Here is a 97077-nt window from a genome sequence, read left to right as displayed (position 1 = left end):
CACGATGTACGATTTATCCTAATCCCACGAGCGGAGTGTTTAATGTGCAGATGAGCCAATTTGAAAATTTGAAAATGAAAGACATTGAAATATATAATATGTACGGAGAAAAAGTGCCTGCTCATTTTCAAATTAACTCATTTTCAAATTCTCAAATTGATTTGTCTTCTCAGCCCGCAGGAATTTATTTCATCGAACTTAAAACCTCAAAAGATAATTATCATGGGAAAGTGGTTAAGGAATAGTGTATGTGCAGCGGTAATCATGCAAAAATAATTTACTTGCTCTTAATCTCAAACTCCGTTCTGCGGTTCAACTGCCTTCCTTCATCCGTATCGTTTGCAGCCATGGGTTTTGTTTCGCCATATCCTTTAGAAGTTAATCTGCCTTTATCAATTCCGTGAGAGGCAAGGTAATCCACCACGGCTTGGGCGCGGCTGGCTGAAAGTTTCATGTTGTAATCGTCAGCGCCTTTGCTGTCGGTATGCCCGCCAATTTCAATTTTCAGTGTGCCCACATCGGTCATGAGTTTTATCAATCGCTCCAGTTCTGCCGTTGATTCAGGGCGCAAGGTTGACTTATCAAAGTCAAAGAAAATATTCCGGAGAACAATTTTTTGCCCCACCGCGATATTGTTCAGCCCGATGTCTTTTACATATTCCTGAGAGCCGGAAGAAGCGGGGATGTCAAAATTTTCAGAGTGAAAGAGGTATCCTTCTTTCTTCACGGCAATGCCGTAATTTTTTCCGGCAGGGAGTGATACGAGAAATTTTCCTGTGGCGCTGTTTGATTTGAACGAAGCTATTACTTGGTTCAGCTGATTATCCACCAGTTCAATGTCTGCTTCAAGCATCTGCTTGGTCACTGCATCAAAAATGGTCCCTTTTAAAATTGAAACCTGTGTAATGGGCACCGCAACTTCTTTCGCGATAACTGTTTCTTTAATGGGCTCTGTTAAACTTGCAAGAAGATTATCTTCCGTATTCAGCACCGGATTTTTTGGCGTGATGAACGTAATCATGTAAATATCTTTATCGCCATACCCATCGGCTTTGTAAGAAGCATAGTAGGCGTGCTTTCCGTTAGCTGACAGAACAAAATCCACATCATCATCAGAAGAATTTATCGGATAGCCCACATTTTCAGTCATTGACCATTTTTTCTTTTTATCATCCCACACGGTTTTGAAAATATCAAACCCGCCCATCGTTTTATGTCCGCAGCTGCTGAAGTAAAGAGTTTTTCCGTCAGGATGAATGAACACGCTGTATTCTTCATAGGGAGTATTGATAATGGGTCCGAGGTTTTCGGCTTCCATCCATTTTTGTTTTTTAGGATCCCAGGCAGATTTATAAATATCATGCCCGCCAAATCCGCCTTCTTTGTTGCTCACAAAGTACAAGGTGTTTCCATCTGCAGTAAGCGAAGCAGATGATTCATGAAATTTTGTGTTGATGTTATCATTTAATTTATCGGGTTTAGACCATGAAGTGCCTTTCAAATCACATTCATAAATATTTCCGCTGCCGCGGGTCATATCATCAAGATAAATAAAAAGTTTTTGACCGTCTGCCGAAAGAGCCACGGTTGCATCGTGCCGGTTTTCTGTATTAACGGGTTTGCCCATGTTGTTCGCCATGCTCCAATTGCCGTTTTCACCGTTTGAGATATAAATATCTTCATAATACATCTGGTCATTTTCATCAATGCCTCCCCCGGAAGTGTTATTTCTCCTTGAGGTAAACATCATCACCGCTTCATCGGCAGAAATTACGGGGGCATAATCAGGATATTGAGAATTTATTTCAGTGCCGGCATTATCAATGAAAACCAGCACCGGGTTTTTTACCAGTTCGATTCCGTTTCTGCATTCAGTTAGTTTTTTCTCAACATCTGTCTTGGATGCTTGGTCTTCCGGCTTAATAGCTGCTTTGTATTCCTGATAACGCTGAATTGCTTTATCCCAATCCATGTTCATCTGATAGGCCTGCCCAAGATAGTAGCGTATGTTTTCTCCTGCAGTGGGATTTAATTTGTATGCTTTTTCTAAAAACGGAAGCGCTTTTTGTTTAAAGGCGGAGTTAAGGTAACAAACTCCGATTTTGTAATTCAGCAAGCCATTATTAGAATTGAAATTATTTGCCTTGACATAAAGAGGCAGGGCTAAATTGTACAGCCGGTATCCTTCTTTCTGGGATTTGTTAAAGTAGGAATCTCCATCATCAATATTTCTTTTTGCATCTTTCAGTCCGCTTTTATCATTGGGGAAATTAGCTTTTTCAAACTCAACATTCTGTGAAAAAAGAGATACACGGAATAGGAACAGAAGCAAGAAAAAAGAAATAGGTTTCATGTATTATTAAGATTAGATATTCGTTTTCATGATAAGCTCATCAAACTATTTACTCAAAATTTCAAACTCTGTTCTTCTGTTTAATTGCCTGCCTTCATCGGTATCATTTGTTGCAATTGGTTTTGTTTCGCCATAGCCCTTTGCAACCAGGCGGTTTTTGACAATGCCTTTTTTCAGAAGATAGTCCACCACTGCCTGTGCGCGCGACTGTGAAAGTTTCAGGTTATAGTCGTCTTCTCCTTTACTGTCGGTATGTCCGGCAATTTCAATTTTCATAGTAGGAATATCGGTGATCAGTTGAGTGAGGCGTTCGAGTTCGGAGGTGGATTCGGGGCGCAGCGTTGCTTTGTCAAAGTCAAAGAAAATATTGTTTAGCACGATCTTGCTTCCAACGGAAAGGCTCTTTAGCTCAATGTCTTTCACCACTTCGTTGTAGGCGGCAGTATCAAGGATGTCAAAATTTTCGGAGTGAAATAGATACCCTTCTTTCTTTACCGCAATGCCATAATTCCCTCCTGAAGGAAGTGTGACAAGGTATTTTCCGGTAGCGCTATTGGATTTAAATGTGGCAATAACCTGATTTGCCCGGTTATCAACAAGTTCAATATCTGCTTCAAGCAGTTCCTTGGTCAAAGCATCAAAGATGGTTCCTTTGAGAATGGTTACTTTGGCAGTGGCTGCTTCTTCTTCTTTTCCAAAAGAAATTTTATAAATATCTTGTTCCCCGTAACCGTCTGCCTTGAAAGAAGAATAATAAGCATGCTTGCCGCTTGCCGACACCACATAGTCAATATCATTATCGGCAGTGTTTATCGGATAACCCATATTTTCCGGCTTTGACCATTTCTTTGTTTTTTTGTTCCAGACTGATTTGAAAATATCAAAGCCCCCCATGGAATTATGTCCCTGACTGCTGAAGTAAAGAGTTTTTCCATCCGGATGAATAAACACACCGCCATATTCTTCATAGGGAGTATTGATTACAGGACCAAGGTTTTCTGCAGGTTTCCATAATTTCTTTTTTTTATCCCATACAGCACGGTAGATGTCGTGCTTGCCCAATCCTCCTTCTTTGTTGCTCACGAAATACAAGGTGTTTCCGTCTGAAGAAAGCGATGCGGAGGATTCGTGATAGGGTGTGTTAATCATGTCGCTCATCTTTTCCGGTTTTTCCCAAAGAGCGCCCTTTTGCTGGCACTCATAAATATTTCCGCTTCCTTGCCTTGTATCATCAAGATAGATAAAAAGTTTTTGCCCGTCTGCTGTTAAGGCAAGCGTTGCGTCATGGCGGTTCTCTGTGTTCACGGGCTTGCCCATGTTTTTTGCAGGAGACCATTTCCCGCTTTCGTTGGTTGAAATATAAATGTCTTCATAATACATCTGGTCGCCCGGCTCAATGCCTCCACCGGTAGTATTATCTCTGCGCGAAGTAAACATCATAACCGATTCGTCTGCAGAGATGACAGGATGATAATCGGGATAGGGCGAATTTATTTCAGTGCCCACATTGCTGATAATTACCTCTACAGGATTTTTTACCAGCTCAATTCCGTTTTTACACTCGGTGATTTTTTTATCCACGTCATCCAGGTCTTCTTTATCTTCCGGCTTCAATACATCTGCTTTGTAAGTTTGATATTCTTTGATGGATTTGTCCCAATCCATATCCAGATGATACGCCCTGCCAAGGTAGTAGTGAATATCCTTAGCAACAGTGGGATTCAGCTGATAAGATGTTTCCAGATGGGATATTGCTTTTTGCTTATAAGGGGAAAAGATGTAGCAAACTCCTATTTTGTAATTGAGCAGGGCATTCTTGGGATTGAAAGTATCTGCCTTCAGATAAAGAGGCAATGCATAATTGTACATCTGGTGCCCCATTTGAAAATAACTGTCTCCTTCTTCAATATTTCGTTTGGCTGCTTTCAATCCGTTCTTGTCATTAGGAAAATTAGCTTTTTCGAATTCTACATTTTGCCCGTTAGCGGAAGGATGAATGGCTGAGAGTAAGAAAATGCTTATTATGCCGATGATGTGCAGGGTTCGTTTTTGTTTCATAATCATTAAACTTTTAATCCGATTATCAAAATGTCATCTGTTTGTTCAGTGGCGCCCCGCCATTCATTGTGTTTTTTATCAAGAGCTTCTTTTTGTTTTTCAGGATCAAGCGCATGAATTTGCTGTAACAGTTCCCTTAGGTGAAACGCCAGGAACTTTTTTCTTTTCTCACCGCCAATCTGGTCCTGGTATCCGTCCGAATAAAGATAAATCATATCACCTTCTTTTGCCTGAACTGTATTGTTGGTGAAGGAACAGCTGGTAGTTGTTCCAATAGAAATTTTATCTGCTTTTACTTCATTCACTTGCCCGTTGTTTATTATTATCAGAGGATTATGCGCACCGGCATAAATAATTTCTTTGCTCAGCTTGTCGTATTTTATCAGCGCAATATCCATTCCGAATTTCCCAGTAGTGTTTTCAATGTTTTGATGAAGCATGTCCATTAACTGCGTGTTTACTTCTTTTAATATTTCAGCAGGAGTAACGTGCACGTTCCTGACAATTTCATCAAGCATGATAAATCCAAGAAGTGACATAAATGCTCCGGGAACTCCGTGACCTGTGCAGTCAGCAGCCGCAATATAAAAATTGTCATTGCTTTTTTCTTCGTACATCCAATAGAAATCACCACTCACTATGTCTTTCGGCTTGTATAAAATAAATGAATGCGGAAAATGTTGTGAAAGCATACCTGCAGGAGGAAGAATGGCATCCTGAATGTTTTTCGCGTAATCAATGCTGTCGGTGATGAGAATATTTTTCTGCTCAATCTGTTCTTTTTGCTTGTAGATGATTTCATTTTTCTGTTTCAATAGTTCGTTTGCTTTCTTTTTATTTCTGTATGCGAGGAATACAAAAAAAGCAAGAATAACTACGAGAATAGAAAACCCCACTGCCCCCCAGATGACTAATTTTTGTGCTTTTAATTCCGATTCCTTTAGTTCCCCTTCTTTTTTTAATAGTTCATTTGCTTTGGTCTGCGATTCTGTTTCCATCTGCTTGCGGATGATTTCTTCCTGCTGAGTTTTAATTTTCAATTCCTTTAGTTGCGCATCGGAACTCAGTTTTTCAATTTCTCCCATGGTTTTAATTTTCTCTGCAGAAAGAGAATTGATTTCCAGTTCTTTTGTTTTTATCTGCTCCTGTGTTAGCTTTTCTTTCTTCTGAACGAAATCCGATTTGTTTTTTTCATACTCGCTTTGATTCTTTTTTGCAATTTCAAGGGCGGGAAGTATTTCGTTAGCAATGGAGTTGAGATTATTTTTCTTGGCGAGTTCATAGCCACGGTTGAGAAAAATAAAACCTTCATCATAGCTGCCCCAGTTATTGCAAGTTACTCCTATTTTATGAAGAATTTTTGCCTGTCCTCTTATGTCTTTTAAACTTTCATATAATTTTAACGCCTGCTGATAATAAGGGAGAGCGTTTTCGTATTTTTTCTGCTTAAAATAAACATCCCCTATTTCTATGTTTATGCTTATCATTCCCTCTTTATCATTTACTTTTTTCAAAAGCTCCAGCGCTTTTGAGTTGGCGTCAATGGCTTCGGAATATTGCTGTGAACCGGAGTAAGCGTCTCCAATCTTATTCCAGATATACGCAGAACTGGCGGGTTGGTTGTTAGCGTCAAAAATTTTAATTGCATCTTTATAATTCTGAACCGCTTTTCCCACATTGTATTGAACGCTATAGGCGTTGCCCAGATGAAGCAGTGCGCCTGCTTTTTCATTTTCATCGCCTGCCTTTTTAGCAGCTTTCATCGCCTGTTCTGCATAGTCAATCGCTTTGTCGGAACTTGTTTTGAGATAGGCTTCCGAAAGCTGGTTGAGAATGCCGGGCTTCTCTTCTGCAGAAGCGGTTTTTAATTTTTCTTCCAGTTCCTGTATGGACTGGGAGAAAACAGAATTAAAAATTAAAAATGAAAAATTAAATATGAAAATGCAAACTAATCTAAAACCTGAACCCTGCAATCTGAAACGATTTTTCATTTCGTATTTTTCGTATGATTTCGTTTTTCGTAGATTTCTATTGTTCAAAGAAGAAATCAATCAGGTGATGAATTTTTTCTGTTGTGTAGTCATTGGCTCCGTCAAAAAATCCGTCAATCACGGCTACAATTTCATCAGCGGTAATTCTTCCGTCATTGTTTTTATCAGCTGACGCAATCTCGGCTGGTAATTTTGCGGCAGTTGTAGTTTCTGTTGTTGTGTTTTGTGTTGATGTATTTTGTGTTTGCGTGGTGGTGGTACTGGTTTCAGTGGAAGAAGAAGTGGCAACTGCATTTTCGTCAATGGCGGTTACTTTGAATTCCGTCCTGCGGTTTTGCTGTCTGCCTTCTTCTGTTTCATTGGATGCAATGGGTTTCAGAAATCCATATCCTTTGAACGACAATCTTGCCTTTTCAATTCCGTTTGCAATAAGATAATCAATAACTGATTTTGCGCGTGACTCGGAAAGTTTCAGGTTGTAAGTGGCAGAACCCTTGTTATCGGTGTGTCCTGAGATTTCAATCTTCATCGAAGGGTTATCGTTCAGAACATTTGCAACGCGCTGCAATTCAGGTTTTGAATCGGGGCGGAGCGATGCTTTGTCAAAATCAAAAAAGATATTATTAAGGACAATATTTGCATTTGCCCGGATTTTTTTCAGGACAATGGGAGGAAGCTTCATTTTGTCTTTGTCAGGAGGAATGTCGAGGTTGATGGATTGGAAAAGGTATCCGTCAGCCGACACCGTCATTCCGTAATTTTTTCCTCCTTTGAGTTTTGATAAATATTTTCCCAACTGGTCGGCAGTGGTGCGTGCAATCACTTCGCCTGTGGCGTTGTTCACAATTTCAATTTTTGCTTTGAGCGCTTTTCCTTTTTCATCCACAATAGTTCCTTCAATATCCACAATCTGTTCTTTGCGCTTGAGCTTGATATTTACATCCAGTTCTTTGAATTTTTCTCCCCGTGGAATATTGAAAACTTCTTCGTGAGGGAAATACCCGTTGGCAGTCACTTTCATTTTGTAATTCTTTCCCGAAGGAAGCGAGACGAGAAATTTTCCGGTCGCGTTGTTTGATTCCTGTGTGGAAACAAGCTTTCCTGTTTTCATGTCAATGATTTCAATTTTAGAGCCGACAGGATTATCGCTTTCATCCGTAACATTTCCTTTCACCAGCGTGAGATAAACAGTGGTGTCGGCAGGCAGCGTGATTCTGTAAATATCTTTTTCTCCAAAACCATCGGGGCGGATGGTTGCATAATATCCGTGTTTGCCGCTGGCAGAAACAACAAAGTCAACGTCATCATCAGGCGAATTAACAGGATAGCCGAGGTTCACGGGTGCAGACCATTTTTTGAGCGAATCGTTATAAACCGATTTGAATAAATCAAATCCTCCCATGCTGTTGTGCCCCTGTGAAGAAAAGTAAAGCGTTTTTCCGTCAGGATGAATGAACACGGTGCGCTCGTCATATTCCGTGTTGATTACATCACCCAGATTTTCCGGTGCGCCCCATTCGCCTTTCTCATCCTTTGCCGATTTGAAAATGTCATGAAGCCCCAGCCCTTTGTTGTCAAGCGGATTCTCGCTGCAGAAATAAAGTGTTTTCCCATCGGGAGATAAACTTGCCGAAGATTCATGGTATCTGGTATTGATGGTGCTCGGAAGTTTTTTGGGTTCTGACCAGTTGTGCCCGTCCAGTTTGCACTCATAAATATTTCCGCTTCCGGTATACGTGTCGTCTAAGTAAATGAAAAGCGTTTGCCCGTCAACTGAAATTCCGCAGGTGGCATCGTGGCGGTTGGAAGTGTTAATGGGGTCGCCAAGATTTTTCGACTCTGTCCAATTCCCTTTTTCATTGTTGGAAATATAAATGTCTTCGTAATATTTCCCATCATAGGGGTCAACTCCTCCCCCGGAAGTGTTATCTCTCCGCGCGGTGAAAATCAAAACCGACTCATCGGCAGAAATCACCGGGCGGTAATCAGGGAACTGAGAATTAACCTCAGCGCCCATATTGACTATGTGATAGCGAAGCGAATCAGGAAGTTTGCGCATGCGCAAAGTGTCTTTCATTAGTTCAATTCCGTTTTTACATTCCTGAATTTTTTTGTCAGCGTCAGAAGTTTTTTCTTCTTCGCTTCCTGCAATCCTCTTTTTGTATTCATCGAAATTAGTGATTGCCTTATCCCACTGCATGGCGAGGTGGTATCCGCGACCTAAATAATAATACAGCTTGTCGTTCACTTCCGAATTCAATTTCCTTGCTTTCTCAAGATGAGGAACAGCTTTTTGCTTGAAAGAAGAGTAGAGGTAGCAAACACCGATTTTGTAATTGAGCTCAGCGTTTTCAGAATTAAAATCATTTGCTTTAAGGTAGAATTCAAGAGCGCGGTTGTATAAATGTACGCCCGCCTTGAAAAGTTCATCGCCTTTTTTGATGGCGCTTTGCGCGTCTTTGAGCCCTTCCTCTTTTCCCGAAAAATTTTCTTTGGTGAAATCCACGTTTTGGGTAAAAGCGATTACACCGATGCAGGAAAAAATGATTACACTGATACCGAAAATTATTTTTTTCATGTTATTGTTTATGCGATGTGATTAAATTTTATTTACAATCCTGCAAATAATTTTTTGCCTGGTCAATTCCCAGGTTTGCAGCCGCTTCCCAATCCTTGCAGGCGCCTTGCTGGTCCCGGATAAGTTCTTTCGCCATTCCCCGGTTCAGATACGCATAGCCGTATTTGCTGTTATAGGAAATCGCTTTGTCATAATCCTCAATGGCGGCTTTGTAATCTTTCAGTTTGAATTTTGCCGCGCCCCGGTTGTTGTAGGCAATGGCATAATCATTTTTCAGCTTGATGGCTTTAGAAAAATCATCTGCAGCTCCGCTGTAATCTTCCGCGTCAAAACGCGCGCTTCCCCTGTTATTGTAGGCAATAAAACTTTCTTTTGTTTTAATGGCGTTGTCATAAGCGGCAATAGCGCCTTTTGAATCTCCCTTCTTTCGCAGCATGCTGCCGAGATTGGAATAAGCAAACGCCATGTCCGGTTTCAACTGGGTTGCTTTTTTATAATCAGATGCTGCGCCCGTATAATCCTCCAGTTCTCGCTTTGAACTGCCGCGGTCGTTGTAAGCGTAGGCATAATCCGGCTTTAGTTTTATTGCATTGTCAAAATCCTCTATGGCGCTTTTGTATTCCTGAATCTCAAACAGAATTCCGCCACGGTAATAATACGCCTGCGCGTTGTTCGGATTAAGCTGAATTGTTTTTCCATAATCTTCCGATGCTCCTGTTTTGCTTCCCATGGCATATTTTGCCTGCGCGCGGCTGAAGTAGCAATCCGAGCAGGAATCATTTATTTTTATCGCATGGTTGTAATCGTCAATCGCTCCGTTTATGTTTTTCATTTCAAACCGAACGATGCCGCGGTTATAGTACGCTTTGTCAAAATTTTCGTTCAGCGTGATCGCCTGGTTGAAATCAGTCATTGCCCCGTTGTAATCCTTTGCCGCAAACTTGATGATGCCGCTGTTATAAAGTTTTTCGGCAGTAAAGTCAAGCCCCGCCAGCGTAGAAACTTTTACCGTGTCCTGCGCTGTCGAACTGATGATTTGAGAAGCAAAAATTGCTGCCGTCACACAGGAGTTTCTTAACATGTTTTTTGGTTTAATGAATACCTGCAAAAGTAGAACATTTTTGAAAAGACATAGTGAGATATTAAGAGGGGTTAAAAAGTGATTTGAACGAATAAAGCATTTTGACACATTCATCGTATTTTCATCCGCGAATATGTTTTTCATATATATTTGCCTCCATTTTAATAATTAAGATGCGCTTCAGAATATTCCCTCCATTGTTTACTGTTTGCTGTTTACTGTTTGCTGTTCACTGCTTCGCCCAGCCCGCCCAAAAGAAACCCAAAGCCACCGGTGATATAAAACTTGCCGAAGAAAATTTTAAGAATGGCAATTTTGAGGGCGCGCTCGATGAATACCTCGTCCTTATAAAAAAAGATGCCGGCAATGAAAAGTACAATTACCGCATTGGCGTTTGCTACCTCAATACAGATATTGATAAAACAAAGGCAATCTCCTACTTCGAAAAAATTCAGAACAGCGCTGTCGAACCTGAAACAAAATATCTTTTAGGCAGAGCGTATCAGTATGCTTATAAATTTGATGACGCAATAAAAATTTTGAACGCCTACAAGAAGGATGGTAAAGGCAGTTCTGAAAACCTCAAGGATGTTGAAATGCAGGTGCAGTATTGCCTCAATTCAAAAGAGCTGATGAAATTTCCGGTGAATGTTTCATTTGAAAACCTTGGCAAGAATATTAACTCTGAGTATCCTGATTATTTCCCGTTTGTTCCTTCTGATGAATCGTTTATCATTTTCAATTCAAAGCGCCCCGAGAGCGGTGCCTGGCAGTATCCTGACGGCTCATGGGGGTCAAATATTTATTTTTCAAAAGTAAAAGATGGTCAATATGCAAAAGCGAAACTGCTCGGCAGGGTGATTAACTCCGTAGAAGGAGAAGAAGAAGCCATCGGGCTTTCCGGCAGCGGTGATTACCTTTTAATCTATCATGACGACTTTCAGGGCTCGGGCGATATTTATATTTCAAAGGCGGATAAAAGCCGGAACTTTAAAGAACCTATTCTGCTTGATGAGCAGATAAATTCTCAGCGCGGGCAGGAAATTGCCGCTTCTATTTCTGCTGACGGCAACGCCATTTTCTTTGCCAGCACGCGTCCGGGCGGCTTTGGCGGTTCAGATATTTATGTTTGCAGAAGATTGCCTACCGGAGGATGGGGTCCTGCGCAAAATTTAGGCGAAGAGATCAACACTCCTTTCAACGAAGACTTTCCAAATATCTCTCCTGACGGAAACATGATTTTCTTTTCCTCCATGGGTCATACCAGCATGGGGGGCTATGATATTTTTGTGGCTAAATGGGATGAAACAAATAAAAAATTCTCAGGAGCAAAAAATATCGGATACCCGATAAATTCCCCTGAAGATGATATGAACTTCCGCATCTCTTCCACCGGAAAATTCGGATACATATCTGCCCGTAAAAAAGATGGCTTTGGCGACATGGATATTTACCGTATAGATTTTTTAGATGTGGATCCTGACTACACGGTTATTACCGGAAAAGTTATGAGTAAAGATGCTTCCAAGCCGGTTGATTCCACGCACGTTTTCATTTCTGTTACTGATTTTTCTACGGGCGATGAGTTTGGAAGCTACATGCCGAATCCCAATTCAGGCAGGTATGTGATCATTCTCCCTCCCGGAAAATTCATCATCAATACTGAGATTCCGGGCTATGACAAGTACAGCGAAACAATTCAGATACTGGATAAGAGTTCATTCAAACCACTTATAGAGAAAAATATTATGCTGATGCCGGAAGGCGGAATTGCTGTCCCTCCAAAGAAAAAATAGAAGGAGTAACTTATGTTACGCAAAATGTTCAATATTCAATGTTCAATTCTCAGTTCTCAATGGTTACTCGCAACAGAATTATCTTTTGAAGTATGGAACAGAAAAAATATGATATAGAAGATCGTTTGGTTAACTATACATGTAGAATGATTGATGTTGTTGAAGCATTACCTCAAACAAGGGCAGGAAACTATATTGCCGGGCAATTAATTAAATCTTGTCATTCTCCAACTTTTAATTATGGAGAGGCTCAAGCAGCTGAATCAAGGGACGATTTTATCCATAAACTGGCTGTCGTTCTTAAAGAATTAAAAGAATGTCGTTCTGCATTAAAAATAATTCGGAAAAAGGAAATGATTAAACCGGCTGTTAAGCTTACTGAAATCTATAAAGAAACTGAAGAATTAATCGCCATAATTGGAAAAAGTATCAAAACTGCTGAAAAGAATAAAGGCACATAAGTGCTAATTGAAATATTGAACATTGAATATTGAATATTGAATATTTTTTAAAAAGGATTTCTGCGTAACATAAAGGAGTAACTTATCTCCGTAATTTTATATCTCATTACCAAACCAATCATCGTGAAAAAAATATTTTCACTCTCTTTGCATCTGTTATTCTTTATTCCGCTTTTATTCTCTCAGTCCAGCGATATGAATATTTCAAACTTTCCTACTTCAGATACCGAACCCTATCTGGCTGTAAATCCCTCCAATGGAAATAATCTTATTGCGGCATGGATGCGCGTAACTTCTTTCACGCAGCTTTCCATCTGCACAAAAGCCTCTTTTGACGGAGGAATCACATGGGGGAATCAAAACATACTGCCTCACATGTCATCTAACTTTACTTCTGCCGATGTTTCCATTACATTTAATAATTCAGGAACTGCTTTTCTTAGTTATGTAGATTACAAACTGGTTCTTGATTCTGGCTTTGTGCGAATAGTGAATTCTGCTAACGGAGGCGTTTCATGGAGCAGTCCTGTAAATGCAGTGAGCGCTGCTGACTCTCCTGATTTACCCGTTGACCGCCCCTGGATTGCTGCCGATTACACGAGCGGAACTTACAGCGGGAGATTGTATCTGGTCAGCAAAAGTTATTTTGCCGCAACTCCTCCTCACAAAATATGGCTCAGCATTTCATCTGACAGCGGTAGCACCTGGACGCCCATCAAACAGCTTGACGACAGCATTCCTGTCGGATTGACAAACATCATGGGAACTCCTGCCGTTGGAGCAGATGGTTCGCTGTATGTTGCCTATCCTTCTTACGTGCCAAGCCTGAGCCCCTTCGCACGAACCATTTGCATTAAATCAACCGATGGGGGAAATTCTTTTATTCCTTATCCCACTCAGAATTATCCTGCTAATGCTGCTATCACAGACACACTCTATCAGGGAAGTTATTCGCTCTCTGCAAATCCGGCTAACGCCAGCAATATTGTTTTGCAATTTACAGACCAGCGCAACGGAGACCCTGATATTGAATCTCAGTTTTCAGTTGATGGAGGAATCACATGGAGCGCAGTGCAGCGCGTGAATGATGATGCCATGGGCAATGGTGTGGGGCAGGATATGTCATGGTCTGCCTTTTCTTCTTCCGGAATTTTTGCCATCGCCTGGCGCGACCGGAGAAATTTTGGAACGAGCTCGCAGGATTCTTTTGAAGTATTCACAGCGGTTTCCACTGATGGAGGAATAAGTTTCTTTCCCAATTACCAATTCAGTTCAGCTCCTTCGCCTTTCATTAACATACAAAGAGGAAATGATTTTATTGGTGTCGGGCTGAATAGCAATACTCTGTTTTCTGATTGGTGCGACAGACGCACTCCCAACAATGAAATATTCTTCAGAGGAGAATCACTTTCTCTAATCGCTTCATCAGAAAATAATTTATCAAGCAGCCATATCTTTGCCCGGGTTTACCCGAACCCCAGTGGCAGCGAAATAGAAATTTATGATTTGAATAACAGAAAGTACGATTTGGCGGTTTTCGATGTATCAGGAAGAAATATATACACTTCTCAAATTGCGCAATGCTCGTCTTATAAAGTGCCGTATAAGTTTTCTTCAGGAAATTATTTCTTCAAACTGAAATTTCTGTCAGAAGAAAAAACAATAAAGGTTGTTGTTAAATAACTTATTTATTTCCGGTAGGCAAACCGTCTTTGTATTCGCCAAGAATAATGACAAGTTTTGTCTTGCGGTATTCCTGCACTGCCGCTATCATTTCCTCTTTAGTTTCTTTTCTGAGCTTTATTCCTGAGCCGGGATCAGTTCCGCGGTTGCGCACTTCAATATAAAATCCATCTCTGAATACGATGGGTTTGCTGGGCGGTCTTCCTCCTCCTTTCTTTCCTTTCATTCCCATAGATAAATTTTTTAATCGGGTTTACCCCGTTGGATTAATTTCATATCCTACGGGGTTTACCCTCGTGGATTTTTTTTATCCAACGGGGCCGAAGATAGTTAAATATCAATGCGCGTAAATAATTTTTAGGCTGGGGTTTTCTTCGTCTTCTCAACAGCTTTTGCCCGGAATCCTACAACTTACTTTGCAAACGGCTCCATCCGCCACCGTTGTAAACATGTTGGTAGCCCATTGATTTAAGAATCCCTTTTGCCGAAGCGCTTCTCATGCCTGAAGCGCAACAGGTGATAATGGTTCTGTTCTTGTCTTTTAATTTATCCAGATGGTTGCTGAGCTGATCCACGGAAATATTTATTGAACCTTTAATATGACCACCGGAAAATTCTCCTTTGCTCCTAACATCTAAAATAATGGCTCCGTCTTTTACTAATTGAGCATAATCGACCTTTGGTCCAAATCCGAAGATGTTTTTAAGTGTGTTGAGCATATTAATTCACAAAAACTTTCTTCAGTGGCAGCGCAATATTCAGCACATCCATCATATTGCTTACATAATGAAAGGTGAGTCCTTTGAGAAATTCTTTATTGATTTCCTCCACATCTTTGCGGTTTTCTTCCGGAAGAATTATCTCTTTAATGTCAGCACGCTTGGCGGCAAGAATTTTTTCTTTCACCCCACCGATGGCAAGCACTCTTCCGCGCAAGGTAATTTCTCCCGTCATGGCCAAAAACTTTTTTACCTTCTTTCCGGTGAATGCCGATGTAAGAGCGGTGAGCATGGCAATGCCCGCTGAAGGTCCGTCTTTGGGTGTTGCGCCTTCGGGTACGTGTATGTGAATGTTTTTAGTAGTGAATAGTTCGGGTGAAATTCCTAATAAGTCGCTGTGCCCTTTTAAATATTCCAAAGCAAGGGTGGCAGATTCTTTCATTACATCCCCCAGATTTCCGGTGAGTGTGAGTTTTCCTTTTCCAGCGCTCAAACTTGTTTCAATAAATAAAATATCTCCGCCAACAGGAGTCCATGCAAGTCCGATTACAACACCGGCAGTGCCGGCATCCTGATACCGGTCTTTCGGATGGGCAGGACCCAGCATGGTGGTTAAATCATCTTCGCTGATGGTGGGAGAAATTTTTTTGTTCATCGCAATTTTCTTTGCGGTGTGGCGTGCTGCCTTTGCGATTTTCTTTTCCAGTTCGCGCACGCCTGATTCGCGCGTGTAGTTCTCAATTATTTTTTCCAATACTTTATCCGGAATATTAATTTTCTTTTTGATTCCGTTCTCTTCAAATTGTTTTGGAATGAGGTAGCGTTTTGCGATTTCTATTTTCTCTTCTACGGAATATCCGGTCATCTCAATAACTTCCATTCTGTCTCTTAACGCTGGCTGAATGGTTTGTAGTGTATTTGCTGTAGCGATAAACATCACTTTCGACAAATCATAATCTACTTCAATAAAGTTATCGTGGAAAGCATTATTTTGTTCAGGGTCTAAAACTTCCAGCAGGGCAGAGGAAGGGTCTCCGTGCCAGTCATTGCCCACTTTATCAATCTCATCCAACATGAAAACAGGATTGGAAGATTTTGCTTTCAGGATTCCTTTGATGATTCTTCCAGGCATGGCGCCAATATAAGTTCTTCTGTGACCGCGAACTTCGGCTTCGTCTTTTAATCCTCCAAGAGAAACGCGCATGTATTTTCTTCCGAGCGCGGCAGCAATAGATTTTCCGAGAGAAGTTTTTCCAACACCCGGAGGTCCCACCAAACAAAGTATGGGCGACTTCATGGTGTTCTTCAATTTCAAAACGGCAAGATGTTCAAGAATCCTTTCTTTTATTTTTTCCATACCGAAATGGTCATGGTCCAAAATCTTTTGCGCTTTCTTCAAATCATAAACATCTTCAGTGTATTCGTTCCAAGGCAGATCAACGAGCGTTTCCAGATAATTTGTCTGCACTGAATATTCGGCAGCATTCGGATTAATGCGCTCCAGCTTTTTAATTTCCTTGTCAAAAAGTTCCGCGATTTCTTTGCTCCATTTTTTTCCTTCGGCTTTCTTTTTCAATTCTACCACCTGTTGTTCAAATGAATTTCCTCCCAACTCTTCCTGAATAGTTTTTATCTGCTGATGCAGAAAATATTCCCGCTGTTGTTTGTCAAGGTCCACTTTCACTTTGCTTTGAATCTGATTTTTCAGCTCAAGCATTTGTAATTCTTTCGTCAGGTGTGTGAGCAAATGCGTAGCGCGCTCTTTCAGGTTCGGAACTTCCAGGAGTTTTTGTTTTTCCGTAACAGGAATATTCGCGTTGGAAGAAATAAAATTAATAAGGAACGAAGGGCTCTCAATATTCTTCATAGCAAACGATGCTTCTGATGGAATGTGCGGAGAACCTTTTATAATCTGCTGTGCAATATCTTTCAGCGAACCAACCAGCGCGTCAAATTCTTTATCGCCCGTAGCGGGTTTCGCTTCCTTGAACTCACCGATCTTCGCTTTCAGATAAGGTTCGGTCTGCGTAAGTTCTTTGAGTTCGAACCTGCGTTTTCCCTGTATGATAACCGTTGTGTTTCCGTCAGGCATTCGAAACATTTTCAAGATGAAAGCAATCGTTCCGATTTTATTCAGCTCTTCAATCGTTGGGTCTTCGGTCTTGTCGTTCTTCTGCGCCACCACACCAATGGTTTTATCGCCTTTGTAAGCGTCTTTTATGAGGTTGATGGATTTATCGCGCCCAACGGTGATGGGAATCACCACGCCTGGGAACAATACCGTGTTGCGAAGTGGAAGAATGGGCAACGCCTCGGGGAATTTTTCAGAGTTGATCTGCTCCTCATCTTCTGTGCTAAGAAGCGGAATCAGTTCAGCGTCATCTTCAATGATGGGGCTCAGGTTCAGGTTTTCGTTATCGAATATATGTGACATAAATTAAATATCTATTGTTTGGTGGCTGAAAGGCAAGTATGGTGCCATGGAGAATATTACGACATAATGGCGTTTTAATTTGTAAGCAATGGAATAGATGACATGTGTAAGTGGAAATTATTTAAGATCAAGAATTCCAAATGTTTCCGAATGTGGAGTATTAAGATTTATGAATTGAAATTTTGGATTAGTATGCTCTTTAAGAAGTTTATAAATTTTTAAACTTTCCGCATCAGAAGAAAGATAAAATTCAATGGCGAGTTCAATGTCTGCTTGTGCAAAAAGTTTTGTATCATTTGGAATAATATTCCTCTCTCGTAACTTTAATTTAGTTCTATTTGTAAAAAGCGATTTTTGCAAACTCTCCCGTTCGTTTACTATGGTCAAGATTGAAAGGAAGTATTTGAAGATTCTTTAGAGGTAATTCATTGATGTCACCTCCAGCACAATATTCACCAATAGAAATTGTCGAAACCACCATTACAATATCTCCTTGAAGAAAGTAACGAAAATAGCCATCAGCATTTTTGAATAACGGATCTGTGTCATTCAAAAAACGTAGAAAGAAACTCGTATCAAGTAAAACTGCTTTATGCATCATATCCTCCCCTTAAATCTTTTAACCATTTATCTGGATTGATTGTACTCAACCAATTTTTCTTTGCCATATCTCTAAGTTTTTTTAAATACTTTTCATCGTATTTTGTATGATATTCAACCAACTCAATAAATTTCAATGTGCCTGTGTCAATTTCTCCAGTTTCAGAATGTTGTTTGCCTATTGCGCGAATCCCAAAAGTTTTATAGAGAAGATTTTCTTCTTGCTTTTCAAGAAAGGGAATGGGAGTTTCTACTCTTATTGTTCCTAAATCATCTGTAACAATATGGATATTAGCTTTATCTTTTCCACCAGCATTAGTAACTTTACCATAAAAATAAAACTCTGCATCAGCCCAAACTGCTTCGGTTCTATAAAAACTAGTTGTCCTGTCAACTTGCACTTCATTAGAATTTTCAACAGAGGTTCTAATTGAAAAAGAATAATTTTTTTTAGTTGCCGTATCTTGAAATTCTTCGATAGCTCTTGCTGTAGGAGAGTCAAGGAAATCTATATTTTTTGATTTACTTACTTGTCCAAGAATAGCATTAAAGCCAATGATATATTGAATTGATGTTTTGAAAATATGCTTTACTGACCCTTCTTCAATCATATAACTTACAGTTGGTCTGTCTTTTTTTTCGTTAGGGAAAAGAAGATTTTCGGCACTGTCTAAAATTGTCCTGATTTCCCGAATATCATAATTATCAGGAGTTAATTTCAAATTACCTTTAGAACCTGAGATTCGAATTTCTATGTAACCAATTTTATCCATAACTCAAAAATAATAAAAGAATTTGATATTTTACAAAAGTATAAAATCAATCAAATATACTATCTCCTGAATTTATCTGTCATTTCAAACACTTTCGTCAGGATTTCTTTTTCTATATCGTTAAACTTTTTGTTTCTGCGTTCATAAACCCGTTGTGCGGTTGCAATTGCATCGCTTGGTTTGTAGGTGGAAAAGCCGCCTGCGCCTCCCCATGAAAAATCAGGAATGAAGTTGCGCGGAAATCCTGATCCGAAAATATTTGCGCTCACGCCCACCACTGTCCCGGTGTTGAACATGGTATTGATTCCGCATTTGCTGTGGTCGCCCATGATGAGCCCGCAGAAAGTCATGCCTGTGCTTTCAAATTTTTCCTGGGAATAATTCCAGAGTTTCACCGGCATGTAATTATTTTTCAGGTTAGAGTTGTTGCTGTCAGCGCCAATGTTGCACCATTCGCCAATCACAGAGTTACCGAGAAATCCATCGTGCGCTTTGTTGGAGTATCCGAAGATGACTGAATTATTTATTTCGCCTCCTGCTTTTGATGCAGGACCAACTGTGGTGGGACCGTAGATCTTAGCACCCATTTTTAATTGAGAGTTTTCTCCCAAGGAAAACGGTCCGCGCACCATGCATCCTTCCATAATTTCAGCATCTTTCCCTATGTAAATGGGTCCAGCACTGGCATTAAGAATGGAATATTCAACCTTCGCGCCCTTCGCCAGAAAAATATTTTTCGGATTGATTATTGAATTTGTTTTACTGATCTTCTGAGATTTCTTTCCTGAACTGAGCAGGTAAAAATCATCTTCAATCGCTTTGCCATTTTTCTGAAAGATGTCCCACAGATTTTTTATATAAAGAGAAAATGCCTTTGTTTCTTTCCTGTTTTTATAATTTGTTGTATCAGAAGTAGAAGAATTTATGGCAACGAGTGTTTCATCGCTGAATAACGCTTCTCCTGATTTAAGAGCCAGAATGTCCTTTACCAGTTTTTGATTCGGGCAGACGGAGCCGTTGATTAAAATATTTTGCTTTGATTCTTTGAGAGGAAATTTTTTACTGAGATAATCTTCTGTTAACGTAGAAGTTTTTGCTTCCAGGTATTTCTCCCATTTCTCCCGAATTGTAAGAATGCCAATCCGTATTTCACAAACAGGGCGGGTGAGTGTGAGCGGAAAAAGATTTTCCCGCGAGTCGTCAAAAAGAATGTAGTTCATTTTACTTTTCTTTTAAGTGAAACTTTACCAATTCGTCAATCGGATTTGAAATGATTTTATTTATCGTTACTCCTTTTTCTTTTGCAATAGTATGAAGAATGTTTTTGAAGCTGGAAGCAATGGAGCCGACAAATCCAACAGGAACATTCATGTGGTTTTCATATTTACAGATGGTCTTTTCAAAAAACTCAGTAACACATTGCTTCACCAGTTTAGCTATAAACGGGTCTTCAATATGCTCGTGAATGAATTTTGCAAACGAAGCAAGAAAACGATTGGGATATTTCTTTTGATAAACAGCGTCAAAGATTTTGTCTTTGGTTAAACGATACTCTTTCAGGAATGTTTTATGGACTTTCTCAGGCAGTTCGTTATTCAGAAATGCCTTGAGAAATTCCAACCCTATGTGCGCCCCGCTTCCTTCATCGCCCAGGATGTAGGTTAATCCTCCTTTTATATGGGTAATTTTTTTTCCATCGTAATAACAGGAGTTGGAACCGGTTCCAAGAATACAGGCAATCCCTTCCTTATTTCCCAACAGCGCTCGTGCAGAAGCAAGTATGTCGTGATTGATGTCGGCTGTGGATTTTGGAAAAACCTTTTTGAGAGCAATCTGAACGATTCTTATTCGCTCTCTGCTTGAACAACTCGTTCCGTAAAAGCAGATGTGTGACTTCTCGCTTGTGATTTGCGACTTGATCTTCTTTGTGAATTTTCTGCTTATCTCATTCGCCATTTCACTGCTTGTCCAGAAAAGCGGGCTCAATCCGGCACAGGAAAAAGAAAAAATAGTTCCGTCTTTATCTATGAATCTCCAGTCGGCTTTGGTGGCACCGCTGTCAGCTATCAAAATCATTGCGCGAAAGTAAGAAGAATAGGGGAGAGTGTGTTATTTCTTCGTGAAGGAATTTGTTTCTTTTGCTGTGAGAATATATTTTGTTATCAGCATAGTTTGTAAAGAATCCAGTTTTGCTTTTTTCCCCATAATAGGAATCATTTTATGCCACTTTTCTTCTGAGAATTTATTCGGGCGATACAGATAATGACATTTGCTGCATTTGATTTTGAACAGCGTATACCCTTCTTTAAGTTGAGACAGAGACGCATCGCTCCATTTCTGTTTTGCAACAACTACATCCGTTTCAATAGGTGGTATGAGAGCAGGAGTGCAGCAGATAAGGAATAGGGAAATAAGGTATAAGGTATAAGGTACAGCAGAACCACTTATTCCCTTATACCTTATACCCATATACACTTTGCACTTACCGGCTGAACCCGACAAATAATCGTATTTCAATTTTTTAGGGTACATAAATAAAATGAACTGTATTTGATAGAGGTTACAAACCAAATCCCCACAATAATCTTATCTCCAGTTTTTCACGCGCATTTAATACAAGGTTATTCGGTGCGTCATCTGTTTTATAAAGATTTGCCCATTGAGGAAGCACGTTGAGTATAAGGAAATGCTCATCACCGGAATAGAACAATGTGGGTCCGCCAAACATGGCGGAAAAGTTCCATTTCCCGTCTTCAATCTCATTGCTGTTCACCATTTCTAATCCTAAGCCGAAATTTGGTTTAAACATGTGCATATATGCGAGGTCAATCTCCGGCTCATCTTCCCATTCAGTTTTCTTTTTTCCTTTCACTACATTATTTTTTATTTCATATTCATTCACAAGATTAAAAGCAAAAAAATCTTTCTCTGTTCTTTTATCAAAGATGAGTTTATTTTCAATTTCAAATTCATTGGGAGCAATACTGAATTCGGCATAGACGGCAAATCCAATTGGATCAGCAGAAGAATTCATCAGGTTCAGTTTCCATTCGCTGGAAACAGAAAATTCGGATTCGGAAAAGACTCCGCTGATGGAAGTATCTGCGATTCCTCCAAGTGTATCCAGGTTTGCTCCGAATGCTTTGTGAGAAGCGTTGAAATAAAGTGCCGATTGCAGTTTATCACTCATCCCCACTTCAAATTCAAGGCGCGTGTCTAACCGGTTAAAGTAATATTCCCTTCCCGTTCTGAAGGTGCCCTGTGCTTCAATGTCAATACCACCTTTTGGAAGCGTGTTTGATTGATAGGTTCTTGCAAATTGCCTGTCCTGAGCGTTTGCAATGTGAAACAGAGCAATAATTACAGTAATTGTAAAGAAAGTTTTTTTCATAGGGGGTTTTGTTTGTTTTATATGGAAGTTTTATTTTTAATCACAATGTTTTTGTTAAAACATTTTCATCAGCATTATACGCACCAAATCATCACTGGCATCGGTAAGTCCGATTGCAAATGCGGTACTAAGCATAAGACCATTGGGAAGATGTAACATAATGCCTGGCTGAAAATAATGTTCCTGTCGCCAAGGAATTATTCCCATCTGTTGGTCATCCCCTAATCCTCCCAACAATTCAAATGTTAATGTACTGGCAACAACATTTTTTTTACTTCCTTTTCCTGTAAGTTTCATTCCGCATTTGCTGCATTCTCCAGGTTTATCGGATACTTCATCAGAGTGCATCGGACAGGAATAGACACTTACTTCGTGTTCGTAATGAGGGGTGAGTTTATACATTGCTCCTAAAGCATAACCAAAAGGAGTTGCTCCTGTTCGGGTATCAGTTTCATTAAGCCAGTTAAATGCAACGTTCCAGTTTCCGATGTTCTGCGAAAGAATGAGTCGCGATTCAAGAATTTTTTCGCGTTTAGGTTCGCCTTCCGGTTCTTCTTTGTAAGGAGCAATTATCCAACCGCTGGTCTCCATCTTAAAGCGTGTTTCCGCGTCAAGGTCTTCAAATTCAAAATAAATAGTTGGATTAAAGAAAACTTCTTTTTTAAACAAGCGGTATCGTGTTTCAAATCGGAAGCCGGTGAATTTAGCAATTCCAGTTCCAAACTCTTGAAATGATTCCACCATTAATTCGATTGATAGTTGGTCGGTCGGACAATAACCAATTTCGGGCATCTGAGAAAGAAAGTTGTGCTGTCCTTCATCCCGCTTCACTTTTGAAGGCGCTGTGTGATCAATCATAAGCATAAATTCTAATTCGCCTTTTTCAACTTCATGTCCGTAAGTAGTGAAATATCCTTCCTGTGATATACCTGTGGAGCAACATAATGCAAAGACCGCAACTGCAACGGTCGTTTGAGTTACTGATAAAACTTGTTTCATGTAGAGTATATTTTGTTTAGAATGATTTTAAACAAAAGTATCTACACTTTAGATATTGGCAATACCTAATTATGGGTAAATAGAAGAAATACCAAGAAGTAGGTACGAGTTACGATTTACGAAGTACGAGTGATGAAGAAATTAATTTGCGAACAAAAACTTATTTGACTCGATGAGATTCTGGCGGATGGCAAACATCACAAGTCCTGCTGTGTTATTCACACCAAGTTTGCTCATGATGTTTTTGCGGTGAGTAGTAACTGTATGAACAGAAAGAAAAAGTTTATCAGCGATTTGTTTGTTGGTTAATCCATCGGCAACAAGTTGAATGATTTCAATTTCACGGACAGAAGGTTTTATTCCATCGCATGAAACTCTTTCAGCTGTTTTTGTCATACTGGTCTGCCCTGTATTTACCGGAAGAGAAGCCGAAGCATCTTTATCTGTTAGAATTGTATCAATTATTTTTCCGCAGAAGAATTTTTGTCCTTTCGCTGTATTATTAATGGCTTCAATAATTTCATCCTTACCACAATCTTTCAGAAGGTGGCTCACCACTCCGTTTTCAATTGCTTTTGAAATGATTGTTTTACTCTGAGGATTAGTAACAGCAAGAATATTTACTTCGGGGAAGTGCTGATGAATGACAAGGATGTCGTCAATGCAAAAGTAAAGAGACGTGTAATCAATCACTAAAACATGAGGGAGATGGAGGAGAAGTTTCTCAGAAAGGTCTTCAGCTTTTTGGGCTTCACCTACCAGCTTGAAGTTGCTATTCTCATTAATAACGGAGCGAAACCCTTCACGAATCAGGAAACTGTTATCTGCTATGAGAATCTTAATCTTTGCCATCTTGTTTAGAATAATTCTATACAAATATAATAACAATTGATATACCTTGATATTGAATTACTAACACCTCATTTTTGTCATGAAATTCTATACTCCTGAGATGAAAGCCCAGACTTCTGAGATGGAAGTCGTGAGACTTCTAAGCTGAAAGTCCAGACTTCTATTATATAAGTACGAACTTATTGTATGAAAGTTCTGTAATAACGTGAGTTTCGTTTAAGCAGCTACTGTAAATACATTTCGCTCCTACAGAGCGAGAATTTTATGGGGCTTATTATGTCTATTAATATTCAGTCCCTACGAGACTTTGCTCCGTAGTAGCATCATGTTAATAGAAAAATATGAACCCAACCAATATTTGTAGCTCCGTAGGAGCGAAACATCTGATTCCTTAAGCGAAACTCACGTTAATAATAAAGATTAACCAATCCTGAAAGTACTTCCTTCAATCGCAAGTAAAGTATTCGAAAATTTTTCTTTTGCTTCATTTAATAATACATCAAGATCCTTGTATCGTGCAGAATAGTGCCCAATGATTAATTGTTTTGCATTTGCCTTTTGGGCGATAGCTCCAGCCTGCTTTGCCGTGCAATGGTGAGTTTCAATTGCACGTTCAGCCTTATCATCAGCAAAAGTGGCTTCGTGGTAAAGAAGATTTACATTTCTGATTTGTTCAATATACGACTCATTATATAAGGTGTCTGAACAGTATGCGTATGTGCGTGGAGGATGAGGAGGAAGAGTGAGTTCGGAATTCGGAATACGTTTTCCGTCAGGAGAAATAAAATCATTGCCTTTTTTTATTTCAAAAATTTGCCGGACAGGAATATTGTACTCTTCAATTTTTTCTTTGATAATATTTCGCAATGGTTCTTTTTCTCTGAACAAAAACCCGTAGCAGGGAATGCGGTGATTCATGGGAATAGTTTCGACAGTCATTTTATCATCTTCGAAAATCTTTGCAAACGATTTTCCTTCCAGCACATGAAACTCTAAATCATAATTCAAAAAGGTCTTTGAATGATAATGATTTATATCTATGATTTCTTTCAATCCGGCAGGAGAATAAATATGCAATACTTTATCACGCCCAAGAAGGTGCATGGTTCCTAATAATCCAGACAACCCTAAATAATGGTCTCCATGAAGGTGAGAAATGAAAATATGATCAATGCGTTGAATCTTGAATTTGAATCTGCGAAGCTGAATTTGGGTTGCTTCTCCGCAGTCTAATAAAAAAAACCGCTCGTGTACGTTAAGTACCTGAGCGGTTGGATGTCTTGTTGCGGTGGGTGTGGCAGAACTGGATCCGAGAATAGTTAACTCAAACGATTGCATACTAAGATTATTACACAGATGTTAGAAAGATTACACCGATTACTTTGCGTTATTTCATCAGTGTAATCCTTTTTGTCTTTTCTGAAAATCGGTGTAATCCCAATACATTTACTTGTTAACAATCATCTTGCGTGTGAAAGCATTGCTGCCGTGTGATAAAGAATAGAAATAAATTCCTGAATCAAAATCTTTAGAATTAAGTTCTATATTATTTATTCCTTTTTTCACAGCAATATCGTATTGCTGAACAACGGTTCCGATCAGATTGTAAACCTTGAACTTGGCAACTCCGTTATCTTCTGCTGCGAACTGAATTTCAGAAATGCCATCGAATGGATTAGGATTATTTTGCAGAAGTATTTGAATTTTCGGATTTTCATTCACACTTGTGTTTGGGGAAACAATAATCTTGTAACCAAGAACTGTAGCCGGCTGATTACCGGGTCCATTTAACCAGTTATCTATGGAAAACACTAAATTATGTGTTCCAATATCCGCAGTTACAGGTGTGCCTGTAATGATGGCGCATCCTATAGAGTTGCCTTTCCATGAGCAATGAGTGGGGTTGCCAAAACCATTGGCATTCCAGCAGGCATAAGTCAAACTCAAACTTGCCGGAAGCCCAGTAACACCTGTCAGCACAGTAGAATCCCAATTAAAAGGGATATAAAATGGGGGACCGCTGTTAGTGTCTTGCGGAATAACAACAGTAATTGTTTGAGAGTATGGATTGCCCACATAGGCAGGAGCAAAATTGACAATAGTATCCGGATGGATTCCTCTTTGTGTGCTCGTGTTGGTGTATTGACCGTCAGGAGTGCATGCCGCCTGCCCGAATGACGAATAATTAAAGAGGGGAACGAAGAGTGCGAGTAAGAGTATTTTTTTAATCATAACTTTTTGTTTTGTTTTTATTCGTTTAAATATCAATAATTATTCTTCATCACCGCCCACTTTCTCTTTCAGCAGTTCAATGCTGTCTTCAAGATTGTCGGCAATATTTAAAATGGAGTCGAGTTGGGAAATAGAAATAAGATTTTTTACGGGTTCCTGCAAACCTGTTATTACAAGAGAACCGCCAGCATTTTTACATAGACGATTTGCAACAAGAATTGCGCTGAGTCCGGAAGAATCGCAATAACGTGTTGCAGAAAGGTCGATGATGATGTTTTGTACTCCGTCTGAATTTAGAATAACAAGTTCAGATTTTAATGAGGGAGCAACAGTGGTATCCAGTTTTTCAACGCTGGTTTTGACGAGTGTAAACTTGTCTTTCTTTTGAATTTTAAAACTCATGTATAATTAGTTCTTAGAGCAAAGGTATAAAAATAATAATGAAAGATGCAAGACAATGTTATTCTTATTCGACAAGTTCTGGTAAAAATTCGACCAACGTTAGTTTTCTTCGTGCCTGCCAGCGAGAAGATAAAGCACAGCCATGCGGATGGCTACACCATTTTCAACCTGTTCAAGGATGATGGATTGCTTGCTGTCTGCCACATCAGAGGTGATTTCCACTCCACGATTAATAGGACCGGGGTGCATGATGGTAATTTCTTTTTTCAGAGAGTCGAGCAATGCACGGTTCAATCCGAACTGCATAGTGTATTCGCGAAGTGTTGGGAAGTACTTGATGTCTTGCCGCTCTAATTGAATGCGAAGCATGTTCGCCACATCGCACCATTCAAGCGCTTTGCGAAGGTTGTTCTCCACTTTCACTCCCAGTGAATGGATATACTTTGGTACAAGGGTAGTAGGTCCGCAAACCATCACTTCCGCTCCCAGTTTTTTCAGGCAGAAAATATTTGAAAGCGCCACACGCGAATGAAGAATGTCTCCCACAATCACCACTTTCTTTCCTTTTACTTTTCCTAATTTCTGGCGAATAGAGTAGGCGTCAAGCAATGCCTGTGTGGGATGCTCGTGTGTGCCGTCCCCTGCATTCACGATTTTCGCTTTCACGTTTTTTGAAAGAAAGTGAGCAGCTCCCGGTGCAGGATGGCGCATCACCACCATGTCCACTTTCATGGCGAGAATGTTATTCACGGTATCAATCAGTGTTTCACCTTTTTTAACGGAGGAACCGGAAGAAGAAAAATTTATCACATCGGCAGACAATCTTTTTTCCGCCAGTTCAAATGAAACTCTTGTGCGTGTGGAGCTTTCAAAGAAAAGATTGGCAATCGTAATATCGCGGAGCGAAGGAACTTTTTTAATCGGACGGTTGATGACATCTTTAAAGTTGTCGGCAGTTTTAAAAATCAATTCAATGTCTGAAGCGGTGAGGTCTTTTGCTCCGAGCAGATGAGGAGTGGAGAGTTTGCTCATATCATTTTTCTGTTTTGTCTGTCAGAAGTATCACTTCATCTTCTTTGTCTGTGTCTTTCCACTGAACCAATACTTTTTCAGAAGCAATGGAGTCAATCGTTTTGCCTATGTATTTTGCCTGTATCGGCACATTGCGGCTGAGTCTTCTGTCAATCAGCACAACGAGTTCCACATCTCTTGGTCTTCCTAAGGTGAGCATGGCATCCAGCGCGGCACGAATGGTTCTTCCTGTATAAAGCACATCATCAACAAGAATCACATTTTTATTTTCTATGTCGAAATTTACTTCGGTGGAGGAGGGCACAAGTTCTTTCTGGCGGAAGTCATCGCGGTAAAATGTGATGTCAAGAACTCCGTATTTAATATCTTTCTTTTTTAATATGTCTGAAAGCTTTTTGTGAATGCGCTGGGCAAGCTGAACTCCACGCGGCTGAATGCCGAGAATAACCGAATTAGAAAAATCGTTGTGAACTTCTACTAGCTGGAAACAAAGGCGGGTGATGGTGAGGTCTATCTGCTGGGGGTCTAGAATCTGGCGCTGCTTCATTCTAGATGGCAAAGTTATTCTTTTTATCCATTCTCCGATAAAAAATTTGCTTTATCTAACGTGAGTTCTCGAACAAATATAACCATAACATAACATTTCGTCCCTAAGGGACTTTGATTTTCTGGGAGATATGTATTTCTACCGATATGCTGTCCCTAACGGGACTGTTCCGTAGGAACATAATATTGGTAGAAACAGCAACCACAAGAAAATACAGCACCCCGTAGGGGTGCAATATAAATTTGTTCCCGACTCACGTTTTATATAGGACTTACGCAATCTGTCACATCAAGTAGTCCTGCTTTGAGGGCGTGTCGAACTGACAAGACACTAAGTTTGCATAAGTCCTATTATGGAATTTGCTTTTCTTTACATCTGAAATAAAACTCTTCATGCGTCCGTTAAGCACAAAAATTTAAAACACAATCAAATGAAAAACTTTTTTTCTTTTACAGTTTATCTGCTTGCCGCAACTTTCATCATAAGCTGCGCACAGCATTCCATGCAGGACAAAGCTTCCAACAATAAGGAAGGAGGATATTCTTCTTCCGAAATGAAAGCCGAAGCCCCTATGGATGAAGAAACAGAGAAAGCCGACAGTGTTTCAGGCAACGCAAATGAATTTATGTCTTCTTCAGCGGCAAAGGAAACTGACAGCACAAAAAAATTCATCCGAACGGCTGACATGAAGTTTAAAGTAAAAGATGTGCGCAAGGCAAGTTTCGCTATTGAAGACCTTGTGGCAAAATGGGATGGCTTTGTAACCTACACCAACCTCAACAGCACGGTTGATTATAAAACCTACACTCCCGTGAGCGCTGATACAACTCTTGAAACCATTTTTTATACAGTTGCCAACGATGTGGTGGTTCGCATACCCAATACCAATCTTGACACCACGCTGAAAGAAATTGCCCGCCACATTGATTACCTGGATTACCGCGTGATCAAAGCGGAAGATGTTTCGCTTAACATGCTTTCCAACCAATTGGTGCAAAAGCGCCTGCAGGTGCATAACAACCGCTTGATAAATGCCATTGACGAGCAGGGAAAAAAACTTTTGCAAACAACAGGCGCGGAAGAAAATCTGCTGAACAAAACCCTGCGCTCCGATGAAGCAAAACTGGAGAACCTGCGCCTTCAGGAACAAGTATCTTTCAGCACCATCAAATTGAATATTTACCAACGGCAGGCAATAAAAAGAGAACTGGTTGAGAACTATAAAAACATTGATGAATACACGCCTTCGTTCGGGCACCGTGTGAAAGAAGCGGTGAAGAGCGGCTGGCGCGTTTGCGAAAACATTATAGTATTCTTTTTTGAAATATGGTGGCTGCTGCTGCTGTTTGCCGGAATGTGGATGGCATTCAGAAGGTTTGTTTTGAAGAAGAAGTAAGCGGATGTAAACAAAAAACCCTGACGCCTTACGGGTCAGGGTTTCTCTTTGAGAAAGGAGAAAGGTTAATCCTTTCCTTCCATTTCTTTTTTGAGTTTTGCCAGTCCTTCCAAATCACCCATGGTGTTTTTAGAAACGTTGTCCTGAACTTTTTTCACAGCCACCTGCTCCTCTTTTCTTTCAACTTGCTTTTGTTCTTCTTCAATTTGCTGATGGATGTTGGTATGCGAAACAAGAATTTTTCTTGACTCTTTATTGAACTCAAGCACTTTAAAGTCTAATTGTTCATCGGTGAGCGCGTTAGAGCCATCGGCTTTTACAAGATGACGCTTGGGCGCATATCCTTCCAATCCGTAAGGAAGGGCAATCACCGCTCCTTTATCGGTCATAGTGGTGATGGTTCCTTTATGAACTGAACCAATGGTGAATACTGTTTCAAATGCATCCCATGGATTTTCTTCCATCTGCTTAACGCCCAAAGAAATTCTGCGGCTGTCGGCATCCACTTCCATCACCAGGCATTCGATTTTATCTCCGAGTTTTGCAAATTCGGAAGGGTGCTTGAACTTTTTATTCCACGATAGATCTGAAATATGAATCAATCCGTCAATGCCCGGTTCGAGTTCAACAAATATTCCGAAGCCCGTGATGTTTTTAGCAACGGCAGATTGTTTTGTGCCTTTAGGATATTTATCGAGAATAGTGCTCCAGGGGTCGGCAACCATTTGCTTGATGCTGAGAGACATTTTGCGTGTTTCTTTATCCAGCATCACCACCACTGCTTCAATATCTTCGCCTACTTTCAAAAAATCTCCTGCCGAGCGAAGGTGCTGCGACCATGATATTTCTGAAACGTGAATAAGCCCTTCAACGCCCGGCATTACTTCTACAAACGCTCCGTAATCTTCAATGGCGCGAACGCGTCCTTTCACTTTATCTCCAATCTTAAGTTCTGTTTCAAGTTTATCCCACGGATGCGGTTTCAATTGTTTCAAGCCAAGAGAGATTCTGCGCTTCTCGTGATCGAAATCGAGAATAACCACATTGATCTTATCATCGAGCTTCACAATTTCATCCGGATGATTGATTCTTTCCCATGTTAAATCGGTGATGTGAATCAATCCGTCAACACCGCCAAGGTCAATGAACACACCGTAAGAAGTAATGTTCTTAACCGTTCCTTCAAGCACTTGCCCTTTCTCCATTTTAGAGATGATGACTTTCTTCTGCTCTTCAATTTCGGCTTCAATGAGTGCTTTGTGAGATACCACTACGTTGCGGAATTCCTGATTTATCTTCACCACTTTCAGCTCAATGATTTTATTTACGTACTGGTCGTAATCGCGAACGGGTTTCATATCAATCTGCGAACCCGGCAGGAAACATTCTATACCAAACACATCGGCAATAAGTCCGCCTTTGGTTCGGCACTTGATAAATCCCTGAATGATTTCCTGTGAAGCGAGCGCGGCATTCATCCTGTCCCATCCTTTTACTATGCGCGCTTTTTTGTGGGAGAGAAGCAACTGTCCTTCTTTGTCTTCCTGCTTATCAATATACACTTCCACTTTATCGCCTACAGCAAGATTGGGGTTGTAGCGGAATTCATTGAGCGCTATCACGCCATCGGATTTATAGCCGATGCGCACCAGCACTTCTTTGTCTGTTTTAGCTACAATGATTCCCTCAACCACTTCATGCTCTGCAATGTTGTTAATGGTGGTGGAATAAATTCCTTCGAGGCGTTCTTTTTCGGAAGAGGTGTAAGCGTCTTGCTTTTTTCCGATGGTGGTCCAGTCAACTGCTTCGTACTGGATGTTCGGGTCTACATCTTTGTAGGCGCCCTTTTCTTTTACTTCTGACATTTGGTTTTGCCATTTTTGGTGACGCCTTGGTCACCATCAAGACATTTATCGTCTTTGACAGTTTGGCGAAACTTTGTTCCTTTTCAGGCATCGGGAACTGGTTTGTGTTTCGGTATGCCTGTATACCGTTTTTAATGGGGAGCGAAGATAGGTAAATAAATGAAATGCGGAATAGGTGTTTTCAGCGGTGTCAGTCGGTGACTGATGCCACTTTAAAAACAATTAATCGGCAATTTCAACAATTTCGTTTTCTGCACTGCTTAGTAAGTTCAATGCTTCTTTCAGACGAAAAGATAAAATTTCTTTCATCATTGCATTGGAAGTGTTGCCGCAAGTAAGAAAAATAATTTTGGGAGGTGAACCAAATCGAATTAACAAGTCAACAAAATCAGAATCTTTTGTAATGATAATGATAGAAGAAGAATGTTTCTTTGCTTTATTAAAAATTACTACGTCATCCTCATTAAGTAAACCTAATTCGCGGACTGCGAAGCAGTGATTGCCGGATTGTTTAGAAATGAAAGAGCAAAGTGCAGGAGATAATTGAGCATCCAGCCAAATCTCAGTTTCAGGCGGCATGTAATACAGGATGATTTATTTTTGCAGCAGCATATTTGAGACAGGCAGTAATATCTTCTTTTTCAAGGTCAGGTAATTCAGAAAGAACCTGTTCATATGTCAGTCCGTTTGCAATTAGTTCAAGCACATCCGTAACACGAATTCTCATTCCACGCACACAGGGCTTGCCACCACATTGATTGGAATTTACTGTAATACGGTTCAAGATTGATGTTTTTTCCATAGGACAAATATACAAATTATAACACTAATGCTAACCGATTACCGATAGCTATATCAGTTATCCGTGATTATCAGTTTCTCAGTTGCAATAGTTTTGTTGTCTTGCATGAGCCGAATAAAATACAACCCGCTTGCGAGATTGCCTCGCTCAATGACGAATGGCGAATGGCTAATGACTAATGACTTTACTGCCTGCCCGAAACAATTATAAACTGTGAGGGTTGCGTTTGTTAAATAATTATCTGAGTGTAAAGTTGTGGAGGTGGAAAAGGGGTTGGGAAGAATGGAAATTTTATTTTCTTGTTTGTTTGTCTCGCTGATTCCAACATTAAATGAACAAACAGTATTAGTCGAAGGATACGCTTCAAAACCATTGTGACAGAAGAAATATAATTGCGAACCAGATTCAAATGGAGGAATAATAGGATTATATAAACCGAAAGTACTTCCTACACCTTCAATAATTGCATATGTGCTGTCTTGAGGCGATGGTGGTGAAGTGATAGATTTTAATAAAAATCTTTTATGATAGTTGTTTCCAACCATAGTCGAATCAATTCCGATAACTTCATTCTGGATTCCATTATAGGAGATTGTATCGCCAATATTCATATTAAAATCATAAATAAGATATTCGCTTGGGTTACCGAGAAAAAATACTTGCTTCAGCGTACTGTCTTGTCGAAGTGCACCTTTGTATTGATTGTAGTAATTGTAACCAGGAGGTTGACAAGGAGGCGCACCGATAAAACCTGATGCATAAATTTTTTTGTATGTGTAAGTTCCAACAATTGTGTCTCCATTGAAAAACAAAGTATAGTTGTCGTGAACTACGCAGGGTGGAGTACTCCAAACGATCCACCATGTCTCTTCATTCCAAATTGCATTTGTGTCAGGAATTGGATGATACACATTTGTCTGCGCCTGAGATTGTTTCGCTGCGCTCGCAATGACGAAAAGAAAAAAGATGAGAAAAGGTTTTTTCATTTATCCGTAATTACAAGTTTCTCAGTTGCAATAGTTTTGTTGTCTTGCATGAGCCGAATGAAATACAACCCGCTTGGTAAATTGCCTCGCTCAATGACGAATGGCGAATGGCTAATGACTAATGACTTTACTGCCTGCCCGAAACAATTATAAACTGTGAGGGTTGCGTTGTGTAAAGGATTGCCTGCCCCGTTGGAAAGATTTCCTACGGGGTCAATCTGCAAAGTTGTCTGTGTAGAAAAGGGATTTGGATAAATGTTTATGAAATTGTTTAAATGATTTTGTTCTGAAATTCCTGTACTGTTTGTCTCCCAGTGAATAGCATATAACTTTCCTTGAATGTTGTCATATTCCAAACTATAGAAATTATCGTTAGCATTAAAAGGTGCTATGAGAGCATTGTATATAACATTTCCTGTCGCAATGTCTATTGTCGCAATTTCCCATCCTCCTGCAGACACACTACTATACAGGTAAATATATTGTTGATTGACTTTGTCTATTATAGCACTACCACCTTGCTCCAGAAGTGTAGTTCCCGAGCCAATTTTTGTAACTGTTCCAGTTGATGGGTTAATTGAGACTAAAAAATACTTATTTGTGATATTAGAATCCCATAGTAGTCCATATAATATACCAGTCGAATTGTCATAAGAGAGAGAAGCACCTACTAAAACTTCTCCTGATAATAAACCAAGTGCTGTATTTGAACTTATAATTCCGGTAGTTGCATCAATTGATAAAATATTATTATTCCCTTTTAGTAGATATTTATTATTGATTTCATCAAACGTAGAACAACCCTGGCAAATACCCATATTGGGAATAGGGCTTGTGGATACATTAACATGCACCCCTGTTGTGGGGGTAATAGTTTCTAAGAAGTATTGAGACAGTCCAGTGTCAAAAAATAATCCATATAAAGTTCCTGTTGAATTATCAAATTCGAACTCTTTGCCATCAACAAATGTAAATGGGGGATTAGAAATGACTGAACCATTAGTAACATCGATGGAATATAAATAATCCGGACTTATCATCCCTCCCTGAAAAATGAATGTTCCATTTGTTTCATTATATGCACGTACATTTGCATAAACATACGTAATACCCGGTATAGCAGAAGTAATTTTATTAAAATTTCCATTTGTTCTATTAATCTCAACTATATATTCTCCCTGTGCAAAGGAATCGATGAATAAAAATAATGCGATGAGAGTAAAAACTTTTTTCATTGCCGGATAATTACTCTGCAAACTTACTTATTCTTTTCCACTTCGCAAAATAATTACTTTGTTTTCCCTTTTTTCAGCAGTTCATTTATCTCTTTGAGGTAGGCAATTTCTTTTTTCATGTCTTCGTTCTGTTTCTTAAGCGATTCATTTTCTTCGCGGAGCGTGTTCAGGGTGGTTTGTGTGTTTGCGGCAGATGAGCCCGCTGAAGGCGCATACGCATGCTGATACAGGTCATAGCCGAGCGCTTCTGAGATGATTTCAATCCATTTCGGGTTCAGCAAATCTTTTTTCAGCATCACATAAACAGAATTGGGCGTAACGTCAATTAGTTTTGCAAACTCTCTTACGCTCATTTTCTTTTCGTCCAATAGTTCTTTTATCTTATTTCCTATATGCGTTTTCATTTTTCTTGTTTTTATCTATACAATGCTCAAAATCCCTGCCATGTTTTCTTCTTTTGCGTGAGTGTTTTCTTTATTTGAGTTAATGATTTCAATTAACGCATGTGCGCTTTCTTTATTTGCATTAACGATATCTTTTTTTGCATGAGCGTTTTCTTTATCTGTGTTAACGATTTCTTCTTTTGTATGAGCGTTTTCTTTATTTGTGTTAACGATATATTCTTTTGTATGAACGTTTTCTTTATTTGTGTTAACGATATATTCTTTTGTATGAACGTTTTCTTATGTTAACGGGAGGACTTTCAACTAATGTATAATGTATTTTTCTTTTCCCCTCCTAATGGGAGGGGTTAGGGGTGGGCTTTTTATTTCCTTCTTCCCAACAACAGCATAATAAAATACATCAGCTGCGCGAGCGAAGCCAGTGCGGCAACAAAATAAGTGCGTGCTGCCCAGTTGAGAGCGTCTTCGGCTTTTGCGTGTTCATCGCCACGCGCAATGTTGGCAGAGTTCAGCCACACCAGCGCGCGTTTGCTGGCGTCAAGTTCCACAGGAAGAGTTATCATGGAGAAAACGGTGATCACTCCCTGACAAAGAATAATTGCCAAAAGCATTTGGTTGTACCAATGATACATGAATCCTAAGAAAAATCCGGCAAGAATAATTATATTCATTGCTTTTGAACTGATGTTCACCACCGGAACAATGGCAGAGCGAAGCGTGAGCCATGAATAGGCATGAGCATGCTGAACTGCGTGTCCGCATTCGTGAGAAGCAACTGCGGCAGAAGCAATATTTCTTCCTTCAAAAACTTCGCGGCTGAGGTTCACGGTTTTTGTCAGCGGATTGTAATGGTCGCTAAGTTGTCCGTCCACCGAAATTATTTTTACATCTGTTATTCCGTTATCGCGGAGCATTTTTTCGGCAACCTCTTTTCCGCTCATTCCATTTTGAAGAGGAGTTTTAGAGTATTCAGCAAATTTAGATTTCAAACGCGCGCTCACAAACATTCCAATGCCCATGAACACCAGCGTGATTACCATTAATATCGGGTCGAACATCATCATAGTTAAGTAGGTTTATTGTTTGTAAATGTAGATAACAAAAGTCACTCCTGTTCTTCTTTAACATAATTTAACGGACAGTTTGTACTTATCTCTATAGATATATGACGTATTGTACATTCTTTTATTTTTGAAATATGGAAAAATCTGTCATGTGCTGGAGTGGAGGAAAGGACTCCGCGCTGTGTTTGTATAGAATTCTTCAGGAAAAAGAATATGAAGTGAAATATCTTCTCACAACTGTGAATGAACAGTTCAAAAGGATTTCCATGCACGGAGTGAGAGAAGAATTGCTGGATGAACAAGCAAAACAAATTGGAATTCCTCTTGTAAAAATTTATGTGAGCGAAGGAACGAATTCTGAATACGAAAGAAAGATGGAAGAAACTCTTTTGAAATTCAGGTTGCAAGGAATCAACCATGTCATCTTCGGAGATATTTTTCTTGAAGATTTAAGAAAGTACCGCGAAGATAATCTCGCAAAAGTCAGAATGACAGGCGTTTTTCCTTTATGGAAACAAGATACCCTAAAACTGCTGGAAGAATTTCTTGCGCTCAAATTCAAAACAACTGTCTGCTGCACGAATGATGCATATTTGGGAGAAGAGTGGGCGGGAAGAACCATCGATGAGAAATTTCTTTCCGAACTTCCTTTAAATGTGGATGCCTGCGGAGAGAATGGCGAGTATCACACCTTTTGTTTTGACGGACCAATTTTTAAAAAACCGATTACAATAAAACAGGTGGATAAAATCTACAAGCCATTAGAAATCAAAAGAGACGACCAACACCCTTCTTCAAAAACACAGGGCTTTTGGTACTGCGATTTGTTGAAAAATTCATGAAACATTCTCTATGAAAATCCGTTCTGAATGGCATAGTAATTGGGAATCATTAAAGCAATCAAATTCAATAAAAATAACGACATTTGCAGTTTTACGAATTACGAATGAGACGAATTACGAATAGTTTTTTCTACTTGCTAACTGTTTTTAGCGTGCGTTTGGCATTTCTTTTTTTATTGCCTACTGCCTACTGTTTACTGCCTACGGCTGTTTATTCCCAAACTTGGGTAATGCCTGTTGACGGAAAAGTAATGGTTGGCTCGCAAAGGGCGCTGGGGTCTGTTATCACTCTTTTTAAAAACGGAAAGCAGCAGCAGCAGGTGGTTACCACCTCTAACGGAAAATTCAGTTTTGAACTTGCACCGAATGCTGAATATCTTATTTCAGTTACCAAGCCCGGATACGTTACAAAAAAATTCAAGATAGTCACCGCTAATGTTCCTGCCGACCGCGCTGAAGGTGGCAATTTCAATCCGTTTGAACCCGATGTGACTTTATTTGAAATGCCCACCGCTCCTGAAATTGCCAAAAGAGTGGAAGCGATATTGAGCCAGCCCATTGCCATTTACCAATATATTCCATCTGAGAACAATTTTAATTACGATGAAAAATACACGCAGGCAATTCAGAGCAAACTTTCTGAACTGGCTGATTTGCAAAAGCAGGTAGAAAAAGAAATGGCTGATAAGGCGAAGAATGCCGCTGTGGAAGCGCAGAAACAATTGGAACTTGACAATAAATATAAAGCAGCCATTGCCAAAGCGGACAAAGCTTTCGGAAGCGCAGATTACTCCACCGCAAAAATGGGTTACAACGAAGCGCTTGGAGTCAAACCTGCTGAAGCCTATCCCAAACAGAAACTTGCAGAAATAGATAAGTTGCTTGCCAATGCAAATGCACAGAAAGAAATTGATGCAAAGTATAAAGCAGCCATCACGAAAGGCGATGGAGCATTCACTTCAAAAGATTATGCTTCTGCAAAAACTTCTTATACGGAAGCATCGGGAATAAAACCTTCGGAGCAATATCCTAAAACAAAACTTGCCGAAATAGAGAAACTTCTTGCCGATGCCGACAAGCAGAAAGAAGTTGATGAAAAATATAAAGCCGCCATTGCTAAAGGCGATAATGCCTTCGGAACGAAAGATTATACTACAGCAAAAGCAGGATTCACTGAAGCGTCATACATTAAACCCGCTGAGCAATATCCCAAAACAAAAATTGCAGAGATTGACAAACTTCTTGCCGATGCAAGCAAGCAGAAAGAAATTGATGAAAAGTATAAAGCGGCAATTGCAAAAGGAGACGCTGCCTTCGGAACAAAAGATTATGCTTCTTCAAAAACCGCTTTCACCGAAGCGACCGGAATAAAACCTGCTGAGCAGTATCCGAAAACAAAACTTGCAGAGCTCGATAAATTATTAGGAGACGCAGCCAAACAGAAAGAGATTGACACAAAATATCAGGCAGCCATCACCAAAGGAGATAATGCTTTCAAAGCGAAAGATTATGTTACATCAAAAGCAGGATTTAATGAAGCAATCGGAGTTAAGCCGAATGAACCCTATCCGAAACAAATGCTTGGAGAGATTGATAAACTGCTTGCTGATGCCGCCAATGCCGCGAAACAAATAGAGCTGGATGAGAAATATAAAGCAGCTATAGCAAAAGGCGATGGGGCATTCACTTCAAAAGATTACACCACAGCAAGAGCGGGTTATACCGAAGCGACCGGAATAAAACCTTCGGAACCCTATCCGAAAACAAAACTTGCGGAGATTGATAAATTATTAGGAGATGCAGCAAAGCAGAAGGAAATTGAATCAAAATATCAGGCAGCAATCACAAAAGGCGATAATGCTTTCAACGCAAAAGATTATTCTGCAGCGAAAGCAGGATATACCGAAGCATCGGGAATAAAACCATCTGAGCAATATCCCAAAACAAAACTTGCCGAAATAGAAAAACTTATTGCTGATGCCGCAAGTGCCGCCAAACAAAAAGAGATTGATGATAAATATAAAGCCGCCATTGCGAAGGGAGACGGTGCATTCACTTCAAAAGATTATTCGACTGCAAGAGCGGGATACACAGAGGCAAGCGGAATAAAACCATCTGAACAATACCCGAAAACCAAACTTGCCGAAATAGATAAATTACTTGGAGCGGCAGAAGCAGAAAAACAAAAAGAACAGCAGTACAAAGATGCCATCGCTAAGGCGGATGCTGCTTTCGAAACAAAGAATTATGCTGGCGCAAAAAATTCTTACACGCAGGCGTCAACCATAAAACCTTCTGAACAATATCCAAAAACAAAAATTGCGGAGATAGACAAATTGCTTGCCGACCTTGCCGCGCAGAAATCTGCCGCAGAAAAAGACAAACTGTATAGCGATGCTATCGCAAAGGCAGATAAACTTTTCAATGCGAAGGATTACAGTAATTCTAAATCAGCATACAATGAAGCGCTGGGTGTGAAACCTGCTGAACAATACCCGAAACAAAGAATTGCTGAGATAGATAAAATACTTGCCGACCTTGACGCGCAAAAATCCAATGCGGCAAAGCAAAAAGAAATTGATGATAAATATAAAGCCGCTATTGCTACTGGAGACAACGGATTTAATTCAAAAGACTATACGGCTGCAAAAGCGGGATACACCGAAGCAAGCGGAATCAAGCCTTTGGAACAATACCCTAAAAATAAACTTGCAGAGATTGACAAAATTCTGAAAGACCTTGCATCAAAAAACGCAGCTGACAAAACATTGAATGATAATTATCTGTCTGCTGTCATGCGCGGTGATTTCGCTTTCAAAGAACAGACCTTTGCCAATGCAAAAGCTTCTTACAACGAGGCGCTCACCTATAAACCGGACGAGCAATACCCAAAGGATAAGCTGGCAGAGATTGAAAAAATTGAAAAGGCGAGAGGCGAAGCTCAGGCAAGCAATAATGTGCTGATTAAATACAATCAATGCATTGACAGGGGAGATAAGGCGTTTGGAGTAAAAGATTATTTGCGTGCAAAACCCGCTTACGAAGAGGCGCTCACGTACAAACCCAATGAAAAATATCCGAAGCAGCGCCTCACGCAAATTGAGTCGCTGCTGAAAGCAGCCCTTCTCGCTCAGAATACTAAACCCAAGGATAAAACGCCCGTAATTTCTGAAGAAGAAAAGAAAAAGGTTTATCAATCGGAACTGCGCGCTAAATATCCGAATGGCGTTACAGAAGAAGAATTTTCAGATAACGGAAAAGTAGTCCTTCGCAGAGTGGTTATCAAAGATGATTTTGCCGGAGTGTATACAAAAGTGACACACAACTGGGGAGGAATTTATTGCTTTAAGGACAATACTCCTATCACAGAGATAACCTTTGAAAATGAAACGAAATAAATAGATTTGAGATTTGTGGAATTGGAATTTAACCGCATCTCATAAATAAAATAAATCGCCATGAAAAAAATAATCAGTGTAATCTTTCTCTTGTCAATCTGTGTAATCGGTGTTTCACAAACCAAAGAAACCGAAATCAGGGTGAACCTTCGGGACGGAAGTTCTTTCAGCGGAAAAACCCAGATGGGAAATGTTTCGCTTGTTACGGATTACGGAAAACTTGAAATCCCATTGCAGAATGTTTCCTCGCTTGATTTGGGCATCACGCCCGATAAAGGCAACGAAACAAAAATCATCAATCTCATCAAGCAGATGGGCAACTCGGATGAAGCCATGCGCAAGAGCGCGTATGAAGAACTTACCAAGATGAGTATCGGCTCCATACAAATAATAAGTGATTTTATTTATTCCGAAAAATATGTTCCTGCCGAATACACCGATTATACTCCTGAATCCGCCCTCAATGATTTGAAAGCTTCTTTGAATGTGGATGAAAACATTTCTGACAAGGATGTGATTACGATTGACGGGCAATATACCATGGGCGGCAGATACGATTTCAAAAAGATTGACCTGAAAACAGAATACGGAATGCTTTCTCTTCCGAAAGAAAAAATTCAGCACATTGATGTGCTTTACACACCCACAGGCGATGGCTCTGACCGGAATTTTATTCTTCTTGGTTCAAAACATATCAGTGCCAACAGCGCTGGCGGCTGGCTGAAGACAGGAATCATGATGAAGCAGGGGCAGAAGCTGAACATCTCGGCAACCGGAGAAATTACTTTTGCGAGTTTGTCGAACAACAAATACAAGCCCGATGGTAAAATATCCGGAGCAGCCACCAGTGATGTTGATTATGGCGAAGGAGATTATGGAAGCGGTTCCACCTATCCCACCTACGGAAATGTGGTTTATAAAATTGGCGAGAACGGAACGGTGATGAAAGCAGGAGCCAAGTTCAACGGTTCAGTACAAGGTTCAGGAATGTTGTTCCTTTCTGTTTACGAAACTGTTTATAACGCAAGCAACACAGGCAGCTATTCGGTGAAGGTGAGTGTGAAATAATTAAGCCCGGACAAGTGCCGGAAATTTTGCCTTTGCAAAATAGAGTGAGCCGAACAGAATTCCGCTGAAGAACAAATCACCCATGATGGTATTCAGAAAAAAACTTCCGAAAAGATCATTGCTGTAAAACGGAATGGCAATTAAGTAAGTGCTCAGTAATCCTGCCGCTCCTGATTGCATCGGGGCAGCAACCTGCCACACGCCAAAATTTGTAACAACAAAGAAAAGAACAGAAGAAATGAGCGATGCTAAAATAATAGTGCCTGCTTTAGCGTTGCTGCGGATGTAAATGCCGATAAAGGTGATGAGAACAAAACTTGCGTATACATATATAATGGTATTGTGAAACCCGTATCCGAAAAACAATTCAAGTATGCAGTCGCTGATAAACATGGCAAGAAGAGGTATAATGAAAGCGAGTTTTTTATTGCTGAGACACGCTCCGCCAAACAATGCCATGGCGCCAATGGGAGTGAAATTGAAAGGGTGGGGGAGCACACGGCTGAGCGCTGCAAGAAGTATGGCGATAGTTATGAACAGGAATCTCGGTGTGAATATTTTTGACTTCATATTTTTTTACTTTTGGAATTACAAAAATAATCTTTAATCCTCAATCACGAAATAAAAAAAATAACACCATGATAGCATTAGTAAGAAAAATTTCCGCCATCGCGCTGGTTGCGCTTGTTCTGTTCTTCACCATTGTTTCCATACTTGCCATATGGGACATTATTCAGATTGAACAGATACTTCAGAAATCTCTCAGCACGTTGCTGGTGATTTTTGTTTCATCCGCTATTGCGCTGTTCATCTTCGCTGTGCTGTATAAGGCGGAAGATAAATAGGTTTACGGTTTCCTGTCTGTAGTTTACGGTTGTTGAACTGGAAACAGAAGACCGTAAACTGTAAACTATTGTCGTTTCTTCTCCATCTCCTTCACTTTCTCCAGGTGGTCAATAAAGTCATCGAGTTGGTCCACATCAATGCGCTTTGCCTGGATGCGCTTGTTCTCATCAAGTATATAAATAACAGGAGTGCTGTAAATGTCAAATAATTCACGCAGATAATATTGCTTGTACTTGTCGTGCGTGTTGATCCAGTTCATTTTTTTATCAACAACAAATTTTTTCCATTTGGCTGCATCGTCTTCAATATCCACTGCGAAAACTTCCACGCCTTTTGATTTAAGAGATTTGTCATACACCTCTTTGAGCTTTGGTAAAACTTTCTGGCAGTGGCCGCAATCGGGATCCCAGAAAATAAGCACGGTGTATTTTGCTTTCACTTCATAAAGAGAAATATTTTTATCGGAAGAATCCTGCATGATGATGGGAGGCGATGGTTTGCCGAGCAGAAGCGGCTTAAGTGTCATTCCCCTGTGAACTATTTTCTGTATTTGGATGGAATCCACCCAAAAGGCTTTTTTAGTCACGTAAAATTTTTCCACTTCATGAACAAACACGGCATCCATTCCCATGATGGCAGATGTTTCATAGGTGTAGGTCATATAGTAAACAATGTACTTGAATGTTTCTTTGTTCCCCTTTGTTTTGTCTATGAGAATATCTGATTCCTTAATGATGGAGTCAGGATGCTGAACCACTACTTTATCAAAAAAATATTTCAGCTTGGCGTGAAAAATGGGAGTACGCAGCAGCCGGTCATCCGTGAGAGGAATATTATCCCAGTAATGCTGCTTGTAATAAAAGTAAGGAAAGGTTGAATCTTTTTTTCCGTTGGGAAGCAAGGGAGTTTCCGGTGTGGGCACTTCAGTCTGCGCCTTAAAGATTGCAGTAAGGAAAGATTCAGGATGCATTTTGATAAAATCCTCTTTATATTTTTCTACCTCTCTGTCAATGGCGCTGACTTTATCCTGCAGAATTTTTATAGAATCTTTTTTGGCAGTGGCGGCAGCAAGAGAATCCTCTTTGATTTTGACGATTCTTTTTCTCATCGGCTCAGCTTTGCTTTGCTCGTCAGAAATAAAATGCAGGTATTTGTAGAATGCAATATTGTCCTCCGAACCTTTTATCTTCATGCGTTCAACCATCTTGGATGTGGTGTCGGTTTCTACATAAAAGTTCTGCTCTTTATCAATCAGGATTTCAAAATACTTTTTGCTGGGAAGAACAATGAGATAAATTCCGCCATCCAGTTTTTTATTTCCCTTGAAAACAAAATTGCCGTCCTTGTCAACCCTGGTGGTATCCTTCACATACTGCTTATTGCCGTAATGATTTCCGAAATAACAAACCGTATCGTGCAGCCCTTTGATTTTCCCTTTGATGGTGTAGCTGGCTTGTGAAAAAGAAAATGTGAATGACAAAAAGCTGCAGGCGATATTGAAAAAGGAAATTAGTAATTTAGTTCTCATACGTATTTCGTTAATGGTTTGCAAATTTAATATTTGAATTGTAACAATGGTTTTCCGTACTAATCAAATAGTATAACGTAAGTTGCTAGTTGTTTCAGGGCTAAAGCCCTTTTCTCTCCGTGACTCATTAACCCCATCCTTAAGGATGGGGTTACAGGAATAGCAGGAGATAATGGGCTTTAGCCCCGATATATTTTTCATAGTGCACGAACTAGCAACTTGCGTTAGTATACTAACTTTTTTTATGCAACAGGATGGATTGATTCCTAATTATCAGTCAATAATAGATTTGGCAATATTCATAAGCCTACTTAACCTTGCAATATAGTTGTTTATCTTATTGTTTAAAAAATAACTTTACAACTGCATCATTGAAATATTAATGTATATATTTGTACACCCCGATTAAATTCCTGACGATGAATTTTGTATTTTCCAAATTAACTCATCCCATCTCATGAAACGATTCATACTTTTTCTTTTATTCCTGTTTGCCATTGCCATCAATCCCTCTGTTGCTCAGAAACATTTAAAGACCATGTGTACACCGCCTGTGGTTACCATGTCTGCAAATGTTACTATCTGCGCAGGGCAATCTGCAACTCTTAATGCAACCGGAAGCGGCACCAGCGCTCCCTATACTTACGCATGGACACCTGTTGGAACTTTAAACAATCCCAATCTTTCAAATCCTGTTGCCACTCCTGCCGGAACTCAAACCTATACCTGCCTTGTTACGGATGGCGTTTCTTGTACAGAAACCGGAACGGTTACCGTTACTGTAAACGCGCTCCCCGGTGTTGGCATGACCGGAGCAGGATCAATTTGCATAGGAAACGGTGCAACGCTTAGCGGCACTGGCGGCTCAACCTATTCCTGGAGCACTGGCGCAGTAACCACTTCAATTACGGTATCGCCAACCACCGCTACGAGTTATACGGTTTGGGGAACAAATGCCGCAGGATGTTCCAACACAGCAACCGGAACTGTGAATATAAATTCTCCTCCTAGTATTTCAATAAGCGGAGCGGCATCCTCCATTTGCAACGGCACCAGCGCAACACTTACCGGCACAGGAGGTTCCACCTATTCATGGAGCACAGGCGCGGTAACAAATCCAATTACGGTAAGCCCTCCGTCTTCCACCACTTACACTGTTTGGGGAACCGATGCGGTTGGATGTTCAAACACGGCAACTGCCACTGTAAATGTGAACGCGCTTCCTGCAGTTTCTATCAGCGGAGGAGCTACCTCCATTTGTAATGGAAACAGCGCCACACTTACCGGCTCAGGAGGCACAAGTTATTCCTGGAGCACAGGTGCGGTAACCACTTCAATTACTGTAAGTCCAACTACTTCTACAACCTACACCGTTTGGGGAACGGATGCGAACGGATGTTCTAACACCGCAACTTCAACCGTAGATATATTTTCTGCTGCTGTTGCAGGAATTGGGGGAACCAATCCGATTTGCGTAGGACAAACCACAACGCTCACCGCTTCCGGTGGAACAAGTTTTTCATGGTGGAATAATGGTTCCACTTCGAATCCACTTACTGACAATCCCACATCAACAACAACTTATACGGTAACAGCAACCGATGCAAACGGATGTTCGGATGATGATGTCTTTACGGTTACCGTTAATCCACTTCCAACTGCAAATGCAGGAACGGATGTTTCCATCTGTTCGGGTTTTAATACAACACTCAACGCAACAGGAAACGGAACTTTTCTCTGGTCGCCATCAACAGGGTTAAGCAGCACAACCGATGCAAATCCTACAGCGAACCCCACAGTAACAACTTCTTATACGGTTACAGTAACAAACTCTTGCGGAAGCATAGATGATTCTGTTATGGTGACCATCACCACCACTCCTTCAGTAAATGCTGGAACAGATGCAACAATATGTATGGGCGGAAATACAACACTTATTGCCAGCGGAAGCGGAACTTATGCATGGTCTCCCGGAACAGGATTGAATAATACAAGCATTGCTAATCCAACGGCTAATCCAACGGCTTCAACAAATTATACAGTAACAATTACTACCGGATGCGGAACAGCAGAAGATTCCGTGTGGGTAATTATTGATGCGCCCCTTGCAACGGTGAGCGGAAATTCTCCCGTATGTTCCGGCAGTTCATCCACTCTTTGTGCAACCGGTGGCGGAACGTATGCATGGAGTGCGGGACCCACCACTTCCTGCATCACAGTTTCTCCCACTTCGGCAACCAACTACACCGTTACCATCACCGATTCATTCGGATGCACCGATTCAGATACGCTGACCATAAATGTAAATGCATTGCCCACTGCGGCTATTGCCGGAAACTCAACTATTTGTTTTGGGCTGAATGACACGCTGGTGGCAACCGGTGGAACGGGATATGTATGGAACACAGGCGCGACAACCGATACACTCATTGTGAATCTTACTTCTGCCACAGGTTATACGGTAACTGTTACAGACGGGAACGGATGTTCCGACACCGCTGCTATTTCTGTGACGGTAAATCCCTTGCCTACTGCAAACGCGGGAACGGATGCTACTATCTGCAACGGAAGCAATACAACTCTCACAGGAGCCGGCACCGGAACTTATCTTTGGAATCCGGGCGGACAAATAACTATTTCAATTGTGGTTAATCCAACCACCACCACCACCTATACATTTTCTGTAACAAATTCCTGCGGAACAGCAGAGGATTCTGTTGTGGTAAATGTGAATGCATTGCCCGCTGCTGCTATCAGCGGAAACACCACTATCTGCAACGGAAGCAGCACAACGCTTACCGCATCGGGCGGTGGAACGTATGTTTGGAATCCGACAGCGCAGACCACCACTTCAATTACTGTTTCACCAACAACCAATACCGGATATACTGTTACTGTAACGGGCGCCAACGGCTGCACCGACACAGCGAGCGCTACTGTGAATGTTGGCTCGGTTACCGCTTCTATTACGGGAACAAATTCTACTATCTGTTCAGGGCAACCCACAACGCTTACCGCATCAGGCGGAGGAACGTATGTGTGGAATCCCGGAGGGCAGACATCAACTTCAATATCGGTATTTCCAACAACAAACACTGATTATACAGTTACCGCTACCAATGCGCTGGGCTGTACTGGCACTGCCACATTCTCTGTTACTGTAACTGCTCAGCCCACAGCAAGCATTACGGTAACCGGTTCAACAACGGTTTGCGCAGGAAGTTCTACTACTCTCACCGGCAGCGGTGGAGCTGCTTATTCATGGACACCTGGCGGACAAACAACTCCTGTGATTGTTGTGAATCCTGTTTCTCCCACCACCTATTCAGTAATTGTTTCCAATGGCGGATGTGCCGATACAACCAGCATTTCAATTGGAGTCAATCCTCTTCCCACCGCTTCGGTTACTGCAACTTCCGCCATCATTTGCGTGGGTGGATGCGATTCGCTGTTTGCTTTTGGCGGCAACACGTATGTGTGGTCAAGCGGGCAGTCCACTTCTTCTATTAATGTGTGTCCTACAGCAGACACAACTTATGCTGTAACTGTTACGGATGCGAATGGCTGCACTGCCAGTGCCAGCGCTTTGATAAATGTGATTCCTCCTGTGAATGTTTCTGTGAACGGGATAACAAGCATTTGTGCCGGAGTCTCAATAACTCTTACAGCATCAGGTGGTGGGGCTTATTCATGGTGGAATAATGGTGCAACTTCTGCAACCATTACAGATTCTCCGACTACAAGCACAACTTACACTGTGATTGGATCAAATGCCTGCAGTTCTGATACAGCCACCATCAATGTGAATGTTTCCCCTGTGCCAACTGCTTTGGCAACCGCTAATCCTTACACAATACTCATTGGAGCGCAAACTACACTTACAGGAACTACCAGCACCGGAACCTACAACTGGAACCCTACCACCGGTTTGAACTGCGGAACTTGTCCTAATCCTGTTGCTAATCCAACCGCTACAACTACTTATATTCTCACTACAACTGATGCCAACGGATGTACAGCCACTGACACAGTGATTGTTAATGTGCGGATTGAGTGCGAAGATATTTTCATACCCAGCGCATTTTCTCCGAATGCTGACGGTAAAAATGATTTTGTAACCATCAGAACGCCCTGCATAAAATCGCTTGACTTCACCATTTATAACCGATGGGGGCAGGTGGTGTATCATACCGATGATGTTAGCATCGTTAATAAATCAAATGACGGATGGGATGGCTACTTTAAAGGAAAACTATGCGACCCGGCTGTGTTCTTCTATATCCTGAATGTTAATCTGATTACGGAGGACTTTATTAATAAGAACGGCAACGTTTCGCTGGTCCGTTAAGACTCTCCGAAGGAGTCCTTAGTGACCTTCGGAGTGAGATAAAGTAATAATCTTTTTGCAAAAGAAACCCCCCTGACGATACTGTCAGGTTTTTTTTTTGTTTTCAGTAAATTGATTTGCGCAAGTAAAGTAATTTGCGTTACTTTGTTGTATCCTTTGCTCAACCGCTCTTTTATGAATGAATAACTTTACTAAAATATTTCCTTCCTTCTTTTTGTTTACTGTCTATTGTCTATTGCCTACTTCTTTTTGCTTTTCCCAAAACCCCGACATAAAGCGCACTTACCACTGGTATTTTGGAAATCAAGCAGGATTAGATTTTAGCAGTGGGTCAGCAGTGCCGGACGTAAATGGCGTATATAACAATTTTGAAGGATGTGCTACATTTTCTGATACTGCTGGCAACTTATTGTTTTATACAGATGGAGAAACGGTTTATAATAAGAATCATCAGGCAATGCAAAACGGGACAAACATTGGCGGTTGTTGGAGTGCTACACAAGGTGCATTAATTGCGCCTGAACCTAATAATGATTCCATTTTTTTTGTATTTACTACAGGTTGTGCAACCGCCTTAGCAACGGGCTTACGATACTCTGTTATTAATATGAAGTAAACAGCGGTCTTGGCACAGTGGTGCAAAAAAATATTTTGCTTCACACACCTGTTGCCGAAAAAGTTGCCGGAGTATATCATACTAACGGAAAAGATGTATGGGTAATGACTCATGAATGGAACAGTAATAATTTTTTTGCATATCTCGTTACAAATAGTGGTGTGGATACTGTGCCGATAATTTCAAGTATTGGCTCTGTTCATTCTGGAATTACAAGTGATGGCAATTCAGTGGGGTATCTAAAATTTTCGCCAAATGGTAAAAAAATAGTTTCTCTTCAATCAGAAAGTTCAGTAGTTGAATTATTCGACTTTAATGACTCTACGGGTGTTGTAAGTAATGGAATGACTCTGCCTGTTGCTTACTCATACGCCTATGGCGCTTCCTTCTCTCCGAATAATTCAAGATTATATATTTCATACTTTGGTACTGGTGGCGGAAGCCCTCAGCCGGGTAAATTATTTCAATACGATTTATTAGCAGGTACGCCACAAGACATCATTAATTCGCAAACCTTGATTTACGCTTCCTCTGGATATTGGTATTGTGGATTACAGAATGGAGCAGACAGGAAAATATATTTATCAAGAATTAACCTTACATTTAACGATGGAACTACATTGGGTGCAATAAATTATCCAAACAAGTTGTACGCATCTTGTAGTTTTTTAGAAAACGACTTATATTTATCAGGAAAATATTGCCGTTATGGTCTCCCCAATTTTATAGAAAGTTATTTTAATTGCGATACATGCGCAGTTGAATTGAATGGCATCCAAGAGATTGGAAATTATTCTATAAAAATATTTCCAAACCCTGTTAGTAGTATACTTTATATTCAATCTCCAACTGATTTATTAAAATCAATAGAATTATATAATCTATTTGGAATAAAAATTTATGATAATCTTTATTCTTCAACAAAAAACATCGGAATAGATATAAGCCCATTTACTAAAGGCATTTATTTTATCAAGATAATATCTGTAAGAGAAACACTCATAAAAAAAATAATAGTAACCAATTAATATTCCATTAATATGAAAACTAAATTACACTTCCCCCGTACGCGCTAAGTTGTATTTTGTAGTTGGGTAGGCGCGAAGGTTTTTCCCTTCGTGCCGTAGTAGCTGGTAAGCTCTGCTTACAAACAAAACAAATTAATCCCTTGCACATATCAAAACTTTTACTGTTCTTTACAAAGCAATTGCTCAATCTCTCTTTTATGCATAAATGAAAAAACTCCTTTACATATTCCTTTTCTTTTCTTATTCTTTGTTTGGACAAAACCTTGTGCCTAACCCATCCTTTGAGCAGTTTGATACTTGCCCGAATAATATTGCACAACTTAACCATGCAATTCCATGGTTTAATCCAAGTGATAACCAAAACATAAGCGGAAGTTCTGATTATTTTAATTCTTGCTATAATAATTATCCAAATTTTTATAACGCTGATGTGCCAAGTAATTTTATAGGGAACCAAAATGCAAAAACAGGTGTCGCTTATGCTGGTTTTTATGTTTATGGTTCGTATTTTCCAAATGCAAAAGAATACATAGAAGTAAAACTTAATAATTCTTTGCAAGCAAATAAAAAATATTGTATTGAGTTTTATGTTTCCTTAGCTGACAGTGCAAATTTTGCTACTGATGATGTAGGAGTATATTTTTCAATTGATACTGTAAAACAAGATACAATACCATTTACAGTAATAAATAACATTCCACAAATTGTTAATCCAATAGGTAATTTCTTAAGTGATAAAATAAATTGGACTTTAATTTCTGGAGAATATACTGCTTTAGGGGATGAAAAATTTATTACCATTGGAAGTTTCAAAGACGATTCTCTAGTAAATAGAGTTTTTGTGGGCGGAGGCGACACTTCACTTTATGGTGGTACATATAATTCATCATACTATTATATTGATAATGTATTGATAACGCCATGTGATAGCATCGGTGGTATAAGTGATTTTAAGATAGAGGATAATATAAAAGTTTTCCCTAATCCCACCAGCGGGCTGTTTAATGTGCAGATGAGCGGATTAGAAAGTGTGCAGATGAAAATCTATAATGTGTATGGCGAATGTATTTATCAGCAAATCTGCACATCCGCACATCAGCAAATTGATTTGAGCGAGGCGAACAGCGGAATTTATTTCCTGCAACTCAAAACCGATAACGGCACAGCAGTGAAGAAGATTATTAAGGAGTAAATTCCTTTCACCAAAAGAAAAGGCGTTCCGACCTGTCCCGTATTCATCGGGATAAAACGGAGCGCCTTTGTTATTTTTCCTCTTTCAGGTTAAGGAGCGGGTCAAATTTTATCCATTCTGATTTTACGGCAAGCGAGCAGAGCTGCGCCATATTGTGTGTGCGGGTTTTGTTCATCATGTTTTGGCGGTGTGTGCGAATAGTGGTGTAATCAATAAAAAGCTGGTCGGCAATTTGCTTGCTTTTATACCCATGTGCAATCAGGAAGAGCACTTCCAGTTCGCGTTTCGAGAGCGGACAATCTATTTTTTCTGTCTGTGCCATTTTAAGAAATAAAGAACATTCATGTATACGGAATAATCGTTGTGAGGTTATCCGTATCAGTAAAATACTTCAATTGAAGTATTGCCGCTCTCACCTAAGCAATCTACATTTACATAAGAGATTTTGCACACACTCAAATGAAACGGAACAGGTTGTGTTGATAGAAAAAGGCATGAGCGCCAATAAAAAAGGCACGGGCGCGCGAGAAAAAGGCACGGGCGCGAAGAAAAAAGGCATGAGCGCGAAGAAAAAAGGCATGAGCGCGAAGAAAAAAGGCACGGGCGCGAAGAAAAAAGGCACGGGCGCGCGAGAAAAAGGCATGAGCGCGAAGAAAAAAGGCATGAGCGCGAAAAATAAAAACAGCAGTAAATAATAAATCAACAATAACCAATTAAAAATTAAAAACTATGCCAGGAGGACCCTATCCAACCACCCGCGCCAAGTTCAATGATTACATTCAACTTGTTTGCCCGTATCTGAACGCCAACGCAGCGCGCCTTCAGATTTCAGGCGCCAACTTAACAGCCGTTAATACCCTGAAACCCCTGTGGGATGCGCTATGGGCAAAATACATTGACCCTGACAAAAAAACAAAAACCGTTGTTAAAAATACTGACACGATGATCAAGCAATGGAAAACATTGCTCAGCAGTATCTATAAAGATATTCCGCAAAGTGTGCTCACCGAGCAAGACCGCGTGGTGCTTGGCTTAAAACTGCGCGACCCGCATCCTACGCGTGTGGCAGTTCCCGAAGGCGCGCCAACCATCAGCATTGACAAAATGATGCACCTCAAACACATTCTGAAAATCACCGACCCCGCTAATCCGCACACGCAGGCAAAACCAAAAGGAGTAAGAGAAACTGAAATACAAATAGCTGTAAGCGATGAAGGCGTGCCTAAAACGGTGCCTGTTCCGGTGCCCGTGCCTGCTGAACAAACTCCTGCGCCTGCCCCTTTTCCGCAAGAGAGCGACTGGCACACGCTGGTTCATACCGGAAAATTTTTATACACCGCGCATTTTACCGATGCTCAGTTGAAAGCCACCGCTTATTACCGCGCACGCTACCTGAATACCCGCGGAGAAACAGGCGACTGGGGCAATACGGTTAACGGTGTGGTGAGTTAATAACTGATGTTACGCAAATACATTTTTTCCCGAAGGGATGGAAACCCAACCGCAGAGTTCGCTGAGGTTTTACGCAGAGAACCGCTGAGAATACAAGATTGCATTTTTTCTGCGGCTCTCCGCGTGTTGTTTTCTCTGTGTTCTCTGCGGTTAACCCCGTTGGATATGATTGTTGTAGACCTAAACTTGTAACGAACAGATTATCCTACGGGATTAATTGCTTTTCTGCGTAACTCACGTTAATATTCTGACCTGAGGCATACTTTCGTCAATAAAAAAACCTTTTCCACTGAATGCAGAAGTTCCAAATTCCAAATTCCAAGTCCCAAGAAATACAACATTGGCTGTTCCTTGGAATTTGGTGCTTGGTACTTGGGATTTCTTTTTCCCCCAAGCACTATTATTTTTATTTTCGTAGTTCACACTGAAGCAGTTAACCGTTAATCGTTATTTGTTATTCGTAACAGCCGATTACCGATTACCGATTACCGATTACCGATTACCGATTCATGCATTATTCAGAAGCAGAAAAATTCATTATAGGTAAGTTCCAGAAGGAATTGCCTGCCAACCTGCATTATCATGGTTTGCACCACACCCTTGATGTGCGCGATGCCGTTGAGCGCATAGCAAGAATGGAAAATATGGGCGAAGAGGAGATTGTCATTCTGAAAACAACCGCCATGTATCACGATGCCGGATTCATTTATCAGTATTACGACAATGAACACCTGGGCGTAAAGCTCGCCTGTGACACGCTGACCTCTTTCGGGTATTCGGGTGTGCAGATAACGAATGTATCCAAACTCATTCTTTCCACTTCGCTTCCCTACAATCCGAAAAACCAGCTGGAGAGAATCATTTGCGATGCCGACCTTGATTATCTCGGCAGGGAAGATTTTTACAGCATCTCCTACACGCTTCGCAGGGAATGGGCGGAATACGGCAAAGCCAAAACACTGCTTCAGTGGTACGAAGAGCAACTGGCATTCATGAAAAAGCAGAAGTATTTCACCCGGTCGGCAAACCAACTGCGGGAAGCGAGAAAACAGCAGTACATAGCCGAAATGAAAGAAATGCTCGGCAAGAGGAAACATAAAACAATTATGGAAGAGAGCATGACAGCGCTTCCTGCTGACGAAAAAATCCTCACACTTAAAGCTCTTTCCATTTTCAGCGGCACCTCTGACGAAATTCTTTCCGGCATTGCTTCCATGACAAAAACGCTGGTGGTGAAATCGGGGCAGATCATTATTCAAAAGGGCGACATCGGCAAAAGCATGTACATCATACACAGCGGGCGCGTGAAAGTGCACGATGACATTTACACCATTGCCGAACTGGGCGAAGGCAATTTTTTCGGAGAAGTATCATTGCTCGATACCGAGCCCCGCTCTGCTTCCATCACCGCCATTGCCGACACCACGCTGTTTGTTCTTGAGCAGGAAGATTTTTATAAGATACTTCAGAAGCACAAAGATGTGGCGCAGGGCATTATGAAAATTCTCATAGGAAGATTCAGAAAGCAGAACGCCACCATCTTTAACGATCTGAAGGAAAAAGAAAAAAAACTGCAGGCGCTGGTTGACCAGCGCACGCAGGAATTGCAGAGCGCAAACAAAGAGATTGAAAAAGCGTTTCACCAGATAGAAGAAAAAAATCAGAAGCTGGAAGTGGCTTACAAAGACATACGCGACAGCATCAGCTACGCCAAGCGCATTCAGCAGGCAATCCTGCCCAACATCAGCGATGTGTACAGGGCGCTCACGCAGTCGTTCGTATATTACAAGCCCAAGGATATTGTGAGCGGTGATTTTTATTTCTTCGCTGAAAAAAATAATAAAATAATGCTCGGGGTTGCCGACTGCACCGGTCACGGAGTGCCGGGCGCGTTCATGAGCATGATTGGTCATGACATGCTGAACCAAATCATCATTGAAAAAGGAATCACTTCTCCCTCCGAAGTGCTCAACCATCTTGAAGCGGGAATACGGGGCGCGCTCAAGCAGGATATGGAAAGTTCAGAGAACAAAGACGGCATGGATATCGCCCTCTGTTCGCTCGGTATTCAAAGCGCGGAATGCGAGCTTCAGTTTGCTGGAGCTTTCCGTAATTTATACCTTGTGCGCAAAGGCGCCAGCGAAGTGGAAGAGGTGAGGGCGGATAAAAACTCCATAGGCGGAATGCTGACGGGCGATACAAAAAGATTCAGCAACCACCAGATATTTCTGAACAAAGGCGATGCGTTTTATATTTTCTCTGATGGCTACTGCGACCAGTTTGGCGGACCGGGCGGAAAAAAATTCATGAGCCGGCAGTTTCAGAAACTCTTCCTCAGCATACGCCACCTCTCCATGAAAGAGCAGGAAGAAGTGATTGACAAAACCTTCCGCGACTGGAAAGGCGACCTGGAGCAGATTGATGACGTGCTGGTGATAGGTGTGAGGATATAGCGAAAAAGTAATGTGCCTTTAATATGTTATAAGAAATCCCGCTGCGGCTTCCAGCGGGATTGATGACGTGCTGGTGATAGGTGTGAGGATATAACTAACCCCATGCTTTAGCATGGGGAAATAGCAAGCAATAATTAAAGGGCTTTAGCCCTGAAAAAAGAAAATCAATGTCTTATGGGAACCTCTAAAAACTCATGAACCCCGTAGGATACTTGCCCCGTTGGTTGTCCGACCTACGGGGTGAATCCAACGGGGTGAACAATAGAATAATTGAACATTTGAATTACGAAATCAGAAGTAAACTTCGAATGTTCGCTGTTCAAATGTTCAAATGTTCATCATTCAAAATAGATTTTAGAGATGCCCTTATGTAAGAGTTTGAGTGCATTGCGGCTAAAGCCCTACTTGTTTTGATATGCTGTGCTCCGCACTAAAGTGCGGAGTTAAAAAAGGCAGACCCCAATAAAAAAAAAGAAGAAATAATTTCTACTTCACCGAATACTTCTTGCGGATGAGGGAGTTTATCTCGTAAAAATCTTTTTCAAGAATGAGTTCCTGCAGCATTTTCATTTCATCATTGTTGAGCGAGTCGTCAGCAGGTTTTTTCTTTGGAAGAACAAACGGGCTCAACTCGTAATTGTCGGAAAGGAAAGAGAAGAAAGACATAACTCTGTGTTTTTGTATTGAATCTGATTGCTTTCTATCTGTCATAAAACCAGATTTGGGAGTTAGACGATGGAAAGTTGTTAAAGGTTACAATTTACCCTGCTTTGATATGAACACCCCCTCATTAAAAAATGTTCCTTTACCTATTGACAGAGCAATATATATTATCTACCTTCGTCCTCGCCAAAGGAAAAGGTAAAGGGTATAAGGAAATAGAGGTATAAGGGAAATACCATAAAATGCCTTATACCTTACTTATACCTAAAAAACTTTCCTGATAAAGCAACCTTTTTTGAAAAGTCACGTCTTCTCATATAACATCTGCACCATCACCATGAGTATTCTCCGCTCAAAAATTTATAGTGTATTAATTGTTTTTCTTTCCCTCTGCCCTCTGCCCTCTTACATCTGCCATGCCCAAGTGGTCATCAACGAGTATTCCTGTTCCAATATAAATTCCTTTGCCGATAACTTTGGCGGCTATGAAGATTGGATTGAACTTTACAATACAACCGGCTCGGCTGTTAGTCTCACCGGCTGGCATCTCAGCGATAAGAAAACCAATCCAACTAAATGGACATTCGGAACGGTGAGCATTTCTGCGAACGGATTTGTGAGAGTATGGGCATCGGGAAGAAATTTTAATTCCGGTTTCATGCACACCAATTTCAAACTCACCCAGTGCAAGCCCGAAGCAATTGTGCTGGCAGACGCTGCCGGAACCATCATTGATTCTCTCACGCTGAAACCTGCGCATGCAGGGCATTCAAGAGGAAGAACAACCAATGGAGCAGCCGCATGGAGCGTGTTTCTGACTCCAACTCCGGGCGCATCCAATACAAACCCTTATCAGGAATATGCAACCAGACCAACCATGAGCGTGGCGGCAGGATTTTATGCCGCAACGCAAAATGTTACCATTAGTTCTCCCGACCCGAACATCACTATTCGCTATACGACCAATGGAACAACTCCGATTGCTACATCAACAATTTATTCGTCACCCGTAGCAATTTCTACAACAAAAGTTTTGCGTGCAAAAGCATTTTCTTCAACGGCAACCATTCCCGCGAGCTTTGTAGAAAGCAATACTTACTTTATCAATTCCGCTCATACGATTGAAGTGATTTCAATTTTTGGAGATCAGATTGCTACTTTGCTTGGCGGCAACCAGATTACTCCCACAGTTGGCTTGGAATATTTCGATGCAAGCGGAACTTTCAAAACAGAATCTTTTGGAGAATCCAACAAACACGGAAATGATTCGTGGTCATATCCGCAGAGGGGCATTGATTTTATTTCAAGGGATGAGTATGGTTATAATTATGCGCTTCAGCATCAGATTTTTAATTCAAAACCCCGCACAGAATTTCAGCGTATCATACTCAAGGCATCCGCAGGAGACAATTATCCTTTTGAAACAACCGGCAATCCCTATGCATGGGGACCCGCTTCTCAATTAGGCAGCTGCCACATCCGCGACCAATATGTTCACACGCTTTCTCAAAAAGCAAAACTCCACATGGACGAGCGCACCTGGGCACCCAGCGTTTTGTATGTGAACGGAAACTACTGGGGAGTATATGACACGAGGGAAAAAGTGGACGATGCTGACTTTTTGGATTACTATCACAATTCTGATTCATGGTATTCTACTACTCCTGATCAGGATTCATTGCAGTTTCTGAAAACATGGGGCGGAACCTGGTCTGAATATGGTGGAGCAACTGCACAAAACGAATGGAATGCCCTTGCGAATTTCATCACAACCAACAACATGGCTATTCCGGCAAACTATAATTATGTGGATAGTGTATACAGCGTGAAAAGTTTGTCTGATTATGTTATCCTGAATTCGCTTTGCGTAACATCTGATTGGCTGAACTGGAACACGGAGTGGTGGAGGGGAAAACATGTTAATGCAAGTAAAAAGAAATGGCGCTATGGACTTTGGGATGAAGATGCAACTTTTGATCACTATATTGACTACACAGGTGTTGGAAACACAACCCCAACTGCTGATCCCTGTGCTCCGCAAAATCTTGGAGATCCCGGTGGACAAGGACATGTTCCGATTCTGAACGCGCTTTTGCAAAATCCAACTTTCAAGCAATATTATGTGATGCGGTATTTTGATTTACTGAATACAGGTTTGAGTTGCACACGAATGATTACTATTCTCGACAGCATGGTAAATGTGATTAACCCCGAAATGCCCGCGCAAATAACAAGGTGGAATGGATCAGGCGGAAGTTATTCCCAGTGGCAGCAGAACGTTCAGGACTTACGGAATTTTATTCTCACCCGATGCACTACTGTGGTAAATAATTTTGCTCCTTGCAACGGAACAACAGGACCCTACCCGATAAAACTAAATGTGGTTCCTGCCGGAGCCGGAACGGTTGATGTCAATTCAATCAATGTTTCATCATTCGTTTGGTCAGCAACTTATCCTGGCGGAGTGAATATGAATTTTGTAGCCCGCCCTAATTCTCCTTATTGTTTTGACCATTGGGAATTTCAAAATCATACACCAACGCCAAGCATTAATGATACTGCCGTCAGCGTTAACTTAACAATGACCGACAGCATCATCGCGTATTTCACATCAGGAACTTCTGCTCCCGTTGTTACCGCAACGGATTCTACCATTTGCCCCGGAGATTCAACCGTTCTTTCTGTGAGCAGCGGCACAAGTTTTACATGGAGCCCTGCCACCGGATTAAGCTGCACCACTTGTGCGAACCCTGTAGCAACACCAACCATCGCCACCACGTATACCGTTGTTGTTGCCGGCTCATGCGCTGTTGGAACCTCCAGCATCACTATCAATATGACTACGCCAGGAGCGCCAACGGTGACGGCTTCCGTTCCTACAGTTTGCGTTGGCAGTTCTACCACATTGAATGTAAATGGAGGAACTAATTTTATGTGGAGCCCGCCTGCGGGTTTAAGCTGCACCACCTGCGCAAGTCCTGTTGCCTCCCCAACCGCAACCACCACTTATTCTGTAAATGCATCGGGCGGAAACTGCATCAACGGCACGGGCGCTGTAACGGTTAGCGTAACTCAGCCGCCAACTCCGAGCGTAAGCGCGAATACTACCATTTGTTCAACTGAAACCGCACAGCTTTCGGCATCGGGCGGAACAGGATACACCTGGTCGCCAGCGATAGGACTTAGCTGCGCTACCTGTTCAAATCCCATAGCAACTCCCACGGCAACCACTTCGTATACGCTGGTTGTTTCAAATGCGCCCAACTGTTTTGGTGTTGATTCTGTAACGGTATTTTTGTCGGGCGATTGTCCCGATGTGTATGTGCCTACCGGGTTTTCTCCCAACGGAGATAACAATAACGACATGCTCTTTATTTTCGGAGCCGATGTCAAGGACTTGCATTTTGTGGTGTACAACCGATGGGGGCAAATTGTTTTTGAAACCAAAGACCAAACAATCGGATGGGATGGAACGCAAAACGGAAAACCCGTTCAGTCAGGCGTGTATGCCTATAAGTTTACAGCTTCCGACAGCAAAGGAAAAATTACCAGCAAGTCAGGCAACTTAACTGTTATTAGGTAAAATGGTTGATTGAGTTAATTTGTTAAATAGTTAAATATGGCTGTTACTCAATTAACTTAGTTAACCCAATCAACTTAATTAACTTATTCGACAAGGATAGTGCAAAAACTTTTTTCAATCATATTACTCTTCACCTTCTTCGAAGCAAAAACGCAGGATATTCACTTCGCGCAGCTTTCTGAAACTCCTCTTTTAATTGATCCCGCGCTCACAGGGTTGTACGATGGTTACTACCGCGGAATTATTAATTACCGCAACCAGTGGCCCGCTATGGGAAAACCCTACAGCACTTTCATGGGTTCGTTTGACGCGCCAATAGAGATGAAAAAAAAGAATGGCGGATACATTGGAGCGGGCGCTTATCTGTTTTCTGACAAAGCAGGCGATTCTCAGTTCGGCACCACGCAGGGAAACCTTTCCGTGTCGGCAATTCTGCCAATGAATAAAACAAGCAAGTTCTCTTTAGGAATGCAGTTTGGTTTTGTTCAGCGCAGCTTGAATGTTTCAAGCATTCAATGGCCCAACCAGTATAACGGGCACAATTACGACCCAAGCATGTCCTCCAATGAATTATATAAGCGCAACTTTTCCTATTTCGATATGGGAACAGGCGCTAACTATGAATATTCTAATCAAAACGGAACGCTGGCTGGAAAAGACATTGTGCGGTTTGATCTGGGCGCGGCTTTTTTTCATGCCACCATGCCGCTTCAAAGGTTTCACAGCGGTGATAAAGAAAACCTTTACGGAAAATTAATCGCTCATGCATCTTTCCGCTATGATTTTCCCGGAACCAAAGTGGGCGTTGTTCCTTCCGCCATTTTTATGATGCAGGGTCCCGCTACTGAATTAAACATAGGAACGCTTCTCAGGTATAAAATAAACCAGGGAACAAAAGTAACCGCCTTTTACACCGAATCGGCTTTCTCTGCCGGTGTGTATTACCGCCTGAAAGACGCCATCAGCCCGCAGGTGTATTTTGAATTTTCTGATTACGGCATCGGGCTCTCGTATGACTTTAATGTTTCTTCTTACGGTGAAGTAAAAAAATCTGCAAGCGGCTTGGAAATTTCTATCAAGTACGCCAACATGAAAGGCGCGGTGAGGAAGGGGATGAAGTGATTTTTTCTAGGACTGAAAATCTGATTGCATCAAATAAAATTACTGTTTCAAAACAAAAACCTTTGTAGTGCTTTTTCCTTTTTCAGAAGAAACCTCACAATTGTAAATTCCGTTTGGCGTGAAGCCAATATTTATTGCATTTGCTCCGGTGACTACATCGGCATTCGCAACATTTTTTCCAAGCATGTCATAAAGCATAAAAGAAAACTTGCTGTACATTTCGCTTTCAATGTTTAGCTGAATGGCATTTGAGTAAGAATTATAAGAAGCATTCACCGTAAACCCTTTCTCAGCCGTTGTTTCGTTCACCCCGGCAAGAGATGAAAATTTCCACACGTAATTGGTGTCATTGGCAAAAGAGAAGGGACCTGCATAAAGAGCGTTATTGTAGATTTCAAGAGCGTTCACAGAATTGGTGATGCCGTTTCCGAGGGCAAACCAGGAACTGCCGTTCCATGCCGCAACATTTTTTGCGCTGATGCTTCCGGCAGTTGTAAAGTCACCACCCACATAGAGGTAGTTATTGTACGATATCACAGCGCGTATTCCGTTGAATCCTCCTGAAAGACCACCGCCAACATCTGACCATATGGTGCCGTTCCACTTTGCAATATCTTTTACTGTTGTTGAACCTGCCAGTGTGAATGAGCCAATTACATATAAATCAGTTCCCATGACTGCCATTCCTGAAACTGTTCCGTTAACACCTGTGCCGACTTGCTGCCAGGAAGTTCCGTTCCACTTAGCAATATGATTGACAGCTGTAGTACCTGAATTTGTGAAACCGCCACCTGCATACAGCGCCCCATTATAAACTGCAAGCGCCATTACGGTTGCATCAAACCCGCTGCCAACAGTTGAGTATCCGCTGCCGCTGTTGCTGGCAACATGATTATAATTAACAGAATTATAAGTAGTGAAATAACCGCCCATGTAAAGTTTTCCTCCGAAAGAAGCCATGGCATACACATTTGAATTTAGCTGATAGGCACCCGTTGGATCATCCCATGAAGTTCCATCCCATACAGCAACTTCTTTTGGACCAAAGGAGCCGATGTTAAACGCTCCTCCGACATAAAGTGTGGAATTATGTATCTCAAAGCAATTGAAATCAAGACCGCCAAGATTTGCATCATAATAGGGAGTAAGCGTGCTTCCATCCCATTGTGCGTTAAAGTTGCAGTTCCATGTATTAGTGCCTACTCCTGTGAAATTTCCTCCAACGAAAAGTTTTCCATTGAAGGACTTTAAACATTCGATAGAACTGTTCACCCAGGTTCCTGCCGGTGTCCATGTTTGTGCATTAATGGAAGTGATAGTCAATGCAGAGATGCAAAATGAAAGGAGTAAATTTTTTTTCATTTGATTTTAATTTTATTGATTGAGCGTAAATAGTTGGTAAACCAAACAAAATTACTTTTTATTTTGATTTCAGAAAATGGGTAGTAAAAATAGTGCAATAAAAAAAATTAAAACTTAATCATCACCCGTGCATTCAGCAAACGGTTGGAGAGATAGTTGGGCACCGCGTATTGCCTTCCGCTTACATCGCGCACCCAAAAATAAGAAACAACATTGTTTACGGCAAGCAGGTTGTACACTTCTAACGAAAACCAAACCGAAGCCCACCCCCAACCCCTCCCATGAGGAGGGGCTTCCACACCTTGTTCCTCCCCGATGGGGAGGGAAGGGTGGGGCTTTCTTTTTACTTCATACGAAAACCCAATATCCACTCTGCGGTAAGGCGGCATTCTTAAAACATCTTTGTAGCGTTCAAAGCTTGGAGGACCAAACGGCAATCCGGTTCCGAAGAGAAGATTCATGTGCATTTTGCATCGCGGCAGATTGGGCAGGTAATCCTGAAAGAACAAGCTGAACGTTACGCGCTGATCCATCGGGCGGGGAATGTAGCCCGGCTCAACGCGAATGCTGTCGGAGTGAACAGCATTACTTGAGTAGCCCGGAATAATTGTATCGCCATCGCTGTTGAGGTAGATGTAGTAATAATCGGTCTTGATGTCTTCCATTGTTTTCATCACAGACAAACTTGCCCATGAATCAATTCCTTTCACAAATTCTCCGTTCACTTTAAAATCAACTCCTGTTGCGTAACCCTTCGCGCTGTTTGCGGCATAGTAGCGCAGGCGCACGTTATCCACTTCATACGGAATTAAATTGTCAAACCTTTTGTAATACAGTTCAGAAATAAATTTGAACGGTCGCCCCCACGCCATGTAATTTATATCTGTTCCTAAAACAAAATGAATGGACTGCTGCGCTTTCAGATCGGTGTGAAGGTTTCCCTGAAAGTCGCGTAGTTCCCTGTAGAAAGGCGGCTGGTAATAATATCCGGAAGATGCTTTGAACAATACATCGCGTTTCCATTTCGGCTTGAATGAAAGTGTTGTTCGCGGGCTAAGGAGCAATTGTTTATTCAAGTCCCAGTAATTGGCGCGTACTCCGGCAGTAATGGTAAGTTCGCTTGTGTCTTTTGTTTCCCAACTCCACGCCTGCTGAATGTATCCTGAATAGCGATTGCTTGAAAGATTATTTTTTGATTTGATGACTTCATTCACATCCAGATATTCATAGGGCTGCGCGTTGGGGTTGGTGTATCCGGCAGAATCAGAACCGTTGGGAAGAGAATATCCCGCGGAATCAATCAACGTCCATTCGCTGAGTTTGTCGTTAATGATTTCGTGCTGATACTTTGCCCCCCACCAGAGTTCACGGGAATGGAATGTTGGAATGTTGGAAGGTTGGGTGGATTTCTTTTTTCCATCCTTCCATTCTTCCGCACTTCCATTCTTCCATGTTTTATTTCCCTTGTGCTCGAAATTATAAACCGATGCGTCTAAATAATTCCTCGCGTGATTCAGAAATCCACCTGTGCCGATGTTGAAGGCAGATTGTCCGAAGTTATCTTTTCCGAAATCATTTTCAAGTTCGTTCAATTCATATTGCCCGAGCAGATCAAACGTTTCGCTTTCTTTTGTCTTGAAAGCCGATGTGATGAATTTCAGTGTGAGGTCTTTTCCATACGGACGATAAGCGCTTGTAAATGCACCCATCATAGTTTGATAGTTATCAATCTCCTGACCATCAAAGTAAACGTTAAGCTGAAGCGCTTCATTCACCGTTCCGAAAGATGATTTTCTTGTCTGCGGAATCGTGCGGTATTTATTCCGCGCCACATTGAAAAGAAAACCATGTTCCCATTCGTTGGTGGGATTAAACGTGATGTAAGACTGAACATCGTAGAACAAAGGTTTGTATTCTCCTTTTGTGTCCAGCGATTTCAGCAGATATGAATTTGATTTCTCGCGAACGCCCAGCAGATAGGTGAAGCGTTTGTCTTTAGAAGCGCCTTCCAGATGCATAGAGCCGCCCAGCAAACCGCCTGAAACGCTCCCGGCAAACTCTCTGGGCTTGGTGTAGCGTATGTCAAGCACGGATGACATTTTATCTCCGTAGCGCGCCTCAAATCCGCCCGAAGAAAAATTGATGGACGAAACCATATCTGAATTCACAAAGCTTAATCCTTCCTGCTGTCCGCTATGCGTGAGAAAGGGGCGATACACTTCAATGTCGTTCACATAAACTAAATTCTCGTCAAAGTTTCCTCCGCGAACGGAATACACAGAACTGAGTTCATTGCTCTGCTGAACTCCGAGTTGAGTGAAAATTATTGTATTAAAATCCTGCGAAGCGCCCGTTTGCACATAAATATCTTTGGTCGGAATTATCTGGATGAAATTAGAGCGGTTGATTTTATCTTCCACCACAAAGGTGTCGAGTGTTTTTAAATTGTCAACCGAAACATCTGCTTTTGCTTTTTCTCCTGCAGAAAGTTTGACCGTCTTCAACTTGATTCCGAAACTAACATGAGAAAATTCTATCGTTATGTTTGTGCCGGCAGGCACGCTGAGTTCGTAATCTCCTTTTTCATTTGTTGCTGTAACTATTTTTGTATTTGCTACAGAAACTCTTGCTTCAGAGATCGGATTACCTTCTTTGTCTGTTATTTTTCCGTAGAGAGTGGCAGTGGTGCCCACCCCTTGCCCCTCCCCAATGGATGGGAAAAGTAATAGAAGAAAAAAAATGTATATAAAAAGTCCTTCCCTTGGGGAAGGATTTAGGATGGGCTCCTTACTTTTCTTTATCTTCATTCCCTGGTTTTATTTTCAGTTTTCCTTCCCGCCACATTTTTACAAACTGTGCCCAGGCAAACGGGTTCAGCAGGTTGTTCGGAGGATATTGCCCTGCCCAGTACAAACGGCTTTGATACTGTTGCTGGCTGGCTTTGTAATTCATGCTTCCATCCATTCCCATATTCTCGTATTGCTCTTTCATTTCTTCCCTGTCCAGGTTTTTTTTGGCGCGTGCAAGGTCATCATCAGGAACTTTCATGTTCAGGAAAACTTCTTTAAACTGTTCGCGCGTGGGCCACGGATAAATAATAGTTTCTTTCAGAAGAATCGTATCAAAATGCAAAACCTGTATCAATGAATATTTATTTCCCGATAGCGTGTCGGGAATAATGAACTGAGATTTTTTATAACCGATTCCTGAAAAGATGATGGTATCTTTTTTCTGCGCAACAAATGAAAAATATCCATAGAAGTCGGCAAGAGTGCCTCTGCCGGAGCTTTTGATAATCACCTTAGTGAACGGAACGGGCTTCAGGCTGTCATTTTCTACAATTACTCCTGAAAACTGAATGAGGTCTTTGTCCTGAGAAAAAGCAAATGTGCCGATTAACAGATGTGCGGATATGCTGATGAATGCCAATATAAATACATTCTTCATTTGCACATTTACACATTTACTCATTGTTTTCATGTTTATTTCAAAAATAGGAAAAAAGGGTAAGTGAATAGGTTTGGATTCTTATATTTACACACTCAATCAGTAACTATCATGCAGTTGATTTATTGTACAAAAACAAAACTATCATCCATGAAAAATTTTTTACTTTTTCTCTCCATCTGCCTTTTGCCTTCTGCCATCTTACATGGGCAGATTACCATCACGCAATCAGATATGCCGAGTGTAAACGATACATTGCGTGTAAGCATTACCAATACTATCGGCACAATAGATCCTGATCTTTCGGGAGCAAATTATACATGGGACTTTTCTTCTCTTACTCCTAACAGTCAGGATGTGGAACATTTTATATCGCCTTCATCATCGGGTTATCCGATTTTTCCTTTTATCTCCACCTATGGATATAAGACGAATAAAATTGATACGACCAACCGCGTTGATTTTTTTAAGAACAGTTCTTCATCTTACCGTCAGATGGGATACGGGCAAACAGTGGGTGGGTTTCCGGCACCATTTTTTTACAATCCTCCCGATACCGTTTACCGTTTCCCGATGAACTTTGGAAATATGGATTCATGCACTTCCGGCTATGGATTTCCTATTCCCGGCATCGGCTATTACGGTGAAAAGACAAAAAGAGTGAATGTGGTGGATGGATGGGGAACATTAACCACTCCTTTCGGAACTTTTCAAACGCTGAGAGTGAAATCAGCTCTTCACAAAACAGACACGATTTATATTGACACTCTTCATTTTGGATTTTCTATTCCACTTCCCGTGCAGTATGAATACAAATGGCTGGGGCAGGGCAAAAAAATTCCCCTTCTGTTAATAATCGCGAACGAAGTAGCCGGATTTCCTATTGTAACCAATGTGATGTACCGCGACAGTATGCGGGCAGGAGTTACGCAAATCGGAATACAGGAATTCATAAATTATAATTTACAATTCACAGTATATCCAAATCCCGCGCATGAATTTGTTTTTGTTTCTTATTCGATCGAGAAATCTGAGAATGTGAAAATAGAATTGTTTGATTTAACAGGAAGAAAAGTGTCTGATATTTTGGATAAGAAAGAAAGCGATGGCAATCACCTTGAATTGGTGAACCTTGCAGAAAAGAATTTGCCAGGCGGAATTTATTTTATAAAAATATCTTCAGGCAGCCAAAGTGTAAGTAAGAAACTTATCTTAATGAAGTAATTCCAATCGCATTGCTGATATTGTTTTATTGTTGTATTGTTTTTTTTACAGGTCAGATGTTTTGGCAATAAAACAATATAATCATAGAGCAATTATTTCTTTCCCACCATCCGCTTATCAATCTTATACATCAGGAAGGAGGAACCAATGCCGATGAGCGCACCTACGAGCACATCGCTCGGGTAATGAACTCCAAGTTCCATTCTTGAATAGCCCACCGCGCTTGCCCACAAAAAAGAAGGAGCAATCACATACCATTTAGGATACATCAGCGAAAGAGAAGTGGCTGTGGCGAATGCAGAGGAGGTGTGCCCAGATGGAAACGAAGGACTTCCTGCCTTGCTTTTCTTGGTAATTAAATCAGGATAAGTTACAAACGGGCGTTTGCGGTTGAAAGAATATTTCATTCCGACAGTGATTATTCCCGAAGCAACCAGAGAAGCGCCCATTACATAAGAGTTTCTTTTCGAGATGCTGTCATGATTGAATACGCCAACTAGAAAAAGAGTTGCAGGTGTGACAATGCTCACAGGTGTCATGCTCTGTGAAAAAATCTTATTTGTATTGTCCCAGCAAGCAGTGTTATTTGAATTGATGGAGTGGAGAAGGTTGATGTCAGCGTTTTGTGAAAAGGAAAAAGATGAAATAAAGAGAAAAGATAAAATGAAAATGGAGGTTGTTTTCATTGAAGTTTATACCTCTATCTTATTCTTAAACTTCTTCTCTGCAGATTTTTTCTCAGCCATCATGCTAATAAAATCATCAAACAAATAGCGGGAGTCATGCGGACCTGCAGAAGCTTCGGGGTGGTATTGCACGCAAAACACGGGCTTGTGTTTCATGCGCAGCCCTTCAATGGTGTTATCGTTTAAATTGAAGTGGGTGATTTCAATCTCCTTGTTTTTCTTTGCTTCCTTGTCATCCACTGCAAAACCGTGGTTTTGGGAAGTGATTTCATCTTTGCCTGTGATAAGATTTTTTACCGGATGATTAATTCCCCTGTGTCCGTTAAACATCTTGTAAGTTTTTATTCCGTTTGTCTGTGCGATGATCTGGTGCCCCAAACAAATTCCGAACATAGGGATATTGCTTTCAATTAATTCGCTTACGGTGTCAACCACATTCGGCATGGCGGCAGGATCGCCCGGTCCGTTAGAGATGAACAATCCATCGGGTTTTGATTTTAATATCTCCATTGCTTTTGTTCCCATAGGGAAAACCTGCACATAGCAATCACGTTCGTTCAAGCAACGGAGAATATTTTTCTTCACGCCAAGGTCGAGCGCTGCCACTTTGTATTTGGCGTTTTGATTTCCGATTGCGTATGGCTTCTTGGTAGAAACTTTTGATGAAAGTTCTAATCCTTCCATTGAAGGCACTTTATCCAATATTTTTTTCAGTTCCTTAATGTCGGTTATCTCTGATGATATAACCGCGTTCATCGCTCCCTTGCTTCGTATGTATCTCACAATCGCGCGGGTGTCAACATCCGAAATAGCAACTACATGTTGTTCTTCAAAATAATCCTGTATGGATTCAATGGCGTCTTTGCGCGAATACATTACATTAAAATTTTTACATATGAGTCCGCTGATCTTTACGTTTTCAGATTCCACTTCGCTTGCGCTGATTCCGTAATTACCTATGTGCACATGTGTAGTAACCAATAATTGTCCGAAGTAGGAGGGATCAGTAAAAATTTCCTGATAGCCGGTCATGCCCGTGTTGAAGCAGAGTTCACCGGTAGCAGTTCCGGTCTTCCCTGCAGCATTTCCGTGAAACACTTTTCCGTCTTGAAGCAGAAGAATGGCGGGTTTTTTTGTTTTGTATTTCATATTGTTGTTGGTCTGGATTTTAAATCCAGACGAGCCCATAAAAAAAGGATGAAGCAAATTTACTTCATCCTTATTTATATCAGGAAAGTTTTAATAAAAAATTATTCACTTTTCTGTTCTTCTGTGTTAGTTGTGTCGGTTGATTCTGAAGCAGTGTTCTCTGCCGCAGGCACTTCTTCCTTTTTCTTTCCGGCACGGCTTCTGCGTGTTTTCTTTGCAGGAACTGCTTTTACACTTGCTGCCTTGAGCATGTTTTCGTTAAAGTCAACGAGTTCAATCAGGCACATGCTGGCATTATCTCCTGTACGGAATTCTGTTTTTAGAATGCGTGTGTATCCTCCATGGCGTTCTCCCACCTTTGGAGCGACATCGCGGAAGAGTGCAATCACCGCTTCTTTGTTTTGCAATTTACGAAATACCATTCTGCGTGCATGGGTAGTATCGCTTTTTGCACGCGTGATGATGGGCTCAAAATATTTCTTGAGCGCTTTTGCTTTCGCCAGCGTAGTATTGATGCGCTTGTGCGTAATCAGCGCAGTCGCCATATTCGACAGCAGAGCATGCCTGTGCTGCGATTTTCGCGAAAGGTGATTTATTTTTTTTCCGTGTCTCATTTTCGGTTTACAGTTTACGGTTTTTGGTTTACGGTTTAACAGCCACTAACCATAGACTGTAGACCGTAGACCGGAAACCTGTTATTAGTTTAATGCTCCCCTTTCTTTCATGAATCCGTATTTGGCAACGTCCATTCCGAAGTTAAGTCCTTTGTTAGCTACCAATTCTTCCAGTTCGGCAAGAGATTTTTTTCCGAAGTTGCGAAATTTCAAAAGATCCATTTTGTTATAAGAAACAAGATCAGCAAGCGTTTCAACGTCTGCTGCTTTCAGGCAGTTGAGCGCGCGAACAGACAAATCCATATCAACCAGTTTTGTTTTCAAAAGCTGACGGATGTGAAGTGCGTGTTCGTCAAAGTCCTGCTCTTTGGCTTTATCTTCCGTATCAAGAGTTATTTTCTCATCTGAGAAGAGCATGAAGTGGTGGATTAGAATCTTAGCCGCTTCTTTCAAGGCTTCTTTCGGATGAATGCTTCCATCACTCTTTATATCCAGAATAAGTTTTTCATAATCGGTTTTCTGTTCAACGCGAAAATTCTCAATCGTATATTTTACATGGCGGATAGGAGTGAAGATGGCATCAATCGGAATGTATCCGACAGGTGCGTTCAGCGGCTTGTTTTCTTCTGCAGGAACATATCCGCGCCCTTTGTCAATGGTGATTTCAATTTTCGCTTTCACATTGCTTTCCATCGTGCAGATAACGAGATCTGGATTCAGAACCTGAAAAGCTGAAGTTCCTTTTGCGATATCGCCAGCGGTGAATTCATCTTTTCCATTGAGGGAGATGGTTACTTTTTCTGTGTCAACTCCTTCAATTTGTTTTTTGAAACGAACCTGTTTCAGGTTAAGAACGATTTCAGTTACATCTTCCACAATTCCTTTGATGGTGGAAAATTCGTGATCAACTCCTTCGATGCGGATGCCTGTAATGGCATGTCCTTCCAAAGAAGAGAGAAGAATTCTGCGGAGCGTGTTGCCCACCGTGACTCCGTAGCCCGGCTCAAGCGGACGAAATTCAAACTGACCTTCTGTGTCTGTTGAGTGAATCATGATCACTTTATCGGGTTTCTGAAATGTTAAGATTGCCATAGTTATATAGATTTAGTTTGTTCTTGTTTATGATTACTTGGAATACAATTCCACAATTAATTGTTCTTTGATATTTTCAGGAATCTGCGACCGTTCGGGCAGTGCCATAAATTTCCCCTGCATTGTATTTCGGTCAAATTCCAGCCACTGGAATTTTGTATTTCCACTTGACAAAGAATTTCTTATCGGGTCCATATCTTTAGAGCGCTCGCGCACTCCAATCATATCGCCTGGTTTCACCGTATAGGAAGGAATGTTAACAACATTCCCGTTGACAGTGATATGCTTATGAGAAACAAACTGTCGCCCAGCCCTGCGGGTAGGAGCAATGCCCATTCTGTAAACAATATTGTCGAGCCGGGATTCAAGAAGCTGCAAAAGCACTTCTCCTGTTACACCCTTTGCGCGTGCTGCGCGGATGAATGTGTTTTCAAACTGACGCTCCATCACACCATAGGTGTATTTTGCTTTTTGCTTTTCAGCCAGCTGAACAGAATACTCCGACTTCTTGGTTCTTTTTTTTGTCATGCCGTGCATGCCCGGAGGATACGCTTTTTTCTCAAGTGTTTTTCCATTTCCGCCAAGAATCGGTTCTAAGAATTTTCTGTTGATTCTTTGTTTTGGTCCTGTGTAACGTGCCATCTTTTGAAATTATAAATTATGAATTGTAAATTTTATACTCTGCGTTTTTTAGGAGGACGACAGCCATTGTGTGGAATAGGAGTAATGTCAATGATTTCTGTAACCTCAATTTTATTTGTGTGCAATGCGCGTATAGCGCTTTCTCTTCCACCACCCGGTCCGTTCACATACACTTTTACCTTTCTGAGCCCTGCTTCGTAAGCAACGCGTGCAGCGTCAGAGGATGCTACCTGTCCTGCATACGGAGTATTTTTCTTTGAACCGCGGAATCCCATCTTGCCTGCAGACGACCATGCAACTGTTTGTCCTCTGAGGTTTGTCAGTGTAATAATTATGTTATTGAAAGTTGCATTGATATGCGCTTCACCGATAGCGTCAACTTTTACGGTTCTCTTTTTCGCTTTAACCGGTTTGCCGGTAGCTTCTGCGCTACCTTGTGCTTTGTCCTGTTGTGGTTTTTTTTCTTCAGCCATGTTTTTTTAGTTTGGAGTAGGGGAGTCTGGAGTTCGGAGTGTATTTCTACGAACTCCCTGCTCCTAACTCCTGACTTATTTTTTATCCTTTAGAAGGAGCCATTTTCTTGTTTGCAATTGTTTTACGTCTTCCTTTTCTTGTACGTGCATTGGAACGTGTGCGCTGTCCGCGAACAGGAGCGCCAGAACGGTGGCGCATTCCTCTGTAAGTTCCGATATCAATCAAACGCTTTATGTTTAATTGCGTTTCTGAACGAAGTGAGCCTTCCACTTTGAATTTATCTGTAATGATGCTGCGGATTTTGTTGAGGTCTGAATCGTTCCAGTCCTGAACTTTTTTGTTCTTATCCACGCCAGCTTCTTTCAAAATTCTGTTTGCAGAACTTCTGCCAATACCATAAATATAGGTAAGGCCAATTTCACCGCGTTTGTTTTTTGGAAGGTCAATTCCTGATATACGTGCCATGTGTTTAAATGGTTAATGGTTGATGGTTGATGGTTGATGTATTGCCATTAGACATTAGCCATCTTACATTAACCATTGTTGTTTTATTTATCCTTGTCGTTGTTTGTGTTTCGGATTTTTTTTATTGATGACATACAGTTTGCCTTTTCTGCGGACAATCTTGTCGTCAACGCCTCTTTTTTTGATGGATGTTCTGATTCTCATAGTATTATTTATATCTAAAAGTTATTCTTCCTTTTGTTAAATCATAGGGCGACATTTCCAGTTTTACTTTATCTCCGGGAAGAAGCTTGATGTAGTGCATCCGCATCTTGCCGGAAATATGCGCAGTGATGATGTGTCCGTTTTCCAGTTTAACACGAAACATGGCATTTGAAAGCGCTTCTGTAATGGTTCCATCCTGTTCAATCAACGACTGCTTTGCCATATTTTCTTTATACTGCTTCTGTTTTTAGTTTTACTTCTTGTTTTATATATTCAAAAGTTGTCAATAATTCTGCATTGTTTTTTCTTACTGCAATCGTATGTTCAAAGTGTACGGATGGTTTTCTGTCAATGGTTGATACTGTCCATCCATCCCTCTCAGTTTTCACATCTCGCTTTCCTAAATTTATCATCGGCTCAATTGCTAACACTAATCCTTCTTCCATTTTCACTCCGCTTCCGCGTTTTCCGTAGTTCGGAACTTCTGGCGCTTCATGCAAACTTCTTCCGATTCCGTGCCCTACTAATTCCCGAACAATTCCATATCCATACTTGCTTACGTGTTCTTCCACTGCGCTGCTGATGTCTCCGATTCTTTTTCCTGCCACAGCGTTTTCGATTCCTTTGTACAGAGATTCTTTCGTTACTATCATCAGTTGCTTTGCTTCTTCGCTGATTTCTCCTACATAAAAAGTGTAAGCCGAATCTCCGTAGAATCCATTTTTAAGAACTCCGCAATCTACCGATACTATATCACCATTTTTAAGAACGTAACTGCCCGGCATTCCATGAACCACTTGTTCGTTTACCGAAACGCAAAGCGTATAATCAAAAACCAATCGTTCCTTTCTGTAACCTTTGAACGCTGGCGCTGCGCCATTATCTCTTATGAACGTTTCCGCAATCTTATCTAACTCAATCGTGCTTATTCCTTCTTTTATATTCTTCTCAACTTCTGCAATCGTTCTCGAAACCAACAAACAACTTTCGCGAATCAATTCTATTTCCTCATCAGTCTTTAAATATATCTTTCCCATTACGCAGTCGCCATACTCATTGAAGTTCTTCCTTTTATTCTTCCCGACTTCATCAATCCATCATAGTGGCGCATCAATAAATGACTTTCAATCTGCTGAAGCGTATCCAGCATAACACCCACCATAATCAAAAGCGATGTTCCTCCGAAAAAGCGTGCAAACATATCAGATACGCCAAAAGTTTGTCTTGATACTGCAGGCATAATGGCCACTAAAGCAAGAAAGATAGAGCCGGGCAAAGTGATTTTTGACATTACATCATCAATAAAACTCGCAGTTTGTTTTCCCGGTTTCACTCCGGGAATAAATCCACCGTTGCGTTTCATGTCATCCGCCATTTGAGTTGGATTTACCATGATTGCAGTATAGAAATAAGTAAATACTATTATGAGTAATGCAAAAATTAAATTGTAAGTAAAGCCATTATGATTGGAAAGTGTACCAATCACTCCGCTGAGTTTGTCAGATGCTGCGAATCCTGCAATAGTAATTGGAATGAACATGATTGCCTGTGCAAAGATGATTGGCATAACACCTGCAGCATTTACTTTTAACGGGATATATTGGCGAACTCCGCCATATTGCCGGTTGCCAACAATTTTTTTTGCGAACTGTACCGGAATCTTTCTGGTTCCCTGAACGAGGAGAATACATCCTATAATAATGAAGAGTAAGAATACGATTTCAAGAAGCATCATAATGAGTCCGCCACCTTTTGCTTCCATACGCGAAGCAAATTCAGAAACAAATGCAAAAGGGAGGTCGGCAAGAATTCCAACCATGATAATCAGGGAAATTCCGTTTCCAAGTCCGCGGTCTGTAATTCTTTCTCCGAGCCACATTACGAAAATAGTTCCGGCAATAAGAATGATCACAGAAGTTATCCACCATAATTGATTTGGATTTGCAACTACACCCGCGTAACTTGTTAATTGTGAAGAAAGATATCCCGGTGCCTGAAGTGCAGTAATGATTACTGTGAGGAAGCGGGTATATTGGTTCATTTTTCTTCTTCCGCTTTCACCTTCTTTCTGCATGCGCTGGAAGTACGGAAATGCCATGCCCAATAATTGCACAACGATGGATGCAGAAATATAAGGCATTATACCGAGTGCGAAAACAGAAGCGCGTGCAAAAGCACCGCCCGCAAACATGTTTATTAGTCCAGCCAGCCCTTCTGCGCTGCCTTTTGAATGAAGTGCTGCCGCATTCACGCCAGGAAGCATCACGTAAGAACCCAATCTGTATATCAGAATGAATCCGAGCGTATAGAAGATCCGTGAGCGCAAATCTTCAATTGCGAAAATATTTTTTATGGTCTGTATCAGATTCCTCATAGAAAAAGAGCCCCTCCTACCTGCCCGTCCGGCAGGCGGGAATCCTCCCCGTTAGGGAGAACTTGCTGGACTTTATTTTTTGTTTTCTGTTTCATTTTACTTTTTCCCTCCCTTATGGGGTGGGCAGGGTGGGGCTTTTATGCCTTCACCACTTCTATTTTACCACCTTTTGCTTCTATTGCTGATTTTGCCGCTGCAGAGAAAGCATGCGCTTTCACATCTACTTTTGATTTCAGTTCTCCGGTGCCTAGAATTTTCACGCGCTGGCTTTTTGAAACCAATCCGTTAGTAATATATGTTTGAATGTCGAACGAACTTACTTTCTTTTCATCAACTAAACGCTGAAGTGTATGAAGATTAACTCCGTGAAACTCTCTTCGGAAAAGATTAGTGAAACCAAACTTAGCCAAACGCCTTTGCAAAGGCATCTGCCCTCCTTCGTGACCGCGTCTCATATTGTAGCCGCTATCCGACTGCTGACCTTTATGACCTTTTGTAGAAGTTCCGCCTTTACCTGAACCTTGTCCGCGCCCTTTACGCTTAACATTTGCTTTTACAGAGCCTCTTGCCGGTTTTAAATTATGTAGTTCCATTTTCTTTTTATTTTGGATGCAAACGGATTTTTAACAGCCGATGCATACGGATTTCATCCGTTTGAATTTTGTTTTTTTTTATCCGTTTGAATCTGCATTTTGTTTAGCCTTCAAAAACTTTTTTAAGTGACACACCGCGGTTTTGTGCAACAGTGATAGGGTCTCTCATTTTTAAAAGAGCATCCATAGTTGCTTTCACCACATTGTGAGGATTTGATGAGCCCTGTGATTTTGCAAGCACGTCTGTAATGCCCGCGCTCTCAAGCACAGCGCGCATGGCACCACCTGCAATAACTCCTGTTCCGTGAGAAGCGGGTTTGAGAAATACTCTTGATCCGCCATACTTTCCATATTGAAGATGTGGAACAGTTCCTTTGATGATCGGAACTTTCAATAAATTTTTCTTTGCGTCATCAACCCCTTTTGAAATTGAATCAGTCACCTCGCGGGATTTGCCAAGACCATAACCTACAACACCTTTACCGTTTCCAACAACAACAATTGCTGAGAAAGAAAATGTGCGTCCTCCCTTTGTGGTTTTTACAACGCGGTTGATGGCAACGAGACGATCTTTTAATTCTATCTCGCTTGACTTAACCCGTTTTACGTTTTCTTTTGACATTGTTTTTAGTTTGTCGTTTGTCGTTTGTTATTCAACCACGAACAACAAACAACGAACATTATTTTTAGAATTTCAATCCTGCTTCGCGTGCGCCTTCAGCCACCGCTTTAACTCGTCCATGATAGAGATAGCCGTTTCTGTCAAACACCACTTCCTGAATTCCTTTTCCTACAGCCCATTTTGCAATCGCTGCGCCAACAGATTTTGCTTTATCGGATTTCGAACCTTTCACACGCGCATCATTTTTTCCTATAGAGGAAACAGTAGTGATTGTTTTTCCGGTAGAATCATCCACGAGCTGAGCATATGTTTCGTTGTTGCTGCGGAATACAGTGAGGCGAGGGCGAGAGCTAGTGCCGCTCAGCCTGCTGCGGATTCTTTTTTTGATTTTTGCTCTTCTGATCTCTCTTGATCTCATGATAATTTCAGTTTAACCCGTTGGATATTATCCTACGGGTTTTAATTATTATTTTGCTGCAGTTGCAGCTGTTTTTCCTGCTTTCTTTCTTAATTGCTCACCTGTGAACTTGATACCTTTTCCTTTGTATGGTTCAGGCGCGCGGATAGAACGAATCTTTGCTGCCACCTGCCCGAGCAATTGTTTGTCTGCAGATTGAAGAAAGATAGTAGGGTTGCTTCCTTTTTCAGTTTTTGTTTCCAGTTTTATTTCTTTCGGAAGTTCAAGAACCACATGGTGAGAAAATCCTACCACGAGATCCAGTTGTTGTCCTTTATGAGCAGCTTTGAAACCAACGCCCACTACTTCCTGCTGAAGTTTATATCCTTCACTGGTGCCTTTTATCATGTTCGCAATAAGCGAGCGATACATTCCATGCAGTGCTTTGTGGCGTTTCTGCTCAGTAGGGCGTTCAAGAACAACGAGGTTGTCCTTAATTTTTACAGTGATATCCGGATCCACTGCCTGAGTGAGTTCACCTGTTTTTCCTTTCACCGTAACAGAGCTTTTATTTACTGTTACAGTAACTCCCTGAGGGATGGTGATGGGTTGTTTTCCTATTCGTGACATTTTCTAAAAAATTATTTTATTAATACACGTAACAAATTACTTCTCCTCCAACATTTATTTTCTTTGCTTCTTTATCCGTCATAACACCTTTTGAAGTAGAGATGATGGCGATTCCAAGACCACTCAATACACGGGGCATATCTTCCACAGAAGAATATTTTCTCAAACCGGGTCTGCTTGCACGCTGAATCTTGCGGATGGCAGATTGCTTAGTTGAGGGATGATACTTGAGTGCAATTTTTATTTTATCCTGTACGGGATTTTCTTCGATTTTATAGTCAAGAATGTATCCTTTCTCTTTCAGAATTTTTGTGATTTCCTTCTTCAGTCCAGAAGACGGAACCTCAACAATTCTATGATTCGCTTTGATTGCGTTTCTTACCAGCGTTAGATAATTTCCTATTGTGTCCATCTTTTAATTAATAATTATTATTTTATTTTTTTTACCAACTTGATTTTGTTACACCAGGGATTTTTCCATTGAGAGCCCAGTCTCTGAAAACAAGTCGTGAAACTCCGAATTGACGGGAGTAAGCGCGTGCTCTTCCTGACACCTGGCATCTGTTTCGCAATCTTACTTTTGAAGAGTTCCGGGGAAGTTTGCTAAGTGCAATGTAGTCGCCTGCTTTTTTAAGAGCTGCACGCTTGGCGGCATACTTATCTACCAGCGCTTCGCGTTTTCTTTGTCTTGCTTTAATGCATTCTTTAGCCATGAGGTATGTTATTAAATATCTTTTTTAGTTTCTTTTTTAGGAGCATCTTTCTTAGCCACTGTTCCGAAAATTGTTTCTTTCTTGCTTCCTTTTTTTATCTCATCTTCTTCTTTTTTGAACGGAACTCCAAACTCTCTTAACAAAGACATCGCTTCGGAATTATTTCTTGCTGATGTTACGAAAGTGATATCCATTCCACGAACTTTATTTACTTTATCAATATCGATCTCAGGAAAAATAATTTGCTCTGTGATGCCGAGTGTATAATTTCCTCTTCCGTCAAAACCATTTTTGCTGATGCCTTTAAAATCGCGGATTCGGGGCAGGGCGGTGGAAATGAACCGATCAAGAAATTCATACATATTATTTGAACGCAAAGTAACTTTTACGCCAATAGCAACTCCTTTTCTCACTTTGAAATTTGAAATATCTTTCTTTGAAAGAGTTGCGACTGGTTTTTGTCCAGTGATAGTAGCCATCTCGCTCAATGCGCTATCCATTATTTTTCTGTCAGCAACCGCGTCACCAACTCCCTGGTTGATGGAGATTTTTTTCAGGAGGGGAGCGCGCATCGGGCTCTTGAAATTGAACTCTTTTTGAAGAGCAGGAACAATTTCTTTATTGTATTTTTCTTTCAGGCGAGGAATATAATTTTTCGGAACGGATAGGGGACCAGAAACTTTTTCTGCCTGTTCGCCTTTAACCACCTGTTTTTTCTTTGATTCTTGCTTTGCCATTTTATGAATGCTTACTGTTTAACATTTTTAATTGTTTCGTCAGATTTTTTTGAATAGCGAACCAGTTTGCCTGTTGCTTCATCAATTCTTCTTCCGACTCTTGTAGTGTTTCCTTTGGCATCAACAAGCATCAGGTTTGAAATATGAACGGAAGCTTCCTGATGAATGATACCGCCTTTTGTGTTTTTAGCAGTTGGGCGTGTATGCTTGGTCGCCATATTGATTCCTTCAACCAGCGCACGGAAAGTTTCCCTGTCAACCGATAGAACTCTTCCTTGTTTGCCTTTATCGTCACCAGAAATCACTTTCACAGTGTCGCCTTTTTTTATTTTGAACTTTATCATTGTCTGACTTTTTACTTTATTCTTATTGCTATCTGATTCTTACAATACTTCAGGAGCTAATGAAACTATTTTCATGAACTGTTTGTCGCGAAGTTCTCTGGCAACAGGACCAAAGATGCGTGTACCTTTCAGTTCGTCCACTTCGTTGAGCAGAACGGCTGCATTATCATCAAAGCGGATGTAAGAACCATCAGCTCTGCGGATTTCTTTTTTCGTGCGGACAATCACTGCCTTTGAAATAGAATGTTCTTTCACTCCGCCAGCGGGCAATGCTTTTTTTACAGCCACAACAATTTTATCTCCAACGGATGCACCGCTCTTGCGTGTGCTTCCGAGAACGCGGATACAGAGAACTTCTTTCGCTCCACTGTTGTCTGCACATATTAATCTTGATTCCTGTCGTATCATAACTATTTGTATTAATTTTTTTTATTTCGCTTTTTCAACAATTTCAACCAACCTCCAGCATTTGTTTTTGCTAAGAGGGCGTGTTTCAACAATGCGAACTGAATCACCTATGTTCGCTTCATTTTTTTCATCGTGCGCCATGAACTTGCTTGTGCGCTTGATAAACTTTCCGTATTTAGGATGCTTGATTTGACGTTCAACAGAAACAACAATTGACTTTGCCATTTTGTTGCTCGTTACGAGCCCTACTTTTTCTTTTCTGCGTGTTCTTGTTAATTCCATCTGAATAATTATTTTTTAGTTTCTGCTAATTCTCTTTTGCGAAGTTCAGTCATCATGCGGGCAACAGTTTTTCTTGAATGCGTAATGCGCGCAGGACTTTCTACAGGAGAAATGGTGTGCGTGAACTTCATTTTATCCAATGATGCAACTTCTTCCTTCAGTTTTTCCTCAAGGTCATTGGTTGAGAGTTGTGATAAATCTGCTTTTTTCATTTTTCTACTTATTAATGCTTTCTAAAAAATCATTTCTGACCATAAACTTTGAAATGCATGGAAGTTTGTCTCCAGCTAGCTTCATCGCTTCTTTTGCTGTTTCCAAGCTTGTTCCTTCCGTTTCAAACATTACTCTTCCCGCTTTTACCACCGCCACCCAGTATTCAGGATTTCCTTTTCCTTTTCCCATACGAACCTCTGCAGGTTTTTTGGTGATGGGTTTATCAGGGAAAATTCTGATCCACACTTTTGCTTCTCTTCCAATGTGTCGGGTAAGTGCAACGCGGGCTGCTTCAATCTGGCGGGCAGTTATCCAAGCTGTTTCAACTGACTTAAGTCCGAAAGAACCGAATGCCAGAGTAGTTCCTCTACGTGCGTTTCCGCTCGGAACCATCTTATGCATTTTTCTGAATTTTGTTTTCTTTGGTTGTAGCATATTAATTCAAGTATTATGTATCGAGTATTTAAGTATTAAATATGTTTTTGTTTTCTAATTGTACTTATTACTTAATACTTTGTACTCTGTATTTTTTATCTTCTGTTATCTCTGTGCCCGCCTCTGTCTCCGCGGTCATTTCTGTCTCTGTCTTTGCGTTTTCCTTTTTTCTTGTCGCGGCTGTCAGTGATGTTAGGGGAGAGGTCGCGTTTTCCGAAAACTTCTCCTCTGCATATCCAAACCTTGATTCCGATTCTTCCCATGGAAGTATGCGCTTCAGCAATTGCAAAATCAATATCAGCCCGAAAGGTGTGAAGAGGAGTTCTTCCTTCTTTGAAGGCTTCACTGCGTGCAATTTCCACTCCGCCTAAACGGCCGCCTGCGCGAACTTTAATTCCTTCAGCTCCCATTCTCATGGCAGAAGCAATCGCCATTTTGATGCAGCGCTTGTGAGAAATTCTCGCTTCAATCTGGCGGGCGATTCCATCGGCAACAATGCGTGCGTCTACTTCAGGCCGTTTTACTTCAAAAATATTTATCTGAATATCTTTTCCGGTAATCTTTTTTAATTCTTCTTTCAACTTGTCAACTTCTGAACCGCCTTTTCCAATTATAATTCCAGGACGCGCAGTATGAATAGTCACTGTTACGATTTTCTGCGTGCGCTCAATCACAATGCGTGACATGCTGCTCTTTGGTAAACGAGCTTTCAGATAGTTGCGAATGCGTTCGTCTTCAATAAGTTTTTCGGCATAATGATTTCCGCCAAACCATGCTGAGTCCCATCCGCGGATGATTCCGAGGCGATTACCAATTGGATTTGCTTTTTGTCCCATTCTTTTTTTTGATTACACCGATGTAAAAAAGATTACACCGATTTTCTTTTTTTTTATTCTTGTGTTTCTTTTATTGTATCTAATATTACTGTTACGTGATTGGAACGCTTGCGGATTCTGTATGCGCGACCTTGTGGGGCAGGGCGGAAGCGTTTAAGCATTTGTCCGCTGTCTACTCTAATCTCTTTTACAAAGAGTGTGCTGTCTTCTGCGCGCAAACCTGTTTTTGCTTCGTAGTTTTTTACTGCTGAAACTACTAGCTTTGAAAGCGGAAGTGATGCATGCTGTGTGTGAAAGCGCAATACATTCAGTGCATTTTCAACCGGCTGGTTGCGAATTAAATCAGCAAGAAGGCGCATCTTGCGGGGCGAAGTAGGATAATTATTCAACTTTGCAAAGTAAGTTGTCTTGTTTGCTTCTTTTCTTGCTTCTGCCATTTCTCTTTTACGAACTCCCATGATATTTTTATTTCGATTACACAGATTTTAGAAATAGATTACACCGATGTTTTATCTGTGTAATCTTTGGTTTTTAGAATCGGTGTAATCATTTTTGTTATTTAATTTATTATTTTGCTTCTGGCGCTTGTGTTGCTGCAGGAGCAGGAACATTTGCTTCTGCTTTTACGTGACCGGTATGTCCGCGGTAAGTTCTCGTTGGCGAAAATTCCCCCAGGCGATGCCCCACCATATTTTCTGTTACATAAACAGGAATGAACTTGTTTCCGTTATGAACGGCAAAAGTCAATCCAACAAACTCAGGAGTAATCATTGACCTGCGGGACCATGTTTTGACTATATATTTCTTTTTTCCGCCAATGATTTCCTGAACTCTTTTGTTGAGTTTGAAATCAATGAAGAATCCTTTTTTTAAACTTCGAGCCATCTTTTTTAGATTACACCGATGTATTTTAGATTACACCGATTTTTTTTTTTTGTTTCTATTTTCTTTTTTTGCTTTTTGTATTTTTTGCCTATTGGCTACTGCCTACTGCCAATTTTTATTTCGAGCCATATCCTTTAGTTCTTCTTTCTACTATATATCTGTTAGAGCGTTTTGTTCTCTTTCTTGTTTTTAGTCCTTTAGATAATTGTCCGTTTCGAGAGCGGGGATGCCCGCCTGAAGCTCTTCCTTCGCCACCGCCCATCGGGTGATCAACAGGGTTCATTGCAACAGGTCGGTTGCGTGATCTGCGTCCGAACCAGCGGATGCGCCCGGCTTTTCCGTGTACCTCTTGATTGTGGTCTGCGTTTGAAACTGAACCAACGGTTGCCATGCAAGTTGCAAGTACCATGCGTGTTTCTCCTGATGGCATTTTTAATATTACAAACTTTGCTTCTTTAGCAGTAAGTTGTGCGTAAGTGCCTGCGCTGCGAATAAATTTTCCTCCTTGTCCGGGATTCAATTCTATATTATGTACAATTGTTCCGAGTGGAATGGCTGAAAGAGGCATTGCGTTTCCAAGATTGGGCGCTACATTTTTTCCTGACACAACTGTTTGACCCACTTGTAATCCTTGCGGAGCGAGGATGTATCTTTTTTCTCCGTCATTATATTGAAGAAGTGCGATGCGCCCGGTGCGCATCGGGTCATACTCAATTGATTTTACAACGGCTGGAATATCCTGCTTGTCTCTTTTGAAATCAATCACGCGGAAACGTCTTTTATGTCCGCCTCCGAGATAGCGCATAGTCATTTTACCTGTGTGGTTTCTGCCACCGCTTCTTTTGCTTGAACGAAGCAATGACTTTTCAGGAACATACGAGGTGATGTCGCTGTTATCGTTTGCTACTTTATGTCGTTGACCTGGTGTGATAGGTCTGAATCTTCTTACTCCCATTTTTCTAATTTGATAATTTGAAGATTAGCTAATTTGAAAATTAAAATCCATAGATGTTTGTTTCATTTTCAAATTTTCAAATTGACTCATTTTCAAATTGGTTTATATATTTCCGTAAAAATCTATTGTGTCTCCTTTTTTTAATGTTACAATTGCTTTCTTTGCTTTCTTCACTAAACCATTCATTATTTTTGTTGCTGTGTATCTGGTTTTTATTTTGCCGATGTAATTCATCGTATTCACTTCTTCAACAGTAACTGCGTATGCTTTTTCTATAGCTTTTTTGATTTCTACTTTGTTGGCGGTTTTCTCCACCACAAATGCGTAGCGCCCTTTGCCTCCGTTGTTCTTTCCGGCAGCATCGCCCTTGGCGGCATACTTTTCGGTGATGATTGGTTTTAGGTAGATGCTCATTCTGTATTGATTATTAATGATTGATTGTTCAATATTACTTCTCTTTTGTTGATGATTTCTTCTTTATTGTTTTTGTTTTCTTTACTGTTGATTTTGCCTTCGCTTTCACTTTCGGCTTCGCTTCTGCAGTTTCATCATCAAGCAAGATAGTTTCAATAGTCTTTAGCGAGCCTTCGGATAAGAGAAGGATATTTGCATTAATAATATCATACGTGCTCAGCGAATTTGCTGAAGTAACTTTTGCTGATTGAATGTTTCTTGCAGAAAGATTGATGTTCTTGTCATCATTGCCAACAACCAGCAAGGTTTTTTTTCCGTTCATTTCCAGATTGCTCAAAAGTTCAGCATAATTTTTTGTCTTTGGATTCTCAAAAGAAAAATCTTCAAGCACGGTGATGGAATTATTTTTCGCTTTATGAGAAAGCGCGCTCATGCGGGCAAGTTGCTTTACTTTCTTGTTCAGTTTGAAATGATAATCTCTTGGCTCGGGACCGAAAATACGCCCACCGCCACGGAAGATTGGACTCTTGATATCGCCCTTACGTGAACCACCCGTTCCTTTTTGCTTGTGGAGTTTGCGCGTGCTTCCGTGAATTTCATTTCTCGTTTTTGCTTTGTGAGTTCCCTGTCGCTGGTTAGCGAGGAATTGTTTCACGTCAAGATAAATAGCGTGATCGTTGGGTTCAATTCCGAAAATGGAATCGTGCAAAGAAACCTTGCGCTTTGTTTTATCTCCTTTAATATTTACTACAGTGAGTTCCATTTCTTGTTTCGTATTTTTTGTACTATTTCGTTTTTCGATGATTTATTATTTCTGAATCATTACAAAACTTCCGGCAGCTCCGGGCACTGAGCCTTTCACTATCAGAAGGTTTTTATCCTTTATTAATCTTAATACTTCTAAGTTGCGTGCCTTCACGCGGTCACCTCCCATTCTTCCTGCCATGCGCATTCCTTTTAATACGCGTGATGGGAAAGAGGATGCACCGATAGAACCGGGTGAACGCTGGCGATCATGCTGACCGTGACCATTTCCTGCTCCAACCCCGCTGAAGTGGTGGCGTTTCACAACACCCTGAAATCCTTTTCCTTTGGAAGTTCCTACAACGTCAACGTATTCTCCTTCAGTGAAAATGTCGAGCGTGATGGTATCGCCTGCTTTTTTATCTCCTTCAAAATCATGAAACTCGGCAACTGCTTTCTTTGGAGTAGTTCCTGCTTTTTTGAAATGGCCCATCTGAGGAGAAGTGGTATGTTTTTCTTTTCTCTCCGCGAAACCAAGCTGAAGAGAATCATAGCCGTCCTTCTCTTTTGTTTTTACTTGTGTAACCACACAAGGTCCCGCTTCAATGACAGTACATGCAACGTATCTGCCTGAAACGTCAAACATGTTGGTCATTCCTATTTTTTTCCCGAGTAATCCTGCCATTTTTTTTAATTTGATAATTTGAAAAATATGCTAATTTGAAAATTGCGTGTTTTTGTTTTTTATCATTATCAAATTTTCAAATTGGCTAATCTTCAAATTGATTTAATTACACTTTAATTTCTACTTCCACACCGCTGGGTAATTCTAATTTGCTGAGCGCGTCAACAGTTTTTGCGCTTGTGCTGTAAATATCAATCAGGCGCTTGTATGTGCAAAGTTGAAATTGCTCCCTTGCTTTTTTATTCACGTGCGGGGAACGAAGAACTGTATAAATGCGTTTGTTAGTCGGAAGTGGAATGGGTCCGCTTATAACAGCTCCTGTAGACTTTGCTGTCTTAACAATTTTTTCTGCCGACTTATCAACCAGGTGATGGTCGTAGGATTTTAATTTGATTCTAATTCTCTGCTGTGACATATTTGGTTGATTTAAACTTTTTCTGCTGCTTTTTTACCTTTTGCTTTTGCTACTACTTCTTCAGAAATATTTCTTGGTGTTTCCGCGTAATGTGAAAATTCCATAGTAGAAGTTGCACGCCCTGAAGAAAGTGTGCGCAACTGCGTTACGTATCCGAACATTTCTCCGAGCGGAACTTTTGCTTTAATCACCTGCGCATTTGCTTTGCTGTCCATTCCTTCGATGATTCCTCTGCGTCTGTTCAAGTCACCCACCACATCACCCATATATTGTTCAGGAGTGATGACTTCAATTTTCATTATCGGTTCCATCAGAACGGGTTTTGCTTTCGGCAATGCTTCACGGAAAGCGGTGCGCGCGCAAATCTCAAATGAGAGAGCGTCAGAATCCACATCGTGGTAAGAACCGTCTGATAAAACAATTTTCATTGTTTGCATCTGGAATCCTGCAAGAACGCCATTCACCATTGCGGCACGGAATCCTTTTTCTACAGCAGGAATGAACTCGCGCGGAATATTACCGCCCTTCACTTCATTTTCAAATTGCAATCCGCCATTCTTTTCTGTCACTTCAAAGTCAGCATCCACAGGAGAAACTGTAAATTCCATGTCAGCGAATTTACCGCGACCACCTGTTTGTTTTTTATATACTTCACGATGTTCAATCGTTCCGGTAATTGCTTCCTTATAATTAACCTGAGGAGCGCCCTGATTTATCTCCACTTTAAACTCGCGCTTTAAACGGTCAACAATAATTTCGAGGTGAAGTTCACCCATTCCGCTGATGATTGTTTGGTTTGTATCATCATCGGTTTTAACTCTGAATGTTGGATCTTCTTCAGAAAGTTTTGCAAGGGAAGTTCCGAGCTTGTCAAGGTCTGCCTGAGTTTTTGGCTCGATGGCGATACCGATAACAGGTTCAGGAAAATTCATTGCTTCGAGAACGATAGGATGTTTCTCATCGCAAAGTGTGTCGCCTGTTTTAATGTCTTTGAATCCCACCGCAGCGCCAATATCTCCTGCTTCAATAAAAGGAACCTGGTTTTGTTTGTTGGCGTGCATTTGGAAAATACGGGATATGCGCTCTTTCTGTCCTGAGCGAGTGTTCAATACATAAGAACCGGAATCCAATCTGCCTGAATACGCGCGGAAGAATGCCAAACGTCCTACAAAAGGATCGGTTGCAATTTTGAACGCAAGTGCTGTGAAAGGATCTTTCACATCGGGTTTACGTGTAACTTCCTGTTCTGTATCCGGATTTATACCATGAATATTATCTTTATCAAGGGGCGATGGCATGATTGACATCACCAGATCAAGCATTGTTTGAACACCTTTATTTTTGAATGCCGAACCGCAAACCATTGGAATTATTTTTCCTGCAATAGTTGCTTTGCGAAGCGCAGTGAGAACTTCATCTTCAGTTATTGTTGACTGGTCAGCGAAGAATTTTTCCATAATCTTATCATCAAATTCAGAAACTGATTCAAGAAGTTTTTCTCTCCAGTGATATACTTCATCTTTCATATCAGCAGGAATATCCACAACTTTAAAAGTCATTCCTTTATCTTCTTCATTCCACTCGATAGCTCGGTTGTTAATCAAGTCAATTACTCCACGAAAATTTGCTTCTGCTCCAAGAGGCAATTGAAGGGGAACAGCATTTCCACCAAGCATTTCTTTTACCTGCTTGCAAACATTAAGGAAGTCAGCGCCCGCACGGTCCATTTTATTTACGAAACAGATACGCGTTACATTATAATTATTAGCGAGACGCCAGTTGGTTTCAGATTGTGGTTCAACACCATCCACTGCTGAAAACAAGAAAACCAGTCCATCGAGTACACGAAGCGACCGGTTTACCTCCACCGTGAAATCCACGTGGCCGGGAGTATCAATAATGTTTACCTTATATTTATTACCGCGATAGTTCCAAAAACAAGTAGTAGCGGCAGAAGTGATTGTGATTCCGCGTTCCTGCTCTTGAATCATCCAGTCCATTGTAGCTGCTCCGTCATGCACTTCACCGATCTTGTGGTTAACACCAGTATAATACAGTATGCGCTCAGTGCAAGTTGTTTTACCTGCATCAATGTGCGCTGCAATGCCGATGTTCCTTGTATATCTTAAATCGCTCATTTCTTCTTTTCTTACTTGATCTTAAAATGTGAATATGCTTTGTTTGCTTCTGCCATGCGGTGAACGTCTTCTTTCTTTTTCCATGCGGCACCTTCCTGCTTTGCTGCAGCAATAATTTCAGAAGCAAGTCCATTGCTCATTCTGTGTTCTTTTCTTTCTTTAGCATATTGGATCATCCATTTGATGGCAAGAGCAATTTTTCTTTCCGGAAGAACTTCCTGTGGGATTTGGTAGTTTGCACCGCCAATCCTGCGTGATTTAACTTCTACCTGAGGAGTAACATTGCTCAATGCTTTTTTCCATGTTTGTAAACCATCTTCTTTTGTTTTGTCGGCAACAATGTCAATGGTCTCATAAAAGATTCCGTATGCTTTGTTTTTCTTTCCTGAATACATCAGATTATTTACAAAACGGGTAACAAGCGTATCCTGAAATCTGGGGTCAGGAAGTAGGAGGCGTTTTTTTGCTTTGGATTTTCTCATTCTGGTAAATTATTTTGTGGGTTCTGCTGCTGCTTTTACTTTAGGTGCCGGTGCTGGCGCTCCAGCTTTTGGTCTTTTTGCTCCATATTTTGAACGGGACTGGCGCATATTGTCAACACCCGCTGTATCTAATGTTCCGCGAACGATGTGGTAACGTACGCCTGGAAGGTCTTTCACCCTGCCTCCGCGTACCAGCACGATAGAGTGTTCCTGAAGATTATGTCCTTCACCAGGGATGTATGCAATAATTTCATTCCCGTTTGAGAGACGAACCTTCGCAACTTTTCTCAATGCGGAGTTTGGTTTTTTAGGAGTAGTGGTGTACACTTTAATACACACGCCTCTGCGCTGCGGACTGCGGTTCAGCGCTATGGATTTACTCTTGCGCGTAAATTTTTTGCGTCCGTGTCTAATCAGTTGTTGAATTGTAGGCATTTACTTTTTTATTTAACCCGTTGGATATTTTATCCCGCGGGTTGTATCTTTTTTACTTTTTTTTCACCTTTATTTTCGGGTGTAAACAAAATAATCTCTCCTTCCATGAAGAAGTCTTTTTTATGACTGAACTTCAGAAGGGGCGCAAAGGTAAATAAATTTTAATACGAAGAGTGATTTTTTTAAGGTAGGGTGCAAAACACTTTAATTAAACTACCTGCTGTATTTCTTGTTAGAACTTCCAATAAGTCATTTGTTTTAACCCGAATTCTCTTGAAGGGTAGATTTACTTCACCAACTCTTTGATAATATCTTCGGCAGAAACATTTTCTGCTTCGGCTTTGTAGTTGCGAACAATGCGGTGGCGAAGGATGGCGTTGGCAACAGCGCGCACATCTTCAATATCAGGAGAATATTTTCCGTGAATGACTGAATGAGTTTTTGCGCCAAGTATGAGATATTGAGAAGCGCGCGGTCCTGCTCCCCAAGAGAGGTATTGTTTCACCTTTGAAGGAGAATCAGGATTTTCAGGTCGTGTGCTGGAGGCAAGGCGCACAGCATATTGCAGAACATTATCCGTAACAGGCACTCTGCGTATCAAATCCTGAAAATAAAGAATTTCTTCAGCGCTGAGAATTATTTTCAATTCGGGGTTGTAATCGGATGTGGTATTTTTTACCACCGTTATCTCTTCTTCCATCTTGGGATAGGTGAGCCACACGTTGAACATAAAGCGGTCTAACTGCGCTTCGGGCAACGGGTAGGTTCCTTCCTGCTCTATGGGGTTTTGCGTGGCGAGAACAAAAAACGGATTTCCTAATTCATATCTTTTGCCTGCGGTTGTAACGGCACGTTCCTGCATAGCTTCGAGCAATGCGGACTGTGTTTTAGGAGGAGTGCGGTTTATTTCATCGGCAAGAATGATGTTGGCAAAGAGAGGTCCTTTCACAAAACGGAACTGGCGGCTTTCATCCAGTATTTCTGTTCCTATTATATCTGACGGCATTAAATCAGGCGTGAATTGAATCCGGCTGTACTGCAAGCCGAGAACACGGGAGATGGTATTGACCAAAAGTGTTTTAGCCAGACCCGGAACGCCAACCAGCAAACAATGTCCTCTGCTGAGGATGCAAATCAGCACATCTTCAACTACTTCGTTCTGCCCGATAATTATTTTCCCGATCTCGGCAGTAAGGACTTTATATTTGGCACGCAGGGCGTCAACCGCTTCAACATCGTCTTTAAAATTCATAATAGTTATTCAGTTTATCCACTTATTATCAAACTTACAATTTTTATATTCTTCTGAAACGCGAATATAATTAGAAGTTATCTTTTTCTTTATCCATTTGCTTACTTCCTTATCTTTTTTTGCCGCCAGCGCTTCGTCTTGCATGAGTTGGTAATCTTCTTTGAGATTAGCACGATGCGGTTCTGTCCTGCTTTTCACATAGATGATGTGATACGATTGTTTTCCATCATGCGATTGGGTTAATTCTGTAGCAGACAATTCACCTGTTTTAAGTTTGTCGGTAGTGAAAACAAGGTTAGCGTCAATCTGGCTGAGCTGGCTCATTTCAAATTTAGTGCTGCCGGTGTAAGGGTTGCTGATAAGCCCTCCTGTATGCTTGGTATCTTCATCATCAGAAAAGCGCGAGGCGGCTTCTGTGATAGAGATAGAATCTTTCTTCACTAAATCGGCAATACTGTCAAGAAAAGTTTTTGCTTTCAGCAAATCTTCCGGAGCGGGCTGAGGGACAAGAAGAATATGGCGCACATCAATCTCTTCTCCCCTTCGCGCTTCCACCATCAATATGTGATAGCCAAAATCTGTTTCGAATATTTCTGATACTTCTTTCTCTTTCATTCGAAATGCCATGGCATCAAATTCAGGCACAAACGTTCCGCGCTGAACATGGTCATACAACCCGCCTTTGGAAGCAGAGCCGGGGTCTTCAGAATATAATATTGCCGCTGTTGAAAAATCTTTTTTCCCTGCAATGATTTCCTGACGTATTGTTTCCAGTTTTTCTTTAGCGTATTTTTTCAGTTCAGGATTTATTTTTGGCTTTCTCATAATATGCCCTACTTCTATTTCTGCATTGATAAGCGGAATGCTGTCTTTCGGAATAGCATCAAAAAAATCTTTTACTTCAGATGGAGAGACTGTAATTCCATCGGTAACTTTCGCCTGCATTTTCTGAACCAGAAGGACTTCACGTAATTCCTCCCTGAATTCTTCTTTAAATTTCTCTACATTCTTGCCATAAAAATTTTCGAATGCCAGAACAGAGCCGAATTGCTGAATGTAATAACGCAGCCGCCTTTCCAGCTCTTCCTCTACCTGTTCATCGGTAATTTCAACGCTGTCTTTTATCGCTTGTGCAAGAAGAAGTTTTTGATAAAGTAAATCTTCCAGGGCAGAGCATCGGTCAAACTCAACAGAATCAAGTTTTGCCTGCACACGTTTTGATTCAACCTCGCTCTGAAGGATGGGGCTTGAACCTACTATCGCCACTACGCCATCGAGCACCTTGGGCTGTGCAAATGAAATGTAAGATGTAAGATGGCAGATGGCAGATGTGAAAACACAAATGATTAATGACAAATGACAAATGACTAATCTGTGTAATCTTTCTTTCATCGGTGTAATCATTTAATATATTTCAAATGATTTATTTTTTACTCCTTCGTTATAAATATCCTCCCGCATCTTCTTGATAAGTTCCACTTTGCGTTTATTCAGAATGATGCTCCTGATATTTTCTTTTTCAAATGAAAGCGGTGAGGTGCTGTTCTTGGTCATAAATCCTTTTATGTTCACAAAATAGTAGTGTGCTGAATCCTGCGTTTCTATAGTGCGGTTGTTTTGCAAGAATGCTTCCTTGTCATAAAGTTTCATAGGTATTTCTTTCAGCACATCGTCAAACAATAACCATATATTTTCATCTAAATAAAAATTATCGGCATATTGGTAGCAATAACTTGAAAGGGCATCTCTGTCTTTAGCTTCATTTGACTTGTACCATTCTTTAATCTTTTCAACTTTGGGTGCATTCTTGCGGACTTTAACGTAAATCACTTTGATAATATTGTCCTTCAGTTCAAAATTACTTTTATTTTCTTCATAGTATTTTTCAATTTCGTCATCGCTGACAATCGTGTCAAGCTTTTGTTTTACCAGTTCGCTTTCGTATTCATACGTTATAAGTGATTTGCGGTAGTTCTCCACCATCTTGTCAAATTTCTTCAAATCGTCTGTAAGATTTTTTTCTGCCTGTTGAAGCAAGAGTGTTTCATGAATCCAGTTATTGACATAATTACGAACGATTTCAACACTGTCTTTTTGTTCTGCGCTTTTAGAAATTATTTCTTTAAGCTGAGAGGGAAAAAGATAGGCATCGCCAACTTTTGCCAATGGCTTTTCATCTGAGTTAACAGGCAAATTATTACTGCAGGAAAGAAAAAAGATTGCAAAGAACACACTAAAAACGAAGAAGCAATCCCTGATGAGATTGCTTCCTCTTCCCACTTCGCAAACTCGCGGTCTGAGTCGCAATAGTGATAGAAACATTATTGTATCGTATCAAATACTTTTCTGTCAATAGCAACAGGATATTTTTTCTTCAATGAAGAAATCCATTCTTTCTCCAGCCAGGACTGGTATTCGCTTGTTACAAGACCTCTCGCTTCGGTATACGATTTTGGAGTTGGCTTCACAATTTTTCGGATGTTGGCAAATACAACTTTGTTCTTCTCGGTGTTACTTGCCGTAATGCCGGGTGTCCAGTTTGTTTTATCAAGCATTGCGTTATCTCCTTTGAGAAACAATGTTCTGCCATCTACCATCACATTAAATACGGTGTCCTTATTCAACGCAGAAAGAATATCCTTATCTGATTTATTTCCTTTTATCATCTTCTTTACTTTCTCGGCAGTTTTTTCATCCTTGCAGGTATAGATGGACGCATCAAGCCTGTCTTCCCACAGGAAATGTTCCTTGTTCTTTGCATAATATTCTTTTGCACCGGTAGTGTCTTTTATTGCTTTTGACCAAACCTTTTGGTCGGTGAGGTTGAAGAGGAGGATTCCATCGCTGTATTCATTCATCAGCAATTTGAATTCAGGATATTCCTGTTCCAAACGGTTTTCTCTTGTGTTTGAACAAACTTCATCCACAAAGGGCTTGTACAGCGCATCCACCATCCGCTTGGGAGAAATTTTTCCAACCATGCGGTAATTTTTCTCAATGTATTTTGCAAAATCCTGTTGTGTGTATGTTTTGTCTATGATAGTAAACATTGGCTTTGTCAGCGCTTTTGCTTTTTCAGCTTTCCATTGACCCATTGGCAATGTAGAGTCCACTACAGAATAAAAGTCTGTATAATTTTTCGGCATGACTTCTTTAAAGCCATACTGAGTTTTCACTTTCGCTATCATCATTTCTTTCGCCACACTATTGCGGGCATCTTTCTGAATTTTTCCTTTCAGGTCGATTTTCAATGAATCGAACGGAGGAAGTTCGCGGTTGCCGATTCTTTTGATGATGTGCCAGCCAAAACGTGTTTTCACCGGATCAGAAACCAATCCATTATCTTTTATCGCGAATGCCACTTCTTTGAATTCGGGAGGGAAGTTTGAACCTATTGAAAGCCATCCTATGTCTCCGCCTTTCTTAGCAGTTTCCTTATGGTCAGAAACTTTTTTAGCCAGCTCTTCAAAATTTTCTCCCTTCTTAATCAAACCTGAAATGGAATCAATCTTCATTTTCATTTTTACCGAATCATCGCGCGTCATGTTTTTCTTGAAGAGAAACATGAGGTGTTCAAGATGTAATTCTTTATGAGCGCGCTTGTCTGTAACCAGCACCAGGTGATAACCCATTGGGGTGCGGATGGGACCATACACTTCGCCTTGCTTTGCTTTGTAGGCGGCATTTTCATATTCGTAAGGATATCCTTGCGCCATGGAGGTGAAGTAACCTAAATCTCCGCCATTAACTTTTGAGCCGTGATCAGAAACAACTTTCGCCACAGAAGCAAAGTCATGCGCTTTGAGTTTAGACATGTTTTTAAGCGGGCTCAATTTGTTAAAAGCCATCATGGTATCTTTGGGAGGGGAGGTTTTGGAAATCTTAAGAGATGCTTTCACATTAGTTTCATACTTCTTCATGTTTGCCGCATTCATTTTTCCATTGATAAAATCTCTAATAAGGGAAATTCTTGTATACGCATCCATCGTGTCTTCAGGAGTTGGGTCAGCATCCATCTTGACAAGAATGTGGCTGGTGCGAATGTCCCATTTCATTCTGTCATAGGATTCTTTCACCAGATTATCTACGGCTTCTTTTTCGGTGAGATAGGGCTGGGCAAGGGTTTTGCGGTATCCGGCTAATTCATCTCTGAATGCTTTTGAGGTATCAATTCCCATTTCTTTTGCTTCTTTCACCTTGAGGCGGAAGATGGTGTATAAATCCAAATACTCTTCGATTGATTTTTTATCGAGCGCTGCGCCATCTTTATTATTATTTTTTTTGTAAATACTCAGAAATTCATCTACGGTGACTTTGTCATTGCCGATGGTCATGAGCACTGCATCTTTGTTTTGAGAAAAGGAAATGTAAGAGGTAAGATGGCAGATGGCAGATGTAATACAAACTGTAAAGAAAAAATGCAATTGTTTTTTCATGGGAATTATTTTTTATGGCGTTGTTTTATGAGTGGCAAATTTAATATTCTTTTAATAACTTCATTTGTTAAAAAAACTTAATTGGCAACCCTAACCAATTCAACTTTTCTATATTTGCCACCATGTGTTTTTTAAGAAGAAGATATGTATTGACACAACTCTTGTGCTTGCTGTTTTCTTTTTCTCTTTTCTGCCAGCAAATACAAACATCCCCCTTACCCCCTTTATTAAGGGGGAATAATACAGAAAACAAATTTCTGATTGGAGAAAAGGGATTTTATCCGCTTTATAATTACTCTACAAAAGAATACCGCGCCCTTCCGCAAAACTGGGCAATCATACAGGATAAGCGGGGTGTGATGTATTTTGGAAATAACCAGGGAATATTAGAATACGATGGCGTTTCGTGGAGAATGATAAAAGTAAATAATGAATCAAATATCCGTTCTTACGCAATAGATGATAAAGGAAAAATATTTTTAGGAGCGCTGGGAGAATTCGGGTACATGTCTCCCGACTCATTGGGAAATATGCGGTATGTTTCCCTTCTTCCGCATGTGGATAAAAATGATTTGGATTTTTCTGACATCTGGTGTACGCAGTCTGCCAAAGACGGCATTTACTTTCAATCTGACAATAAAATTTTCAGGTGGGATGGAAAGAACATGAAAGTATGGAATGCGGAGAAATCTTTTCACAGGATCTTTTATGTGAACGGGCATCTGTTTGTAAGAGAGCGGGAGGTTGGGCTTCTTGAAATTGAAGGCGACAATCTCACGCTGCTAAAAGGCGGAGAAACATTTGCAGAAGAAAGCGTTTATGCCATGATTCCTTTTCCGGGAAAGATTGATAACGGCACTTCTTCCAATATTTTGCTCTGCACAAAAAAGAAAGGACTGTATATTCTGAAACCTTCATTAAAAAATACTTATGAAGGAGCTTCATTTGTACTGGAAAGTTTCCCCACTCAAGTTGATCCGTTCCTGCTTGAAAACCTGAGTTATCACCTGTTGAAAACAGAAGTGGGATATTCTGTTGCCACCGTTACAAAGGGAGCCGTAATCATTGATGCGGAGGGGAACCTTGTCAGTTTTCTGAACAAAGACATTGGGCTGCAAGACGAAACAATTTATTCGCAGTATGTGGATGCTTCAGGAAATTTATGGCTTGCCACCAGCAACGGAATTTCAAGAGTTGCCATCAAATCGCCTGTTACACATTTTACAGATAAAAACGGACCGGGCGGAACTGTGCAATCCATCATCCGGCATAATAACACATTGTATGTTACAACTGTTCAGGGAGTTTATTCACTCAATCCCGGAAATGTAATAAACGGCAATGCGCTTTCTCCTGCCTCATTTGAAAAAATTCCTTCCATTAATGAAGAGTGCTGGGATCTGTATTCATTCAAGTCCGGCAATTATTCCACCCTTCTTGCCGCATCCAACGGAAGTATTTATTCCATTGACGCACAAAAAAGAATTTCTCCCTTATTTCCTTACGGACCCTGGGTTCTTCACTGCTCCAACTTTGATTCATCAAGAATTTTTTTAGGTCTCAACAATGGTTTTGCATCCATTTATTGGAATGGAACAAAATGGATTGATGAAGGAAGCATTCTGGAAATAAAAGAAAGCGTTCGCTCCATCAACGAGGACAAGGATGGCAATGTTTGGCTCGGACATGATAACGGCACCATAAAGGTCAGTTTCAAAAATCATCAGCACGCTGCAAGAAAAAATAATGACACGCAATCTTACCGCTATGTTAAATACAGTTCTTCAGCAGGATTACCGGATGGAAGCGTTGAATTAGAAGATGTGAACGGGGAAATTCTTTTTTTTACTGCGAAGGGAATCTACAGTATGAAAGATGAAAAGTTTTCTCCCGACACTGCATTTGGTTCTCAGTTCTCGGATGGCACCCATCAGGTTTACCGAGTGGCAGTGGATAATCAATCCGGGAAAATATGGATGGAGACCTACTACACTGAAAAAAATAAATTTGAATTCGGGTTTCTGAAAAAAAATAAAAATGGCGGCTATGACTGGATTACCAATCCTTTCTTAACCTATTCTGATGAAATCATTCATGTAATATTTCATGACGGAAACGGCATCACCTGGTTTGGAGGCGCTGCCGGACTTTTCAGGTACGATGCGAATGAAGATGTGAATGAAAGCCAGCCCTTCACTTCCATCATCCGGAAAGTAACCATTGGAAAAGATTCAACCATCTTTAACGGAACATCTTTTGATTCATCAAAGATTACTTCGCTCCTTCAAAATCAATTGCTGAAATATGAATTGCCGTTTGCAAATAACTCTATCATTTTTGAATTTTCCGCTCTTGATTTTATTAATGAAGGGGCTGAACAATTTCAATATTTCCTGGAAGGATTTGACAAAGAATGGAGCAACTTTAAGCACGAAACAAAAGCGGTGTATACAAATCTTCCGGAAGGTTCTTATTCCTTCCACGTAAAAGCAAAAAATGTTTTTAATAAAGAAAGCAGTGAAGCTATATACGAATTTGTTATTCTTCCTCCGTGGTACAGAACCTGGTGGGCGTATGTGTTATACGTGCTTTCTTCTATAGGATTTATTTGGGGAGTTGTTACTTATTTCTCACACGGACTGAAAAGAATCATCCGTGAGCGCACTGCCGAAGTGGTGAAGCAAAAAGAAGAAATTGAATATAAGAACCGCAATATCACTGACAGTATTAATTACGCCAAAAGAATTCAGGAAGCAATTCTTCCGCAGTATGAAATAATGCGAAGCAGATTTCCGGAAAGTTTTATATTATACAAGCCAAAAGATATTGTTGCCGGAGATTTTTATTGGTTTGCTGAGAAGGACAGAAAATTTATTATTGCTGCCTGCGACTGCACCGGTCACGGTGTGCCGGGCGCATTCATGTCACTCATCGGCTATTCTCTTTTGAATGAAGTGCTGCTTGAAAAATCATTCTCCGATCCGGCTGCCGCTCTCGATTCAATGAAAAAAGGAATCGTAAAATCATTAGGTCAAACAGGGCAGTCAGGCGAACAGAAAGACGGGATGGATATGTCGCTCGTGAGTTTGGAAGTATCTCTTGTAGGAAAGAAAATAAATCACAAACTTTGCTATGCCGGAGCAAACAACTCGTTATACCTGATAAGAAAAGGAGAACTGATAGAACTTACAGCCGACAAAATGCCTATCGGCATTTATCTTGGTATAGACAAACCATTCACCAATAAAGAAATGCTCCTTGAGCCGGGCGATACCTTCTATTTATTTACCGATGGCTATGCCGATCAGTTTGGAGGAGACAAAGGGAAAAAACTGACCAAGAAACGATTTAAAGAAATTCTGCTTTCGTTGCAAAAAGAAAATCTCGGTGACCAGAAGAATATTCTGGAGAACAGTCTGAATGAATGGGCAGGAACAGAACAGCAAGTGGATGACATACTTGTTATTGGAATCAGAATTTAAGAGCCCATCCCTTCCCTTCCCAAAGGGAAGGGTGAAAAGAAAAATAAAACAACAAATAATCATAGTCTGTCAAAAAAGTCCTTCCCTTCGGGAAGGATTTAGGATGGGCTTCTAAACAAACAATACCATGAAAACAGATGTGTACACAAAAACTGTTCTTACAATTATTGCAGGAGCATTAATCCTTATTGCGTTTCAGAACACGGATTTTTTTCCGAAAGCAAACGCATCAAAATCAACGGCAGCATTCGCAGCCATTCCGTTAAACCCCGATGGCTCCATCAATGTAAAATTCACTGAAACCATGAAAGTGAATGTTGCAGAAGTAGGTGGCAATTACATTTATGGAGCAATGCCTATCAACATTAAGGAACTCAGCGGAAGCTCTATCAATTCAAGTTATGGAATTCCGGTGAACATTGAAGCGGTGGATGGCTCAAGTATTTATGGAGCAGTGCCTACGAAGGAGAAGAACTGACATTTGATATACCAAGATTACACAGATTTTAGAAAGATTACACCGATTACTTGTCCCGAAGGGATGGATTCCCAATTGCCTTTCATCGGTGTAATCTGTATTTGCCTTTTGGCGCCTTGCGCCATGGCGCGTTTCGCGCTCATCGGAAATATGTGTAATCCAAGTATAACAATCCAACCTCCATTTTTAGCGAATAAATGAAGGTTTAGACAAACTTGTTTTTTTCATTTTCTCATATCAGGAAATGACTTTCTCATATCAGGACTTACGCAAAAAATACAAATATGCCACTGATTCACAGATTTTTTCTTTCTTAATCACTGATGTTACGCAAATACATTTTTACCGCAGAGTTCGCTGAGGTTTTACGCAGAGAACCGCTGAGAATACAAGATTGCATTTTCTCTGCGGCTCTCCGCGTGTTGTTTTCTCTGTGTTCTCTGCGGTTAATTGCTTTTCT

At 40.8% G+C, this 97077-nt stretch carries 94 protein-coding genes and 1 pseudogene; 21 read left to right on the top strand and 74 right to left on the bottom strand.

The window, feature by feature from the left end; all coding sequences use genetic code 11:
• On the top strand, positions 1 to 245 hold a 245-nt coding region (locus HY841_02445), incomplete at its 5' end, for a T9SS type A sorting domain-containing protein (protein MBI4929594.1).
• Between the two features lie 32 nt (positions 246 to 277).
• Here HY841_02445 and HY841_02440 read toward each other — a convergent pair.
• Genes HY841_02440 through HY841_02420 form a run of 5 tightly spaced genes read right to left on the bottom strand, consistent with a single transcriptional unit; the run spans position 278 to position 10043 of the window.
• Complete coding sequence (locus HY841_02440; GenBank protein MBI4929593.1) at positions 278 to 2353, bottom strand: PD40 domain-containing protein; 2076 nt, start codon at positions 2351 to 2353, stop codon at positions 278 to 280.
• A gap of 45 nt (positions 2354 to 2398) precedes the next feature.
• Positions 2399 to 4411 (bottom strand): OmpA family protein, encoded by a 2013-nt coding sequence (locus HY841_02435; protein ID MBI4929592.1) that lies wholly within the window; start codon positions 4409 to 4411, stop codon positions 2399 to 2401.
• A gap of 5 nt (positions 4412 to 4416) precedes the next feature.
• Positions 4417 to 6402, bottom strand: coding sequence for a tetratricopeptide repeat protein (locus tag HY841_02430; protein MBI4929591.1), 1986 nt, complete (start codon positions 6400 to 6402; stop codon positions 4417 to 4419).
• A 37-nt stretch (positions 6403 to 6439) separates the two neighbouring features.
• A complete protein-coding gene (locus HY841_02425) occupies positions 6440 to 8980 on the bottom strand; it encodes an OmpA family protein (GenBank protein ID MBI4929590.1) in 2541 nt (846 codons plus the stop codon).
• A 28-nt stretch (positions 8981 to 9008) separates the two neighbouring features.
• A complete protein-coding gene (locus tag HY841_02420) occupies positions 9009 to 10043 on the bottom strand; it encodes a tetratricopeptide repeat protein (protein ID MBI4929589.1) in 1035 nt (344 codons plus the stop codon).
• A 191-nt stretch (positions 10044 to 10234) separates the two neighbouring features.
• Between HY841_02420 and HY841_02415 the strand changes: the two genes are divergently transcribed.
• The 3 genes from HY841_02415 to HY841_02405 all read left to right on the top strand — a co-directional run bounded on the left by HY841_02415 (position 10235) and on the right by HY841_02405 (position 14001).
• Positions 10235 to 11857, top strand: a complete 1623-nt coding sequence (locus tag HY841_02415) for a PD40 domain-containing protein (protein MBI4929588.1) — start codon at positions 10235 to 10237, stop codon at positions 11855 to 11857.
• Positions 11858 to 11949: 92 nt separating this feature from the next.
• Positions 11950 to 12318, top strand: a complete 369-nt coding sequence (locus HY841_02410; GenBank protein MBI4929587.1) for a four helix bundle protein — start codon at positions 11950 to 11952, stop codon at positions 12316 to 12318.
• 123 nt (positions 12319 to 12441) lie between these two features.
• Positions 12442 to 14001 carry a T9SS type A sorting domain-containing protein gene (locus HY841_02405; GenBank protein ID MBI4929586.1) on the top strand — a complete coding sequence of 520 codons (1560 nt, stop codon included), beginning with the start codon at positions 12442 to 12444 and terminating at the stop codon, positions 13999 to 14001.
• 1 nt (position 14002) lies between these two features.
• Here the strand turns inward: HY841_02405 and HY841_02400 are convergent, their stop codons facing one another.
• The 16 genes and pseudogenes from HY841_02400 to pyrR form a co-directional block, all read right to left on the bottom strand.
• Entirely contained in the window at positions 14003 to 14227 is a 225-nt protein-coding gene (locus HY841_02400) for a hypothetical protein (protein ID MBI4929585.1), read from the bottom strand.
• A gap of 178 nt (positions 14228 to 14405) precedes the next feature.
• On the bottom strand, positions 14406 to 14720 hold the full coding sequence (locus tag HY841_02395; protein MBI4929584.1) for a rhodanese-like domain-containing protein: 315 nt from the start codon (positions 14718 to 14720) through the stop codon (positions 14406 to 14408).
• A 1-nt stretch (position 14721) separates the two neighbouring features.
• A complete protein-coding gene (lon, locus tag HY841_02390) occupies positions 14722 to 17154 on the bottom strand; it encodes an endopeptidase La (GenBank protein MBI4929583.1) in 2433 nt (810 codons plus the stop codon).
• A 117-nt stretch (positions 17155 to 17271) separates the two neighbouring features.
• Positions 17272 to 17752: pseudogene (locus HY841_02385) on the bottom strand (hypothetical protein).
• A complete protein-coding gene (locus HY841_02380) occupies positions 17745 to 18527 on the bottom strand; it encodes a hypothetical protein (GenBank protein MBI4929582.1) in 783 nt (260 codons plus the stop codon). Before HY841_02380 ends, HY841_02385 begins: the two are co-directional and overlap by 8 nt.
• Before the next feature lie 59 nt (positions 18528 to 18586).
• Positions 18587 to 19747, bottom strand: a complete 1161-nt coding sequence (locus HY841_02375) for a GlmU family protein (protein ID MBI4929581.1) — start codon at positions 19745 to 19747, stop codon at positions 18587 to 18589.
• 1 nt (position 19748) lies between these two features.
• Positions 19749 to 20603: a hypothetical protein gene (locus tag HY841_02370; GenBank protein MBI4929580.1), complete on the bottom strand. Its 855-nt coding sequence runs from the start codon at positions 20601 to 20603 to the stop codon at positions 19749 to 19751.
• A gap of 33 nt (positions 20604 to 20636) precedes the next feature.
• Positions 20637 to 21059, bottom strand: coding sequence for a hypothetical protein (locus HY841_02365; protein MBI4929579.1), 423 nt, complete (start codon positions 21057 to 21059; stop codon positions 20637 to 20639).
• Positions 21060 to 21087: 28 nt separating this feature from the next.
• On the bottom strand, positions 21088 to 21918 hold the full coding sequence (locus HY841_02360; GenBank protein ID MBI4929578.1) for a hypothetical protein: 831 nt from the start codon (positions 21916 to 21918) through the stop codon (positions 21088 to 21090).
• A 54-nt stretch (positions 21919 to 21972) separates the two neighbouring features.
• Positions 21973 to 22917, bottom strand: coding sequence for a hypothetical protein (locus tag HY841_02355; GenBank protein ID MBI4929577.1), 945 nt, complete (start codon positions 22915 to 22917; stop codon positions 21973 to 21975).
• Between the two features lie 141 nt (positions 22918 to 23058).
• Positions 23059 to 23769: a response regulator transcription factor gene (locus HY841_02350; protein MBI4929576.1), complete on the bottom strand. Its 711-nt coding sequence runs from the start codon at positions 23767 to 23769 to the stop codon at positions 23059 to 23061.
• Positions 23770 to 24189: 420 nt separating this feature from the next.
• On the bottom strand, positions 24190 to 25107 hold the full coding sequence (locus HY841_02345; GenBank protein ID MBI4929575.1) for a ribonuclease Z: 918 nt from the start codon (positions 25105 to 25107) through the stop codon (positions 24190 to 24192).
• A 108-nt stretch (positions 25108 to 25215) separates the two neighbouring features.
• Positions 25216 to 26001 (bottom strand): T9SS type A sorting domain-containing protein, encoded by a 786-nt coding sequence (locus HY841_02340; GenBank protein ID MBI4929574.1) that lies wholly within the window; start codon positions 25999 to 26001, stop codon positions 25216 to 25218.
• A gap of 39 nt (positions 26002 to 26040) precedes the next feature.
• On the bottom strand, positions 26041 to 26403 hold the full coding sequence (locus HY841_02335) for an STAS domain-containing protein (GenBank protein ID MBI4929573.1): 363 nt from the start codon (positions 26401 to 26403) through the stop codon (positions 26041 to 26043).
• A gap of 99 nt (positions 26404 to 26502) precedes the next feature.
• Positions 26503 to 27435 carry an aspartate carbamoyltransferase catalytic subunit gene (locus tag HY841_02330; GenBank protein ID MBI4929572.1) on the bottom strand — a complete coding sequence of 311 codons (933 nt, stop codon included), beginning with the start codon at positions 27433 to 27435 and terminating at the stop codon, positions 26503 to 26505.
• A 1-nt stretch (position 27436) separates the two neighbouring features.
• Complete coding sequence (gene pyrR / locus HY841_02325; GenBank protein ID MBI4929571.1) at positions 27437 to 27982, bottom strand: bifunctional pyr operon transcriptional regulator/uracil phosphoribosyltransferase PyrR; 546 nt, start codon at positions 27980 to 27982, stop codon at positions 27437 to 27439.
• Positions 27983 to 28412: 430 nt separating this feature from the next.
• Here pyrR and HY841_02320 point away from each other — a divergent pair, with 430 nt between their 5' ends.
• A complete protein-coding gene (locus HY841_02320; protein ID MBI4929570.1) occupies positions 28413 to 29378 on the top strand; it encodes a DUF4349 domain-containing protein in 966 nt (321 codons plus the stop codon).
• A gap of 65 nt (positions 29379 to 29443) precedes the next feature.
• Here HY841_02320 and rpsA read toward each other — a convergent pair whose 3' ends face one another.
• The 7 genes from rpsA to HY841_02285 form a co-directional block, all read right to left on the bottom strand.
• Complete coding sequence (gene rpsA, locus HY841_02315; GenBank protein MBI4929569.1) at positions 29444 to 31243, bottom strand: 30S ribosomal protein S1; 1800 nt, start codon at positions 31241 to 31243, stop codon at positions 29444 to 29446.
• 222 nt (positions 31244 to 31465) lie between these two features.
• A complete protein-coding gene (locus HY841_02310; protein ID MBI4929568.1) occupies positions 31466 to 31822 on the bottom strand; it encodes a DUF5615 family PIN-like protein in 357 nt (118 codons plus the stop codon).
• Positions 31812 to 32045 (bottom strand): DUF433 domain-containing protein, encoded by a 234-nt coding sequence (locus HY841_02305; protein MBI4929567.1) that lies wholly within the window; start codon positions 32043 to 32045, stop codon positions 31812 to 31814. Before HY841_02305 ends, HY841_02310 begins: the two co-directional genes overlap by 11 nt.
• A 53-nt stretch (positions 32046 to 32098) precedes the next feature.
• The gene (locus HY841_02300; protein MBI4929566.1) at positions 32099 to 33031 is read right to left on the bottom strand and encodes a T9SS type A sorting domain-containing protein; all 933 of its coding nucleotides are present in this window, start codon (positions 33029 to 33031) and stop codon (positions 32099 to 32101) included.
• The gene (locus HY841_02295) at positions 33028 to 34266 is read right to left on the bottom strand and encodes a T9SS type A sorting domain-containing protein (protein ID MBI4929565.1); all 1239 of its coding nucleotides are present in this window, start codon (positions 34264 to 34266) and stop codon (positions 33028 to 33030) included. The genes HY841_02300 and HY841_02295 overlap by 4 nt, the downstream gene beginning before the upstream one ends.
• A gap of 53 nt (positions 34267 to 34319) precedes the next feature.
• Positions 34320 to 34670 carry a hypothetical protein gene (locus HY841_02290; protein ID MBI4929564.1) on the bottom strand — a complete coding sequence of 117 codons (351 nt, stop codon included), beginning with the start codon at positions 34668 to 34670 and terminating at the stop codon, positions 34320 to 34322.
• 362 nt (positions 34671 to 35032) lie between these two features.
• Positions 35033 to 35728: a zinc metallopeptidase gene (locus HY841_02285; protein ID MBI4929563.1), complete on the bottom strand. Its 696-nt coding sequence runs from the start codon at positions 35726 to 35728 to the stop codon at positions 35033 to 35035.
• Positions 35729 to 35868: 140 nt separating this feature from the next.
• On the opposite strand from HY841_02285, the gene HY841_02280 reads away from it, so the two are divergent.
• The 3 genes from HY841_02280 to HY841_02270 all read left to right on the top strand — a co-directional run bounded on the left by HY841_02280 (position 35869) and on the right by HY841_02270 (position 41042).
• A complete protein-coding gene (locus tag HY841_02280; protein MBI4929562.1) occupies positions 35869 to 36576 on the top strand; it encodes a diphthine--ammonia ligase in 708 nt (235 codons plus the stop codon).
• A gap of 104 nt (positions 36577 to 36680) precedes the next feature.
• Positions 36681 to 39974: a hypothetical protein gene (locus HY841_02275; GenBank protein ID MBI4929561.1), complete on the top strand. Its 3294-nt coding sequence runs from the start codon at positions 36681 to 36683 to the stop codon at positions 39972 to 39974.
• 60 nt (positions 39975 to 40034) lie between these two features.
• Entirely contained in the window at positions 40035 to 41042 is a 1008-nt protein-coding gene (locus tag HY841_02270; protein MBI4929560.1) for a hypothetical protein, read from the top strand.
• On the opposite strand, the gene HY841_02265 is transcribed toward HY841_02270, so the two are convergent.
• Positions 41043 to 41612, bottom strand: a complete 570-nt coding sequence (locus HY841_02265; protein ID MBI4929559.1) for a hypothetical protein — start codon at positions 41610 to 41612, stop codon at positions 41043 to 41045.
• A 68-nt stretch (positions 41613 to 41680) separates the two neighbouring features.
• On the opposite strand from HY841_02265, the gene HY841_02260 reads away from it, so the two are divergent.
• On the top strand, positions 41681 to 41887 hold the full coding sequence (locus HY841_02260) for a hypothetical protein (GenBank protein ID MBI4929558.1): 207 nt from the start codon (positions 41681 to 41683) through the stop codon (positions 41885 to 41887).
• 65 nt (positions 41888 to 41952) lie between these two features.
• On the opposite strand, the gene HY841_02255 is transcribed toward HY841_02260, so the two are convergent.
• Positions 41953 to 43416, bottom strand: a complete 1464-nt coding sequence (locus HY841_02255; GenBank protein MBI4929557.1) for a DUF5106 domain-containing protein — start codon at positions 43414 to 43416, stop codon at positions 41953 to 41955.
• 457 nt (positions 43417 to 43873) lie between these two features.
• On the opposite strand from HY841_02255, the gene HY841_02250 reads away from it, so the two are divergent.
• The 4 genes from HY841_02250 to HY841_02235 all read left to right on the top strand — a co-directional run bounded on the left by HY841_02250 (position 43874) and on the right by HY841_02235 (position 50600).
• Positions 43874 to 47764 (top strand): gliding motility-associated C-terminal domain-containing protein, encoded by a 3891-nt coding sequence (locus tag HY841_02250; protein MBI4929556.1) that lies wholly within the window; start codon positions 43874 to 43876, stop codon positions 47762 to 47764.
• 178 nt (positions 47765 to 47942) lie between these two features.
• On the top strand, positions 47943 to 48380 hold the full coding sequence (locus HY841_02245; protein MBI4929555.1) for a hypothetical protein: 438 nt from the start codon (positions 47943 to 47945) through the stop codon (positions 48378 to 48380).
• A 17-nt stretch (positions 48381 to 48397) separates the two neighbouring features.
• Positions 48398 to 49408, top strand: coding sequence for a T9SS type A sorting domain-containing protein (locus HY841_02240; protein ID MBI4929554.1), 1011 nt, complete (start codon positions 48398 to 48400; stop codon positions 49406 to 49408).
• A gap of 205 nt (positions 49409 to 49613) precedes the next feature.
• Positions 49614 to 50600 carry a T9SS type A sorting domain-containing protein gene (locus HY841_02235; protein ID MBI4929553.1) on the top strand — a complete coding sequence of 329 codons (987 nt, stop codon included), beginning with the start codon at positions 49614 to 49616 and terminating at the stop codon, positions 50598 to 50600.
• Positions 50601 to 50670: 70 nt separating this feature from the next.
• Here HY841_02235 and HY841_02230 read toward each other — a convergent pair whose 3' ends face one another.
• Positions 50671 to 50922 carry a helix-turn-helix transcriptional regulator gene (locus HY841_02230; protein MBI4929552.1) on the bottom strand — a complete coding sequence of 84 codons (252 nt, stop codon included), beginning with the start codon at positions 50920 to 50922 and terminating at the stop codon, positions 50671 to 50673.
• 172 nt (positions 50923 to 51094) lie between these two features.
• On the opposite strand from HY841_02230, the gene HY841_02225 reads away from it, so the two are divergent.
• Both HY841_02225 and HY841_02220 read left to right on the top strand, forming a co-directional pair.
• A complete protein-coding gene (locus HY841_02225) occupies positions 51095 to 51295 on the top strand; it encodes a hypothetical protein (protein MBI4929551.1) in 201 nt (66 codons plus the stop codon).
• A 34-nt stretch (positions 51296 to 51329) separates the two neighbouring features.
• Positions 51330 to 52052, top strand: a complete 723-nt coding sequence (locus tag HY841_02220) for a hypothetical protein (GenBank protein MBI4929550.1) — start codon at positions 51330 to 51332, stop codon at positions 52050 to 52052.
• 234 nt (positions 52053 to 52286) lie between these two features.
• On the opposite strand, the gene HY841_02215 is transcribed toward HY841_02220, so the two are convergent.
• A complete protein-coding gene (locus HY841_02215; protein ID MBI4929549.1) occupies positions 52287 to 52475 on the bottom strand; it encodes a hypothetical protein in 189 nt (62 codons plus the stop codon).
• Positions 52476 to 52561: 86 nt separating this feature from the next.
• Here HY841_02215 and HY841_02210 point away from each other — a divergent pair, with 86 nt between their 5' ends.
• On the top strand, positions 52562 to 54505 hold the full coding sequence (locus HY841_02210; GenBank protein MBI4929548.1) for a cyclic nucleotide-binding domain-containing protein: 1944 nt from the start codon (positions 52562 to 52564) through the stop codon (positions 54503 to 54505).
• Between the two features lie 486 nt (positions 54506 to 54991).
• On the opposite strand, the gene HY841_02205 is transcribed toward HY841_02210, so the two are convergent.
• On the bottom strand, positions 54992 to 55171 hold the full coding sequence (locus HY841_02205; protein MBI4929547.1) for a hypothetical protein: 180 nt from the start codon (positions 55169 to 55171) through the stop codon (positions 54992 to 54994).
• 292 nt (positions 55172 to 55463) lie between these two features.
• On the opposite strand from HY841_02205, the gene HY841_02200 reads away from it, so the two are divergent.
• Together HY841_02200 and HY841_02195 are read left to right on the top strand one after the other, a co-directional pair.
• Entirely contained in the window at positions 55464 to 58751 is a 3288-nt protein-coding gene (locus HY841_02200; GenBank protein MBI4929546.1) for a CotH kinase family protein, read from the top strand.
• A 99-nt stretch (positions 58752 to 58850) separates the two neighbouring features.
• Complete coding sequence (locus tag HY841_02195; GenBank protein MBI4929545.1) at positions 58851 to 59873, top strand: PorP/SprF family type IX secretion system membrane protein; 1023 nt, start codon at positions 58851 to 58853, stop codon at positions 59871 to 59873.
• 39 nt (positions 59874 to 59912) lie between these two features.
• Here HY841_02195 and HY841_02190 read toward each other — a convergent pair whose 3' ends face one another.
• The 3 genes from HY841_02190 to HY841_02180 form a co-directional block, all read right to left on the bottom strand.
• A complete protein-coding gene (locus tag HY841_02190; protein ID MBI4929544.1) occupies positions 59913 to 61235 on the bottom strand; it encodes a T9SS type A sorting domain-containing protein in 1323 nt (440 codons plus the stop codon).
• A 107-nt stretch (positions 61236 to 61342) separates the two neighbouring features.
• Complete coding sequence (locus HY841_02185; GenBank protein ID MBI4929543.1) at positions 61343 to 64042, bottom strand: carboxypeptidase-like regulatory domain-containing protein; 2700 nt, start codon at positions 64040 to 64042, stop codon at positions 61343 to 61345.
• Positions 64023 to 64682 (bottom strand): carboxypeptidase-like regulatory domain-containing protein, encoded by a 660-nt coding sequence (locus HY841_02180; protein MBI4929542.1) that lies wholly within the window; start codon positions 64680 to 64682, stop codon positions 64023 to 64025. The genes HY841_02185 and HY841_02180 overlap by 20 nt, the downstream gene beginning before the upstream one ends.
• Positions 64683 to 64832: 150 nt before the next feature.
• On the opposite strand from HY841_02180, the gene HY841_02175 reads away from it, so the two are divergent.
• A complete protein-coding gene (locus HY841_02175) occupies positions 64833 to 65906 on the top strand; it encodes a T9SS type A sorting domain-containing protein (GenBank protein MBI4929541.1) in 1074 nt (357 codons plus the stop codon).
• Positions 65907 to 65998: 92 nt separating this feature from the next.
• On the opposite strand, the gene HY841_02170 is transcribed toward HY841_02175, so the two are convergent.
• From HY841_02170 to HY841_01985, 38 genes are all read right to left on the bottom strand, one after another.
• Complete coding sequence (locus HY841_02170; protein MBI4929540.1) at positions 65999 to 66592, bottom strand: phosphatase PAP2 family protein; 594 nt, start codon at positions 66590 to 66592, stop codon at positions 65999 to 66001.
• Positions 66593 to 66598: 6 nt separating this feature from the next.
• Positions 66599 to 67741 carry a glutamine-hydrolyzing carbamoyl-phosphate synthase small subunit gene (carA, locus tag HY841_02165; protein ID MBI4929539.1) on the bottom strand — a complete coding sequence of 381 codons (1143 nt, stop codon included), beginning with the start codon at positions 67739 to 67741 and terminating at the stop codon, positions 66599 to 66601.
• Positions 67742 to 67842: 101 nt separating this feature from the next.
• Complete coding sequence (gene rplQ / locus HY841_02160) at positions 67843 to 68355, bottom strand: 50S ribosomal protein L17 (GenBank protein ID MBI4929538.1); 513 nt, start codon at positions 68353 to 68355, stop codon at positions 67843 to 67845.
• A gap of 84 nt (positions 68356 to 68439) precedes the next feature.
• On the bottom strand, positions 68440 to 69447 hold the full coding sequence (locus HY841_02155; GenBank protein ID MBI4929537.1) for a DNA-directed RNA polymerase subunit alpha: 1008 nt from the start codon (positions 69445 to 69447) through the stop codon (positions 68440 to 68442).
• A 33-nt stretch (positions 69448 to 69480) separates the two neighbouring features.
• On the bottom strand, positions 69481 to 70089 hold the full coding sequence (rpsD, locus tag HY841_02150) for a 30S ribosomal protein S4 (GenBank protein MBI4929536.1): 609 nt from the start codon (positions 70087 to 70089) through the stop codon (positions 69481 to 69483).
• Between the two features lie 32 nt (positions 70090 to 70121).
• Positions 70122 to 70562: a 30S ribosomal protein S11 gene (rpsK, locus tag HY841_02145; GenBank protein MBI4929535.1), complete on the bottom strand. Its 441-nt coding sequence runs from the start codon at positions 70560 to 70562 to the stop codon at positions 70122 to 70124.
• A gap of 82 nt (positions 70563 to 70644) precedes the next feature.
• Positions 70645 to 71028: a 30S ribosomal protein S13 gene (gene rpsM, locus HY841_02140; protein ID MBI4929534.1), complete on the bottom strand. Its 384-nt coding sequence runs from the start codon at positions 71026 to 71028 to the stop codon at positions 70645 to 70647.
• Positions 71029 to 71115: 87 nt separating this feature from the next.
• Positions 71116 to 71232 carry a 50S ribosomal protein L36 gene (gene rpmJ, locus HY841_02135; GenBank protein ID MBI4929533.1) on the bottom strand — a complete coding sequence of 39 codons (117 nt, stop codon included), beginning with the start codon at positions 71230 to 71232 and terminating at the stop codon, positions 71116 to 71118.
• A gap of 4 nt (positions 71233 to 71236) precedes the next feature.
• Positions 71237 to 71455, bottom strand: a complete 219-nt coding sequence (gene infA, locus HY841_02130; GenBank protein ID MBI4929532.1) for a translation initiation factor IF-1 — start codon at positions 71453 to 71455, stop codon at positions 71237 to 71239.
• A 7-nt stretch (positions 71456 to 71462) separates the two neighbouring features.
• On the bottom strand, positions 71463 to 72269 hold the full coding sequence (gene map / locus HY841_02125) for a type I methionyl aminopeptidase (GenBank protein MBI4929531.1): 807 nt from the start codon (positions 72267 to 72269) through the stop codon (positions 71463 to 71465).
• Positions 72269 to 73606, bottom strand: coding sequence for a preprotein translocase subunit SecY (gene secY / locus HY841_02120; GenBank protein MBI4929530.1), 1338 nt, complete (start codon positions 73604 to 73606; stop codon positions 72269 to 72271). The genes map and secY overlap by 1 nt, the downstream gene beginning before the upstream one ends.
• 137 nt (positions 73607 to 73743) lie before the next feature.
• Complete coding sequence (rplO, locus tag HY841_02115; GenBank protein MBI4929529.1) at positions 73744 to 74199, bottom strand: 50S ribosomal protein L15; 456 nt, start codon at positions 74197 to 74199, stop codon at positions 73744 to 73746.
• 103 nt (positions 74200 to 74302) lie between these two features.
• Positions 74303 to 74821: a 30S ribosomal protein S5 gene (rpsE, locus tag HY841_02110; GenBank protein ID MBI4929528.1), complete on the bottom strand. Its 519-nt coding sequence runs from the start codon at positions 74819 to 74821 to the stop codon at positions 74303 to 74305.
• Positions 74822 to 74885: 64 nt separating this feature from the next.
• Complete coding sequence (locus HY841_02105) at positions 74886 to 75239, bottom strand: 50S ribosomal protein L18 (protein ID MBI4929527.1); 354 nt, start codon at positions 75237 to 75239, stop codon at positions 74886 to 74888.
• A 48-nt stretch (positions 75240 to 75287) separates the two neighbouring features.
• Positions 75288 to 75848: a 50S ribosomal protein L6 gene (gene rplF / locus HY841_02100; protein ID MBI4929526.1), complete on the bottom strand. Its 561-nt coding sequence runs from the start codon at positions 75846 to 75848 to the stop codon at positions 75288 to 75290.
• Between the two features lie 19 nt (positions 75849 to 75867).
• Positions 75868 to 76260 carry a 30S ribosomal protein S8 gene (gene rpsH / locus HY841_02095; GenBank protein ID MBI4929525.1) on the bottom strand — a complete coding sequence of 131 codons (393 nt, stop codon included), beginning with the start codon at positions 76258 to 76260 and terminating at the stop codon, positions 75868 to 75870.
• A 31-nt stretch (positions 76261 to 76291) separates the two neighbouring features.
• Complete coding sequence (gene rpsN / locus HY841_02090) at positions 76292 to 76561, bottom strand: 30S ribosomal protein S14 (GenBank protein MBI4929524.1); 270 nt, start codon at positions 76559 to 76561, stop codon at positions 76292 to 76294.
• Between the two features lie 11 nt (positions 76562 to 76572).
• Entirely contained in the window at positions 76573 to 77208 is a 636-nt protein-coding gene (gene rplE / locus HY841_02085; GenBank protein MBI4929523.1) for a 50S ribosomal protein L5, read from the bottom strand.
• 101 nt (positions 77209 to 77309) lie between these two features.
• Complete coding sequence (rplX, locus tag HY841_02080; GenBank protein MBI4929522.1) at positions 77310 to 77642, bottom strand: 50S ribosomal protein L24; 333 nt, start codon at positions 77640 to 77642, stop codon at positions 77310 to 77312.
• Between the two features lie 39 nt (positions 77643 to 77681).
• Positions 77682 to 78050 (bottom strand): 50S ribosomal protein L14, encoded by a 369-nt coding sequence (rplN, locus tag HY841_02075; GenBank protein ID MBI4929521.1) that lies wholly within the window; start codon positions 78048 to 78050, stop codon positions 77682 to 77684.
• Positions 78051 to 78071: 21 nt separating this feature from the next.
• Positions 78072 to 78332, bottom strand: a complete 261-nt coding sequence (gene rpsQ, locus HY841_02070) for a 30S ribosomal protein S17 (protein ID MBI4929520.1) — start codon at positions 78330 to 78332, stop codon at positions 78072 to 78074.
• An 8-nt stretch (positions 78333 to 78340) separates the two neighbouring features.
• Positions 78341 to 78544 (bottom strand): 50S ribosomal protein L29, encoded by a 204-nt coding sequence (gene rpmC / locus HY841_02065; protein ID MBI4929519.1) that lies wholly within the window; start codon positions 78542 to 78544, stop codon positions 78341 to 78343.
• 4 nt (positions 78545 to 78548) lie between these two features.
• The gene (gene rplP / locus HY841_02060) at positions 78549 to 78980 is read right to left on the bottom strand and encodes a 50S ribosomal protein L16 (protein ID MBI4929518.1); all 432 of its coding nucleotides are present in this window, start codon (positions 78978 to 78980) and stop codon (positions 78549 to 78551) included.
• Between the two features lie 95 nt (positions 78981 to 79075).
• Complete coding sequence (gene rpsC / locus HY841_02055; protein MBI4929517.1) at positions 79076 to 79816, bottom strand: 30S ribosomal protein S3; 741 nt, start codon at positions 79814 to 79816, stop codon at positions 79076 to 79078.
• A 53-nt stretch (positions 79817 to 79869) separates the two neighbouring features.
• Positions 79870 to 80274 carry a 50S ribosomal protein L22 gene (gene rplV, locus HY841_02050; protein ID MBI4929516.1) on the bottom strand — a complete coding sequence of 135 codons (405 nt, stop codon included), beginning with the start codon at positions 80272 to 80274 and terminating at the stop codon, positions 79870 to 79872.
• Positions 80275 to 80383: 109 nt separating this feature from the next.
• Entirely contained in the window at positions 80384 to 80701 is a 318-nt protein-coding gene (gene rpsS, locus HY841_02045; GenBank protein MBI4929515.1) for a 30S ribosomal protein S19, read from the bottom strand.
• 115 nt (positions 80702 to 80816) lie between these two features.
• Positions 80817 to 81656 carry a 50S ribosomal protein L2 gene (gene rplB / locus HY841_02040; GenBank protein MBI4929514.1) on the bottom strand — a complete coding sequence of 280 codons (840 nt, stop codon included), beginning with the start codon at positions 81654 to 81656 and terminating at the stop codon, positions 80817 to 80819.
• 102 nt (positions 81657 to 81758) lie between these two features.
• A complete protein-coding gene (gene rplW, locus HY841_02035) occupies positions 81759 to 82070 on the bottom strand; it encodes a 50S ribosomal protein L23 (protein MBI4929513.1) in 312 nt (103 codons plus the stop codon).
• Between the two features lie 34 nt (positions 82071 to 82104).
• Entirely contained in the window at positions 82105 to 82833 is a 729-nt protein-coding gene (gene rplD, locus HY841_02030) for a 50S ribosomal protein L4 (protein ID MBI4929512.1), read from the bottom strand.
• A gap of 45 nt (positions 82834 to 82878) precedes the next feature.
• Positions 82879 to 83499: a 50S ribosomal protein L3 gene (rplC, locus tag HY841_02025; GenBank protein ID MBI4929511.1), complete on the bottom strand. Its 621-nt coding sequence runs from the start codon at positions 83497 to 83499 to the stop codon at positions 82879 to 82881.
• A gap of 106 nt (positions 83500 to 83605) precedes the next feature.
• Complete coding sequence (gene rpsJ / locus HY841_02020; protein MBI4929510.1) at positions 83606 to 83914, bottom strand: 30S ribosomal protein S10; 309 nt, start codon at positions 83912 to 83914, stop codon at positions 83606 to 83608.
• 11 nt (positions 83915 to 83925) lie between these two features.
• On the bottom strand, positions 83926 to 86052 hold the full coding sequence (gene fusA, locus HY841_02015) for an elongation factor G (protein ID MBI4929509.1): 2127 nt from the start codon (positions 86050 to 86052) through the stop codon (positions 83926 to 83928).
• Between the two features lie 11 nt (positions 86053 to 86063).
• Complete coding sequence (rpsG, locus tag HY841_02010) at positions 86064 to 86534, bottom strand: 30S ribosomal protein S7 (protein ID MBI4929508.1); 471 nt, start codon at positions 86532 to 86534, stop codon at positions 86064 to 86066.
• Positions 86535 to 86543: 9 nt separating this feature from the next.
• Entirely contained in the window at positions 86544 to 86969 is a 426-nt protein-coding gene (locus HY841_02005; protein ID MBI4929507.1) for a 30S ribosomal protein S12, read from the bottom strand.
• 286 nt (positions 86970 to 87255) lie between these two features.
• A complete protein-coding gene (locus HY841_02000) occupies positions 87256 to 88221 on the bottom strand; it encodes an AAA family ATPase (protein MBI4929506.1) in 966 nt (321 codons plus the stop codon).
• 9 nt (positions 88222 to 88230) lie between these two features.
• Positions 88231 to 89613, bottom strand: a complete 1383-nt coding sequence (locus HY841_01995) for a peptidylprolyl isomerase (protein MBI4929505.1) — start codon at positions 89611 to 89613, stop codon at positions 88231 to 88233.
• A gap of 12 nt (positions 89614 to 89625) precedes the next feature.
• Positions 89626 to 90543 (bottom strand): peptidyl-prolyl cis-trans isomerase, encoded by a 918-nt coding sequence (locus HY841_01990; protein MBI4929504.1) that lies wholly within the window; start codon positions 90541 to 90543, stop codon positions 89626 to 89628.
• A complete protein-coding gene (locus HY841_01985; GenBank protein MBI4929503.1) occupies positions 90543 to 92657 on the bottom strand; it encodes a peptidylprolyl isomerase in 2115 nt (704 codons plus the stop codon). Before HY841_01985 ends, HY841_01990 begins: the two co-directional genes overlap by 1 nt.
• A 149-nt stretch (positions 92658 to 92806) precedes the next feature.
• On the opposite strand from HY841_01985, the gene HY841_01980 reads away from it, so the two are divergent.
• Entirely contained in the window at positions 92807 to 96139 is a 3333-nt protein-coding gene (locus tag HY841_01980) for a SpoIIE family protein phosphatase (GenBank protein ID MBI4929502.1), read from the top strand.
• 127 nt (positions 96140 to 96266) lie between these two features.
• Entirely contained in the window at positions 96267 to 96617 is a 351-nt protein-coding gene (locus HY841_01975) for a hypothetical protein (protein MBI4929501.1), read from the top strand.
• The last annotated feature ends 460 nt before the right edge of the window (positions 96618 to 97077 follow it).

This window comes from Bacteroidota bacterium, assembly GCA_016213405.1.
In the GTDB taxonomy this organism is placed as follows: Bacteria; Bacteroidota; Bacteroidia; order Palsa-948; family Palsa-948; genus Palsa-948.
The sequence above is the reverse complement of the archived record's forward strand: the minus strand, read 5'-3'. Positions and strand labels throughout refer to the sequence as shown.

Coding starts and splice junctions, on each gene's coding strand:
- HY841_02155 (MBI4929537.1), bottom strand. CDS start 69,447: ATGGCAATCTTAACATTTCAGAAACCCGATAAAGTGATCATGATTCAC.
- HY841_02440 (MBI4929593.1), bottom strand. CDS start 2,353: ATGAAACCTATTTCTTTTTTCTTGCTTCTGTTCCTATTCCGTGTATCT.
- HY841_02320 (MBI4929570.1), top strand. CDS start 28,413: ATGAAAAACTTTTTTTCTTTTACAGTTTATCTGCTTGCCGCAACTTTC.
- HY841_02345 (MBI4929575.1), bottom strand. CDS start 25,107: ATGCAATCGTTTGAGTTAACTATTCTCGGATCCAGTTCTGCCACACCC.
- rpsM (MBI4929534.1), bottom strand. CDS start 71,028: ATGGCACGTATATCAGGAATTGACCTTCCAAAAAACAAACGCGGTGAA.
- rpsH (MBI4929525.1), bottom strand. CDS start 76,260: ATGGACACAATAGGAAATTATCTAACGCTGGTAAGAAACGCAATCAAA.
- HY841_02260 (MBI4929558.1), top strand. CDS start 41,681: ATGATAGCATTAGTAAGAAAAATTTCCGCCATCGCGCTGGTTGCGCTT.
- HY841_02380 (MBI4929582.1), bottom strand. CDS start 18,527: ATGGATAAAATTGGTTACATAGAAATTCGAATCTCAGGTTCTAAAGGT.
- HY841_01995 (MBI4929505.1), bottom strand. CDS start 89,613: ATGAAAGAAAGATTACACAGATTAGTCATTTGTCATTTGTCATTAATC.
- HY841_02365 (MBI4929579.1), bottom strand. CDS start 21,059: ATGTACCCTAAAAAATTGAAATACGATTATTTGTCGGGTTCAGCCGGT.
- rpmJ (MBI4929533.1), bottom strand. CDS start 71,232: ATGAGAATCAGAACATCCATCAAAAAAAGAGGCGTTGACGACAAGATT.
- HY841_02370 (MBI4929580.1), bottom strand. CDS start 20,603: ATGATTTTGATAGCTGACAGCGGTGCCACCAAAGCCGACTGGAGATTC.
- secY (MBI4929530.1), bottom strand. CDS start 73,606: ATGAGGAATCTGATACAGACCATAAAAAATATTTTCGCAATTGAAGAT.
- HY841_02285 (MBI4929563.1), bottom strand. CDS start 35,728: ATGTTCGACCCGATATTAATGGTAATCACGCTGGTGTTCATGGGCATT.
- rplV (MBI4929516.1), bottom strand. CDS start 80,274: ATGGGAGTTCGTAAAAGAGAAATGGCAGAAGCAAGAAAAGAAGCAAAC.
- HY841_02330 (MBI4929572.1), bottom strand. CDS start 27,435: ATGAGCAAACTCTCCACTCCTCATCTGCTCGGAGCAAAAGACCTCACC.
- HY841_02305 (MBI4929567.1), bottom strand. CDS start 32,045: ATGGAAAAAACATCAATCTTGAACCGTATTACAGTAAATTCCAATCAA.
- HY841_02185 (MBI4929543.1), bottom strand. CDS start 64,042: ATGAAGATAAAGAAAAGTAAGGAGCCCATCCTAAATCCTTCCCCAAGG.
- rpsA (MBI4929569.1), bottom strand. CDS start 31,243: ATGTCAGAAGTAAAAGAAAAGGGCGCCTACAAAGATGTAGACCCGAAC.
- rplO (MBI4929529.1), bottom strand. CDS start 74,199: ATGGAACTACATAATTTAAAACCGGCAAGAGGCTCTGTAAAAGCAAAT.
- HY841_02360 (MBI4929578.1), bottom strand. CDS start 21,918: ATGAAAAAAACTTTCTTTACAATTACTGTAATTATTGCTCTGTTTCAC.
- HY841_02340 (MBI4929574.1), bottom strand. CDS start 26,001: ATGATTAAAAAAATACTCTTACTCGCACTCTTCGTTCCCCTCTTTAAT.
- HY841_02105 (MBI4929527.1), bottom strand. CDS start 75,239: ATGAGATCAAGAGAGATCAGAAGAGCAAAAATCAAAAAAAGAATCCGC.
- rpsN (MBI4929524.1), bottom strand. CDS start 76,561: ATGGCTAAAGAATGCATTAAAGCAAGACAAAGAAAACGCGAAGCGCTG.
- HY841_02180 (MBI4929542.1), bottom strand. CDS start 64,682: ATGAAGAATGTATTTATATTGGCATTCATCAGCATATCCGCACATCTG.
- rpsC (MBI4929517.1), bottom strand. CDS start 79,816: ATGGGACAAAAAGCAAATCCAATTGGTAATCGCCTCGGAATCATCCGC.
- HY841_02205 (MBI4929547.1), bottom strand. CDS start 55,171: ATGTCTTTCTTCTCTTTCCTTTCCGACAATTACGAGTTGAGCCCGTTT.
- HY841_02235 (MBI4929553.1), top strand. CDS start 49,614: ATGAAAAAACTCCTTTACATATTCCTTTTCTTTTCTTATTCTTTGTTT.
- HY841_02280 (MBI4929562.1), top strand. CDS start 35,869: ATGGAAAAATCTGTCATGTGCTGGAGTGGAGGAAAGGACTCCGCGCTG.
- HY841_02400 (MBI4929585.1), bottom strand. CDS start 14,227: ATGAAAGGAAAGAAAGGAGGAGGAAGACCGCCCAGCAAACCCATCGTA.
- HY841_02210 (MBI4929548.1), top strand. CDS start 52,562: ATGCATTATTCAGAAGCAGAAAAATTCATTATAGGTAAGTTCCAGAAG.
- rpsJ (MBI4929510.1), bottom strand. CDS start 83,914: ATGTCACAGCAGAGAATTAGAATCAAATTAAAATCCTACGACCATCAC.
- HY841_02245 (MBI4929555.1), top strand. CDS start 47,943: ATGAATAACTTTACTAAAATATTTCCTTCCTTCTTTTTGTTTACTGTC.
- rpsQ (MBI4929520.1), bottom strand. CDS start 78,332: ATGGAATTAACAAGAACACGCAGAAAAGAAAAAGTAGGGCTCGTAACG.
- rplQ (MBI4929538.1), bottom strand. CDS start 68,355: ATGAGACACGGAAAAAAAATAAATCACCTTTCGCGAAAATCGCAGCAC.
- HY841_02175 (MBI4929541.1), top strand. CDS start 64,833: ATGAAAAATTTTTTACTTTTTCTCTCCATCTGCCTTTTGCCTTCTGCC.
- HY841_02225 (MBI4929551.1), top strand. CDS start 51,095: ATGAGCGCCAATAAAAAAGGCACGGGCGCGCGAGAAAAAGGCACGGGC.
- infA (MBI4929532.1), bottom strand. CDS start 71,455: ATGGCAAAGCAGTCGTTGATTGAACAGGATGGAACCATTACAGAAGCG.
- HY841_02170 (MBI4929540.1), bottom strand. CDS start 66,592: ATGAAAACAACCTCCATTTTCATTTTATCTTTTCTCTTTATTTCATCT.
- map (MBI4929531.1), bottom strand. CDS start 72,269: ATGGGAAAGATATATTTAAAGACTGATGAGGAAATAGAATTGATTCGC.
- HY841_02435 (MBI4929592.1), bottom strand. CDS start 4,411: ATGAAACAAAAACGAACCCTGCACATCATCGGCATAATAAGCATTTTC.
- HY841_01990 (MBI4929504.1), bottom strand. CDS start 90,543: ATGTTTCTATCACTATTGCGACTCAGACCGCGAGTTTGCGAAGTGGGA.
- HY841_02375 (MBI4929581.1), bottom strand. CDS start 19,747: ATGAACTACATTCTTTTTGACGACTCGCGGGAAAATCTTTTTCCGCTC.
- HY841_02265 (MBI4929559.1), bottom strand. CDS start 41,612: ATGAAGTCAAAAATATTCACACCGAGATTCCTGTTCATAACTATCGCC.
- rplN (MBI4929521.1), bottom strand. CDS start 78,050: ATGATACGACAGGAATCAAGATTAATATGTGCAGACAACAGTGGAGCG.
- HY841_02295 (MBI4929565.1), bottom strand. CDS start 34,266: ATGAAAAAAGTTTTTACTCTCATCGCATTATTTTTATTCATCGATTCC.
- HY841_02395 (MBI4929584.1), bottom strand. CDS start 14,720: ATGCTCAACACACTTAAAAACATCTTCGGATTTGGACCAAAGGTCGAT.
- HY841_02310 (MBI4929568.1), bottom strand. CDS start 31,822: ATGCCGCCTGAAACTGAGATTTGGCTGGATGCTCAATTATCTCCTGCA.
- HY841_02350 (MBI4929576.1), bottom strand. CDS start 23,769: ATGGCAAAGATTAAGATTCTCATAGCAGATAACAGTTTCCTGATTCGT.
- rpsK (MBI4929535.1), bottom strand. CDS start 70,562: ATGGCTGAAGAAAAAAAACCACAACAGGACAAAGCACAAGGTAGCGCA.
- rplD (MBI4929512.1), bottom strand. CDS start 82,833: ATGGAACTCACTGTAGTAAATATTAAAGGAGATAAAACAAAGCGCAAG.
- rpsD (MBI4929536.1), bottom strand. CDS start 70,089: ATGGCACGTTACACAGGACCAAAACAAAGAATCAACAGAAAATTCTTA.
- HY841_02005 (MBI4929507.1), bottom strand. CDS start 86,969: ATGCCTACAATTCAACAACTGATTAGACACGGACGCAAAAAATTTACG.
- HY841_02220 (MBI4929550.1), top strand. CDS start 51,330: ATGCCAGGAGGACCCTATCCAACCACCCGCGCCAAGTTCAATGATTAC.
- rplX (MBI4929522.1), bottom strand. CDS start 77,642: ATGATAAAGTTCAAAATAAAAAAAGGCGACACTGTGAAAGTGATTTCT.
- fusA (MBI4929509.1), bottom strand. CDS start 86,052: ATGAGCGATTTAAGATATACAAGGAACATCGGCATTGCAGCGCACATT.
- HY841_02270 (MBI4929560.1), top strand. CDS start 40,035: ATGAAAAAAATAATCAGTGTAATCTTTCTCTTGTCAATCTGTGTAATC.
- HY841_02190 (MBI4929544.1), bottom strand. CDS start 61,235: ATGAAAAAAAATTTACTCCTTTCATTTTGCATCTCTGCATTGACTATC.
- HY841_02355 (MBI4929577.1), bottom strand. CDS start 22,917: ATGAAACAAGTTTTATCAGTAACTCAAACGACCGTTGCAGTTGCGGTC.
- HY841_02230 (MBI4929552.1), bottom strand. CDS start 50,922: ATGGCACAGACAGAAAAAATAGATTGTCCGCTCTCGAAACGCGAACTG.
- rpsE (MBI4929528.1), bottom strand. CDS start 74,821: ATGTCAAAAGAAAACGTAAAACGGGTTAAGTCAAGCGAGATAGAATTA.
- HY841_01975 (MBI4929501.1), top strand. CDS start 96,267: ATGAAAACAGATGTGTACACAAAAACTGTTCTTACAATTATTGCAGGA.
- HY841_02335 (MBI4929573.1), bottom strand. CDS start 26,403: ATGAGTTTTAAAATTCAAAAGAAAGACAAGTTTACACTCGTCAAAACC.
- rplW (MBI4929513.1), bottom strand. CDS start 82,070: ATGAGCATCTACCTAAAACCAATCATCACCGAAAAGTATGCCGCCAAG.
- lon (MBI4929583.1), bottom strand. CDS start 17,154: ATGTCACATATATTCGATAACGAAAACCTGAACCTGAGCCCCATCATT.
- HY841_02255 (MBI4929557.1), bottom strand. CDS start 43,416: ATGAGAACTAAATTACTAATTTCCTTTTTCAATATCGCCTGCAGCTTT.
- pyrR (MBI4929571.1), bottom strand. CDS start 27,982: ATGAAGCAGCGCCAGATTCTAGACCCCCAGCAGATAGACCTCACCATC.
- rplC (MBI4929511.1), bottom strand. CDS start 83,499: ATGGCAGGATTACTCGGGAAAAAAATAGGAATGACCAACATGTTTGAC.
- HY841_02275 (MBI4929561.1), top strand. CDS start 36,681: ATGAGACGAATTACGAATAGTTTTTTCTACTTGCTAACTGTTTTTAGC.
- HY841_02300 (MBI4929566.1), bottom strand. CDS start 33,031: ATGAAAAAACCTTTTCTCATCTTTTTTCTTTTCGTCATTGCGAGCGCA.
- HY841_01985 (MBI4929503.1), bottom strand. CDS start 92,657: ATGAAAAAACAATTGCATTTTTTCTTTACAGTTTGTATTACATCTGCC.
- HY841_02000 (MBI4929506.1), bottom strand. CDS start 88,221: ATGAATTTTAAAGACGATGTTGAAGCGGTTGACGCCCTGCGTGCCAAA.
- rpsG (MBI4929508.1), bottom strand. CDS start 86,534: ATGAGAAAATCCAAAGCAAAAAAACGCCTCCTACTTCCTGACCCCAGA.
- HY841_02250 (MBI4929556.1), top strand. CDS start 43,874: ATGAAACGATTCATACTTTTTCTTTTATTCCTGTTTGCCATTGCCATC.
- HY841_02415 (MBI4929588.1), top strand. CDS start 10,235: ATGCGCTTCAGAATATTCCCTCCATTGTTTACTGTTTGCTGTTTACTG.
- HY841_02425 (MBI4929590.1), bottom strand. CDS start 8,980: ATGAAAAAAATAATTTTCGGTATCAGTGTAATCATTTTTTCCTGCATC.
- rplP (MBI4929518.1), bottom strand. CDS start 78,980: ATGCTACAACCAAAGAAAACAAAATTCAGAAAAATGCATAAGATGGTT.
- rplB (MBI4929514.1), bottom strand. CDS start 81,656: ATGGGAGTAAGAAGATTCAGACCTATCACACCAGGTCAACGACATAAA.
- HY841_02290 (MBI4929564.1), bottom strand. CDS start 34,670: ATGAAAACGCATATAGGAAATAAGATAAAAGAACTATTGGACGAAAAG.
- rplF (MBI4929526.1), bottom strand. CDS start 75,848: ATGTCACGAATAGGAAAACAACCCATCACCATCCCTCAGGGAGTTACT.
- HY841_02430 (MBI4929591.1), bottom strand. CDS start 6,402: ATGAAAAATCGTTTCAGATTGCAGGGTTCAGGTTTTAGATTAGTTTGC.
- rpsS (MBI4929515.1), bottom strand. CDS start 80,701: ATGGCTCGAAGTTTAAAAAAAGGATTCTTCATTGATTTCAAACTCAAC.
- HY841_02410 (MBI4929587.1), top strand. CDS start 11,950: ATGGAACAGAAAAAATATGATATAGAAGATCGTTTGGTTAACTATACA.
- rpmC (MBI4929519.1), bottom strand. CDS start 78,544: ATGAAAAAAGCAGATTTATCACAACTCTCAACCAATGACCTTGAGGAA.
- carA (MBI4929539.1), bottom strand. CDS start 67,741: ATGAAATACAAAACAAAAAAACCCGCCATTCTTCTGCTTCAAGACGGA.